This window comes from Azotobacter salinestris (assembly GCF_009363155.1).
GTDB lineage: Bacteria > Pseudomonadota > Gammaproteobacteria > Pseudomonadales > Pseudomonadaceae > Azotobacter > Azotobacter salinestris.
Genome location: NZ_CP045302.1, coordinates 1425001 through 1539168 on the forward strand (window position 1 = coordinate 1425001; position 114168 = coordinate 1539168).

The window sequence follows — 114168 nt, forward strand, 5'->3', positions numbered from 1 at the left end:
GACCAGTTACGGATCGTCGCCTTGGTGGGCCGTTACCCCACCAACCAGCTAATCCGACCTAGGCTCATCTGTTAGCGTGAGGCCCGAAGGTCCCCCACTTTCTCCCGTAGGACGTATGCGGTATTAGCGCGAGTTTCCCCGCGTTATCCCCCACTAACAGGCAGATTCCTAGGCATTACTCACCCGTCCGCCGCTCGCCGGCAACCCGAAGGTCCCGCTGCCGCTCGACTTGCATGTGTTAGGCCTGCCGCCAGCGTTCAATCTGAGCCATGATCAAACTCTTCAGTTCAAATTCAGCAGGATCCGAGGATCCAAAGCCTGGCTCAGCAATCGCAAATAAACTCATGAATTCACGAGCTACTTGTGTTGCCGATAATCTTGCGACCACCGGTTCTATCCACAAGCACCCACACGAATTGCTTGATTCGACTTGTTAAAGAGCGTTTCGCTTGAGCTTTCGTCTCAACCGAGGCCGCGCATTCTACAGCAGCCTTGAAGCCTGTCAAGCAGCAAAAACAAAAATTCTTGAAACATCTACAACAACCAATTGCTTGTTCTTGACCCCAACGGCAACGACTTCTCAACACCACACATCAAGAACCGCAACCATCCCTTGGATTCAAGATAGCAGCGGGATACCACTCTCGAAGGAAGAAGACGACGAAAGGGCAAGAGTGGAGCAAGCTCTCCCCAGAAGAGCTCGCCCCACCTCTACTCACACCAAGGTGTTGCGCCCTTTACTGGCAGCAATACGCATACGCAGCGCATTGAGCTTAATGAAGCCCGCAGCGTCAGCCTGGTTGTAGGCGCCGCCATCCTCCTCGAAGGTTGCGATATTGGCATCGAACAAGGAGTCATCTGACTTACGACCGACGACAATGACATTTCCCTTGTACAACTTGAGACGCACCAAGCCGTTCACGCTGACCTGGGAAGCATCGATCATCTGCTGCAGCATCAAACGTTCCGGGCTCCACCAGTAACCGTTGTAGATCAGACTGGCATACTTGGGCATCAGTTCGTCTTTCAAGTGAGCCACTTCGCGATCAAGAGTAATCGACTCGATGGCCCGGTGAGCCTTGAGCATGATGGTGCCACCGGGGGTCTCATAGCAGCCTCGAGACTTCATGCCAACGTAGCGATTCTCGACGATATCGAGACGACCGATACCATTTTCGCCGCCTATCCTGTTCAGCTCGGCCAACACCTGAGCCGGGGTCATTTCCTTACCGTCGATGGCGGCAATGTCACCCTTGCGGTAGGTCAGCTCGATATAGCTCGGCACATCCGGCGCAGCCTCTGGAGACTTGGTCCAGCGCCACATATCCTCTTCGTGCTCGGACCAGGTATCCTCCAACACACCACCCTCGTAGGAAATGTGCAGCAGGTTGGCATCCATGGAGTACGGCGACTTCTTCTTGCCGTGGCGCTCGATCGGGATACCGTGCTTCTCGGCATAGTCCATCAGCTTCTCACGAGACAGCAGATCCCATTCGCGCCAAGGGGCGATCACTTTGACGCCCGGCTTCAGCGCGTAAGCCCCCAACTCGAAGCGCACCTGATCATTACCCTTGCCGGTAGCACCATGAGAAATGGCGTCGGCACCAGTGGCGTTGGCGATCTCGATCAGACGCTTGGCGATCAGCGGGCGAGCAATGGAAGTACCCAGCAAATACTCGCCCTCATAAACGGTGTTGGCACGAAACATCGGAAAGACGAAGTCACGCACGAACTCCTCGCGCAGATCGTCGATGAAGATCTCCTTGACGCCGAGAGCCTGTGCCTTGGCTCGCGCCGGCTCGACTTCTTCGCCCTGACCCAGATCAGCGGTGAAGGTTACCACCTCGCAGTTGTAGGTATCCTGCAACCACTTGAGGATCACAGAGGTATCTAGGCCGCCAGAATAAGCCAAGACAACCTTTTTCACGTCCGCCATGCCATCAGCTCCACGGGGTTTACGAAAAGGTGCCGATTGTAGCGGCGGCGCCCAACCTTTTACAGAGCCGCTCCTCCTGCCAATCCAAGCAGCAAGTGCTGCCTGAGACCTTTTCCGGTAGGATGCACAACAGCCTCAATTTTTTTCTGGAAGCTTCAATGTCCGACCGACTGACTCTGCTACGCCCCGATGACTGGCATATTCATCTTCGCGACGGTGCAGCCCTGACTCGAACAGTGGCTGATGCGGCACGCACTTTTGGTCGCGCCATTGTCATGCCCAATCTGGTTCCCCCGGTGCGCAATGTCTCCGAGGCGGACAGTTACCGGCAGCGCATCCAGGCCGCATGCCCTGCGAACAGTCGCTTCGAGCCCTTGATGACCCTCTATCTCACGGACAGGACCACCCCGGAAGATATCCGAGCAGCCAAGGCCTGTGGCTTGGTGCATGCAGCCAAACTATATCCTGCGGGTGCCACCACCAATTCGGACGCTGGAGTCACCAGTATCGAAAACATCTTTCCAACGCTGGAGGCGATGGCCGAAGCGGGTCTGCCGCTACTGGTGCATGGTGAGGTAACCCATAGCGAGATCGATGTATTCGACCGCGAGAAGCGCTTCATAGACGACAATCTGTCTCGTGTGGTCGAGCGCTTTCCCAAGCTCAAGGTGGTATTCGAGCATATTACTACCCGCGATGCCGTAGAATTTGTAGAAGCCAGCAGCGGCAATGTCGGCGCCACCATTACCGCCCACCACCTCCTGTACAACCGCAACCACATGCTGGTCGGCGGCATACGCCCCCACTTTTATTGCCTGCCGATCCTCAAGCGCCGAACTCACCAGGAAGCCTTGCTGGACGCAGCCACCAGCGGCAATCCCAAGTTTTTTCTCGGCACCGACTCGGCGCCACATGCCCGTCACGCCAAGGAGTCCGCCTGCGGCTGTGCCGGCTGCTATACGGCACATGCAGCCATCGAGCTATATGCCGAAGCCTTCGAACAGCGCAACGCCCTAGATCGACTAGAGGCCTTTGCCAGTCATCATGGCGCCGACTTCTATGCCATGCCACGCAATACCGATCACATTACGCTAATCCGCGCAGAGTGGACGGCACCTACCAGCCTGACGTTCGGCGAACACAGCCTGGTTCCGCTGCGCGCTGGAGAAAAACTGCGCTGGCGTCTGCTGGAGGAAAACACGTGACCGAAGAACGCTTCGACGACATTCTCGAAACGTCTAGCGCCACCAATGCATCACGCCATCCCATGGCACATCGCTTTCGCGGCTACCTGCCGGTCGTGGTGGATGTTGAAACCGGCGGCTTCAATAGTGCAACCGACGCCCTGCTGGAAATCGCAGCCATTACCATCGGCATGGATGAGCAGGGTTTCCTGTTTCCCGAACATAGCCATTTTTTTCGCGTTGAGCCTTTTGAAGGCGCCAATATCGAAGCAGCAGCCCTGGAATTCACCGGCATCAAACTGGATCATCCTCTACGCATGGCGGTCGGCGAGGAGCATGCTCTGCAAGAGATCTTTCGTGGTGTGCGCAAGGCGGTGAAATCCAATGGATGCAAGCGCGCCATTCTGGTGGGTCATAACAGCAGCTTTGATCTGGCCTTCCTCAATGCCGCCGTGGCTCGCTGCGATATCAAGCGCAACCCCTTTCATCCCTTCTCCAGCTTCGATACGGCTACCCTAGCCGGACTTGCCTATGGCCAGACCGTGCTTGCCAAGGCATGCCAGAGTGCAGGTATAGAGTTCGATGGCCGCGAGGCTCACTCCGCACGCTATGACACGGAGAAAACCGCAGAGCTATTCTGCGGCATCGTTAACCGGTGGAAGGAAATGGGCGGCTGGGTAGAATTCGCCTGAGCGGGACACCCCCTTCCCGCATGTTTTCCATCCCCCCTCCAGCCACGCCGCTCGACATACTCAAGCAGCATGGACGCTCTTGGCTGGATACAGCCCTACCACCCTGCCCAACAGGCAGCAAAAAGCCTCGCCGGTTTGAGCCCCACCATCAACGACTGCCCTCCCAGGAAGCAGCAGATCGCCCCCCCTTCAGAAGCCAGACCAGGAACCTCAAGCCAACGATTACGGACCGACCAGCGGCTGGCCGGACCTTTGACAATCATTCTCATTAAGATTAGGATCCTCTTATCACGTCATTATTTGCCGAGCTGAGGCGCCTATGTACGTATGTCTTTGCCAAGGTATTACCGATGGTCAAATCCGCAGCGCAATCCAAGGCGGCTGCTGTACCTATCGTGATGTACGTATTGCGCTTGGCGTTGGCACACAGTGTGGTAAATGCGCCTGTGTAGCCAAGCAGATCGCGCGGGAGACTCTTGGCGAAGAGGCGCAAAACACCCAGGATGCAACCTTCTGCCCGGCAGTACTGGCTGCCTCTTGATGCTTATGGAAGCCGGGCGCCACGGCACCCGGCTTCCTATCTCCCCGCCGATCCAGCCACTGAATGAACCCCTCGCACAAACAGTCGCACTAGAGACTTATTCTCTATTGGACTCAATCACTTAGCTTTTGACATATCCAATCCAAAAGACCAAACTGCCTCATCAACATCCCTATTCAAAAGGAATGGACATGAAAGGCGACAAGATAGTCATCCAGCACCTCAACAAGATCCTCGGCAACGAGTTGATCGCAATCAACCAGTATTTTCTGCATGCACGCATGTATGAGGACTGGGGGCTGGAAAAGCTCGGCAAGCATGAGTATCACGAGTCCATTGACGAGATGAAGCATGCCGACAAGCTGATCAAGCGCATTCTGTTTCTTGAGGGCCTGCCCAACCTTCAGGAGCTCGGCAAGCTCCTCATCGGTGAACACACCAGAGAAATGCTCGAGTGCGATCTGAAGCTTGAGCAAGCGGGATTGCCCGATCTGAAAGCCGCCATTGCCTACTGTGAAAGCGTTGGGGACTATGCCAGTCGCGAACTGCTGGAAGATATCCTCGAGTCAGAAGAGGAACACATTGATTGGCTGGAAACCCAGCTCGATCTGATCGACAAGATCGGCCTGGAGAACTATCTGCAATCGCAAATGGACGAGTAAGCGACAGCAGGCTGCAATGATGCCGCGAAACCACATCCGCCAGTAGCACTTCAGCCGGACACACGAAAAAGGCTTTTTCCGCATAAGTGTGCAAGGCTCTTTCCAGAGCAGATACGCCCCGAGTCATTCGGGGCGTTTGTCTTTTCAGGCACCCCCTGTCGAGCCCCCGCCCAGCCAGGACGCCTCAGGCCAACCATGCAATCAGCATATTTCCAGCAAATCCCCCAACTACATTTGCAACAAAGACAGAAGCAGTCGGGATGCCTTCCTCCTAGATACAAGATGGCCAATACGAATGAGCACCTCAAAACAGGGCGGAACAACAGGCTGTCTTGCCTAAGCCTTGAGTTCAAATCGACACATCAATAAAAATGCCCACATCGTCAATGTGGGCACTTGTCGAATCATCCTGCTAGGCCATCCGGTCCTTACACAGCCCGTCCGGACGAAAGCAGCATCGCAATTGCATTCATCTCAGGCATCGGCTTTATCGGATGCATCCTTCACAAGCTGCTGCAGCTCACCCTTTTCGAACAGTTCAAGGATGATGTCGCTTCCCCCGATCAGTTCTCCTTTAACCCATAGTTGCGGAAAAGTCGGCCAATTGGCGTACTTCGGAAGACTGGTACGAATCTCAGGGTTCTGCAGAATATCGACATAGGCGAATCGCTCGCCACAAGCCATCAGGGCTTGTGCAGCGCGAGCAGAGAAGCCGCACTGGGGTGCATTCGGCGAGCCTTTCATGTATAGCAGAATGCTATTGCTGGCGATTTGCTCTTTGATAGTTTCGATAACATCCATTGGGTCACCTCGACTGGACTTTCCGACGAAGTCGGCACGATGACGGCATTGTAACGGAAAACCAAGCTCTGCGCTCAGCCTTCCCTAAAACACCCCTGCAGCAGACAGCTCTTTTGCAGGACAAAGGCATGGACTTTGCTTCCATTGCCTTCAGCGTTGGTTTGCGCGGCTTTGCATTTTCCCTATAAGATCGCCGCTTTCCCATTTTCGCCACCCCGTGAGTGGCTGCTGTAGGCATAGTTTTTCTGGTGAAGTCCATGTCCGGCCTGCAGCTTGTACCGATATAAGAAAGGAACCGATGATGAGCGCAAGGCACTTTCTCTCACTGATGGACTGCACGCCCCAGGAACTGGCCAACCTGATTCGTCGCGGCATCGAGTTGAAGGATCTGCGCAACAGCGGCGCCCTGTTCGAGCCCCTGAAAAACCGCGTACTGGGCATGATTTTCGAGAAGGCCTCGACTCGTACCCGCCTGTCCTTCGAGGCAGGAATGATCCAGCTCGGCGGCCAAGCCATCTTTCTCTCGCCACGGGATACTCAGCTGAATCGCGGCGAACCCATCAGCGACACAGCCATCGTCATGTCGCGCATGCTCGATGCAGTGATGATCCGCACCTTTGCCCATAGCACTCTGACGACCTTCGCAGAAAACTCCCGGATACCCATCATCAATGGCCTGTCCGATGATCTGCACCCCTGCCAGCTGCTGGCCGACATGCAGACCTTCCACGAGCAGCGGGGCTCGATTCAGGGCAAGACAGTGGCCTGGATCGGCGACGGCAACAACATGTGCAACACCTATATCGAAGCTGCATGTCAATTCGATTTCCAGCTCAAGATCGCCTGTCCGGAGGGCTTTGAACCCAAGCCCGAATTTGTCGCCGTTGCCCCCGAGCGCGTACAAATCATGCGTGATCCTCATGAAGCAGTTGCCGGCGCCCACCTGGTCAGCACCGACGTATGGACCTCCATGGGTCAGGAAACGGAAGCCGAAGATCGATTGGCGCTCTTCAAGCCCTACCAGGTGACCAGCGGGCTGCTTGATCTCGCCGCCGACGACGTCCTTTTCATGCATTGCCTGCCAGCCCATCGCGGTGAAGAGGTCAGCCTCGACCTGCTTGACGACCCACGCTCGGTGGTCTGGGACCAGGCGGAAAACCGCCTGCATGCGCAGAAGGCACTGCTGGAATTTCTCATCGAGCCGGCTTATCACCACGCATGACCCACTCCCTACTGCTCAACCTGCGCAATCTCGTCTGTGGCTACCAAGGCCACAGGGTCGTCCAGCAGGTCAACCTGCACCTGAATGCCGGCGATATCGGTTGCCTGCTCGGCCCCTCCGGCTGCGGCAAAACCACCACTCTGCGCGCCATCGCCGGCTTCGAGCCGGTGCAGGAAGGCGAGATCCAGCTCGCCGGCGAAGTGATCTCCCGCGCCGGTTTTACCCTGGCGCCGGAGAAGCGCCGCATCGGCATGGTGTTCCAAGACTACGCGCTGTTTCCGCACCTCACAGTGGCGGAGAACATTGGCTTCGGCATCCGCAAGCACCCGCAGCGCGCCCGTATCACCGCCGAGCTACTGGAGCTGGTCAAGCTCACTCACCTGACGCAGCGCTACCCCCACGAGCTTTCCGGCGGTCAGCAGCAACGAGTGGCGCTCGCCCGCGCCCTGGCGCCGGAGCCCCAGTTGCTGCTGCTCGACGAGCCCTTCTCCAACCTGGATGTGGAACTGCGCCGCAAGCTCAGCCACGAGGTGCGCGATATCCTCAAGGCACGCGGCACCAGCGCGGTACTGGTGACCCACGACCAGGAAGAAGCCTTCGCGGTCAGTGATCATGTCGGCGTATTCAGAAATGGCTACCTGGAGCAGTGGGATACGCCCTACAACCTCTACCACGAACCGCTCACCCCCTTCGTCGCCAGTTTCGTCGGCCAAGGCTATTTCATCCGTGGCCAGCTGCTGACCCCGGGGACGGTGCAGACCGAGCTCGGTGTGATTCAGGGCAATCGTGCCTACACCTGCCCCATCGGCAGCTCAGTGGAGGTTCTGCTGCGTCCGGATGACATCGTCCATACGCCAGGTAGCACGTTAGAAGCCACCATCACCGGCAAGACCTTCCTCGGTGCCTCCACCTTCTATCGCCTGCGGCTTCCTACCGGCAGCCCGCTGGAGGCCGTCTTCCCCAGCCATATCGATCATCTGCCCGGGGAGCAGGTAGGCATCAGCGTAGCCGCCGAACACTTGGTGATCTTTCCTACCCCGGACAATGGATCTCTCCTGCCCGACCTGACCAGCTCCGGCGTACGCCGCTATAGTGAGGCATGCTGATCACAGCCTGGCCGAAAGCGTGGGCCGGCGCCTACGGGAGTCAGCGCCCGATGGCTGCAAAGCTGGCTTGGGTATGCTCGGCCAGCACCTCTGCTGCCAGTTCCACCTCCAATCCGCGGCGGCCGGCACTGACAAAGATGCTCGGGAAGGTGCGAGCCGATTCATCGATGAAGGTACGCAGGCGTTTCTTCTGTCCCAGAGGACTGATGCCTCCTAGCAGATAGCCAGTGCTGCGCTGGGCAATGCCGGCATCGGCCATATCGACCCTCTTGACACCGGCGGCACCGGCCAGGGCCTTCAGATCCAGACTGCCGGCGACCGGCACCACCGCCACTAGCAGCTCGCCCCTTTCGGTCGAGGCCAGCAGCGTCTTGTAGACCTGCTCCGGCGGCAACCCGAGCTTTTCCGCTGCCTCCAGGCCATAGGAGGCGGACTTGGGGTCATGAATGTAACTGTGCACACGGAACTCGGCGCGGGCTTTCTTCAGCAGATCGATGGCAGGGGTCATGTTTGAAAGTGGAAAATGAGACTATAGAAGCGTTACCTTAGCCGAAATGAACAATAACTCCCCAGCCTTCTCCGCAATACCCGATGCCCCGCTTTACGATTTGGTCGTGGTCGGTGGTGGCATCAACGGTGCCGGCATTGCCGCCGACGCCGCCGGCCGTGGCCTGCACGTACTGCTGTGCGAACAGCATGATCTGGCCGCGCACACCTCTTCAGCCAGCAGCAAACTGATCCACGGCGGCCTGCGCTACCTCGAGCAGGGCGAGTTCCGCCTGGTACGCGAGGCGCTGGCCGAGCGCGAAATACTGCTGGGCAAGGCCCCTCATATCGTTCGGCCGCTGAGCTTCATCCTTCCCCTGCGCCCGCAGCTGCGACCAGCCTGGATGATCCGCGCCGGTCTGTTCGTCTATGACCGCTTGAGCGGCCGCGGGCAGTTGCCTACCTCACATGCGGTGCGCTTCACGGCAGACAGTCCGCTCAAGGCGGAAATCCGACGCGGCTTCGAATATGCCGACTGCCAAGTGGACGATGCTCGCCTGGTGCTACTCAACGCCATGGCCGCACGGGAAAGGGGCGCGATCATCTGCCCCCGCACCCGCTGCCTGTCTGCACAGCGCCAGCAGGGCCTCTGGCAGGTCGAACTGCAGCGGACCGATGGCGATCGCTTCAGTGTTCGTGCCCGGGCATTGGTGAATGCCACCGGCCCGTGGGTGAGCCGCTTCATCGAGGACGCCCTGCACCAGCGCCCGCCCCATCGCATCCGCCTGGTCCAGGGCAGCCACCTGATTGCACCGCGCCTGTACGAAGGAAACGAGGCCTATATTTTGCAAAACGAGGACCGACGTCTCGTCTTCGTCATTCCCTATCTACAGCGCTACAGCCTGATCGGCACCACCGACCGGGAGTTCGCAGGCGACCCGGCCAAGGTGCATATCAGCGAGACGGAGATCGATTACCTGCTGCGGGTGGTCAACGCTCATTTCAAGCGGCCGCTGCAGCGCAGCGATATTCGCCACAGCTTCTCCGGCGTGCGCCCCCTGCTCGATGACGAGTCCCATGACCCAGCCGCCATCACGCGCGACTACAGCCTCAGTCTTTCCGCCGAACAAGGCCAGGCCGCGCTGCTCTCGGTATTCGGCGGCAAACTGACCACCTACCGCAGGCTCGCCGAGGCAGCACTGGAGCAGTTGGCACCGTTCCTGCCCCCGATGAAACCAAGCTGGACCGCCGGCACGGCGTTGCCCGGCGGCGAAGAGCTGGAGGATCCGGATGTGCTGGCTGGCACTCTGCTCCAAGAGTTCACCTGGTTGCCCGACGGACTCGCACAGCGCTGGGCCCATACCTACGGCAGCCGAACCTATCGCCTGCTCGAAGGCGCCAGCCTGCCCGCCCATCTCGGCGAACACCTGGGGGGCGGGCTGTACGGCCGGGAAGTGGACTACCTGTGCCGTGAAGAATGGGCCGAAGAGGCCGACGACATCCTCTGGCGGCGCACCAAGCTCGGCCTTCTGCTGCCGCCGGCTGCACAACGGCGGCTCGCCGAGTACCTGAGCGAGCGGCCGGTCGTCATGCAGAGCACGGCTACAGCCGGGCCAGGGCCCTCTCCCGGCGCTGGCTGCGCAGATAAGGCAGCACCGCCGCCAGCAGCGGCTCCTTGAAAGCCTCCTGGAAACGGTGGGCCAGACCGGGGATCAGCCGCAGTTCGCTGCCCCGCACATGCGCGGCGACATGCACGCCATGCATCACCGGCAGCAGGGGATCGGCAGTCCCGTGCACCACCAGGGTCGGCAGGCGGAGGCGCCTGAGCAGCTCGACGCGGCTGGGCTCGGCGAGCACGGCGAGGATCTGCCGCTTGACGCCCTCCGGATTGAAGGCGCGGTCGTAGGCCGCCGCCGCCTGCCGCCTGAGCTGCTCACGGTCGACGTCGATCTGCGGACTGCCGAGCGCGGCGAGCAGCTCGACCTGCCGCTCGATCGCCATCTCGCGGCCGTCTGCCTCGCGTCGCGCCAGCAGCTTCAGCAGCGCCTCATTGGGCCCCGGCAGCCCCAGGGCGCCGGAACTGGTCATCACCAAGGTCAGGCTCTGGATACGCTCCGGGGCCAGATCGGCCATGTGCTGGGCAATCATGCCGCCCATGCTGACCCCGAGCACATGAAAGCGCGGCACCTGCAACCGCTCCATCAGCGCCAGCGTATCCCGAGCCATATCGCGCAGGGCGTAGGGAGCGGATACCGACAACCCGAGCCGGTGGCGCAGTGCCCAGTAGGTCAGGCTGACCTTGGGCATCTCCTCTCGCCAGGTGGAGAGGCCGACGTCGCGGTTGTCGAAGCGGATGAGCCGGAAGCCCTGCCGGCACAGACCGAGCAGCACCTCGTCGGGCCAGTCGATCAGCTGGCCGCCCAGCCCCATGATCAACACCAGGGCCGGATCGGACTCACGGCCGATGCTTTGGTAGACCAGCCGTACCGGCCCCACATCGGCCAGGGCGGTCGGTGCCTGGAGATCGCAGCGGGATGCCGCCAGGCTCGGCAGGCCGCACAGCAGGGCGACCAGGAAGAACAATGCGCGCATCGCAAACACCCGGAAAACACAATTCCATTCAAGCAGGATTGTGTGGATATTCGTTCGGGCGCGTTACCACAAAACCATGACAGTTTGATGAAGCCTGCCGAGCGGTAGCATGGCAGAGTGACTCCCTCCTCCGTTCAGATGTGGTGTTCGACGACCTGCGCCCGAGAAACGCGCAGTGCCCGCGCCGCTGCCACCATGTTTGCCAACGCCGCCTCGGTCTCCGCCCAACCGCGCGTCTTCAGACCGCAGTCGGGGTTCACCCACAGACGCTCCGGCGGGATACGCTCGGCGGCCTGCCGCAGCAGCGCGAGCATTTCCTCCCGCTCTGGCACCCGCGGCGAGTGGATGTCGTAGACCCCGGGGCCGATTTCGCCGGGATAGGCGAATGTCTCGAAGGCCGCGAGCAGTTCCATCTGCGAACGCGAGGCCTCGATGGAGAGGACGTCGGCATCCAGTGCCGCGATGGCCTCGATCAGGTCGTTAAACTCGCTGTAGCACATGTGGGTGTGGATCTGGGTCTCGTCGCGCACCCCCGAACTGCACAGACGGAAGGCCCGAACCGCCCAATCGAGGTAGTGCCAGCGCTCGGCCTGACGCAGCGGCAGCCCTTCGCGGAAGGCCGCCTCGTCGATCTGCACGATACGAATACCGGCAGCCTCCAGATCCTGCACCTCGTCACGGATTGCCAAGGCCAGTTGCAGCGCCTGCTGCTCGCGCGGCAGGTCCTCGCGCGGGAAGGACCACATCAGCATGGTCACAGGCCCCGTGAGCATGCCCTTCACCGGCTTGTCGGTGAGGCCTTGGGCATAGCGGATCCACTCCACCGTCATCGGGCGCAGGCGCCGGATATCGCCCACTATCAATGCCGGCTTGACGCAGCGCGAGCCGTAGCTCTGCACCCAGCCGAAGCGGGTAAAGGCATAGCCGTCCAGTTGCTCGGCAAAATATTCGACCATGTCGTTGCGCTCGGCCTCGCCGTGCACCAGCACATCCAGTCCGAGGCGCTCCTGCACCTCGACCGCCTGGCGGATCTGCGCCCGCATCGCCGCGTTGTAGCCGGCCTCGTCCAGCTCCCCGCGCCGGCAGGCCTGACGTGCCTGACGGATCTCCGCAGTCTGCGGGAAGGAGCCGATGGTGGTGGTGGGAAACGGTGGCAGATCGAGTTGCGCGCGCTGCCTGCCGATACGCTCGGCGAAGGCGGTCGGTCGGCGCCAGTCCGTTTCGCCGATGCCGTGCAAACGCGCCTGCACGGCCGGCTTGTGGATGCGCGGAGACTGCCGGCGAGTCTCCCGGGCGCTCCGACTCTCGGCCAGCGCCTCCTGTACCTCGGTCGCCTCCGGCTCCTCGACGGCCCGGGCCAGGATGGCTACCTCCGCACATTTCTGCATGGCGAAAGCCAACCAACCCTTCAGTTCCTCGTCGAGCCCATCCTCCTGCGCCAGATCCATCGGACAGTGCAGCAACGAGCAGGACGGCGCCACCCACAGCCGCGGACCGAAGCGCTCGGCTGCCGATTGCAGCGACTGCAGAGCCTGCTCCAGATCGCAGCGCCAGACGTTGCGGCCATCGACCACGCCGAGGGACAGCACCTTGTACGGCGGCAGCCGGTCGAGCACCGCGGCCAACTGCTGCGGGGCGCGCACCAGATCGATGTGCAGGCCATCGACCGGCAGGTTCGCCACGAGACCGAGATTGTCGTCCAGCGCCCCGAAATAGGTGGCCAGCAGCTTCTTCGGCGGCGTCTGCTGGAGCAGGTGATAGGCACGCTCGAAGGCGCCTTTCCAGGCCGGGGGCAGATCCAGCACCAGGATCGGCTCGTCGATCTGCACCCACTCCACACCCAGCGCGGCGAGCCGCCCGAGGATCTCGCCATAGACCGGCAACAGCCGCTCGAGCAGATCCAGCCGGTCGAACGCGCCGTCCCGTGCCTTGCCCAGCCAGAGATAGGTCAAGGGGCCGAGCAGGACGGGCTTGACCCTGTATCCCAGCTGGCAGGCCTCGGCCACCTCCTCGAACAGCTGTTCCCAGCCCAGCCGGAATTGCTGGTCGGCGCTGAACTCGGGGACCAGATAGTGATAGTTGGTATCGAACCACTTGGTCATCTCCAGCGCCTGGGTACCGGTGCCGCGCGCCATGGCGAACAGGGTGTCCAGGGTGATCCGGCCGTCGGCCGGACGGAAACGCCGGGGAATTGCGCCGACCAAGAGCGAATGGGCGAGCACCTGGTCGTACCAGGCGAAGTCGCCGACCGGCAGCAGTTCGATGCCGGCATTCCGCTGCGCCTGCCAGTGGGCAGCACGCAGCGAGTGGCCGACCGCGCGCAGACCGGCTTCGTCCAGTTGGCCCTGCCAGTAGGCTTCGAGGGTCTGCTTCAATTCGCGATTGCGGCCGATGCGGGGGAATCCGAGGGTGTGGGCCAGGGCCATGCGCTGTTCTCCATGTCAGTGAAGGCAGCATTGTCGACAAGGCCCATGGCATGAGACAAACTCAGCTTATTCTTGATTATCTTTATAAATTTTCATGAGAAGCCGCCATGCTCGAACTGCGCCACCTGCGTACCCTGCACGCCCTGCGCGAGGCCGACAGTCTGGTGGAGGCCGCCGAGCGCCTGCACCTGACCCAATCGGCGCTGTCCCACCAATTCAAGGAACTGGAGGATCGTCTTGGTCTGCAACTCTTCATCCGCAAGACCAAGCCGCTGCGCTTCACCAGTGCCGGGCTGCGCCTGCTGCAGCTGGCCGATGCCCTGCTGCCCCAACTGCGCAGTGCCGAGCGCGACCTGGCGCGTCTTGCCGGCGGTACCGCCGGCCGTCTGCACATGGCCATCGAATGCCACAGTTGCTTCCAGTGGCTGATGCCGACCATCGACCAGTTCCGCGATGCCTGGCCCGAGGTCGAGCTGGATCTCGCCTCCGGTTTCCCCTTTGCCCCTCTGCCGGCCTTGGCGCGCGGCGATCTCGACCTGGTGGTGACCTCCGACCCGCTGGAGATGCCCGGCATCGCCTACGTGCCGCTGTTCACCTACGAGGCGCTGCTGGCCGTGGCCAACCAGCACCCGCTGGCTGCCAGGACATACATCCGACCTGCTGATCTAGCTGGGGAAGTACTGATCCACTACCCTGTGGAGCGTGATCGCCTGGACATATTCACACGCTTTCTCGATCCGGCCGACGTCGAACCGGCCGGCGTGCGCACCGCCGAGCTGACAGTGATGATGCTGCAACTGGTGGCCTCCGGGCGCGGGGTCTGCTGCCTGCCGAACTGGGCGCTGCACGAGTACAGCTCGCGCGGTTACGTCACTGCCAGACGGCTCGGCGAGAAGGGCCTGCACGCCACGCTGCATGCGGCGATTCGTGCCGACATGCTGGACGCCCCCTTCATGCGCGACTTCCTGCTGACCGCCAAGGACACCTCCTTCGCCACCCTGGAGGGGGTCAGCGCGGCCTCGAAAGGGCGCTGAATCGCAGTCATTCCGGGTAAAGCGAGATGAAGCACAAAAGGGTGGCAAAAGAGGCTCCCCGGCGCCATCAGGCAACGGCTAAGCTAATGATCTGACGGACAAGCAGACAGGCGGGAAACGCCAGGTACAGGTCGATATGGGTGTAATTTGGCAGAGAGATGAACAACGGTCCGTGCTCCCCGAGCACGATCTGCCGCCCTCCGCGCCCCCTCCTCCCCACCGGATGCGCTGGCGCCTGCTGGCCTGGCTCGTGGTGCTGGCCGGCGCCGCCGTGCTCGGCGTACTGCTGTATTTCGAACTGCAGACCTCGCGCCTGCAGTCGCGGGAATTCAGCCGCTACGCGGCGACCCTCAGCTACTCCGTAGGCAATGGCCCGAGCCCGGCGATCCACTTTCCCGAATACGGCCCCTATGATCGTCGCCTCGGCTACACGGCACTGCCCGAATGGCTGCCGCGGCTCGAACAGCGGGGCTTCGAGATCACTCGCCAGGCGCGCTTCTCCCAGCCGCTGCTGGAGTACAGCCGTCACCGTCTGTTCCCGCCCTATGCGGAAAAGCCCCAGGCCGGCCTGACCATCAGCGACTGCCGCGGCATGCCGCTCTACAGCTACCGCCTGCCGAAGGAGTTCTATTCCAGCTATGCCAGCATCCCGCCGCTGGTGGTGCACAGCCTGCTGTTCATCGAAAACCGCTACCTGCTCGACCCATCGCAGCCGCTGGCCAACCCCGCAGTGGACTGGCCACGCTTCTCCAAGGCTGCGCTTTCGCAGGTCCGCGAGATGTTCGGTCTTGCCGGCCAGTCGGCCGGCGGCAGCACCCTGGCCACGCAGATCGAAAAATACCGCCACTCGCCGGACGGCCTGACCGATTCGGCCATGGAAAAACTGCGGCAGATGTTCTCCGCCAGCGTGCGTGCCTACCAGAATGGCCCGCAGACAATGGAGGCACGGCAGAACGTGGTGCGCGACTACCTGAACAGCGTGCCGCTCGCCGCCGCGCCGGGCTACGGCGAGGTGCACGGCCTGGCCGACGGCCTGCGGGTCTGGTACGGCGCCGACTTCGCCCGGGTCAACCGGCTGCTCGCCTCGGCGGATGCCAGCTTGGCCGAACGCGGCCTGGCGCTGCGCCAGGTGCTCTCGCTGCTGATCGCCCAGCGCCGTCCCTCTCATTATCTGGTCGCTGGCCGCGAAGAGCTGGCCGCCCTCACCGACAGCCACATCCGCCTGCTGCGCAAGGGCGGGCAGATCGATCCCGGTCTGGCCGAGGCCGCCCTCGCCCAGCGCACCGCGTTTCGCGACTGGATGCAGGAGCCCGCGGTCCAGCCCATCGAGACCACCAAGGGCATCAGCGTCGCCCGCAGCCGCCTGGCTACCCTGCTGCAACGCTCGCTGTACGACCTCGACCGCTTCGACCTGTCCGCCAGCACGCCCCTACAGGGCGAGCTGCAGGAGGCCATCACCCGCTATCTGGGCCAGTTGGCCGATCCGGCCTTCGCCGAAAGCATCGGCCTGTTCGGCGAACGCCTGCTGTCGCCGGAGAAAACCGCCGAGGTGCGCTACAGCTTCACGCTGTTCGAACGCAGTGGCGACAGCTTCCTCGTACGGGTGCAGACCGACAGCACGGCACAGCCCTTCGACATCAACGAGGGCAGCAAGCTGGAGCTGGGCTCGACCGCCAAGCTGCGGGTGCTGACTACCTACCTGGAAATCATCGCCGAACTGCACGCGCGCTTCGCCGGGCAGGACAGGGCCGCACTGCGGGCAGCGGAGGCCCAGACGGAGCCGCTGGACTTCCTGACCCGCTGGGCCATCGAGTGGCTGATGATGAATCCGGAGGGAAGCCTGCCGACCATGCTGGATGCCGCCCTCGAGCGGCGCTACTCGGCGAGCCCCGGCGAAAGCTTCTTCACCGGCGGCGGCCTGCACACCTTCGCCAACTTCCGCAAGGAGGACAACGGCCGCCGGCCGACAATGCGCGAATCACTGCGCGAGTCGATCAACCTGCCCTTCGTGCGCCTGTTGCGCGATATCGTCCGCTACACCATCTATCAGTCGCCGAACAACAGTGTCGCCCTGCTCAAGGACGACCAGGATCCGCGCCGTCTGGAATACCTGACCCGCTTCGCCGACCGCGAGGGCACGGTGTACCTGCGCCGGTTCTGGAACAAGTACCGCGGCAAGAGCAGCGACGAGCGCCTGGCCACCTTCCTCGAGGGGCTGCGCGTCACTCCGGTGCGGCTCGCCGCGGTGCACCGCTACCTGCTGCCGCAGAGCGACCGCGCCAGCTTCGATGCCTTCCTGCGCGCCCACCTGCCGAATGACCGCACCCTCACCGAGAAGCGCCTCGATAGTCTCTACCGCAGCTATGGCCCGGGCGCCTATAACCTGCCCGACCAGGGCTACATCGCCCGCGTCCATCCCCTTGATCTATGGCTGCTGGGCTACCTGATCCAGCACCCGGCGGCCAGCTACCAGGAGGTGGTGGAGGCCAGCCGCGACGAGCGCCAGGAAGTCTACGGCTGGCTGTTCAAGAGCCGCCACCGCAGCGCCCGCGACAGCCGCATCCGCACCATGGTGGAGGTGGAAGCCTTCCTCGACATCCACCAGCGCTGGCAGCGGCTGGGCTATCCCTTCCCGCACCTGGTGCCCTCGCTGGCCACCGCACTGGGCAGCTCGGGAGATCGTCCGGCGGCGCTCGCCGAGCTGATCGGCATCATCCTCAACGATGGCGTGCGCCTGCCGGTGGTACGCATCGACAGTCTGGAATTCGCCGTCGACACCCCCTACGAGACCCGTCTCGGCCTCGCCCCGGACCGCGCCCGCCGGGTGCTGGCTCCGGAGGTCGCGGCAGCCCTGCGCGGCGCTCTTGCCCAAGTGGTGGAGAACGGCACCGCACGGCGCCTGTTCGGCAGCTTCCAGCAGGCCGACGGCACGCCCCTGACCGTCGGCGGCAAGACCGGCACCGGCGACAACCGCATCCAGCGGGTCGCCCGGGGAGGCTACGTGGTCAGCTCGCAGGCGCTGAACCGCACCGCCACCTTCGTCTTCTACCTCGGGCCGAACCACTTCGGCACGCTCACCGCCTACGTTCCCGGCCGCGCCGCGGAGAAGTTCCGCTTCACCTCGGCCCTGCCGGTGCAGGTGCTCAAGGGCATGGCGCCGATCCTGCAGCCCTATCTGCAGGGGCAGAACAGTCTCTGCCAGGCGGCACCGGCAACCGCTCGGCACTGAACGGGAAGCGGCGTCTGCACTCCCCTGCTCCGGCAGGATGTGCAGACGATCGCGAGAACGTCGCCCTCAGTCTCCTTCGGTCAGGGACAGCAACGAGGCATTGCCGCCCACCGCAGCGGTATTGATGGCGGTGGAGCGCTCCTGGACGAAGCGCAGCAGGTAGTTCGGCCCGCCGGCCTTCGGCCCGGTCCCCGACAGGCCGCAGCCGCCGAAAGGCTGCACGCCGACCACCGCGCCGATCTGGTTGCGGTTGACGTAGAGATTGCCGACCCGCGCCAGCGCCTCGATGCGCCGGGCGGTCGCCTCGTTGCGGCTGTGCACGCCGAGAGTCAGGCCATAACCGCTGGCATTGATCGCCGCAACCACCTGCTCGAGATCCTCCGCGGCATAGCGCACCACGTGCAGGATGGGGCCGAAGTGCTCCCTCCTGAGCTCGCCGATTCCGCCGATCTCGAAGGCGACCGGAGCAAGGAAGTGGCCGTTCAGACCGGGCGTCAGGCTCGCCTCGGCGAGCAGGCGCCCCTCGCTCTTGAGCATGTCGACGTGCTCCAGCAGTCCCTGGCGGGCCTGTGCGTCGACCAGCGGCCCGATATCGGTGTCCCGACGCTGCGGCAGACCGATGCGCAGCTCGGCCATGGCTCCCCGGAGCAGGTCGATCACCGGCCCGGCGATTTCGTTCTGCAGATAGAGCACGCGCAGCGCCGAGCAGCGCTGCCCGGCGCTGGTGAAGGCCGAATGCAGGGCATCCTTGACCACCTGCTCGGGCAGCGCGGTGGAATCGACGATCATCACGTTCTGCCCGCCGGTCTCGGCGATCAGCGTGACCAGCGGCCCGTCGCGCCAGGCCAGACGACGATTGATCAGGCGCGCGGTTTCCGTGGAGCCGGTGAAGCAGACCCCGGCCAGGTGCGGATCGGCGCAGCAGGCAGCCCCCAGGCTGGGACCGTCGCCGGGCAGGAAGGCGATCGCCTCCTTCGGCAGGCCGGCGGCGAACAGCAGCTCGAGGGCACGGGCGGCGATCAGACTGGTCTGTTCGGCCGGCTTGGCCAGCACACAGTTGCCGGCGACCAGCGCGGCGGCAATCTGCCCCAGGTAGATCGCCAGGGGGAAATTCCACGGGCTGATGCAGAAGAACAGACCGCGCCCCTCGTAGAAAAGCTCGTTGCGCTCGCCGGTCGGCCCCCGGAGTTCCGTGCGCCCCAGGGTCAGACGCGCCTGCTGGGCGTAATAGCGGCAGAAGTCCACCGCCTCGCGTACCTCGTCGAGGCTGTCCTGGATGGTCTTGCCGGCCTCCAGGATACACAGGGCCACCAGTTCGGCACGGTCCTCCTCGAGCAGATCGGCGAGCCGCTCGAGAATGGCGGCGCGCTGCTCCACCGGCGTGGCGTTCCAGCGCGGCCAGGCGGCGGCGAGCCGCTCCATGGCCAGGCTGACCAGCTCGCTACCGGCGCACCATTGGGTTCCTACCACGCGGTCGAGGTCCTGGGGAGAACGCACCTCGTGCACCTCGCCGGCGAGAACCTGGCCGTCGACCAGCGGCGTCGCCTGCCAACGGTGCTCCAGCTTCACCCGCAGGGCCCGTTCGAACGGCTGCCACTGGCTGCGCACGTTCAGATTGATGCCCCGCGAGTTCTTGCGTCCCGCCCCGTGGATGTCCACCGGCAAGGGGATGCGCGGGTTGGCCAGGCTGCTGCAGCGGCGCAGTTGCTCCACCGGATGCTCGATCAGGGTCTCGACCGGAATCCGCGGATCGACCAGCCGGTGCACGAACGAGGAGTTGGCACCGTTCTCCAGCAGACGGCGGACCAGATAGGGCAGCAGTTCGCGGTACTCCCCCACCGGCGCGTAGATGCGCACCCTGACCCGCCGCTGCTCGAGGAGGCAGTCGTACAGTGCGTCGCCCATGCCGTACAGGCGCTGGAACTCGAAATCGCGCGGCGTGTGAGGCTCTCCGGCCATGGCCAGAATGCAGGCGACGGTATGCGCGTTGTGGGTGGCGAACTGCGGATAGAGCACCCCACGAGTGTGCTCGCCGAGCAGATAGCGGGCACAGGCCAGGTAGGAGGTGTCGGTCCCCTCCTTGCGGGTGAACACCGGGTAGCCATCCAGCCCCTGCACCTGGCACTGCTTGATTTCGCTGTCCCAGTAGGCGCCCTTGACCAGGCGCACCGGAATGCGCGTATCCAGCTCGCGGCCGAGCAGGGTCAGCCAGACCAGTACCGGAAGCGCACGCTTGGAATAGGCCTGCACCACCAGGCCGAATTCGCCCCAGCCACGGATTGCCGGGTCGCAGAGCAGCTTCTCGAACAGCTCCAGGGACAGCTCCAGGCGATCAGCCTCCTCGGCGTCGATGGTAATCCCGACGTTCACCGAGCGGGCCAGTTCGGCCAGTTCCCGCACGCTGGCGAACAGCTCGACGAGCACGCGCTGGCGCTGCGCCACTTCGTAGCGCGGATGCAGCGCCGAGAGCTTGATCGAGATCGACGGTCGCGGCCCGTTGCCAACCTGCGGCTCACGGCCGAGGGCCTCGATGGCCAGGCGGTAGTCGGTCAGGAAGCGGTCGGCGGCTCCCTCGGTCAGGGCGGCTTCGCCGAGCATGTCGAAGGAGTGGCTGTAGCCACGCTCGCGGGCCCGGCGCGCGTTGCGCAGCGCCTCGGCGATATTGCGGCCGAGCACGAACTGGCTGCCCATCAACTTCATCGCCTGGCTCAGGGCAGCGCGGATCACCGGCTCGCCGGAGCGCTGCAGGAGCCGGCCGATCACCTTCTTCGGCCGGCCGTCGGAGCTCTCCGGACTGACCAGCCGGCCGGTCATCAGCAGGCCCCAGGCGGCGAAGTTGACCAGCAGGTTGTCGCTGTGCCCGAGGTGCTGCGCCCATTGCGCCGCACTCAGCTTGTCGCGGATCAGGGCCTCGGCGGTGGCCGGGTCGGGCACCCGCAGCAGCGCCTCGGCCAGGCACATGAGCATCAGCCCCTCCTGGGTATCTAGGCTGTACTCGCGCAGCAGGGCATCCAGGGTGTCCTCCGCATTGCCGCGGCGGCGCACCGCCTCGATCAATGCACGGGCATGCTCGCGAATGGCCGCGATACCGGCCTCGCCGGGATCGGCCAACGGTAGCAGCTCGCTCAGCCAGGCTGCCTCGTCGACGCAATAGTTGGCGCTGATGATCGGAAAGAATTCTCCAGCACTGGTGTCGAGCACATCGCCCTGCAGAACCCGACTGGCTTTGAACATCACCCACCTCCTTTTGCCATCCTCGGATTAGACGATAGCAAGCGGCAGGCAGGCCAGTCGCTACGAATTCAGAACATCATTCGCAACCCCAGGGTCAGGTTGCGTCCGGGCTGTACGACGTCGTCCTTGATGAAGGAGCTGTGGTCGCGGGCCTTCTCGTCCAGCAGGTTGTCGCCCTTGAGGTAGATCTGATAGTCGGCATGCCGGAGCGCCCCATGATGGGTAAGGCTGGCGCCCAGCATGCTGTAGCCGGAAGTCTCGGTCTCATGGTCGGCCAGACGCTGCTGGTGGTTCACCCGGTAGAACTCCAGCTGACCGTCGAGGCTGGGGGTGAAGCCGTGGTCCAGGCGCACGCCGAGACGCCCGGCGGGAATCCGCGGCAGGTCGCCGCCGCCATCGCGCAGCTTGCCGCGCACATGGTCGCCGAACAGGGTCAGCGCGGTGGCGTCGGTGGCCTGGAAGCGCACCTCGCCCTCGGCGCCGGTGAATAGCGCATCCTGCTGCCGGTACTCGATCTCCCGATAGCCGGAGCCGATATCGCGGCCGGTGTCGGCGGCGTAGATGTAGTCGTCCACCTGGTTGCGGTACAGGGTCAGGCTGAAGGTGGTGCGCCCGGCGAACTTGCGCAAGGTCAGCTCGGCGTTGTGCGAGGTTTCCTCGTCCAGGCCTGGATCGCCCAGCTCGACGGTGCGGGTCGCCGCGTGCGGACCGTCGGCGTACAGCTCCTCGGCGCTCGGCAGGCGTTGCGAACGGCTCAGCGACAAGCCGAGCGAGTACTCCGGCGCGAAGGTCCACACCGCACCGGCGGAGAACGAAGTGCCACGGTGGTCCTTGTCCGGTCGGCCCTCGGCCTCGATGTCCTGCCACTCGTGGCGCAGGCCGAGCTCGTAGCGCCAGGCGCCGGCGGTGTATTCCTCGAGCAGGAACAGCGCGTGGTTGCGGGTGATGGTCGGCGGTACGTAGGCCTCCTCGCCGGTGGCCTCGAAGTCACGGCGCAGAGTCTGTCCGCCGAGCACACCGCGCCAGCCGAACAGCGGCTGGTGGGTCAACTCCAGGCGGGCGTCGCTGGCGTCGTTGTCGAAGCGGGTGTCGACCCGGCCTCCTTCGATTTCTTCATGGCGGTAGTCGCTGTGGGAGACACGCAGACGCGCCAGTTCGAAGCCGGGTAGCGGGTCCTTGAGCTCGCCGCGCAGGTCCCAGCGGTACTGGCGCAGGTCCACATAGGGCACGCCTTCCCCCTCGTCTTCGTGCTCCTCGTCTTCGTGCTCCTCCTCCCCATGCTCCTCGCCGCAATGCCAGGCCACCCCGTCGAGATGGCAGTCGGCATGCTGATGGCCGAGCAGCCCATAACGGTTGTTCTGTTCGCTGTAGGCCACGCCGAGGTAGCCGCGTTCGCCGATGAAGCTGGCGCCCAGGCTGAAGGTATCGGTGTCGTTGAAGGAACCCTCCTGCTTGCTCGGCGAGCCATGGATCTCGTAGTCGTCGGCCTGACGCTTGACCCCCTCCACGCGCACCGCGAAATTGCCAGCGCCGGCGGTGATGCCGAACACGCCGGAGCCCTCGTTGGCCACGCTGTTGGCACGCAGCTCCAGCTCGCCCTCGTAGCCGTTTTCCGGAACGTAGGTGGGCACCTTCTTGTCGATCACGTTGACCACCCCACCGATCGCGCCGCCACCGTAGAGCAGGGTCGCCGGCCCCTTGAGCACCTCGATGCGCTCGGCCAGCAGCGGCTCGCTGGTCACCGCATGGTCCGGGCTGACGTTCGAGGCGTCGAGCACATCCACGCCGTCGCTCAGCATCTTCACCCGCGCGCCCTGCTGGCCGCGGATGATTGGCCGCCCGACACCCGCACCGAAGCTCGCCGAACGCACGCCGGGCAGGCCTTCCAGGGTTTCGCCGAGGGTCGCCTCGCGGCGCAGGATCAGCTCGTCGCCCTCCAACACCTCGGCCGGCGTGGTCATTTCGTGGGGCTTCTTGGCCAGGGCGCTGGCGCTGACCACGGTGGATTCCAGTTCCACCGGCTCGCTCGCCCAGACGGCCGGAACCAGGGTCAGTCCGAGGGTCCAGGCGAAGGGATGGCGCTTCATGCAAATCTCCAGAGTACAGATGACGAAGGACCAGGCAGACAGGCAGGCCACGTCGGGGTGGCGAATCTATCATGTTATATCATAACAATTAAGACCTTCCCGACGGCCGCTTCATCGTTTGAAAAACCACGCCAACACCCCATCTAGTCAACAAAGTTGCTAGACAAGGTGAGTCATGAACGACCAGGAAATCGCAACCGAGATCGTCGACGCAGAGACCACGGCCAACAGTCTCGTCCTGCCCGAACAGACCCTGCCCGAACAGGTCTACGTCATTCCGATCCACAACCGCCCGTTCTTCCCTGCCCAGGTGCTGCCGGTGGTGGTCAATCCCGACCCCTGGGCGGAAACCCTCAAGCGCGTGGTCAAGACGCCGCAGCACAGCCTGGCGCTGTTCTACATGGACCCGCCGCCGGAGAGCGCCGAGGAGTTCGACCCGGACAAGCTGCCCGAGCACGGCACTCTGGTGCGCGTGCACCACGCCAGCCAGGAGGGCGGCAAGCTGCAGTTCGTCGCCCAAGGCCTGGCGCGGGTGCGCATCCGCGGCTGGCTGAGCCGCAAGCCGCCGTACTTGGTCGAAGTCGACTATCCGAAGAGTGCCCAGGATCCGCGCGACGAGGTCAAGGCCTACGGCATGGCGCTGATCAACGCGATCAAGGAACTGCTGCCGCTCAACCCCCTGTACAGCGAGGAGCTGAAGAACTATCTGAACCGCTTCAGCCCAAACGACCCCTCGCCCCTGACCGACTTCGCCGCCGCGCTGACCACCGCGCCGGGCGACGAGCTGCAGGAGGTGTTGGACACCGTGCCGGTGCTCAAGCGCATGGAGAAGGTCTTGCCGCTCTTGCGCAAGGAGGTCGAGGTCGCACGCCTGCAGAACGAGCTGTCCGCCGAGGTCAACCGCCAGATCGGCGAGCGCCAGCGCGAGTTCTTCCTCAAGGAGCAGCTGAAGATCATCCAGCGCGAGCTGGGCATCACCAAGGACGACAAGAGCGCCGACACCGACGAGTTCCGCGCCCGCCTGGAGGGCAAGAGGGTGCCGCCGGCGGCGCGCAAGCGCATCGACGAGGAACTCAACAAGCTGTCGATCCTGGAAACCGGTTCGCCGGAATATGCAGTCACCCGCAACTACCTGGACTGGGCGACCAACATCCCTTGGGGCGTCTACGGCGAGGACCGGCTCGACCTGGCGCATGCCCGCAAAGTGCTCGACCGGCACCACGCCGGGATGGACGACATCAAGGCGCGGATCATCGAGTTCCTCGCCGTCGGTGCCTTCAAGGGCGAGATCGCCGGCTCCATCGTGCTGCTGGTCGGCCCGCCCGGGGTCGGCAAGACCAGCATCGGCAAGTCGATCGCCGAATCCCTCGGCCGGCCCTTCTACCGCTTCAGCGTCGGCGGCATGCGCGACGAGGCGGAGATCAAGGGCCACCGGCGCACCTATATCGGCGCGCTGCCGGGCAAGCTGGTGCAGGCCTTGAAGGATGTCGAGGTGATGAACCCGGTGATCATGCTCGACGAGATCGACAAGCTGGGCGCCAGCCACCATGGCGATCCGGCCTCGGCGCTGCTGGAGACCCTCGATCCCGAGCAGAATGTGGCCTTCCTCGATCACTACCTCGACCTGCGGCTGGACCTGTCCAAGGTGCTGTTCGTCTGCACGGCGAACACCCTGGACTCGATCCCGGGTCCCCTGCTCGACCGCATGGAAGTGATCCGCCTGTCCGGCTACATCGCCGAGGAGAAGTTCGCCATCGCCAAGCGCCATCTGTGGCCGCGCCAGCTGGAGAAGGCCGGGGTGCCGAAGAACCACCTGTCGATCAGCGACGGCGCGCTGAGGGCGGTGATCGAGGGTTATGCTCGCGAGGCTGGCGTGCGCCAGCTGGAGAAGCAGCTGGGCAAGATCGTGCGCAAGGCGGTGGTCAGGCTGCTCGAGGATCCCGAAGCCAAGGTGAAGGTCGGGCCCAGGGACCTCGAGGACTATCTGGGCATGCCGCCGTTCCGCAAGGAGCGGCGCCTGGAGGGCGTCGGCATCATCACCGGCCTAGCTTGGACCAGCATGGGCGGCGCCACCCTGCCGATCGAGGCGACACGCATCCATACCCTGAACCGCGGCTTCAAGCTGACCGGCAAGCTCGGCGAGGTGATGAAGGAATCGGCGGAAATCGCCTACAGCTACGTCAGCTCGCACCTCAAGCAGTACAAGGGCGACCCGACCTTCTTCGACCAGGCCTTCGTCCACCTCCACGTGCCGGAGGGCGCCACGCCCAAGGACGGCCCCAGCGCCGGCATCAGCATGGCCAGCGCCCTGCTGTCGCTGGCCCGCAACCAGGCACCGAAGAAGGATGTGGCGATGACCGGCGAACTGACTCTCACCGGTCAGGTGCTGGCCATCGGCGGGGTCCGCGAGAAGGTGATCGCCGCTCGCCGGCAGAAGATCTTCGAACTGGTCCTGCCGGAAGCCAACCGCGGCGATTTCGAGGAGCTGCCGGCCTACCTCAAGGAAGGCCTCAGCGTGCACTTCGCCAAGACCTTTTCCGACGTGGTCAAGATGCTGTTTCCCGACAAGCCCTGACCCTTCCGGGCGGGCGGCCCGTGCCGCCCACCGCCCCTGCTCCAGTATCCTCCGGGCGACTCAGTGCGCCCTCTGCAAGGCTCCCGCCTGCCAGCCCCCAGATTGCCCGGGTTGTCCGACCTTGGCTTGACACCTGATATATCGTCAATAACGATACAAAACATATCGCTTTAACAAGAACAACCAAGGAAAACGTCATGCCCACCGTCCTCGGCACAGACCTGCCCGCCTGCCCGTGTATCCCGCCTGCCGGCGCTCCGCAACCTGACCCACAGGCAGACCCATCCCGGCACCTTCACCAGCGTGGTCGGCGATTGGCCTGCCGCCCCTGCGCCCAGGATCGCTCCGGGCGCCGTCTCCGGTGCCTCCCGATCCCCTTCAGAGGAGAATCCCCGTGTCCGTGCAAGCCATACTGCCGCGCATCATGGAAATCGGCGCCGGCGCCAGCCAGAAGCTCCCCGAGGTGCTGTTCGCCCTCGGCTGCCGGCGGCCGCTGCTGGTCACAGACCGGATGATGGTTCAGCTCGGCTACGCCGCACGCCTCCAGGCGACTCTGGCCGAGCGCGACATTGCCTGCGAACTGTTCGCCGACACCGTCCCAGAACCCACCGCAGCCTCCATCCAGGCAGGCGTGGCCAAGGTGCGCGAGGGCGACTACGACGCCATCGTCGCCCTCGGCGGTGGCAGCCCGATCGACAGCGCCAAGGCCATCGCCATTCTCGGCCGGCATGGCGGACAGATCCGCGACTACCGTTTCCCCTGTCAGGTGAACGAGGCCGGCCTGCCGATTGTCGCTATCCCCACCACGGCCGGCACCGGCTCCGAGGTGACCCGCTTCACCATCATCACCGACGAGGCCAGCGATGAAAAAATGCTCTGTGCCGGAATCGGCTTCATGCCGCAGGCGGCGCTGATCGACTACGAGCTGACCCTCTCGCTGCCGGCGCGGACCACCGCCGACACGGGCATCGATGCGCTCACCCACGCCATCGAGGCCTATGTCAGCCGCCGGGCCAATTCCTACAGCGATAGTCAGGCGCTGGCGGCCATGCGCCTGATCGGTCCGAACCTGCCGCGCGTATACCGCGATGGCAGTGATCGGGCGGCACGCGAGGCGGTGATGCTCGGCTCGACCTTGGCCGGCGTGGCCTTCTCCAACGCCTCGGTGGCCTTGGTGCATGGCATGAGCCGGCCGATCGGCGCCTTCTTCCATGTGCCGCACGGGCTGTCCAACGCCATGCTGCTGCCCAGCGTCACCGCCTTCTCGATCCCGGCCGCCGAACGGCGCTATGCCGAGTGCGCACGCGCCATCGGCGTGGCCGCCGAGACGGATGACGACGCCCGGGCGAACGAGCGGCTGCTCGCCTTTCTCCATGAGTTGAATGCCGAACTCAAGGTGCCGACCTTGGAGCAGTTCGGCGCCGAGCGTGCGCGCTTCGAGCAACTGCTGCCGACCATGGCCGAGCAGGCGCTGGCCTCCGGCTCCCCCGGCAACAATCCGCGCGCGCCCGATTGCGCACAGATCGTCGAGCTGTACCGAGGCCTCTGGCGCTGAACGACGCCTGTAGGTAGACCGGTCAGACGGGCCGAACGCCGTCCTGCGGGCTCGCCTCGAGCAGCAGTTCGGCCAGTTCGCCGGCGGCACGGCGTAGCAGAGGCGCCATCGCCTCGAGTTCGCTCAGGCTCCGGCGCAAAGTCGGCGCATGTACGAAGAGGCAGGCATGCAGGCGCCCATCCGGCCCGTGGATGGGCACCGAGCAGGCGACCATGCCGTCGATGAATTCCTCGTTGTCCACCCCCAGGCCGGTCTCGCCGATGACCCGCAGGGCAGCCTCAAGCGCCTCCGGATCGGTGATGGTGTTGCGCGACAGCCGCTCAAGCGGCAGGCTGCGCAGGATCTGCTGGCGACGCGCCCTGGGGAAGCTGCTCAGGTACAGCTTGCCGCTGGCCGAGCACCACACCGGGACATGGGAACCGATCGGCAGATGGATCTGCAGCGGCCAGTTGCACTGCACCCGGTCGACATAAACCATGTCGATGCCATCGGGTATGGCGATACCGCAGGTCTCGCCGGTTTCCCGCGCCAAGCGCTGCAGGATCGATTGGCGCAGCGCCTTGTGCCGGCCCGCATACAGCACGCCCATGGCGATCCGCTGCAGCCGGTCGCCGGGAACGACCGATCCGCGCGGGTTCAGCTGCAGGTAACTCTCGGCCTGCAATTGCTGCAGCAGGCGGTGGATGCTGGGTCTGGGGATGTCCAGCATGAGAGCCAGCTCGGCCGGGGACAGCGCGCGCTCCGCCTGCGCGACGGCCTCGATGATTTCCAGGACGCGCGCGATGGAAGACCCCTTGCTCCTGCGCTCCGCCCACTCACCCGTCATCCGAAAGCTCCCCCTTGGCTGCATCGCTTCATCCATCGGCGCGCCTGCGCCGCTGCCATTCTCGGTCCCATCTGGCACGCCTGTCCAACCGCGCCATAGCGACACGGCAGAAGGCCACAATCGCAGCACTGCAGACAGCCAGGCTTCCAGCTATGCTCCCCCATCATCTTCGCCAGGAGACCCTGCATGCGCCTTGCCCTGCCATACCTGCTGCCTCTCGGCCTCATCTGGATGACGGGCTGCACGCACAACGGCAGCACCACCGTCACCCTCGAGGAGGACAGTGACTGCCCGCTGCAACTGGAAAGCCGCCAGCACCTGGTGCTGAGCCTGCCCAGCAACCCTTCCACCGGCTATCGCTGGCAAGTCCGCGAATCCGCCGCACGGGTACTGCGCAGCCTGGGTCCGGAAGTCTACAGCGAAGCGGAAGAATCCGGAGTGGTCGGCAGCGCCGGGCAGTCGACTTGGCGCTTCCAGGCCGTGCAGGCCGGCAAGGACAACCTGCTGCTGGTCTACCAGCGGCCCTGGGAGGTCGGCAAGGAGCCGGAAAAGGTCTTCGACTGCGCCATCACCGTCGAATGACCGCCTGGCGCACACCGCCCGTTGCCGCTGTATGGGCAGGGCGCTCTTGGCTAAAATGCCGGCCCTGTCCCAAGCTGCGGAAGCCATGTGAAACACTCCCCCGACCGCCTCTTCGCCCAGCCCCTCGCCGAAGTGCCGGACTTCACCTTCAACGAAGACGTGGCCCGGGTGTTCCCGGACATGATCAAGCGCTCGGTGCCGGGCTACCCGACCATCGTCGAGAACATCGGCGTGCTCGCTGCGCAGTTCGCCCGGCCCGGCACCCGCCTCTACGATCTCGGCTGTTCCCTCGGTGCCGTTAGCCAGGCACTGCGCCGCCATGTGAAAAGCGAAGGTTGCCGGGTGATCGCGGTGGACAATTCGCCGGCCATGCTCGAGCGCTGCCGCGAATACCTGCACGCCCAGGACGCCATGTTCCAGGAGCTGCTGCCGGTGGAGACCATCGAGGCCGACATTCTCGCCCTGGAGCTCGCACCGGCCTCCCTGGTGGCGATGAACTTCACCCTGCAGTTCATCCCGCCCGAACGCCGCTTAGACCTGCTCGGCCGCATCCACCGGGCCCTGCTGCCTGGGGGAGCGCTGATCCTCTCGGAGAAGCTGCGCTTTGGCGATGCCGAGGAGCACGCCCTGCTCGGCGAGTTGCACGTCGCCTTCAAGCGGGCCAACGGCTACAGCGAACTGGAGATCGCCCAGAAACGCAGCGCCATCGAGAACGTGATGAAACCGGACAGCCTCGAGGAACATCGTCTACGCCTGCAGGCCGCCGGCTTTCGCAAGGTCGTGCCCTGGTTCCAGTGTCTCAACTTCGCCTCGCTGATCGCCCTGCCATGATCGACCTGTATCCCCTCGTCCGCCGCCTCGCCGGCACCCCCCTGGCCGCTTGGGCCGACAGCCTCCCGGCACAGCTGGATGAGCGCCTGACCCGCAGCCATGGTGACCTGCAACGCTGGCAGGCAGCCCTGCAGGCACTGCCCCCGTTGACTGTCGAGCGCATCGAGCTGGGCGAGCGGGTAGGTCTTGCCGGCACCTGCGATGACTACACCCGCGCCGCCCTGCGCCAGGCCCTGCTCGGCTTGTCGCCGTGGCGCAAGGGGCCTTTCGACCTGTTCGGCGTGCATGTCGATACCGAATGGCGCTCGGACTGGAAGTGGCAGCGGGTCGCTCCGCACCTGGACCTGCGCGGCCGGCGCATCCTCGATGTAGGCTGCGGCAACGGCTACTACATGTGGCGCATGCTCGGCGCCGATGCCGACTGCGTGATCGGTGTCGATCCCAACTGGCTGTTCTTCTGCCAGTTCCTCGCGCTCCGGCGTTATCTGCCGGAATTGCCCGCCTGGCACCTGCCGCTCGCCCTCGAGGACCTGCCGGAAAAGCTGGAGGGGTTCGACACGGTGTTCTCCATGGGCGTGCTTTATCACCGCCGCTCGCCCATCGACCATCTGCTGGCGCTCAAGGACTGCCTTCGCCGAGGGGGCGAGCTGCTGCTGGAAACCCTGGTGGTCGACGGCGACGCCACGACCGTGCTGGTGCCGGAAAATCGCTATGCCCAGATGCGCAACGTCTGGTTCCTGCCTTCGGTGGCGGCCCTGGAGCTGTGGCTGCGCCGTGCCGGCTTCGTCGAGGTGCGCTGCGTGGATGTCGCCGTCACCTCCGTCGAGGAGCAGCGCGCCACCGAATGGATGACCTTCCAGTCTCTGCCAGACTTTCTCGATCCGACCGACCCCGGCAGGACGGTCGAGGGCCTGCCCGCACCGACCCGTGCAGTGCTGCTGGCCCGCAAGCCCTGAGCCCGTCCCGCCCCTTGCCCGAACGAAGAAGGTGACTGGATGGCCCGCTGGCTGATGATCCTCGGGGCGGCCCTGTTGCTGCTCGGCATCGCGCTGCACTATGCGCCCTGGCTGTTCGGCTGGTTCGGTCGCCTGCCGGGCGACATCCGGGTCGAGACGGAGCGCGGCAGACTCTTCATCCCCTTCACCTCCATGCTGTTGATCAGCCTGGTGGCGAGCCTGCTGATCAACCTGTTCCGCCGTTAGCGGCGCATGGCGGCGCCCAGCATCAGGGTCTTCATCTCCCGCACCGCCTCTTTGAAACCGACGAACAGGGCCTGCGCGATGATGGCATGGCCGATGTTCAGCTCGTGGACCCCCGGAATCGCCGCCACCGGCTCGACGTTGTGGTAGTGCAGCCCGTGACCGGCGTTGACGATCAGCCCGTGGCTCAGACCGTACTCCACGCCATCGCGGATGCGCGCCAGCTCGCGAGCCGTCTCCGCCGGCGTATGGGCATCGGCATAGCGACCGGTGTGCAGTTCGATGGCCGGCGCACCGATACGCGCGGCGGCCTCGATCTGCCGCGGCTCGGCGTCGATGAACAGCGACACTTCGCAGCCGATGCGTGCCAGACGCTCCACTGCGGCGCGGATGCGCGCCTCCTGACCGGCGATGTCCAGCCCCCCCTCGGTGGTCAGCTCCTGACGGGTCTCCGGGACGAAGCAGGCGTGCGCCGGACGGATCTGCTCGGCGAAGGCAAGCATCTCCTCGGTGACCCCCATCTCGAAGTTCATCCGTGTCTGCAGCACCTCCTTGAGCACCCGCACATCGCGCTCCTGGATGTGCCGGCGGTCCTCGCGCAGATGCACGGTGATGCCGTCGGCGCCGGCCTCCTCGGCATCCAGCGCGGCCTTGACCGGGTCCGGATAGCGGGTGCCGCGGGCCTGCCGCAGGGTTGCCACATGATCGATGTTCACGCCCAGCAGGATACGATTGGCTTCAGTCACGGGGGGGCTCCTTGAGATTCATGAAGAGTTCGCGGCTGACCAGCGGCCGACCACCAAGATGAGGCGCCAGGGCCTGGCGCATCAGGCGCTTGGCCGCGGCCAGGGCACCGGGAAACTGCCAGTCGGCTTCGGCCATGGCCAGCAGCTCGCCGCCCTGGAACAGGCCTGGCTGCAACTGGTCAACCAACTCCAGCCCGACATCGGGCAGCAAGCGGTAGAGCCTCTGGACGTGCACGGGCTGATCATGCAGATCGCGGTCCAGGGAAAAACCATAGCCCAGCTCCACCAGCAGACGCCATTCGAAGGCACGCAGCAAAGGCTCCAGCGGACGCCCAGCCGCCAATGCGTCAAGCGTGAGAGCGTAATGATCGAACAGGGATGGGTGTGGATCTTCCAGAGGCAGCAGACGGATCAGCAGCTCGTTCAGATAAAGCCCGCTGAACAGGCTTGAGCCAGTCAGCCAGCAGGGGATGCCATTGCTTTCCAGACGGGCGACGCTCTTCAGTTCGCCTCGACCGCGCAACTCCAGCTCCAGCGGCACGAAGGGTCGAGCCAGACTGCCAGACTTGCCGCGCGCGGAGCGCAGCACTGCACGCAGTCGTCCTTGCGGGGTGAGGAAATCTGCCAGCGCGCTGCTTTCCTTGTAAGGACGGCTATGCAGGATAAAGGCAGGTTGGTTGGGCATTGTGTGGGAAGGCAGGAAAGATCCGTTTCCTGCCTTTTTCCGACTCTAGGGCAGTCTGCTGAAAAACCCCTTGGCCAGCATGAAGCTGCGCTTTTTCAAACGGGGACAAGACATTTTACACTGGGTTCTGTCTGTCTTTCACTCTGAATCAGCGAATCGAATGGAGCATGACACTGAAACGAGGTCTTTTTCAGCAAACAGCAAAATAGCCGTTAGACAATGAGCGCGTTGGCATCCGTCACACTGTCATCGACACCAACAACCGTCACGAGCGCGACATCTGCGGTAGCCCCTTGGGCTCCGTCGACATCGACGTGCAATTGGTGAGTGTTGTCGGCAACTTCCTTGAAGCCGATAAACCCATTGGCAGTCAGCTCCTGCAGGGACATGTCGCTCCCGCCAGCGGAGAAATTTTCCACCAGAGCGGAAATATTGATTACATCTCCACCACGGAAGTCGGTAATGGTGTCCCCTGCGCCCTCAAGGCTGGCGAACACGAACTTGTCGGCGCCGCTCCCACCTTCGAGCAAGTCCTTGCCAGGGCCGCCCTGCAGCACGTCGTTGCCTGCATTGCCATGGAGCTTATCGTCGCCGGCATTCCCGTAGAGTTTATCGTTGCCAGTGTTCCCGTACAGCTCGTCAGCACCGTCACGGCCATATACCTTGTCATCCCCGCCATTTGCACGAATGACATCATTCCCCTTGGTTCCAGAAAGGGAATTTGCGCCGCTGTCGCCTTTCAGGGTTGCAGGAGCTGTGGAAGAGGAAGTGGTGCTGTCTGCGGTAGTGCTATTGGTCTGGCTCTCGGCATCAGTAACAGTGTTGGTAGCGGTGGCCGTGCTCCCTTTGCTCTGCCCCTGCAGACCGGCAAGGCCGGTACCGCTTTTATGGCCGAAATCCAGGCCATAGAAGGACACTTGGGCACTACCCGAACCATTGCCCTCATTGACCCCCAAGTAAGCCCCGGCCTTGAAGTAGAGCTCATCCGACTGCCAGACAGAATTGATCTTGGTGGTTGAGGTGTATGTATTGCCATCGGCGTAGGCTTCGACCGTCAGCGTATCACCCTTGGCATCGATCTTGTAAGAGAACTTTTCGTTCAGCGAGATGTTGGGTTCATTGCCATTGGAGTCCTTGAGAGCAAAGGTCGTCTCGGCATTCTTGGACCCGGCCCGGTCATTTACAAAATAGACTTTCCCGTTCTCATGATAAAGACGAACAAGCTCATCATCCTTACCATGAATCTGGCCGATGACCACTCGACCGGGGCTACCATCGGACTTTTGCGGAACCTTGTCTACCTCGAGGGTTGCCGTCATGGTCCCCCCCTCGCTGAGCTTCCAGGCGGCCCGATCGCTTCCGTTCATTTCGCGCAGTTCGGAGCGCGCATACTTGGAGCCGCTGGTTGTTGCGCCATCTGCCATGGCAGAAAAAACCATGGCCTTGTCCGCTGCATCGTAGAAATAGCTTGAGTTTTCATACCCCCCAAGATTTTTTACTTCTACGGCTACACCACTGGTGCCGCCCTTACTGTCAACCGGCAAAGTGAGTTTCCAGTTGCGAAGGTCGAAATAATCCGAGTTGTAAGCCATTTTTCCTCTCAGTTGTTCATTTGCTTTGATCACATCCTGTGAGTTGATTGAAAAACGCCAAGCCGGACAGCAGATCACCACCCTCAATTGGAAAGGGTAAAAAATGAATTGCAGACCCCACTAAACCGACTGGCTCGAGGCAGCCACCCAAAGAGGCGGCAATACTGGACAGTCCGAACCAGGCTCATACCACGCCATCCAGTTCGGCTCTGAAAAACGCATCAGACTACGGAGCAGCCCGACAGAATGAATTAGCCACTGCATTACCCCCGAGAAAACTCAGCATTCGGCGCCAGCTATATTTCAGACGCGGAATCCCCCAAAGAGAATGCTGGCAGGACATAAGCGCATCTATACGGAGCGCCTCTCCCCAGAACCACACCAGCATTACTATAAAACAGCCCCATAAACCCCGGGGCACAAGGCAGCAAAGGGCAAAATTGTTGGATATCGCCCAAAGTACACTTCAACAAGAACAACCAGCCTGAAAATCCCAAGCATGCTCGGCCACTTATCCAAGTCTGAGAAATAGGCAGGAATCTAGCACCGATCATTCATTATAATAGCGGCGAACTTTGAATCTCCGCACATTGGATATCACACTGGAAATTCTGCCCACATACTCATATGACTACTGCAAAAACCAGACTATACTTGCCTTTAAAACGCCACCGATTTTGACCAACTTTGCCGAAGGTTTCCAGTCCGTTCGTCGCTTCGCTTAAGCGAGGCGGCAGCTCAGCTTTTCACAGATAACTATATCGTTATGACAAATATTCAAAACAATAACGCTTAAGGGATCGAATCAGTCAAAGAATACAATTTATATTGCCATCAAATAGCCATAATATTTCACGAAATATTAACATTTGATCTTTGTTGAAAGCAGTGAGATTACAATTCAATCACAAGGAAGTAAGGCGGAGGATATACAAGAGATCTGTACGGCCCGGCTCAGTTTCGATTGCAGGAGAGGCGCGCCATGACATGCCTCTGTAGCCCCGTTTGAGAGGAGCTACAAGGCACATGGATTCAGGAGGAAGGCCCGTCATTTGCCGGGCATGCAGTGGAGCCAGCGACTGGCTCCGGGGGGGGACGAAGAAGATTGAGTCGAACTGGCGACAACGCATAAGCCTTGCCTGACGATTCAGAAAATCCTTGTGAACAGAGAGAATGGGATGCTAATTATCACGATAACCCAATGAATGAAGGGCCCGCTCGTCGTCGGACCAGCCGCCCTTCACCTTTACCCATAGGTTAAGCATGACCTTGGAATTAAAAAGCACCTCCATGTCCTGGCGAGCTTCCTGACCGATACGTTTGATCCGCTCGCCCTTCTCGCCGATGATGATTTTCTTCTGCCCCTCGCGTTCGACCAAGATCAGCGCGTGGATGTGGAGAGTCCGCCCCTCCTGCTTGAAATCCTCGATTTCCACGGTGACCTGATAGGGCAGTTCGGCCCCCAACTGGCGCATGATCTTTTCCCGTACCAGTTCGGCGGCGAGGAAGCGGCTGGAGCGGTCGGTAATCTGGTCCTCCGGGAAGAAATGCTCGCTCTCCGGCAGGCGCTCGGCAACCAGCCGCTCCAAGGTATCCAAGTTTTGCCCATGCAGCGCGGAGATGGGCACGATTTCGGCGTTGGGCAGTTGCTGCGCCAACCACTGCAGATGCGGCAGCAGTTCGGCCTTGTCCTCGAGACGGTCGGCCTTGTTCACCGCGATTAGCAACGGTCCCTGCACATACTGAAGACGATCGAGCACCAGTTGGTCCTCTTCGGTCCAGCGGGTGCGATCGACCATGAAGATCACCACATCGACATCTTTCAGCGCTGCCGAGGCGGTCTTGTTCATGTAGCGGTTGAGCGCCTTGTCGTTCTGCTTATGCAGGCCAGGGGTATCGACGTAGATTGCCTGCACATCGCCTTCGGTCTTGATGCCCAGCATGTTGTGCCGGGTAGTCTGCGGCTTGCGCGAGGTGATCGCCAGTTTCTGTCCGAGAATGTGATTGAGCAGTGTGGATTTGCCCACATTCGGGCGGCCAACGATGGCCACGTAACCACAGCGCAGCGGGCTTGCCTCACTCATTGCCGTTCTCCACTCCGAGGGCCACCAGTGCTGCCGCCGCCGCCACCTGTTCGGCAATGCGACGACTGGCACCCTGACCATAGGTCTTGTCGTTCAGAAGGGCTACCTGACATTCGACGAAGAATGTCCGGCAATGGGGTTCTCCCTGGATGTCCACCACTTCGTAGCGGGGCAGTTCGCAGGCCCTGGACTGAAGAAACTCCTGCAGACGGGTCTTGGGATCCTTGTTGGTATCGACCAGGGTCAGGCTTTCCAACTCGCCAGCCAGCCAGCCGAGTACACGCTCGCGTACCGTATCCAGACCGGCATCGAGATAAATGGCCCCGATCAGCGCCTCCAGAGCATCGGCAAGGATGGATTCGCGGCGAAAGCCTCCACTCTTCAGTTCGCCCGAACCAAGTCGCAGGTGGTCGCCAAGATCGAAGCCGCGGGCCAGCAAGGCCAGGGTCTCGCCCTTGACCAGCCGCGCCCGCAGGCGCGACAGTTGGCCTTCCTTGGCTTGGGGAAAACGCTCGAACAAGGCTTCACCGGCGACAAAGTTGAGGATGGCATCGCCGAGAAACTCCAGCCGCTCGTTGTTGCGGCTGGCAAAACTGCGATGGGTCAGTGCCAGGAGCATCAGATCCTGGTTCTTGAAGGTATGGCCGAGCTTGCGCTCGAGACGATTCAGAGATGAGCTCACGGCATGGGTACACGGAATTCTTTGTCGAAATTCACCACCAGATCGAGATTCTCGATCAGGGGTTCGCGCTTTTCGTATTTTAGATGAGCGCGAAACTCATTGTTTTCCAAGGTCACTTTCAGTACCTCTTGCAGATCCAGATCCCGGAGGTTGTTGACCTGCATACCTTTGCTGACATGAGCATAGAAGTCTCCGATGCTGCGGATATCGGCGGCTCGCTCCGTTTCGATGGCAGTGATGATTTTCTCCATGGACATATAGTCGAAATAGTGAGGCATCATCTTGAATGCCGTACTGGCGAAAAACGCCACCACGGCCAGTACAACCAACCAGCTCAGTATCGACAGGCCTTTCTGCGAATGCGGGAATTTCATGCTTGATCTCTTTCGTCCAGCCATTGACGGTGGATACAGCCTATAAGGCGATCGCCCTACCGTGCTGGCGAATACCGCACATTTGTCGAGGACTCAGTGGATCAGGCCGACACGGGCGAAATTTGGCAGATTCTGCAATTTGGGCTCCGGCCAACTCATCCAGACAGCAAAAGCCTTGCCGACGATGTTCTCGTCCGGAACCATGCCCTGCATCTCATCAGCGATCTGCGGGTCACTCCAGTATCGGCTGTCGTTGGAGTTGTCGCGATTGTCACCCATCATGAAGTAATGCCCTTCCGGCACGACCCATTCACGTGAGGGCTCGGCATTGCGCCTGGTTTCCTTGCGAATCAGATGTTCGACATCGCCGAGTTGCTCCCTGTAGAGCACTGCAGTGCCCAGAACGCCCGACGCCTTGCCCAGCAACTGCTCGGGAACCGGCGCTCCGTTGACGAACAGCCGCTTGTCGCTGCCATAACGGATATGATCACCCGGCAAGCCAACTACCCGCTTGATGTAATTGATGCTCGGATCGCTGGGGTAGCGGAACACCATGACATCGCCACGTTGTGGCTCGCCTACTTCGATCACCTTGGTGTCCAGCACCGGCAGACGGATGCCATAGGCGAACTTGTTCACCAAAATGAAGTCACCCACCTCGAGGGTGGGCTTCATCGAGCCGGAGGGAATCTGGAAGGGCTCTACCAGAAAGGAGCGCAGGACCAGCACTATGGCCAGCACCGGGAAGAACGACTTGCCATACTCGACCAGTAACGGCTCCTTGTTGAGACGGTCCACCACGCCCTGGTCGGGTTGGCCGACGCTGCCCTCGTATGCAGAAACCGCCGCTCGCCGGCGCGGTGCCAGCACGAGCAGATCCAGCAGGACCAGCACACCACTGATCAGCACTGCCAGCACCAGCAACAGGGGGAAATTGATCGACATAGGGCTAACTATCTACCTTGAGCACAGCGAGGAAGGCTTCCTGTGGAATTTCGACACTGCCGACCTGCTTCATCCGTTTCTTGCCGGCTTTCTGCTTCTCCAGCAATTTGCGCTTGCGGGTGACGTCGCCACCATAGCACTTCGCCAAAACGTTCTTTCGCAGCGCCTTGACCGTGGTCCGCGCTACAATCTGTCCGCCAATGGCGGCCTGAATAGCCACATCGAACATCTGCCGGGGGATCAGTTCCTTCATCTTCTCGGTAAGGGCCCGGCCCTTCTGGTGGGCCTTGTCGCGATGCACGATGAGCGCCAAGGCATCCACCTTGTCGCCATTGATCAGGACATCCAGCTTGACCAGATTGGCAACCTGGAAGCGATCGAAACTGTAATCCAGCGAAGCATAGCCACGGCTGACCGATTTCAAGCGGTCGAAGAAATCCAGCACGACCTCGTTCATCGGCAGGTCATAACTGATCTGGACCTGGCTGCTGAGGAACTGCATATCGCGCTGGACACCACGCTTTTCGATACACAGATTGATAACATTGCCCAGATGCTCCTGCGGCACCAGAATGTTGGCACGCACGATCGGCTCGCGCATTTCGGCAATGGAAGCCAGATCCGGCAACTTCGACGGGTTGTCCACATTTACCGTATCGCCATTCTTCAGCAGGACCTCGTAGACCACCGTTGGTGCCGTGGTGATCAGATCCAGGTCGTACTCACGCTCCAGACGCTCCTGGATGATCTCCATGTGCAGCATGCCGAGAAAACCGATGCGGAATCCGAAACCGAGTGCATCCGAACTTTCCGGCTCGTACTGTAATGCGGCATCGTTCAGCGTCAGTTTCTGCAGTGCCTCGCGGAAATCCTCGAAATCATCCGAACTGACTGGGAACAAGCCGGCATAGACCTGCGGCTTGATCCGCTGGAAGCCCGGCAGCATGCCCACGTCGGGCGTGCTGGAAAGGGTCAGGGTATCGCCTACCGGCGCACCATGAATGTCCTTGATACCGGCGATGATGAAGCCCACTTCGCCCGCCTTGAGGTCGGGCATCTCGGTGTGCTTCGGAGTGAAGACCCCGACGCTGTCCACCTGGTGGACCTTGCCGGTGGACTTCACCAGAATCTTGTCGCCCTTCTTCACTCGCCCGTGCTTGACTCGCACCAGCGAGACTACACCGAGATAGTTGTCGAACCAGGAGTCGATGATCAGCGCCTGCAGCGGCGCTTCAACTTCACCTGCGGGAGGTGGAATGACTTGGACCAGATGCTCGAGCACGTCAAGAACGCCCATTCCGCTCTTAGCGCTGCAGGGAACGGCATCGGTGGCATCAATGCCAATGATGTGCTCGATCTCGTCCTTGACCCGCTCCGGCTCTGCCTGGGGCAGATCCATCTTGTTCAGCACGGGCATCACTTCCAGACCCTGCTCGATGGCGGTATAGCAGTTGGCGACCGACTGGGCCTCCACCCCCTGACCGGCATCCACTACCAGCAAGGCGCCCTCGCAGGCAGCCAGGGAGCGGCTGACTTCGTAGGTGAAGTCGACGTGGCCGGGGGTATCGATGAAGTTCAACTGATAGGTTTTGCCATCCTGCGCTTTGTAGTGCAGGGTCACGCTATGCGCCTTGATGGTGATACCACGCTCGCGCTCGAGATCCATGGAGTCCAACACCTGGGCCTCCATTTCTCGCTCGGAAAGGCCGCCGCAGATCTGAATGAATCGGTCTGCCAATGTCGACTTGCCATGATCGATATGGGCAATGATGGAGAAATTGCGGATATGACTGAGGTCACTCACAGTTCAGCACTCAAAAGGGCTCGGGCGGGCTAGCCGTCGAAAATAGCCGGTGAGTTTAACTGATCAATATTACCAACGTCACGCACTACCCTCTCTTGACAGGCATGAAAAAGGGCGGTGGAACCGCCCTTCTTCATGCCCGGAAAACTTCACTCAGCCAGCTTGAAAGTGATGAAGCTGGCTCGCCCCTGACGCAGCACTCGCATGGATACCGACCGGCCTTTCGGCAACGCACTGGCCACTTCGGCAAAGGTCTTTGCCGAGTCGATCGGCTGATTGTTCAAATGAGTAATCACATCGCCAGATCGCAATCCGATCAGTGCTGCCGGACCGTTCAGCACTTCGCGAATAACCACTCCACCCTTGAGATCAAGGGATTTTTTCTGCTCAGGCGTCAGCTCGGTGACAGTCACGCCAAGACGATTGCTGCTTTGCTCTGCACCTGCGATGCTCGGCTGGACCCCGCTTCCCTCCTCAGGCAAGGCCCCAACCGTGATGGCAACGCTTTTCCGCTTGCCGTCACGCACCACTTCGAGATTGGCCTTGGCCCCCGGCTTGAGCCCTCCGACCAAATGCGGCAGATCAGCCGACATCACGATGGGATGGCTGTCCAAGCTGAGAATGACATCGCCGACCTGCAGACCGCCCTTGTCCGCCGGTCCATCCTCGAGAACCTGGGCGACCAGCGCCCCGGCAGGCCGCTCCAGACCAAAGGATTCGGCCAGATCCTTGTTCACCTCCTGAATGACCACACCCAACCAGCCGCGGGCAACCTTGCCAGTGGCCTTCAACTGGTCGGCCACTCCCATGGCAACCTCGATGGGAATGGCGAAGGACAAGCCCATGAAGCCACCCGACCGGGTAAATATCTGGGAATTGATACCTATGACCCGACCTTCCAGGTCGAAGAGCGGTCCGCCGGAGTTGCCGGGATTGATGGCTACATCGGTCTGGATAAAAGGCACATAACTCTCGTTCGGCAGACTTCGCCCCGTGGCACTGATGATACCTGCCGTCACCGAATGATCGAAGCCGAAGGGCGACCCGATGGCCAGAACCCACTCCCCTACTTTCAACTGGTCGGTGCGCCCCAGCTTGACAGCGGGGAGATTTGCGCCTTTGACTTTCAGCAGAGCCACATCGGTCAGAGGATCGGCCCCGACCAGTTCGGCCTCGAGTTCGCTGCGATCGGACAATCGCACGATGATTTCATCGGCATCGGCCACGACATGGTTATTAGTCAGAACATAGCCATCCGAAGAGATGATGAACCCTGACCCCAGGGAGTGTGCCTCACGCTGCCGACCGTTGTTCGGCGTGCGCGGGATCTGGGGGATATTGCGCTCCAGGAATTCCCTGAAAAGCGGCGGAAGGCCTTCGAGATCAGGCATCCCCTGAATCATCGCGCGATCGGGAAGCTTCTGCCGGGTACTGATGTTGACTACCGCTGGCGACGCTTCCTCCACCAACGCGGTAAACTCCGGCAGTTGCGCCTGCGCGAGCAGCGACTGCCCGAACAACAGGGCACCCGCCAATACGGAGGCGAAGGACTTAAAACCAACTTTCAACATACTTCCTCCACTCAAAAAGCCGCACGCCCGGCTTGTCCTTCGGATATACCGGGCAAGGCACGCAGCACCACTGGCTGCAATGCCGGATCGTTCATCTGGCGTCGACTTGCTCTGCGCACCATGCCCCAAGCAAAGGCAAACCCCAGGAGGCCGGCGAGGATCACCGCCGACTCGCCGAAACCGAGCTGCTGAATGGCAATGGCACAGATAAAGAGGGCCAGCAAGGGTAGCAGGTAGACCGAGAAAGCGCTGCGCAGCAGGAAATCCTCCCGGATACCGACCACTACGGAGTCGCCAACCTGAAGAGGAATGACAGACAAGGCACGAATGTGCCTAGATCGCCTTCCCGCCCCCAGCCACTCGAGCAGTCCTCTACCACAACTGGCGCTTGCCGTGCAGCCAGAGCAGGTGGTTTTACTCGAGGCCTCGACCCAAACAGCCCCATGCTCGATCGCCACCACCCGGCCCTGCTCTTCAATCATCGATCAGCCTGTTCCTCGCTTGCACGCATTGATAGGGCTATGCGCTCGGCCGTTCCCAAGGGGACTTCGCCAATGACGGTAACCATCATATCGCCATCTGCAGTCGACATGCGCTTGGATACCGCAACAGTCGGCCCCAACTGACTGCGAGCATCCTCGACAAGAGGGCTATGCAGTGGCTCGATGAATACCGAGAAACGCGCCAGACCATCACCGTACATCAAATAGGTAATGGTTTCACCTGAGACAGGACTGGGCTGGGTGTGCATGCTACGCAGAGCGAAGCCTGGCGGCAGCCACTCGGAGCGCCAAACACCCTGCTTGGGACTCGCAGCCTGAAGAATTTCGACGGGACGGCAGGTCGGCCCCGGCTCCAACTTGTCTTTGGTCAGTGGCGTGGACGTATCCAATTGAGTGAACTGCAGCCGCTCGAGTAGCAGGCCTTTCTCGTTCAGGAGGAGGGACTTGAGAGGGAGAGCGGTTTCGCTGTCGAGATGCAACTCGAAGCCATACCGATACTGATCACGCGGCAGGATGGTTAACACCACAGCAGTTCGACCAGCGACCCGCGACTCGCCGACCATTCGAATCTCATACCACTCGGCGAGCCTCTGCGGCTCAAGGGGTCGGGGCGGCCAGGGCCCAGCCCCCTCGATCAATTGGTCAGCCAAAATACTGCTGCCGCACAGGAGGCGTCCATCAACACGTACGACCTCCACGGGCGCACCATCCAACCTCAGAAGGCGCTCTCTCGACTCGCCATTCTGGCCAGCCTGATGCCATATCGCATGGGTGGAAAAACTGCCATTACGCTCGTAAACGAAGATGCCTTGAAAACTTTGCTGCCTCTCCGCCTTCAGTAGACGACTCAACCAATTCTGCGCATCGGCAGCATGTACAGGCATCGCCGCCAGGCTGCCAGCGAGCAAGAGCAGAGAAAAAAAACGCATGCTCCTCCTCAGCGGTTTTCCAAGCTGGCCGCACGGGCATAGGGCAAGGCACTCTCAGCCCCATTCACAGCCGACTGCTGCACATGCTGACGAAGGTACGCCGGAAGTCTTTTTTCATGCCACTCCGAATCCTTACCCTCCTCCTTGGACGCGGGCTCCTGCGATTGTGCGGCACCTTCGGTGTAGCCGGCCAGGATCGGCGTTCCCTGCACCTGGGGTACCGACAGGGAGGGTTGCGGCGCATGCTGGGCTAGTTCGGTACCACTCATCTCGCTCTGGTTATACAGACGAACGCCCGCCAGCACCGCGACAGTCACCGAAGCCGCTACCGCTATGCGACCAACCACTCCCCACGAGAAGATCCGGGCTTTGGGTGCCGCCTCTGCGGCCAGGGCGGCCGAGACACCAGCAGCAATATCCAAACGCGTCTCCAACAACTCCTTGTGCATGGCCGCGCGCGCCAACTGATAACGCGACCAAGTAGCGCGCAACTCGGCATCATCCCTGCTGGCAGCGAGCACACGATGCAACTCCACCTCGTCCGCCTCGTCATCCATCACTGCGGACAGCGATTCATACAGGGCTTCTCGACTCATGACGATACCTCTCTCGGCAGACGGCCGCAGTCTCAGGTTTCCTGCAGTAATGGCTGCAGCGCTTTGTCTATTGCCTCACGCGCTCGAAAGATGCGTGAACGTACAGTTCCAACCGGACATTGCATGACACTGGCAATATCTTCGTAACTCAACCCATCGAATTCGCGCAGCGTCAGTGCCGTACGCAGATCTTCCGGCAGTTGCTGGATGGTTCGATGCACCGTGGCCTCTATTTCATCTCGCAGCAAAGAGCGCTCCGGCGACTCGATATCCTTGAGAGCATGATCACCCTCATAAAACTCGGCATCCCCTGCGTTCACATCGCTGTCGGGAGGACGTCGCCCACGAGCCACCAGATGATTCTTCGCAGTATTGATGGCAATACGGTACAGCCACGTATAGAAAGCGCTGTCACCGCGAAAATTGCCTAGCGCACGATAGGCCTTGATGAAAGCCTCCTGAGCGACATCCTGAGCCTCATGGGCATCATGCACGAAACGCACGATCAAACCGAGAATCTTGTGCTGGTATTTCAACACCAGCAAATCGAATGCTCGCCTGTCACCACGCTGCACCCGCTCGACCAATTGCTGATCCTGCTCCTGGTTTAACATGAGTACTCCTCGTTAAACCCTAGGGGGCATAGCATCAGACGCCGGATCACCTTGTTTCCATTGACACGGGTATTAAGCAAAAGTTCCCCCCCCAAGCGCGGCCTCCCGCAGAAAGCGAACAACTCCGAATGGATCAAGTAACCTGAACTACCCGCAATGGGAATAGTCACTCACTGGGCTAGCCCTGCTCCTCTCTGAGCTTTCACTGTCGCTAAGGAAATCCTGAAAAAGACTTCCCGATTCTGGTGAAATACACCCGCTCCCTTGTCCGAGTTTCCCGATGAAGCAACTGTCCTTCGCCGATGCCGAGTATGCCGGCAAGCGCAAGCAGACCCGCCGCGAGCGCTTCCTGCTCGAGATGGACCAGGTGGTGCCGTGGCAGGGGCTGATCGCCCTGATCGAGCCCTACTATCCCAAGGGCGAAGGCGGTCGGCCCGCCTACCCGCTGGCAGCCATGCTGCGCGTGCACCTGATGCAGAACTGGTTCGGCTACAGCGATCCGGCGATGGAGGAAGCGCTGTACGAAACCACTCTCCTGCGCCAGTTCGCCGGCCTGAGCCTGGAGCGCATCCCGGACGAAACGACCCTCCTCAACTTCCGTCGCCTGCTGGAGAAGCACGAACTGGCCGGGGGAATACTGGAGGTGATCAACGGCTATCTGGGCGAGCGCGGACTGTCGCTGCGCCAGGGCACCATTGTCGACGCCACCCTGATCCATGCGCCGAGCTCGACGAAGAACAAGGACGGCAAGCGCGACCCGGAAATGCACTCGACGAAGAAGGGCAACCAGTACTACTTCGGCGCAAAAGCTCACATTGGTGCCGACGCTGAGTCGGGTCTGGTGCACAGCGTGGTGGTCACGGCAGCCAACGTGGCAGATGTCACCCAAGTCGACCAACTGCTGCATGGCGAGGAAAACGTAGTGAGTGCCGATGCGGGCTATACCGGCGTAGAGAAGCGCCCCGAGCATGAAGGTCGGCAGGTCATCTGGCAGGTCGCGGCCCGGCGCAGTACCTACAAGAAGCATGGCAAGCGTAGCGCCTTATACAAAGCGATCCGCAAGATCGAGAAGGCCAAGGCCCAGGTACGAGCCAAGGTCGAACATCCGTTCCGCGTGATCAAGCGCCAGTTTGGCTACACCAAGGTGCGCTTCCGGGGATTGGCCAAAAACACGTCACAGTTGGTGACGCTGTTCGCCTTGTCGAATCTGTGGATGGCGCGCCGATATTTACTGGCGAATGCAGGAGAGGTGCGCCTGTAATGCGGGAAACGGTTGCTGCGACGTGCTCGCGGCAGCTAAAAAACGCAGAAACGAGCGGGTGATCTGATCGTTTTTGATCGATTCTCCGCTTTCAAAGTCGGCGGGGGGCTGAAGTCAGCCAGAAATACATGACTACTTCAGACCATCCCTAACCGGTATGCCATCCTGTTGCAACCGGTTATTGACTCCTGAACGTGTGCAGAGTTCCCCTCACAGCTCTGCGGCCAGGTCGGCGATTGTGCCAAGCCCGACTTTCTCCTACTAGCCTTTGTTTTCCCCGGATTTTTTCGACATGAGCCAACATTTTCAGCATGATGTTCTGATCATTGGCAGCGGCGCGGCCGGCCTGACCCTGGCACTCAACTTGCCGCCCCACCTGCACATTGCCATCCTGAGCAAGGGAGAGCTCTCCAATGGCTCGACCTTCTGGGCTCAAGGCGGCGTGGCCGCCGTACTGGACGACACCGACACCGTAGAGTCTCATGTCGAGGATACATTGATCGCCGGCGCCGGCCTCTGCCGGGAAGATGCTGTACGCTTCACGGTGGAGCATAGCCGGGAAGCCATCCAGTGGCTGATCGAACAGGGCGTTCCCTTCACCCGCGAAGACCCTACGGCACGCGACGACGGCGGTTTCACATTTCACCTGACCCGCGAAGGCGGCCACAGTCACCGGCGCATCATCCATGCCGCAGATGCCACCGGTGCCGCCATCTTCAAGACCCTGCTCGCACAGGTACAAACGCGACCGAACATCGAACTGCTCGGACAACACGTCGCCATCGACCTGATCACTGAAAGCAAGCTCGGCCTGCCGGGCAGGCGTTGTCTCGGAGCCTACGTCCTCAATCGCCAGAGCGGCGAAGTCGACACCTACAGTGCACGCTTCACCGCGCTGGCCTGCGGCGGAGCAGCCAAGGTCTACCTCTACACCAGCAATCCCGACAGCGCCTGTGGCGACGGCATTGCCATGGCCTGGCGCGCCGGCTGCCGAGTGGGCAACCTGGAGTTCAACCAGTTCCACCCGACCTGCCTTTATCATCCGCAGGCCAAGAACTTCCTGATCACCGAAGCCTTGCGCGGCGAGGGCGGGCTGCTCAAGCTGCCCAACGGCGAGCGCTTCATGCCCCGCTTCGACCCACGAGCCGAACTGGCTCCTCGGGACGTCGTCGCACGCGCCATCGACCATGAAATGAAGCGACTCGGGATCGACTGCGTGTATCTGGACATCAGCCACAAACCGGCGACCTTCATCCAGTCGCACTTTCCAACCGTCTACGAGCGCTGCCTGGACTTCGGCATCGACATTACCCAAGCGCCCATTCCGGTGGTCCCTGCCGCCCACTACACCTGCGGTGGCGTCGTCGTCGACAACCATGGACGGACCGACGTTCCCGGCCTCTACGCCATCGGCGAAACCAGCTTCACTGGCCTGCATGGCGCCAACCGCATGGCCAGCAACTCCCTTCTCGAGTGTTTCGTCTATGCGCGCTCGGCAGCCCTCGACATGCTTGAACAGATGGCGGATATCGGGCTGCCGAGCAATCTGCCAAGCTGGGATGCCAGTCAGGTCACCGACTCCGACGAGGATGTGATCATCGCGCACAACTGGGACGAGTTGCGGCGCTTTATGTGGGACTATGTCGGCATCGTACGCACCAGCAAGCGCCTGCAGCGCGCGCAGCACCGAGTCAAGCTACTGCTCGACGAAATCGACGAGTTCTACAGCAACTACAAGGTCAGCCGCGACCTGATCGAGCTACGCAACCTGGCCCTGGTTGCCGATCTGATGATCCGCTCGGCCATGCAACGCCATGAAAGCCGAGGCCTGCACTACACCCTCGACTATCCGGACCTGCTGCCCGAAGCCCGCGACACTATTCTGGTGCCGACCACCTACGTCGGCTGAACCTCAGCCGCACCCGCAATTGACGATGGATATCCCGCGCCAGCGCATCGCGCGGGATGCACACGCTCCTCACCTGCCACTCCCCCGGCAGACGAAAACGAAGAACGACCGCCATTGGCAGGGCCAGGCTGTCCGGCCGCAACTGCACGGGCTGCCAGCCCATGCGCACACTCCACAGCTGCCAGCTGCAGGCAGCGCAGCGCACACCTCGGAAGGCCGCGGAATGGGAGAGCAGGATCTGCCTGGGCAGGCACCAGACCGCATGCGCCAGACACAACGAGCCACCGAGCAGGCGCCCCCAGGAAGGTATATCGGCCAATGCGAGGGAGCCCAGGGCAAGCGCCTGGGTAGTCAGATAGGCCGCCAGCAACTGCCGCGAAGGCTGCCAGCGGCACTCGAAGACATCACTTGGGTTGGACACGATCCAGAATCATGTTCACCATGCGGCGCAAATCGGGATCGGCCGGCTCTTCCCGGCGCATGAACCAGCCGAACATGTCTTGATCCTCGCAGCTCAGCAGCTTGCGGAAACGGGCCTGATCCTCGGCATTCAGCGCGGAGTAGGCTTCCTTCACGAAAGGCACCAGCAGCACGTCCAGCTCCAGCATGCCGCGCCGGCTGTGCCAGAAAAGTCGGTTGAGTTCGATATCGTCGGCCATGGGATGGGTTCCTTGAAAGAAGGCTGCATTATAGCGGCGTTGCAACGCGACGACACCGCTGACAAGGCATGGACCGGTCTCTATGATGACAGCTACTCCTTATCAATTGCAGTGATGCTCATGGCCGACTCCGCTTTCTTCTGTCCGCTGATCCACGAAGGTGTGCTTGCCGTTCGTGGTCCGGATGCCGATAAATTTCTGCAGGGACAACTGACCTGCAACCTCAATTACCTGAAGGACGGCAGCGCCAGTCTCGGTACCCGCTGTACCCCAAAGGGGCGCATGGTCTCGAGTTTTCGCATCCTCCCCGACCGGGACGGCTTTCTCCTGGCCATGGCCAGCGAGCTGATCGAGCCTCAGCAGACCGATTTGAAGAAGTTCGCAGCCTTCTCCAAGTCTCAACTGAGCGACGAAAGCGGTGTCTGGAGCCGCTTCGGCCTCGTGGGCGGCGATGCCGCCCTCGCCGACCTGGGCCTGGATCTATCCCCGGAGGCTGGCCGGGTCGTCCGCAATGGAGCACTCATCGCCATCCGCCTGGAAGGCGGGCGCGCCGAGCTCTGGGCGCCGGCCGAGCAGGCTGAGACGCTGCGCATCCAACTGGCCAGCCGTCTGCCCCAAGCCCCGCTGGAACGCTGGTTGCTGGCGCAGATCCGCGCCGGGATCGGCCAGGTCTTCGGTGCCACCCGCGAGCTGTTCATTCCACAGATGATCAATCTGCAGGCGGTCGGTGGCGTGAGCTTCAAGAAGGGCTGCTACAGCGGCCAGGAAATCGTCGCGCGCATGCAGTACCTGGGCAAGCTCAAGCGCCGTCTCTATCGCCTGACGCTGGATGGCAGCGAAGCACCGGCGCCCGGCATCGAACTGTTCTCCCCCGTGCACCGCACCAGCGTCGGTGAAGTGGCTCTGGCCGCGCTGGCGGAAAACGGCGTAGAACTGCTCGCCGTGCTGCAGGAAGACGCCGTCGAGGATGGCCGTATTACCTTGGGGACGCCCGAGGGAGCGACCCTGCACCTGCTTGACCTTCCCTACGAACTGAACCACGAACTGGAGACCCAGCGCTAGGATAGCTCCACGCTCAGGGCTCAGGGCTCAGGGCTCTTCCGGCAGGCGCCAATCGATCGGTGTCAGCCCCTGCTGCTCGAGAAACTGATTGGCGCGGCTGAAGTGGCCGTTGCCGATGAAACCACGGTGGGCCGACAGCGGCGAGGGATGCGCCGAGCAGAGGATCAGGTGCTTGCTCGAATCGATCAGGCGCCGCTTGCTCTGCGCATGGGAGCCCCAGAGCATGAACACCACATGCTCCCGCCGCTGACTGACCACCTCGATCACCCGATCGGTGAAACGCTGCCAGCCCATGCCGGCATGCGAGCCGGCATTACCGCGCTCCACCGTGAGCGAGGTGTTGAGCAACAGCACCCCCTGCTCTGCCCAGCGCTGCAGATAGCCGTGCTTCGGCATGTCGATGTTCAGATCGCGCTTGAGCTCCTTGAAGATGTTCTGCAGCGATGGCGGTACAGGCACGCCCGGCTGCACCGAGAAGCACAGGCCATGGGCCTGGCCGGGACCATGGTAAGGGTCCTGGCCGATGATCACCACCTTGACCCGCCCCAGAGGCGTCGAGTCGAGCGCATTGAAAATCAGCGCTCCCGGCGGATAGATCTCCTTGCCGGCAGCCTTCTCCCGCCGCAGAAAATCACCCAGCTCCTGCATATAGGGCTTCTCGAACTCGTCGTGGAGCGCCTCCTTCCAGGATGCCTCCAGCTTGATACGATCCTCGACGCTGCCCATACCTTCCCCTCCTGCACATGACCGCGGCACGCTAAGAGAAGCCCCGCCACCAAGTCAAGGCATGGACCGACAATGAAAATCCGCCCCTATGCCGCTACGACAACATAAGAGGCCCATCCATCCCGGCTGCAGAGCACCTGCTCGGTCGCCATGAACACCGACCTCCAGTCACCCGGTCATGGCGCATAACAACGATAGACGGGGATAGCAGCGATGGAGCGCGACTCACCAAGGAACAACACCTGCGAATCGACAGGGGCAGACCTTCGCCAGCCATAAACGGTCACCTACGCACTACAGGGCAGCAAATCCCTCGCCTTCAGCGCCGGCAGCACCGATGCGCCAACTTTCATGACCTGCACCGACGAAGCGGGAGCATGCGGCATCTCTGCTTTCTGGTGCCGGCCGATACCGCAGGCATCCGCCACGGACGCAACGATCGGAAGAGGGGCTGGCGCTCCCTGCCGCCCCATACCCCTTCCCCCTCGAGGATGTGCGCAGCACTCCTGCAGTCAACCACATCGGTCCGAAAGGCCAGGATTCGTCTACATGGAGGCGATGGACCGGGGATTTCATATCGCCAGGGGCTCTTCGGTGTGGCATGGGTAGCGCCGGGCTACCTTGCGGATGCCGACAATTCGCCAAGCCGTCGACCGAGCTCCAGGCCCTGCAGCTCAAGCTCGCCGACATGCTCACTCGATCCACCGCCAGCCGGCAGATGGTACTGCTGGCCAGCGACCGGCTGGACCGTGGGCATCCGCAGGCTACCCTTCTTTTATTGTGCGATGGCCAGGCGCTTTGCCACCGACCAGTGCCTCGAAATCCGGACGAGGTCCTGCAGCGTCACGGCGGCTCCGGCTAGCTGAACGCTTATCCGCAGGAGCCTCGGGTACACAACAGCGACGCACACCAGCCCCCGAAGACACCAATGGAATCATGCGAGTGATCATCGTCCGCCATGCGCTGGAGAAGGGCAGCACGCTGGAGCGACCGTCACCATCCGGCCACAGCTCTTTCCCGCGCCACTCAAGGAAAACGCCATGAGTCATGCCGTAGAAACCTACCATTCCGGCCTCTTTGACCTGACCCACAAGCTGACAGTGGAAAAGCACGGGCATACCGCGCTGATCACCATTAACCATCCGCCGGCCAACACCTGGGACCGCGACTCGCTGATAGGTCTGCGCCTGTTGCTCGAGCATCTCAATCGCGACGACGACATCTATGCCCTGGTGGTGACCGGGCAGGGAGATAAATTCTTCAGTGCCGGCGCCGATCTCAAGTTGTTTGCCGATGGTGACAGGGCCCGGGAGATGGCCCGTCGCTTCGGCGAGGCCTTCGAGGCACTGCGCGATTTCCGGGGCGTCTCCATCGCCGCAATAAATGGCTATGCCATGGGGGGCGGTCTGGAATGCGCGCTGGCTTGCGACATCCGTATTGCCGAGCGCCAGGCCCTGCTGGCCCTGCCGGAAGCTGCCGTTGGCCTGTTGCCCTGCGCTGGCGGCACCCAACTGCTGCCCTGGCTGGTCGGCGAGGGCTGGGCCAAGCGCATGATTCTATGCGGTGAGCGGGTGGACGCCGGAACCGCCCTGCGTATCGGACTCGTTGAAGATGTGGTCGAGCCTGGCGAATCCCGCGGTCAAGCCCTGCTGCTGGCGGCGAAAGCAGCCCAGCAGAGCCCGGTTGCGGTTCGCACTATCAAGCCTCTGATCCAAGGGGCCCGCGAGCGCGGGCCCAATGGCTGGCTGGCGGAGGAGCGCGAACGTTTCGTCGATCTCTTCGAGGCAGAAGACACCCACGAAGGCGTCAGTGCCTTTCTTGAGAAGCGTACACCACAGTGGCGTAACCGCTGATAGCCCTCCAACCCCGAGGCGCCGGGATACTGGCTTCTCAGCGCAGGACAACCTTTCGACTGCCCCCAGTCGAGGTTGTGCCGATATGTCAGGAATACCCAGGGGAATCAGTCGGGCCAGCCGTCCCGATCATGTCGCTCATGCCAATTATCTCGCCCCGAATGCCGATGGGGATGATGCCGATCCCAATCGGCGTGCCTGTCCCGGCCGATACGCTGCTTCCGCTTGCTCTCGATCATGCGCGAATAGCCATCGCGCCGCTCATCTTGATAGGCAGGCGGCTTGCGCCACTCCTGGCGATGTCCATGCTGCTCCACCTGACGCCCGTTGTAATAGGGAATCACCTTGCGCCCCGAGTGCCAATCCCGATGGTCTGCACGGGGCCGGTAGCGATGACCCGGACGATGCTCATGATCCTCGTGCATGCGGTATCGATAGGCGCCGTCGTAAGAATGATAGGGATACTCCCCATGACCGCGATCGGAGTAATGGCGATGACTGTCATGGTCGTAATCGTGTGCAGCGCATCCGTTCAGAAACAGGCCCAGCAAGGCGACCAGCAGAGATCTGCGTAGCATGATGGATGCTCTCCTAATGCAGCGAGGTCAGCATATGCTGACCCCCGCTAGATGGCATCCTTTTGACATCGAAAGGGTACTCTCGTTCAACAGTTACCCTTTTTGGCCTGTCCAGGCGGGCAGAAATGTCCACTATGTCCCCCATGACGACCACCCAGATCAAGATGCACGCCATCACCAACCTCAGCGCGAACACCAGGCGCACTAATACTGCACCCGCTCAGCAGCAAAACTGCCCCCAAAAGACACAGCGACAAGCCACGCATAGGAAACTCCTCGTATTCTCTTTAATAAATAAAAACCAATAAAAACAAAAAGTTAACATCAAAATTAGAGCATAATCTCAGAATTATTATGGTTATTCTAAACGCGAGAGCTTCCCCTTTGCCATTACCCTTCAGCGGACTTGTGCACTGGTTCGGTGAGAAATCCATCTTTAGCACCAAGATGGTGCAATTATTGTCATGAGCTCGAAAACGGATCCTCAGCACTGCCCCCTATGTGGCAATCCCAACACCTGCGCGCAGGCCAATCCCTCACAGGTACAAGCCACCTGCTGGTGCTTTTCCAAGACGGTCAGTCCTGCAGTTCTAAAGGCCGTACCGGCAGACCTGCGCGACCGCGCCTGCCTGTGCCCCCATTGCCTGCAAAGACTGCAAGACGAGACGAGCTCCGATGCGCCTTGACCGCTTTCTCGGCAATCAACCCTGCTTCAACCGCCGCGATGCCCGCCTGCTCCTGGCCCTCGGACAGGTGCGCGTCGATGGCCAAGTGGTCCGCGACGGGCACGTCGATGTCCGCGAATTCAGCCGGATCGAGCTGGACGGCAAGGTCCTGCAGCCTGGCAGGGCGGCGCGCTACTTCATGCTGCACAAGCCTGCAGGAGTGGTCAGCGCTACCTGTCATGAGCAGCACCGTACCGTGCTCGATCTGTTGGACGAGCCGGACAGACAGGATCTGCATCTGGCCGGGCGTCTTGATCTCGGCACCACCGGCCTGCTGCTGCTCACCAATGACGGACACTGGTCACGCCGTATCACCCACCCAAGACACAAACTGGCCAAGGTGTATTACGTGGAGACTGTCGAGCCGATCGACGAGGAATACATCGAGACATTCGCTCGCGGCCTCTATTTCGCCTTCGAGGGTCTCGTTACCCAGCCCGCCCACCTGGAGCTGCTCGGTAGCCGCAGTGCCCGGCTGACGCTGTTCGAGGGGCGCTACCATCAGGTCAAGCGAATGTTCGGGCACTTCCGCAACCGCGTGCTGCGCCTGCACCGGGAAAGCATGGGGCCACTGCAACTGGAGCCGGAGCTGGCGCCCGGCCATTACCGCGCCTTGACGCAGGAGGAAGTCCAGTTGATTTGAGGGGAAACGCCCAGAGAACCGGGATGACTCAAGGGAGGCAGACGGAACCCGTCCAGGGCGCAGACAAAAGCAAACGCCCCGAACAAGTCGGGGCGTCTGTGGATAGCAGTCCCTGCGCGAGGACAGGGAATCGGACGGGCAGGACTTACATCATGCCGCCCATGCCGCCCATGCCGCCCATGTCCGGCATGGCCGGAGCCGGCTTGTCCTCGACGATGTCGGCGACCATGGCCTCGGTGGTGATCATCAGACCACCGATGGAGGAGGCAGCCTGCAGCGCGGAACGGGTAACCTTGGCCGGATCGAGGATACCCATCTCGATCATGTCGCCGTACACGCCGCTGGCGGCGTTGAAGCCGAAGTTGCCGGAGCCCTGCTTGACCTTGTCGACCACCACGCTCGGCTCGTCGCCGGCGTTGGCGACGATCTGGCGCAGCGGCGCCTCGACGGCACGACGCAGCAGGGCGATGCCGACATCCTGGTCTTCGTTGTCGCCCTTCAGGCCCTCAATGGCCTGCAGGGCACGCACCAGAGCCACACCACCGCCGGGAACCACGCCTTCTTCCACTGCCGCACGGGTCGCGTGCAGGGCATCTTCGACGCGGGCCTTCTTCTCCTTCATCTCGACCTCGGTGGCAGCGCCGACCTTGATCACAGCAACACCACCGGCCAGCTTGGCCAGACGCTCCTGCAGCTTCTCGCGATCGTAATCGGAGGAGGTTTCCTCAATCTGCTTGCGGATCTGCGCCACACGAGCCTCGATGTCGACCTGGGCGCCGGCACCGTCAATGATGGTGGTGTTTTCCTTGTTCAGCACGACGCGCTTGGCATTGCCCAGGTGCTCCAGGGTAGCGCCTTCCAGGCTCAGACCGACCTCTTCGGAGATGACGGTGGCGCCGGTCAGGATGGCGATGTCCTGCAGCATGGCCTTGCGGCGATCGCCGAAGCCCGGAGCCTTCACGGCGGCGACCTTGACGATGCCGCGCATGTTGTTGACCACCAGGGTGGCCAGGGCTTCGCCTTCGACGTCTTCGGCGACGATCAGCAGCGGACGGCCGGACTTGGCCACGGATTCCAGCACAGGCAGAAGTTCGCGGATGTTGGAGATCTTCTTGTCGACCAACAGCAGCAGCGGGTTGTCCAACTCGGCAACCATGGTGTCGGGCTTATTGATGAAGTACGGCGACAGGTAGCCGCGATCAAACTGCATGCCCTCGACAACGGACAGCTCGTTCTCCAGGCCCGACCCCTCCTCGACGGTGATCACGCCTTCCTTGCCGACCTTGTTCATGGCCTCGGCGATGATGTTGCCGATGGACTCGTCGGAGTTGGCGGAAATGGTGCCTACCTGGGCGATCGCCTTGGAGTCGGCGCACGGCTTGGCCAGCGACTTCAGCTCGGCGACGATGGCGTGAGTGGCCTTGTCGATGCCGCGCTTCAGATCCATCGGGTTCATGCCGGCGGCAACGGCCTTCAGGCCTTCGTTGACGATGGCTTGGGCCAGTACGGTAGCGGTGGTGGTGCCATCACCGGCTTCATCGTTGGCCTTGGAGGCCACGTCCTTCACCAGTTGGGCGCCCATGTTCTCGAACTTGTCTTTGAGTTCGATTTCCTTGGCCACGGATACGCCATCCTTGGTGATGGTCGGTGCGCCGAAGCTCTTGTCCAGAACCACGTTGCGGCCTTTCGGGCCGAGAGTGGCCTTGACGGCATCGGCCAGGACGTTCACGCCTACCAGCATTTTCTTGCGGGCGGAATCACCGAACTTGACTTCTTTTGCAGCCATTTTGATCGTTCCTCAATCTTGGATTTTCTATGGAGACTCGCGGGAATCAGGCTTCGATGACGGCAAGGATTTCGCTCTCGCCCATCACCAGCAGATCTTCACCATCGACCTTGATGGTGTTGCTGCCGGAATAGGGGCCGAACACCACCTTGTCGCCGACCTTCACGGCCAGCGGACGGACTTCGCCGTTGTCCAGCACGCGACCAATGCCGACAGCGACGACTTCGCCACGGTTCGGCTTTTCGGCAGCGGAGCCTGGCAGCACGATGCCGCCAGCAGTCTTGGTTTCTTCTTCGCTACGACGAATTACGACGCGGTCATGCAGAGGACGAAGCTTCATTGTCGATCTCTCCTAGTTTTTTCTATTGTTTCAGCAACCGATGCCTTCATCGGCCCGTTAGTAAAAGCCGGCACTGCCGGTTGCGGCCCGCGGTGCGGGACCGCAGAAGATAGCCTGCCGTCCGACAGGAACCTTGCGGTGTCCGCTAGATGTGGGCACTCAAAAGCATTTCAAGGGCGGTATAAAAAAATTTTCCAACCGCCGGTCCGGTTGCGGGCCATGGTGACGCCGGCCGCGAACAGTCAAACCGCATGGCACTTCCCCCGGGCCGACGCTACGGCCAGATGGATTTCAGCAGCCGGCGAGAACAAGCGGGAGCGCAGGACAGGAAGCTTGCCGGCTTGTGGCCGAGCGGCAGGATGATCATCTTTGCAGCGACCAGAGCGAATCCCGGGGTGTGACGAGGAGCAAGGAGCGGGCGCACGACTCAATCGTCACGTCGCTCGTATTCGCCCTCGATGACATTGGGACGGGAGGCCTCCGGGCGGGATTGCCCGGACCGGGCGGACAGATCGTCGAAGAAGGCGCGCCGGCGCAAGGCCTGCTCCTCGGTACGCCGACGCAGCCGGTTCAGCAGAAAATGCCGCGTGAAGGGCAGCAGGCAAGGTACGGCCAGCAGGTCGCTGATGAAGCCGGGCAGCAGCAGCAGACCGCCACCGATGGCGATCAGCAGCCCGTCGAGCATTTCCTGCTCCGGCAACTCACCACGCGCCAACCGCTCGCGGGCACGCCAGGCGGTCGCCACACCGGCAAGGCGCAGGACCATCCCCCCCACCAGAACGCCAAGGACGATCAGCAGCAGCGTCGGCAGGACACCAATCGCGGAGCCGACCTTGATCATCACGGCCAGCTCGAGCAGGGGGAACAGCAGAAACAGCAGTAGAAAAGCACGCATCAATGATTTTCCCGGGCGGAAGAACTCTTCCGGTTACCTAACTAAATGGGCCCTTTCTGCCGCCAATTCAAGCCTGCCCCTCCCCGATGGTCGGCCAGACCTTGGCTTGGGCCAGTCGCACCAGGGCCTGGCGCACCATGGCGGGAGTGTTACAGGATGCTGGAAAGGACAGCCAGTACAGTGCCTGACCGATGCGCAGATGAAAGCCTTCGCTGTCGATACCGACCATTTCCGCCGGCTCGTCGGCCGGCAGACCGGCCAGTTCGACATAATGGGCGATGGCCTCGACATGGTCGTGGTTCATGTGCCCGATCATACCGGCTTCAACCTCTCCGGCGAAGGGGTTGGCCAGTTCCACGCCCTCCAGCCAGTGAATCGAGCCGAAACCGCCGATGAAGCGCCAGCGCACCGGCTCCAGTACCCAGAAATCGAAGTCGTGGGCGCGATGATAGTCCCGGGAAGCCGGAAAATAGCGGTAATAGCGTGCAGCGGCCTCCTCGATCAGGGCCTCGTCCTGCAACGGCCAGGCCTCGGCCATGAGCGTCAGGCGCCCGGCGGCTTGCACATCGAGCGCTCCACGCTCGCCGACCAGCAGCGAGCACCTGCGGTCGGCGTGCAGGTTGCGGGTGTGCTGGGCGATCCGGCTGATCAGCAGCAGCGGACGGCCCGCCGCATCCAGGCAATAAGGCACCGCCGATCCGAAAGGGAAGCCAGGGAGGCTCTGGGACAGGGTCGCTAGCGCTCCGCGGTACTCTTTGAGTAATAATTGTCGGGCATCCTTTAGGTCCTTCACCTTCACGCTCACCTTATGGCTCCTCGTCGAAGATCCGTCGCAACGGACAAGTGCCCAGCATAGCGAGTAACGGCACCGGTGAGGCAACAGTGAATCCATCCCAGCGAGGGATAGCAGATGCAACTGAACGATAAGGTCATCATCATCACCGGAGGTTGTCAGGGGCTGGGGCGGTCCATGGCCGAATATCTGGCAGCCAGGGGCGCAAGGCTCGCGCTGGTCGATCTCAACGCGGAAAAGCTCGACGACACCGTCACGGCCTGCCGGGCGGCCGGTGGCGAGGCGCGCGCCTACCTGTGTAATGTGGTCAAGGAAGAAGAGGTCATGCAGATGGTCGCCCAGGTGGCGAAGGACTTCGGAGCGATCAACGGCCTGGTGAACAATGCCGGCATCCTGCGCGACGGCCTCACTGTCAAGCTCAAGGACGGCGAGCTGAGCACCCTGAGCCTGGCCCAGTGGCAGGCGGTGATCGATGTCAACCTGACCGGGGTATTCCTCTGCACGCGGGAAGTGGCGGCGAAGATGATCGAACTGGGCAACCACGGCGCCATCATCAACATTTCCTCCATTTCCCGCGCCGGCAACATGGGCCAGGCCAACTACTCCGCGGCCAAGGCCGGGGTGGCGGCTGATACCGTGGTCTGGGCCAGGGAGCTGGCACGCCACGGCATCCGCGTGGCGGCCATCGCCCCGGGATTCATCGAGACCGAGATGACTGCCAGCATGCGGCCCGAGGCGTTGGAAAAGATGACCGCCGGCATTCCACTCAAGCGCATGGGCAAGCCCGCGGAAATCGCCCATGCTGCCGCCTTCATCTTCGAGAACGACTATTTCACCGGGCGCGTCCTCGAACTGGATGGCGGCCTGCGACTGTAAGCTAACCGGCTCCGGGCGAGAGCCTGGAGCCAATTTCCCGATGCACTCTGCAGACATCCACGCTCAGTTCCGCGAGCCCGCAGCGGAGCATGCCGCCAGACGCCGACAGGCTGTTTACCAGACGCTGGCGCAGGTGCCCCCCGGCCGGGTGGTCAGCTATGGATACCTCGCCGAGCTGGCCGGACTCGGCCGGGCAGCCCGCTGGGTCGGTCGTGTCCTGGCGCAGTTGCCGGCAGATACACGCCTGCCCTGGCACCGCGTAGTTGCCGCCGACGGCCGGCTCAGCCTTGCCCCGGGCACCCCCGCCGGCGACGAGCAGCGCGCCCGCCTGCACGCGGAAGGACTGGTCATACACGGCAATCGCGTGGATATTCGCCGGCACGTCTGGCATCCGAATGATGCTGCGGTTAGAGTGCGCCCTTTGCCCGCCACCACGAAGTCCCATGTCCCATAAATCCTGGCGCGACGCCCTCGCTGCCTATGCCAGCCCTGCCACCTTGGCCCTGCTGCTGCTCGGTTTTGCCGCTGGCCTGCCCTACATGTTGGTGTTCTCCACCCTGTCGGTGTGGCTGCGCGAAGCCGGGGTCGCCCGCGAGACCATCGGGTATGCCAGCCTGATCGGCCTGGCCTATGCCTTCAAGTGGATCTGGGCCCCCCTGCTCGACCAGTGGCGGCTGCCGCTGCTCGGCCGCCTCGGCCGGCGACGCTCCTGGCTGTTGCTGTCGCAGATACTGGTCGCCCTGGGGCTGGCCGGCATGGCGCTTTGCGATCCACAGCGCGCCCTGCCCTGGCTGATCGCCCTGGCGGTAATGGTCGCCTTCGCCTCGGCCACCCAGGATATCGCAGTGGACGCCTATCGCCTGGAGATTGCCGAGGGCACCCGCCAGGCCGCCCTGGCTGCCAGCTACATGGCCGGCTACCGGGTATCCGCCCTGCTGGCCACCGCCGGAGCCCTGTACTTCGCCGACTGGTTCGGCTCCACCAGCGGGTTCTACAAGGCCTCCGCCTGGGGCTCCACCTACCTGGTGTTCGCCCTGCTGATGCTGCCCGGCCTGATCACCACCCTGCTGATGCGCGAACCTGCAGTCCCCGTGCAGACCCAGCAGGAGGCGGCGCGCTTCAGTTTCAACCACCAGATGCTGTCGATCCTGGTGTTGATCGTGCTCATGGTCTCGGTGCCGGCGACCTTCACCCAGCTCTACAGCAGCGACATCCTGCTGGTGCTGCAGGGACGCATGGGCGTGTTCGAACTGATCGGCGAGGATCGCGCCTTCCTGCGCTTTCTGCTCTACCTCATCCTCTCGACTCTGTGCCTGTCGGCCATGGGCCGGCGCAGCCTGGCGCCGGTGCTGACCCCGATCAGCGACTTCATCCAGCGCTATCGCTGGCAGGCCCTGCTGCTGCTCGGTCTGATAGCCACCTATCGCCTGTCGGATACGGTACTCGGCGTGATGGCCAACGTATTCTACATCGACCAGGGCTTCACCAAGGAGCAGATCGCCAGCGTCAGCAAGCTGTTCGGCCTGATCATGACCCTGCTCGGCGCCGGCTTCGGCGGCCTGCTGATCGTCCGCTTCGGCATCCTGCCGATCCTCTTCATCGGCGGCGCGGCTTCCGCCGCCACCAACCTGCTGTTCCTGATGCTCACCGGCATGGGCGCCAACCTGGAGATGCTGGTAGTGACCATCTCCTGCGACAACTTCAGCTCCGGCCTGGCGACCTCGGCCTTCGTCGCCTACCTGTCGAGCCTGACCAGCCTGAAATTCTCCGCCACCCAGTACGCCCTGCTCAGCTCGATCATGCTGCTGCTGCCGCGGCTGATCGGCGGCTATTCCGGCGTGCTGGTGGAAAAGCACGGCTACGGCGAGTTCTTCCTGTTCACCGCCCTGCTCGGCGTGCCGACCCTCGTGCTGATTCTCTGGCAGTCGCGCCAGCAGCCTCTCGGCCCCGAGCCCTCGGAAGACGGCGATGCGGTGACCGAACGGTCATGATTCGCGCCCCGATCCACAATGCAATCGCCCCGGCCTGACCAAGGCGATTGCATACTGGACACTGCGCTCCAAGGCTCGGCGCGGGTCAGTCGCGGAAGTTGTTGAACTGCAGCGGCATGCCCAGCTCCTGGGTGCGCAGCAGGGCGATAGCCTCCTGCAGGTCGTCGCGCTTCTTGCCGGTGACACGCACCTGCTCCCCCTGGATCGCCGCCTGCACCTTGAGCTTGGCGTCCTTGATCAGCGCGACGATCTTCTTCGCCAGCTCCTTGTCGATGCCTTCGCGCAGGACCACCTCCTGCTTCACTACCTTGCCCGAGGCATAGGGATCCTTGTATTCCAGGCACTGGATGTCGATCTTGCGCTTGATCAGGGCCAGCTTGAGGATCTCGATCATCTGCTCGAGCATGAAGTCGGCCTCGGCGGTCAGGGTGACCGTCTTCTCCTTGAACTCGAAGCTGCCCTTGCCGCGCAGATCGTAGCGCCGGTCCAGCTCCTTGATTGCATTGTCGATGGCATTGGTGACTTCGTGCTTGTCCAGTTCGGACACCACGTCGAACGAGGGCATGGAATTCCTCCAGTAGGGGGCGCGGCCGGCATCGCGGCGGGCGCCTGGCTTGACGGTTGAAAAGACCACTTATTATAACGGCTCGATCACGGCGCATGCCGGAGCGCCATGGTGCCCGGACTGCCCCCTCCACAGAGCCCACCCGCGAGTCTCGCCATGTCCCCTACCCCACTCGATGCTTCCCGGCCCGCCACCGGCGAGACGGCCTGGCACGTACTCGGCGCCGGCAGCCTGGGCAGCCTCTGGGCCGTTCGCCTGGCCCGCGCCGGTCTGCCCGTGCGGCTGATCCTGCGCACCCCACAGCGACTGGCGGCCTACCGGATCGCCGGCGGCCTGCACCTGGTGGAGAACGGCACGGAACGGCTGCATCCGATTCCGGCCGAGCCTCTCGATGCCGATCGCCCCATCCGCCGCCTGCTGCTGGCCTGCAAGGCCTATGACGCGCTGCCGGCGATCGAGTGCCTGGCGCCCCGTCTGGGAGCGGGCGCCGAACTCATCCTGCTGCAGAACGGCCTTGGCAGCCAGGACGCAGTGGCCACCCGGCTGCCCGGACGCCGCTGCGTGCTCGCCTCGACTACCGAGGGGGCCTTCCGCGCGGGCGACTTCCGGGTGGTGTTCGCCGGTCAGGGCCATACCTGGCTAGGCGATGCGGGCCGGCCGCCGGCCTGGCTAGACGAACTGTCCATGGCCGGCATCCCCCACGCCTGGAGCGAGACGATCCATAGCCGGCTGTGGCGCAAGCTCGCCCTCAACTGTGCGATCAATCCGCTCAGCGCCCTCCATGATTGCCGCAATGGCGGCCTGCAGGCGCATGCCGGGGAAGTCGCCGGGCTCTGTGCCGAGCTGGCCGAGCTGCTGCACCAATGCGATCAGCCGGCCGCCGCCGAGGGTCTGCAGGAAGAGGTCGAGCGGGTGATCCAGGCCACGGCGGCCAACTATTCGTCGATGCATCAGGATGTGACCTGCGGCCGGCGTACCGAGATCGCCTACCTGCTTGGCCATGCCTGCCGCGAAGCCGCACGCCGGAAGCTGCACCTGCCCCGCCTGGAGGCGCTGCAGCAGCGGCTGCAACTGCATCTGGCCGCACGCGGATTGCCGGTCGACTGAAGCCCGCGCTAACCTGCTCTCTCTTGTGTTCTTCAGCCGCGTGATGCCCATGGGTCTGCGTCAGCGTCTCGAAAATCTGCCGGTCGGCCGCAAGCTCCTGGCGGCGCTGGTGGTCCTGCTCGCCGCCGTGCTGCTGCTGGCCAACCTGGCCTTCATCAGTGCTGCCTACTGGATCTCCCAGCAAAGCATGACACCCCAGGCACTGGGCACTCTCGGCCAGTTGATCGCCAGCCCGCTGCTTGCCGAGCAGGCCCTCGCCTCGCCGGAGTCGGCCCGGGAGGTGCTGCTGCGCCTGGAGTCCTATGCTCCCCTGCGCAGCGCTGCCCTGTATGGCCGCGACGGACGCCTGCTCGCCCAGTTGCAGCGGGGCGAGACGCTGCAGCTGCCGAAACAGGTCGACAAGGTGCCGACCTGGCGACAGCTCGAGTTCCGCGTCACCCAACTGATCGAACTGCCGCAGCCGGAACAGCCCCCAGGCCATCTGCTGCTGGTCGCCTCGAGCGAGCTGCCGGGAGCCTTCTACACCGGCACCCTCACCGCCAGCCTGCTGATTCTCGCCTTCAGCGTCCTGCTGTGGATGCTGGTGGCCCGGCAGATCCGGCGACTGATCACCCGGCCGATCCGCAAGCTGGAAGAGCTCTCGCGCCGGGTCACCCTCGAAGAGAACTATTCGCTGCGCGCCAAGCGCGGGAACGCGGACGAGATCGGCAGCCTGGCCGACGCCTTCAACACCATGCTGTCGCGCATCGAGGCCCGCGAGCAGCAGCTCAAGCGCGCCCGCGACGAAGCGCAGAACGCCTTCGCCCAGGCCCAGAGCCTGACCGAGGAAACCCGCCGCTTCAATCGCAAGCTGGAGCTGGAAGTCCAGGTGCGCAGCAAGATCGAGAAGAAACTCACCGGTTTCCAGAACTACCTCAACAGCATCATCGACTCTATGCCCTCGGCCCTGATCGCCCTCGACGAGCAGCTCTACGTCACCCAGTGGAACCAGGAAGCCAGCAGCCTTTCCGGTACCCCCCTGCACGAGGCCCTGAACCAGCCGATCTTTCTCGCCTTTCCGCCGCTGCAGCCATTTCTCGATCAGCTCAGACACACCGCCGAACATCATCAGGTAGAGAAGATCGAGCGCGTTACCTGGCCGCGCAACGACGAGCCCCGCCACTATGCGCTGACCTTCTACCCGCTGATGGGGAGCGGCGGGCGCGGTGTGGTGATCCGCATCGACGACATCACCCAGCGCCTGTCCATGGAGGAGTTGATGGTGCAGTCGGAAAAGATGCTGTCGGTCGGCGGTCTCGCCGCTGGCATGGCCCACGAGATCAACAATCCATTGGGAGCCATCCTGCACAATGTGCAGAACATCCGCCGGCGCCTGTCCCCGGAACTGCCGAAGAACCTCGAGCAGGCGCAGGAGTGCGGCATCTCGCTGACGGCGGTGAACGACTACCTGAGCCGGCGCGAGGTGCCGCCATTGCTTGACGGTATCCAGCAGGCCGGAACCCGCGCAGCGAAGATCGTCAGCCACATGCTCAGCTTCAGCCGGCGCAGCGACCGACAACTGACCCCGACCCTGCTCCCGCCGTTGATCGATCAGGCCCTGGAAATTGCCGGCAACGACTTCGCTCCGGCGGAGAGCTTCGACTTCAGGAACATCCGCATCCAGTGCGATTTCGATCCGCACCTTGGCCCGGTACTGATCATCGCCAACGAACTGGAGCAGGTGCTGCTCAACCTGCTGAAGAATGCCGCCCAGTCCATCCACCAGCGCCAGAGCGGACCGCCCGGACACATCATTCTGCGCACCCGCCTCAGTCCTCCATGGGCGGAGATTGTCGTCGAGGACAATGGCGTCGGTATCCCCGAAAACGTGCGCAAGCGCATCTTCGAGCCGTTCTTCACCACCAAGGAAGTCGGCCAGGGCACCGGTCTCGGCCTGTCGGTGTCCTATTTCATCATTACCAACAATCACAAGGGGCAGATGGAAGTGCAGTCGCGACCCGGCCAGGGCAGCAGTTTCACCCTGCGCCTGCCTCTGGCCGAGACGCAGGAAGGCGCCGAGCTCTGACCCGCCAGACAGAAGCAGACATGGGCAACCGACTCTCGAAAATCTATACGCGCACCGGCGATGCCGGGGAAACCAGCCTGGCCGATGGCCGCCGGGTGCCCAAGGACCACCCCCGGGTGGAAGCCATGGGCGAAGTGGACAGCCTGAACAGTCAGCTCGGCCTGCTGCTCGCCGAGCTGGACGAGCAACAGGCATGCCGGCCCGCTCTCGGCGAGCTGATCGAAGTCCTGGGGCCGTGCCAGCATCGCCTGTTCGATCTTGGCGGCGAACTGGCGATGCCCGCCTACCAGGCTCTCGATACGCACGAAATCGACCGTCTGGAAGCGGCCATCGACCGCTGGAACGCCGAGCTCGGGCCTTTGCAGGACTTCATCCTGCCAGGGGGTTCGCGACTGATCGCCCAGGCCCATGTCTGCCGCAGCCAGGCTCGCAGCGCCGAGCGACGCTGCCAGCAGTTGCAGGCCATCGAGGCGCTGCGCCCGGAGCTGCTGGCCTACCTCAACCGGCTCTCCGATCTGCTGTTCGTCGCCGCACGGCTGATCGCACGCCGCCAGGGCCGTGGAGAAGTTCTCTGGCGGGCGGCCAATCCGCCGGCCTGATCACTCCGGCCAGAGGCCGCGGATACCGGCGATGCCTTGGGCGCCGGCTTGCCAGGCACGCGCCAGATCCTGGCTGTCGAGCCCACCGAGCAGGAAGGCCGGGCGATCGAAGCCCTGCAGCAGCTCGGCCGCCTGCTCCCAGCCCAGCGGGCTGGCTTCCGGATGGGTACGGGTAGGCCTGACTGGTGACAGGGTTACGAAATCCACCCCCATCTGCGTGGCCAGAGCCAGCTCCTCGGCATCGTGACAGGAGGCCGCCAGCCAGCGCTCGGCCGGGAAGGGCCGGCCGCTGGCAGCGTACTCACGCAGTTGGCGGGCGGTCAGATGCCAGCCGGCGGCCGGGAAATCGCCGAGCCACTCCAGCGGTCCCTTGAGCATCAGTTGCGCCCGGCCGGCGCAGAGTCCCTGCACGTCGACCGCCAGATCGCGGTATTGGGGATCGAACATGCCGGGGGCCCGCAGCTGGACCAGACGAATGCCGCCGGCCAGGGCGGTCCGCAGGCCCTGCAGCAGCGTCTGCGGAGAAAGGTTGTCCGGCGTGATCAGGTAACGCTCGGGCAGTCGGGCAGCGGCGACGATCGGATAGTTGGCGGCCGGAAACCGATAGTCCGACAGCTGCCGCGGAGCGACCCAGGCCAGCGCCTGGCCTTCGGCACCGTGGGGCTCGCCGGCGAAGGCACCGACTTCCCAGACATCCAGCAGCACCTGCTGGTCGGGGTAGTCGTGGCGTACCTGGATCAGCGGCCTGGCGGCGGTCACGCGGATCCCCAGCTCCTCCTCCAGCTCACGGACCAGGGCGGCCTCGACGGTCTCGCCCGCCTCGACCTTGCCGCCGGGAAACTCCCAGAGGCCGCCTTGATGCTTTTCCTCTGGACGCCTGGCGATCAGTACCCGGCCGTCGACACCGCGGATCACTGCTGCCGCGACATGCACACGCTTCATTCGATCGCCTCCGTTTCCTGCAGGGCCGCCTGATACCAGCGCTGGAAGGCCGGCCATCGGTAGATGGTTTCCACATAGGCCGACGCCGGCTCCGGCAGGGATACCGCATAGCTGCGCAGGCGCGCCGCAACCGGTGCATAGAAGGCATCGGCGATGCCGGCATGGCCGAACAGGAAGGAGCCGTCCGCACCAAAGCGCTGCCGGCAATCGGCCCAGAGTGCGCAGATGCGGCCGATATCCTCCTGCACGGCAGCCGGCAGCGGCAATGCCAGCGGCCTGGGCCGGCGCCTGAGATCCATCGGCAGGTGGCCGCGTAGGGCGGCAAAGCCACTGTGCATCTCGGCGCACACCGAGCGCGCCACTGCCCGCGCGTATTCGCCGCGCGGCCAGAGATGGCTCTCGCTGTAGGTTTCGGCCAGGTACTCGGCAATCGCCAGTGAGTCCCAGACCGGTCCCTCCTCGGTCAGCAGCACCGGCACCCTGCCGGTAGGCGAATGGCTCAGCAGACGGGCGCGGCTCGCCTGCTGATAGAGGGGAATCCGTACCTCCGTATAGGGCTCCTCGATCAGCTCCAGCACCAGGGCGGCGCGCATCGACCAGGAGGAGTAGTTCTTGTTGCCGATGATCAGGGTCAGGGACATGGCGGTCTCCTCGGCTGCGGGCCGCTCGTGGCGCGAGTGCCGCCGAAAGCCCGCAGCCTGTGGTGCGAGGCGGCCCTCAGGTCCGGTACTCGGCATTGATCTTCACGTATTCGTGGGACAGGTCGGTGGTCCAGATGGTTTCGCTGCAATCGCCCCGGCCCAGCTCGATGCGGATGCCGATTTCCGCTTTGGCCATCACCGCAGCACCCTGCTCCTCGGTGTAGGTCGGTGCACGGCCGCCCTGCCTGGCGATGCAGACATCGCCGAGAAAGACGTCGATCAGGCTCACATCGAGCTGCGGCACACCGGCACGGCCGACGGCGGCGAGGATGCGCCCCCAGTTTGGGTCGGAGGCGAACAGTGCGGTCTTGATCAGCGGCGAATGGGCGACGGCATAGCCGACGTCCAGGCACTCTTGATGGGTGGCGCCGCCGTTGACCTGCACGGTGACGAACTTGGTCGCCCCCTCGCCATCGCGGACGATGGCCTGGGCCAGCTCCATGCTCACCTCGAACAACGCCTGCTTCAGCCTGGCGAACAGCTCGCCCTCGGCCGCGCGGATCTCCGGCAGCGTCGCCTGACCGGTAGCGACCAGCATGCAGCAGTCGTTGGTGGAGGTGTCACCGTCGATGGTGATGCGGTTGAAGGACTTGTTCGTCGCATCGCGCAGCAGATCCTGCAACAGCGGCTGGGCCACCTTGGCATCGGTGGCGATGTAGCCGAGCATGGTGGCCATGTTGGGCCGAATCATCCCGGCACCCTTGGAAATGCCGGTAACGGTGACGGTCACTCCGTCATGCACGAACTGCCGGCTGGCGCCCTTGGGCAGGGTATCGGTGGTCATGATGCCTTCGGCAGCGACCGCCCAGTTGTCGACCTTGAGATCGGCCAGGGCGGCCGGCAGGGCAGCCTCGATCTTTTCCACCGGCAGGGGCTCGCCAATCACCCCCGTGGAGAACGGCAGCACGGCGCCCTCATCGACCCCGGCCAGCTCGGCCAGGCGGGCACAGGTACGGGCGGCGGCCTGAAGACCCGGCTCGCCGGTGCCGGCATTGGCGTTGCCGGTATTGGTCAGCAGGTAGCGTACAGCGCCCTGCACGCGCCGCTTGGCGAGGATCACCGGAGCCGCGCAGAAAGCATTGAGGGTGAACACCCCGGCGACCGTGGCGCCTTCGGCACAGCGCATCACCACCACATCCTTGCGCCCGGGGCGCTTGATGCCGGCGGAGGCGATGCCGAGTTCGAAACCGGGGACCGGGTGCAGGGTGGGCAGAGGGCCAAGACCGACAGCCATGAAGGGCTCCTTCGTATGGGTTCTGTTGAGTGAGCGTACCGGGGGTACGGAAAACGGGCGGAAAAACGCCGCGGCCAGTCTGCCCGGTCGCGGCGTTGCGAATGCGTGCGTGCGCATTCCGAACCTGCTGCGCCGAAACGCAGCCTGACAACTCTAGTTGAGCTGCCCGTGACAGTGCTTGTACTTCTTGCCGGACCCGCAGGGACAAGGCTCGTTGCGTCCGATCTTCTGCTCCGGACGTGCCGGGACGACACCCGGCTGGGGCGCCTCGACGACCTCTAGGTCATCCCCCTCCGTCTGCGGCGCCAGGGCCGAGGCTGCAGCATGCTGGAACTGCATGCGCCGGGCCAGGGCCTCGGCCTCGCGGCGCAGGCGCTCCTCCTCTTCGGCCGGATCCTCGCGGCGAACCTGTACATGGGAGAGCACGCGGATGGCATCGCGCTTGATCGACTCGAGCAGGGTCTGGAACAGCTCGAAGGATTCGCGCTTGTATTCCTGCTTGGGGTTCTTCTGGGCGTAGCCGCGCAGGTGGATGCCGTGGCGCAGATGATCCATGGTCGACAGGTGGTCCTTCCACAGGTCGTCCAGCACACGCAGCAGGATCTGTTTCTCGAAGGTCCTCAGGGCCTCGGCGCCGGCAACCTCCTCCTTCTCCCGATAGGCTGCCTGCAGCGCCTCGAGGATGCGCTCGCGCAGCGCCTCCTCGTGCAGCCTGTCATCCTCGTCGAGCCATTGCTGCAACGGCAGATGCACGCCGAAATCGCTCTGCAGGGTGGCCTCCAGGCCGGCGATGTCCCATTGCTCGGGCAGCGACTGCGGCGGGATATGCTGGTCGATGGCCGTGCTCAGCACTTCCCGGCGGAATTCGGCGATGGTTTCGCCGATATCCTCGGACTCGAGGAGGCTGTTGCGCATGTGATAGATCACCTTGCGCTGCTCGTTGGCCACATCGTCGAATTCGAGCAGTTGCTTGCGCATGTCGAAGTTGCGGCCCTCGACCTTGCGCTGGGCTTTCTCGATGGCATTGGTCACCATGCGATGCTCGATGGCCTCGCCGGCCTGCATGCCGAGCGCCTTCATGAAGTTCTTCACCCGGTCGGAGGCGAAGATGCGCATCAGGTTGTCTTCCAGGGACAGGTAGAAGCGGCTGGAGCCCGGGTCGCCCTGACGGCCTGCCCGGCCGCGCAGCTGGTTGTCGATACGCCGGGATTCGTGGCGCTCCGAGGCAATGACGTGCAGGCCACCGGCCTCGATTACCTGCTGGTGGCGCTTCTGCCAGTCGGCCTTGATCTGTGCGATCTGCTCTTCGGTGGGATTCTCGAGCGCGGCGATCTCGACCTCCCAGTTGCCCCCGAGAAGAATATCGGTACCCCGACCCGCCATGTTGGTGGCGATGGTCACCGCACCGGGCCGACCTGCCTGGGCGATGATCTCGGCCTCCTTCTCATGGTACTTGGCGTTGAGCACCTGATGCGCGATGCCTTCCTTCTTGAGCAACTGGGAGACGTATTCGGAACTCTCGATCGAGGCAGTACCCACCAGAGCCGGACGCCCCTGGGCCTGGCAGTCCTTGATATCGGTGATGATCGCCGCGTACTTCTCCTCCTGGGTCAGATAGACCAGATCGTTGAAGTCCTTGCGCGCGATCGGCCGGTGAGTCGGGATCACCACCACGTCGAGACCGTAGATCTGGCGGAACTCGAAGGCCTCGGTATCGGCTGTACCGGTCATGCCGGCCAGCTTGTGGTAGAGACGGAAGTAATTCTGGAAGGTGGTCGAGGCCAGAGTCTGGCTCTCCGCCTGGATCGGCAGCCCTTCCTTGGCTTCGATCGCCTGGTGCAGGCCTTCGGAGAGGCGGCGGCCGGGCATGGTCCGTCCAGTATGTTCGTCGATCAGCAACACCTGGTTGCCCTGCACGATGTATTCGACGTTACGATGGAACAGGACATGCGCGCGCAGCGCTGCGTAGATATGGGTCAGCAGCTGCAGGTTGTGGGCGGAGTAGAGGTTGTCGCCTTCGGGCAACAGGCCGGCACGGGTCAGCAGCTCCTCGATGAACTGGTGCCCCTGTTCGTTCAGCTCGATCTGGCGGGTCTTCTCGTCGACGGTGTAATGCCCCTCCTGGGTGACCACGCCCTCCTCTTCCTCGACGTGGCGCTTCAGCTGCGGAATCAGGGCGTTGATCTGCAGGTACAACTGGGAGCTGTCCTCGGCCTGGCCGGAAATGATCAACGGCGTGCGCGCCTCGTCGATCAGGATGGAGTCGACCTCGTCGATCACCGCATAGTTGAGCTCGCGCTGGAACTTGTCCTCCAGGCTGAAGGCCATGTTATCGCGCAAGTAGTCGAAGCCGAACTCGTTGTTGGTACCGTAGGTGATGTCGGCAGCGTAAGCGGCACGCTTCTCCTCCGGCGGCTGGAAGGGGGTGACCACGCCGACGGACAGGCCGAGGAACTCGTACAGCGGGCGCATCCAATTGGCATCGCGGCGGGCCAGGTAGTCGTTCACCGTCACCACGTGCACGCCCTTGCCGGCCAGAGCATTGAGGTAGACGGCCAGGGTCGCCACCAGGGTCTTGCCCTCACCGGTACGCATCTCGGCGATCTTGCCCTCGTGCAGGACCATAGCACCGATCAGTTGCACGTCGAAGTGGCGCATGCCCATTACCCGCTTGCCCGCCTCGCGGGCAACGGCGAAGGCTTCCGGCAGCAACTGGTCGAGGGTCTCCCCCTTGCCGAGACGGCCTCTGAACTCCTCGGTCCTGGCGCGTAACTGCTCGTCCGTCAGCGCCACCACCTGCTCTTCGAGGGCATTGATCGCCCGCACGGTTCGACGCATGCGCTTGACTTCACGATCGTTCTTGCTTCCAAAGAGCACTCTCAACAAAGGCGCAAACATATCGACAGGTTCTTCCTCACATATGAATGGAGGGCGGGCACGGGGCCGACCCGGCAGCCGGAGACGGCCGCGATGGGAAAAAGGCATTCTACTCGCAAATCCGCCCGGCAAGAAAAGCGGCATCATGCGGTCGGATCGGCCAGGCGCCAAAAGTGCCAAAGGCCGCATGCTTGGCGCAGGGCTGCTCCGGACCCGGTGCCTTGGGCCGAACCTGGGAAAGTATGGGTTCTGCTACCATGGACGTCCCCACTCTCCGGCCAACCACCATGACCTTTCGTCCCTTGCCGGCTCGCCCCCCTGCTGCGCTGCTGCGCGAGTCCAGGCCACTCAGGTTGCTGCTCAGCCAGGCGCAACAACTGGACCAGTTGCAGCATCTGCTGGATAGCCAGCTGCAGCCTGCCGCACGTGGGCATTGCCATGTAGCCTCCTGGCGTGAAGGCTGCCTGCTGCTGGTCGTCACCGATGGCCAGTGGGCTACTCGATTGCGCTACCAGCAACGCCGCCTGCAGCGCCAGCTGCTAACCCTGGAGGCGTTCCGGGGACTGAGCAGGATTCTCTTCAAGGTACAGCCGCCCATGCAGAGCAGATCCTCATCCAAGCGCATGATCAAGCTCTCCACAGCTGCTGCCGAAAGCATCCAGACGGCTGCCGAAGGCATCGATGACCCCAGGCTCCGCGCGGCCCTGGAGCGGCTGGCACGGCACGTGCAGCCCGACTAGTAGAAAAACGAAGGCCACCCGCTGGTGGCCTTGAAGCAGAAAAGGGAAAAGGGGGAGAAGCGTCCTGCTCAGACGGCAGCCACAGGGCGCATGTAGGAGATGGGAGCAGTCGAAGAGTCTTCGAAGGTAACCACCTCCCAAGCATCCTCCTGCTCGAGCAAGGTGCGCAGCAGGCGGTTGTTCAGGGCATGCCCCGATTTGTAGCCGCGGAACTCGCCGATCAGGCTGTTGCCCAGCAGGTAGAGGTCGCCTATGGCATCGAGGATCTTGTGCTTGACGAACTCGTCCTCGTAGCGCAGGCCATCTTCGTTCAGCACCCGGCTTTCGTCGACCACGATGGCGTTATCCACACTGCCGCCGAGCGCCAGATTGTGCGAGCGCAAAAATTCGATGTCACGCATGAAGCCGAAGGTCCGAGCGCGACTGACCTCCTTGACGAAAGAGGTACTGGAGAAATCGACGCTGGCAGTCTGTGTGCGGCCGCGGAACACCGGGTGGTCGAAATCGATCTCGAAGCTCACCTTGAAGCCATCGAAGGGCAGAAAGACGGCACGCTTGTCACCTTCCGCCACCGCCACCTCACGCTTGATGCGAATGAACCTCTTGCAAGCCTCCTGCTCCTGCAAACCTGCAGACTGAATCAGAAAGACGAAGGGACCGGCGCTGCCATCCATGATCGGCACCTCGGATGCGGAGAGTTCGACGTAGGCATTATCGATTCCCAGACCGGCCATGGCTGACAGCAGATGCTCCACTGTATCGACCTTGACATCACCCTTGACCAGCGTAGTGGACATGGTGGTTTCACCGACATTTTCAGCCCTTGCGGGAATCTCCACCACCGGATCGAGATCGATACGCCGGAACACGATCCCGGTGTCGACAGGAGCTGGCTTCAGGGTCAGATAAACCTTCTCCCCCGAGTGCAAGCCCACTCCCGTGGCACGGATAATGTTCTTCAGGGTGCGTTGTTTGATCATGGTTTGGCCGCTAGCAGTTGCGAATCTTCTTCAATAACCAGCAAAAATGATAGCAGAACCGATCTTTGCTGGACACCAATCAATACAATACCCCTGATAAATTCAATCAATCAGCCTGACGTCGCAGGAAGGCCGGGATGTCCAGATAGTCCAGATCGTCCTGCGGGTTGATCTTGGCGGCCGTAGCGCTGCCGGCATGGCTCTGGCGCTGTACGGTGGGCCGCTCGTAGTCCTTGTAGTTCACTGCCTGGTCGCCACGCGGCACGCTGGACGCGGCAGAGCTGCCTGCCGGCTGCAGGGTGTTGTCCACCACCTTCATCGGCTTGTCGGTACGCGCTCCCAGACCAGTGGCAACCACAGTCACATGCAGCTCATCGCGCATATCCGGATCGATCACGGTACCCACCTTCACCATGGCTTGGTCGGACGCGAACTGCTCGATGATGTTGCCGACATCGGAGTATTCGCCCAGGGACAGGTCCGGACCGGCAGTGATGTTCACCAGAATGCCTCGAGCGCCCTGCAGATGGACATCTTCCAACAACGGGTTGCGGATCGCCGCCTCGGTGGCTTCGCGGGCCCGGTTCGGGCCGCTGGCACAGCCGGTCCCCATCATGGCCATGCCCATCTCGCTCATCACGGTCTTAACGTCGGCAAAGTCGACGTTGATCATGCCAGGGCGCTTGATGATGTCGGAAATGCCACGCACCGCACCGGCCAGCACGTCGTCGGCCTTGGCGAAGGCGGACAGCAGGCTGGCATCCTTGCCGAGGATGGTCAGCAGCTTCTCGTTGGGGATGGTGATCAGCGAATCCACATGCTCGGCCAGCAGGCGGATACCCTCCTCGGCAACCTGCATGCGCTTGCGCCCTTCGAACGGGAACGGGCGGGTCACCACGGCCACCGTCAGGATGCCCAGCCCTTTCGCCACTTCGGCGATGACCGGTGCGGCGCCAGTACCGGTGCCGCCACCCATGCCGGTGGTGATGAACACCATGTCGGTGCCCTGAAGTACTTCGGCGATACGCTCGCGGTCCTCCATGGCGGCTTCGCGGCCGACCTCGGGATTGGCACCAGCCCCCAGCCCCTTCGTCACACCCGAGCCCAGCTGCAGTACAGTCCGTGCGGTAATGTTCTTCAGTGCCTGCGCATCGGTATTGGCGCAGATGAACTCGACGCCCTCGATGCTGGTAGCTGCCATGTGGTTCACGGCATTACCGCCGCCGCCACCGACCCCGATAACCTTGATCACCGCACTTTGCGGAACGTTGTCTACGAGCTCGAACATATTCCCTCTCCTTTCCTTTTCTTTTTACTGCCTACTACCGCCGTTGTCAGAAGTTGCCCTGGAACCAGCGCTTGAGTCGCTCCAGAGCAGGTATCTTGGTTTCTTCGCCATAACCGCTGGAACCGGACAGGGATACGCCATCGGCCTGCTTCTGCAGCCCGTAGAGCAGCAGCCCCACTCCGGTCGAATAGATCGGATTGCTGATCACATCATCCATTCCCCTGACCCTGTGCGGCACACCCAGGCGCACCGGCATGTGGAAGATCTCCTCGGCCAGCTCGACGGCCCCCTCCATCTTCGCCGATCCCCCGGTGAGAACCACGCCGGCAGGGATAAGGTCCTCGTAGCCACTGCGCTGCAGCTCGGCATGGATCAGGCTGAACAGCTCGTCGTAGCGAGGCTCGACCACTTCTGCCAGGGCTTGGCGGGAGAGCTCTCGCGAAGGCCGATCGCCGACGCTTGGGACATTGATGGTTTCGCCAGCGCCGGCCAGCTTGGCCAGTGCACAGGCGTAGCGGATCTTGATCTCCTCGGCATACTGGGTCGGCGTACGCAGCGCCATGGCGATGTCGTTGGTAACCTGATCGCCGGCGATCGGAATCACTGCAGTGTGGCGGATCGCTCCCTCGGTGAAGATCGCGATATCGGTGGTACCGCCACCGATGTCGACCAGGCATACGCCCAGCTCCTTCTCGTCATCGGTGAGCACCGCGTGGGCCGAAGCCAGCTGTTCGAGAATGATGTCGTCCACCTCCAGATCGCAGCGGCGCACGCACTTCTCGACGTTCTGCGCCGCATTCACCGCACAGGTCACCACATGCACCTTGGCCTCCAGGCGCACGCCGGACATACCCAGCGGCTCGCGCACGCCCTCCTGATTGTCGATCACGTAGTCCTGCGGCAGGGTATGCAGCACCCGCTGATCCGAGGGAATCGCCACCGCCTGGGCCGCATCCAGCACGCGCTCGAGATCGGCCTGGCTGACCTCGCGATCACGGATGGCGACAATCCCGTGGGAGTTCAGGCTACGGATATGGTTCCCGGCCAGGCCGACGAAAGCCGAGTGGATCTTGCAACCGGCCATCAGTTGGGCCTCCTCGACCGCCCGCTGAATGGACTGCACGGTGGACTCGATATTCACCACCACGCCCTTCTTCAACCCCCGCGAAGGATGGGAGCCGATTCCGACGATCTCCAATTGGCCATCAGCCGTCACCTCGCCCACCAGGGCCACTACCTTGGAGGTGCCGATGTCGAGACCGACGATCATCTTGCCGCTCTGCGCGCTTGCCATATTTTCTGCCTGCTCCTCAACTCAGTGCACAGCGGCGGGTTCGACCGCCGTTGGCGCGACCGGCTCGCGCCATGCCACGGCCAGACCGTTGGCATAACGCAGATCGATGCGCGCGATATTCGCGTTCTGCTCTTTCAGGGCCCGCTCATAGATGGCGTTGAAACGGCGCATCTTGGCGAGCAGGTGATCACGTCCGAGCAACAGCTCGATGCCCTGGGTGGTGGTGACGTACCAGCTGCCGCGCTCGCGCAGTTCCAGACGAGCAATGGAAAAGCCCAGAGGCCTGAGCATCTGGTTGAGCACATGGTACTGCTGCATCACCTTTTCCTGCGCCTGCTGGGGACCGGCCAGCTGAGGCAGATGCTCATAGTGGGACACTTCGCTCGGTGCGAAGGCCTCGCCCTGATTGTTCAGCAGCGCCTCATCGCCCCAGCGCGCTATCGGCAATTGCTCCTCCAGGCGGACCACCAGTTGATCCGGCCACACGCGCCGCACCTCGGCCTTGGCGATCCACGACATACCCTCGAGCTCATCGCGGATACCGACCAGATCGACACTGAAGAAGGTTGCCTGGCGGAAGGGCGCGATGCGATCGAGAACTGCCTGGCTGCTTACATAGTTCAGATGCCCCTCGAGCCTGACGTCGGCGATCGGCTGATCCGCATAGGGCATCAGGCGCTGCGCCAGGAAATAGCTGCCCACACCGAGAGCCGCCAGCAAGAGCAGGCCGCCCAGCTTCTTCAGCAGGCTCATGCCCAGCGTCGACAGGCGAGCCGTCACTGGCGGCTTGACCACCATGCGGCTGGCCCCTCGACGAGCCGGCTTGCGCACCGGCGCGCGGCCCGGCCGTGGTTGCCGGTGACGAAGCATGGTGCCGTACATGGCTTAGCCCCTTGCCTCGACGCTGTCGGCCAGAACCGCCAGCACCAATTGCTGGAAATCCAGTCCGGCAGCGCGTGCAGCCATCGGCACCAGACTATGATCGGTCATGCCCGGCACCGTATTGACCTCGAGCAGCCAGAAGCGGCCCTCGGCATCCTGCATCACGTCGACCCGGGCCCAACCCTGCACACCCACGGCTTCGCAGGCACGCGAACACAACCCCTGCAACTCCGCCTCCTGGCCGGCGTCGAGCCCACAGGGAATCCGGTACTGGGTATCCGAAGCCAGATACTTGGCGTCGTAATCGTAAAAACTGTGCGGTGTACCCAAGCCGATCGGGGGCAGCACCTGGCCGCGCAGCAGGGCGACGGTGAACTCCGGCCCCTGGATCCATTGCTCGACCAGTACCTGGGGGTCATAGGCACGGGCAGCCTGCCAGGCGGCAATCAGCTCGTCGAGATCATCCACCTTGGCCATGCCGATGCTCGAGCCCTCGTGGGCCGGCTTGACGATCAGCGGAAAACCGAGAGCCTGCGCAGCGGCACGGCAATCGGTTTCGCAGGCCAGCACCGCGTGGCATGGCGTCGGCAGACCCAGACTCTGCCACACCTGCTTGGTGCGCAGCTTGTCCATCGCCAGGGCGGAGGCGAGGACACCACTGCCGGTGTAGGGAATGCCGGCGCATTCGAGCAGGCCCTGCATGCTGCCATCCTCACCGCCACGGCCATGCAAGACGATGAAGGCACGATCGATCCGCTCGCGGCTCAGTCGCTCGAGCAGGTCGTCGCCGACGTCGATGCCAAAGGCATCTACCCCGGCGCTCTGCAGCGCCTCCAGCACGGCCTGGCCGGACTTCAGGGAAACCTCGCGCTCGGCGCTCTTGCCGCCGAACAGTACGGCGACACGACCGAAGGCTTGCGGAGCCAGTGTGGATTGCAGGGCGTGAGTCATGACGTTTCCCTCTGGGCGACCGCTTCGGGCTGGCCGCCGAACAACGGATTCAGGAGCAGTTGCGGAGCCAGGCCACCGATATCACCGGCGCCCTGGCAGAGCAGGATGTCGCCGGGACGCAGCAGCGGCTTGAGCAGCGGCGCGATATCCGCACCACGCTCGACATAGATCGGATCCAACTGGCCGCGCTGCCGGATGCTGCGGCACAGGTTGCGGCTGTCGGCCCCGGGAATCGGCTCCTCACCGGCCGGGTAGACTTCCATCATCAGCAATACGTTGGCGTCGGACAGAATCTGTACGAAGTCGTCGTAAAGGTCGCGCGTCCGGGTGAAGCGATGCGGCTGGTAGACCATGACCAGACGCCGCTCCGGCCAGCCGCCACGAACCGCCTTGATCACCGCAGCGACCTCGCGTGGGTGATGACCGTAATCGTCGACCAACATCACGCTGCCGCCTTCGACCTGCAGCTCGCCGTACACCTGAAAGCGCCGGCCGACACCCTGGAAGCCCGACAGTCCCTGGATGATGGCGTTATCGTCGATGCCTTCGTCGCAGGCGATGGCGATGGTGGCCAGAGCATTCAGCACATTGTGCACTCCCGGCATGTTGACCGAGACTTCGAGCGGTGCACGCCCCTGACGCAGTACGGTGAAGTAGGTACGCATTCCGGCCTGGCGAATGTCGATGGCGCGCACATCGGCATCTTCGCTGAGGCCGTAGGTGATCGTCGGGCGGGCAACCTGCGGCAGGATCTCGCGCACCACCGGATCATCCACGCAGAGCACCGCCAGCCCGTAGAACGGAAGGTTGTGCAGGAAATCCACGAAGGTCTTCTTCAGCCGGCTGAAGTCGCCTTCATAGGTATCCATGTGGTCGGCATCGATGTTGGTGACCACGGCCACCAGCGGCTGCAGGTGCAGGAAGCTGGCGTCGCTTTCGTCGGCCTCGGCAATCAGATAGCGACTGCTGCCGAGTTGAGCATTGGTGCCAGCGGCGTTCAGACGCCCGCCGATGACGAAGGTCGGGTCCAGCCCGCCGGCAGCGAACACCGAGGCGATCAGACTGGTAGTGGTAGTCTTGCCATGGGTACCGGCCACAGCGATGCCATGCCGGTAACGCATCAGTTCGGCAAGCATCTCCGCCCGCGGCACCACCGGAATACGTCGCTCCAGAGCAGTCGCCACCTCAGGATTGGAACTGTTCACCGCACTGGAAACCACCAGCACGTCAGCGGTGGCGGCATTCTCAGCGCGATGGCCGATGTAGATCTTCGCGCCGAAGCTTTCCAGACGCGCGGTGACCGGCGAGGCCTTGAGGTCGGAGCCGGAGACTTCGTAACCCAGATTCAGCAGCACCTCGGCGATACCGCACATGCCAACCCCGCCGATACCGACAAAGTGAATGCGTCCGATACGACGCATGCGACGGATTTCAGCCTGGATCGCATCCTTGGACTTAACCACGCGCCACCTCCAGGCAGATATCCACGACCGTGCGGGTCGCCTCGGGTTTGGCCAGACGGCGAGCACTGTCGGCCATGCTTTCGAGTCGCTCGGGATGCATCGATACCTCGGTCAGGCGTGCGGCCAGATCGGCAGCCGCCGTGGTCGCTTGGGGCAGAAGGAAAGCCGCGCCCTCCCGTGCCAGATAATCGGCATTGCGGGTCTGGTGATCGTCGATGGCATGGGGCAGCGGCAGCAGCAGTGCAGGTAGCCCGGCAGCAGCCAGTTCGCTCACGGTCAAGGCACCGGCACGGCAGACCACCAAGTCGGCCCAGGCGTAGACGCGAGCCATGTCCTCTATGAAGGGCACGACCTCGGCTTCGACTCCGGCTTCGCGGTAACGCTCCGCGGTGATCGCGTGGTGCTGTCGGCCAGCCTGATGGAGGATCTCCGGCCGCTGCTCTGCAGCAATCAATGCCAGTGCCGCAGGCAGCAGCTTATTCAGGGGCTCGGCACCCAGGCTTCCGCCCAGGACCAGCAGCCGCAGCCTGCGTCCGTCGAGGGCCTGGCGCGGTGCTTCCAGAAAAAGCTCGGGGCGCACCGGATTGCCGGTGGTACGACGCTTGCCGGCAGCACCGAAGGTATCCGGAAAGGCCTCGCAGACCCGACTGGCGAGCGGCGCCAATGCCCGGTTGGAAGTACCGGCCACGGCATTCTGCTCGTGGATGATCAGAGGTACACCGGCCAGCTTCGCCGCCACGCCGCCAGGACCAGTGACGAATCCGCCCATGCCCAGCACGCATACAGGACGCAGCTCGCGTATGATCCGACGGGCCTGGAACAGCGACCGAAGCAGATGGAATGGGGCCTTGAGCAAGACACCCGGTCCCTTGCCTCGCAGCCCGGCGATCTGGATCCGATGCAGCGGCAGCCCGGCCGAGGGCACCAGATCGTTCTCGATCCCGCGCGGCGTGCCCAACCAGTGCACGGCATAGCCACGCGCCTGGAACTCGCGGGCACAGGCAAGCGCCGGGAACACATGGCCCCCGGTACCACCGGCCATGATCAGTACATTAGCGCCCATCGGCTTGCTCCTCATGATCCTCGGCGAAATCCTTCTCGCTGAAGCGTGCGTTCTCGTTGCCCAGTTGGGTACGACGCTCCCAGTCCAGACGCAGCAGCAGGCCCAGGCTGACACAGCAGATCACCAGCGAGCTGCCGCCATAGCTGAGGAAGGGCAGGGTCAGCCCCTTGGTCGGCAGGAGGCCGACATTCACCCCGATATTGATGAGAAACTGGCCGATCCACAGGAAGGCCAGACCATAGGCCACATAGGCCGAGAAATACTGCCGGGCCCTCTCCGCCCACAGCCCGAGGTAGAGAGCCCGCACGCAAACGAAGGTGAACAGGCCAAGGGTCGCCAGCGCACCGAACATGCCCAGTTCCTCGGCCAGTACGGAGAAGACGAAGTCGGTATGTGCTTCCGGCAGGTAGAACTGCTTCTGCACGCTGTTGCCGAGTCCGACCCCCAACCATTCGCCACGGCCGAAGGCGATCAGTGCCTGAGTCAACTGATAGCCGGCCCCGAACTGGTCGGCCCAGGGATCGGTGAAGGTGATCAGGCGCTGCAGGCGGTATTCCTGAGTCTGCACCAGCACGAACACCGCAGCGACAGCGGCAGCAGCCAGCAGGGTGAAACGGAACAGGCCGACTCCGCCGAGGAACAGCATCGCCGCGGCGGAGCCCAGCATCACCACGGTGGCGCCGAAGTCCGGCTCCAGCAGCAGCAGTCCGGCAAGCGGAATCAGTACGATGATCGGCTTGATGAAGCCGATCCAGCGGCGGCGCACTTCATCCTCGCGGCGTACCAGATAACCGGCGAGATAGATCACCACGAACAGCTTGGCTATCTCCGACGGCTGGACGTTGAAGGCGCCGAAGCCAATCCAGCGCATCGAGCCGTTCACCTCGCGGCCGATACCCGGGACCAGCACGAGGATCAGCACACCGAAGGCAGCCAGAAGCAGTTTGCCGCCCATGCTCTGCCAGGTTTCCAGCGGTATCAGCATCACCACGCCACCAGCGACGATGCCGATCAGCAGATACACCAGATGACGGACCATGTAATAAAAGGTGTTGCCGGCTTGCACCGCCGCCACCTCGGAGGATGCCGAGGTGATCATCACCAGGCCCAGGCCGAGCAGGGCCAGGCAGCCTGCCAGCATTGGGAAGTCGACATCGAAGCCGCGCCGGTTGAATACCGGGGATGGATAGGGACGCAGCAGGGCGAGCATCAGGAAAGCACCTCCACCGCCCGAGCGAACTGCTGCCCACGTTCCTCGAAGCTCCGGAACATGTCCAGGCTGGCGCAGGCTGGCGACAGCAGTACGGCATCGCCCGCCTCGGCCAGGGCAGCCGAATGCTCAACCGCTTCCGCCAGCGTCCTGACCCGGACCAGCGGTACGACGCCATCCAGCACTGTCGCAATGTGCTCGGCATCGCGTCCGAGCAGCACCACGGCGCGACAATGCTCGGCGACCGGCTGGCGCAGGGTGGAAAAGTCCGCCCCCTTGCCGTCGCCACCGGCGATCAGTACCAGCTTGCCGTCGATGTCCGCCCCCAGCCCCTCGATCGCTGCCAGCGCAGCACCGACGTTGGTCGCCTTGGAGTCATCGTAATAACTCACCCCGCGCCGCTCTCGCAGCCACTGGCAACGGTGTGGCAGTCCGACGAAGCTCTTCAGGGTCTCGAGCATCGGCGCGAACGGCAAGCCGGCCGCATGGCCCAGCGCCAGTGCCGCCAGGGCGTTGGACTGGTTGTGGGCACCACGGATCTTCAGCTCGCGGACCGGCAATAGCGTCTCGAACTGGAAGGCCAGGTGCTTCTCGCCGCTCTCCTCCAGCAGACCGAATCCCTTGAAGTCCGGCTTGCCGAGACCGAAGGTCCAGCACGGCAGCTGGTCGGCGACCAGCGGGCGGGACAGCGCATCGTCCCGGTTCACCACCACCTGGCGGGCACCGCGGAAAATGCGATGCTTGGCCAGATGATAGGCCTGCAGATCGGCATAGCGATCCATGTGGTCTTCGCTGACGTTGAGGCAGGTGGCGACCTCGGCATTCAGCCGGTCGGTGGTTTCCAACTGGAAGCTGGAGAGCTCCAACACATACAGTTCGACGCCGTCGTCCAGCAGATCGAGGGCCGGCGTGCCCAGATTGCCGCCTACCGCCACGCGCCGGCCGGCCACCCGGGCCATCTCGCCAACCAGGGTGGTCACCGTGCTCTTGGCGTTGGAGCCGGTAATGGCGACGATCGGCGCCTTGGCATGACGGGCGAACAACTCGATGTCGCCAGACAGCTTCACCCCGCGTGCTGCCGCCTCCTGTAGCGCCGGCGTCGCCAGCGCCAGTCCGGGACTGACGTAAAGCTCGCTGGCACGACAGAGGAAATCCACGTCCAGGGTACCGCAGCGCACTTCGACCTGAGGGAACTGCGCTCTCAGCGTGGCCAGCTCCGGAGGATTGGCGCGGGTATCGACCACAACAAAATGCACGCCCTGACGCGCCAGAAAACGCACCAGGGACATGCCGCTCTTGCCGAGGCCAACGACAATGCGGAACTGGTCAGAAGCGATCAGGTTCATTTCCTGCCCTCAGCGCAGCTTCAGAGTCGCCAGGCCGATCAGCACCAGAACCACGGTGATGATCCAGAAACGCACGATCACCCGTGGCTCCGGCCAGCCCTTCAGCTCGAAGTGGTGGTGGATCGGCGCCATGCGGAACACGCGCTTGCCGGTGAGCTTGAAGGAAGCAACCTGGATCATCACCGACAGGGTTTCCATGACGAACACCCCACCCATGATGAACAGCACTACCTCCTGACGGACGATCACGGCGATGGTGCCGAGCGCCGCTCCTAGCGCCAGGGCCCCCACGTCCCCCATGAAGACCTGAGCCGGATAGGTGTTGAACCAGAGAAAACCGAGGCCGGCGCCAATCAGCGCACCGCAGAATACGATCAACTCGCCGGCACCCGTCACGCTCGGGATCAGCAGATATTCGGCAAATTTCACGTTGCCGGACAGATAGCAGAAGATGCCCAGTGCGCCACCGACCATCACCGTGGGCATGATTGCCAACCCGTCGAGGCCGTCGGTCAGATTCACTGCATTGCTCGAGCCAACGATGACGAAATAGGTCAGCACGATGAAGGCAGCGCCGAGGGGAATCTCAATGGTCTTGATCAACGGCAGGATCAGAGTGGTTTCAACCGGGGTCTGCGCAGTCATATAAAGGAAGAGCGCGGCGCCGAGCCCGAAAACCGATTGCCAGAAATACTTCCAGCGGCTCGGCAGGCCGCGGGAGTTCTTCTCGATCACCTTGCGGTAGTCATCGACCCAGCCGATGGCGCCGAACAGCAGGGTCACGGCCAGCACGACCCAGACGTAGCGATTGGACAGGTCGGCCCAGAGCAGGGTGCTGATGGCGATGGCGGACAGGATCAGCGCACCGCCCATGGTCGGCGTGCCCTTCTTCGACAGGTGCGACTGCGGACCATCGTCGCGTACCGCCTGGCCGATCTGGCGGATCTGCAGGATCCGGATCATCCAGGGGCCCAGGCACAGCGCCAGGACCAGGGCAGTCAGCACCCCGAGAATCCCGCGCAGTGTCAGGTACTGAATGACCGCGAAACCGGTATGGAACTGTTGCAGATACTCTGCCAGCAGCAGCAGCATTTAATGAATCTCCTCGCCGGAACCGCAGAGAGCCGAGACGATCTTGTCCATCGCCGCACTTCGCGAACCCTTGATCAAAATGGTGGTATCAGGATGCTGCTCGCCGCGCAGGGCCTCGAGCAGGGTGGCCTGGTCGGCGAAATGCCGGCCGCCCCCTCCGAACGCCGCGACCGCATGGGCCATCAGCGGTCCCACGGCATACAGGGCATCAACCTTGCCGGTGGCATAGGCGCCGACCTGGCGGTGGCCCTCCTTGGCCCAGGCCCCCAACTCGCCCATGTCGCCGAGGGCAAGGACAGTGCGTCCGGAAAAGCCGGCGAGTATATCGATAGCCGCGCACATTGACGCGGGATTTGCGTTGTAGCTGTCATCAATCACTCGTACGCCGCTCGGCGCAAGCTGCGCCACGGCGCGGCCTTTGACTGGCTGCAGGCTTTCCAGCCCGGCCTGAATTCCGACCAACGGCACACCCAGAGCATGGGCCGCGGCTGCCGCCGCCAAGGCATTGGCCACATTGTGCCGGCCGAGCAGATTGAGCTGGATGCGTGTCTCGCCAGCGAGCCCCTGCAGAGTGAAGGCCGGACAGCCGCGAGCGTCGGGCCGGATATCCCGCGCCTGGAAGTCGGCATCGGCCGCGTCCAGCGCAAAGCTCCACACACGCCGTCCAGCAGCGCGCCGCTGCCAGGTGGCAAAGGCCGCGTCGTCACGGTTGAGCACGGCAACGCCATCGGCCGGCAGGCCCTCGAGTATCTCGCCCTTGGCCTCGACGATCTTCTCCGGCCCACCGAACTCGCCGACATGAGCCGTACCGGCATTGGTGATGATTGCCACCTGCGGGTGGGTCAGGCCAACGGTATAGGCGATATCGCCAATCCGAGAAGCGCCCAGCTCGATCACCGCACCGACATGCTCGGGCGCCAGCTCCAGCAAGGTCAGCGGCACGCCCAGATCGTTGTTCAGGTTGCCGCGGGTCGCCAATACCGGGCCGCGGGTACGCAGGATGCTGGCGAGCATTTCCTTGACCGTGGTCTTGCCACTGGAGCCGGTCACCGCGGCCAAGGGGCCGCTGTAGGCCCGGCGGTTGAAGCTGCCCAGCAGGCCGAGGGCAACTCGGGTATCGGCCACCTGCAACTGCGGCAGTCCCGCCTCCGGTATCGTGCGCTGAACGAGGGCGGCCACGCCCCCCTTGATAGCAGCCTCGGCGAGAAAGGCATGGCCATCGAAGCGTGGTCCGACCAGCGCGACGAACAATTGTCCCGGACGGATCGCCCGGCTGTCAGTGCCGACCGAATCGAATGCCACATCGGCCCCTGCCAGGTTCCCCTGCAGCAGACCGGCGATTTCGCTCAGATACAAAGCCTTAAGCATGAGCTACTTCCCAGGCGTGCAGGGCCTTGGTGGCCTCCTCGATGTCGGAAAAAGACTGGCGTACGCCGTTGATCTCCTGGTAGTCCTCATGCCCCTTGCCAGCTAGCAACAGCACGTCGCCCACCTCGGCACCGGCAATCAGGCGAGCAATGGCCTGGCCACGCCCATGCATGTAGGCAACTTTTTCCGGCGCGCTGATACCGCTGTGGATATCGGCGAATATCTGTTCCGGAGATTCGGTGCGGGGATTGTCGTCCGTGACCAGTACCGCATCGGCCAGGCGTTCGGTGACCGCAGCCATCAGCGGACGCTTGCCTCGATCACGGTCGCCGCCGCAGCCGAACAGGCACAGCAGACGCCCGCGAACATGCGGACGCAGGGCCTCCAGTACCTTCTCCAGGGCATCCGGGGTATGGGCGTAATCCACCACGACCAACGGCCTGGAGCCGCCGCCCAGGCGCTGCATGCGCCCGGCCGGAGCCTGCAGTTGCGGCATGACGTGGAGGATTTCGTCCAGTGCGTAATCCAGCCCCAGCAGCGCACCGATCACTGCCAGCAGGTTGCTCAGATTGAAGCGTCCCAGCAGCGGGCTGTGCAGCAAGCCTTCGCCCTGTGAGGTCACCACCTCGGCCCGCACGCCCTGCTCGTCGAAATGCACTTGGCGACAGTGCAGCTGGGCAGAGCGATTCTCCAGGCTGTAGCCAATCACACGAGACGCATGCGTCTCCTCGGCCAAGCGCCGGCCGAAGGCGTCGTCCAGATTGAGCACTCGGCAGCGCAGGCCAGGCCAGGCGAACAGTCGAGCCTTGGCCGCAGCATAGGCATCCATGGTGCCGTGATAGTCCAGATGGTCGCGGGACAAGTTGGTGAAGACCGCCATATCGAAGTCCAGCGCCGACACACGGCTCTGTGCAAGAGCGTGAGACGATACCTCCATGGACACCGCACGGGCACCGGCCTGCTTCAGGTTCGCCAGAGTTGCCTGCACACTGATCGGGTCGGGCGTGGTATGGCGGCCGCTCTGTAGCGCACCATGAAAACCGTTGCCCAGGGTACCTATGATGCCGCAACGCTCTTCGAACATATCCAGAGCCTGGGCGAGCAGCTGGCTGACGCTGGTCTTGCCGTTGGTACCAGTCACTCCGATCAGGCACAAGGCCCGGCTCGGCTCGCCATAAAAGCGGCCGGCAATCGCCGACAGCTGCTTGGCCAGTCCTCTGATGGGAACCAGCGGCATACCGCTGCCAGCGAACATCGTTGCCCCCTCGGCCTCGTAGGCCACGGCGGCCGCGCCCCGGGCGAGAGCATCGGCGATATGGCTGCGGCCGTCTTGCTGCTCCCCAGGGACGGCGAGAAAGAGATCACCGGGGCGTACCTGCCGACTGTCCAGGGTCAGCTCTCGGATCAGCACCGCACTCTCGGCCTGGGGCAACAGTTGATTGAGTGGCATGGGCATCAGATACGCTCTCCTTTGCCGGACACATCCTTGCCGGCAGTCTTCGTCTCAGCCGGCGGCGGCAGATTATCCGGTGCCACATTCATCAAGCGCAGCGCGCCAGCCATGACCCTGCCAAATACCGGCGCCGAAACCAGGCCACCGAAATAGGTGCCGTTGCTCGGCTCATCAATTACCACGGCCATGGCGATACGCGGGTTGCTGGTTGGAGCGAAGCCGGCGAACAGTGAGCGATACGACTTTTCCTTGTATCCCTTGGCACCCACGCTGGCTTTGCGTGCAGTACCGCTCTTGCCTGCCACGTGATAGCCCGGCACCTTGGCGCGGTATGCACCACCCGGAGCCTCGACAACTTGCTGAAGCATGCCCTGCATGGTCTTGGCAACGCTCGGAGAGATGACCTGCACACCCTCCGGCGCCTGCTCCTGCCGGGCCAGTGCCAGCGGTACCGAGCGCCCATCGTTGGCCAAGGTGGCATAGGCGTGGGCCAGTTGGACAGCCGTTACCGAGAGACCATAGCCATAGGACAGGGTGGCGGTTTCCGCCTTGCGCCACTCGCGATGATTGGGCAGGTTACCCACCCGCTCGCCGGGAAAGCCCAGACCGGTATCCTGGCCGAAACCAACACGCTGCATCAGCGAGTGGATGGATGCACCGCCGATATCGAAGGCCACCTTGCTCATGCCGACGTTGCTCGACTTGATCAGGATGCCGGTCAGATCCAGTACACCGCCCTCGGCGCGCGAAACATCGCGAATGGTGTAACGTCCGATCTGCAGCCGGCCAGGGGCCACTTCCACCTTGTTCTCCGGCTTCCAACGTCCAGTCTCCAGCGCAGCGCTCATGGACAGCGGCTTCATCGTCGAGCCGGGCTCGAACACATCGACCAGGGCACGATTGCGCATGGCCGCCGGGTTGAGATTGCGTTTGTTGTTCGGGTTGTAAGTCGGCTGATTGACCATTGCCAGCACTTCGCCGGTTTTCACATCGAGCATCACCAGAGTACCCGCCTTGGCACCGACCTCAGTGATAGCATTACGCAACTCCCGATGCGCCAGGTACTGCAGTCGCAGGTCGATGGATAGCGCCAGCGTCTTGCCGGCCTTGGCGTTCTGCACCACCTGCACATCACGGATCAGCCGACCGCGACGGTCCTTGAGCACTTGGCGCTTGCCGGGCACGCCAGCCAGCCATTCGTTGAAGGCCAGCTCAATGCCCTCGCGCCCATGATCGTCGATGTCGGTAAAACCCAGCACGTGGGCGGTGACCTCGCCTGCCGGGTAGAAACGCCGGAACTCTTCCAGGGCGTAGACACCAGGGATCTTCAAGTCGAGTACAGCCTGCCCCTGCTCCGGGGTCAGCCCACGGACCAGATAGGCAAACTCGCGCCCAGCCAGTTGCTCAAGACGTTCAGTCAGCGCTTTCTCGTCCTGCCCCAGAGCCTTGGCCAAGGTGGCCCACTGGTCGCGCGCACCGGCCAACTCCTTTGGATTGCCCCACAGGGTGGTGACCGGAGTACTGACTGCCAGCGGTTCGCCGTTGCGATCGGTGATCAGCCCCCGATGCGCTGGAATCGGGATGTGCCGCATGCTGCGCGCATCACCCTGCCCCTTGAGGAAATCGTGATCGAAGACGTGCAGGTCGACGATGCGCCAGGCGATGGCAGCCACCATCAGAGCCAGGAGAATCAGCACCAGACGGAAACGCCACGGATAGAGCGCACCCTCAAGCCTCATCATGGCGCCACCAGCCGTACTTCTGCTGCATCGGGAATACGCATCTTCAAGGTCTCAGCGGCCAGGGTCTCGACCCGGCTATGCGCGGTCCAGGTGCTCTGCTCGAGAATCAACCGGCCCCACTCGGCCTGTAGCTTGTCGTGCTCGCTCAGTTCGCCGTACAGGGCATTGAGCAGCTGGCGATTCCAGTAGGCGCTGTAGGACACCGCAATGGCCGAGAACAGGGAGGCAATGAAAAGCACCAGCATCAGCACACTGCCAGCTGGCATGGTCTTATCCGAAATGCGGCTCATCGCAGCTTCTCCGCCACACGCATGATTGCGCTGCGGGCACGCGGATTGGCCTTGAGTTCAGACTCGGAGGCATACTGCGGCTTGCCAATCAGCTTGAGGCGCGGCTCGAAGACAGCCGGGCGTATTGGTAGATCACGCGGCAGCTTGTCAGCCTCGCCCTTGGCCTGTCGCCGCATGAACCGCTTGACGATGCGGTCCTCCAGTGAATGGAAGCTGATTACCACCAGACGGCCACCAACCTCGAGCGCCTCTAGCGCAGCATCAAGCCCCCGCTCGAGGTCGCCCAGCTCGTTATTGACGTGGATGCGCAAGCCTTGGAAGGCACGCGTTGCCGGATTCTTGCCCTTCTCCCAAGCTGGATTGGCGGCAGCCAGGACCTGAGCCAGATCGGCAGTACGCTCGAACGGCCTATCCTGGCGGCGCTGCACCACGGCCTGGGCCATGCGCCTGGCAAAGCGCTCCTCGCCATAATCCTTGAATACGCGGGCAATTTCCTCGACAGAGGCTTGGGCCAGCCATTCGGCCGCACTCACACCGCGACTTGGGTCCATGCGCATGTCCAGTGGACCATCGTTGAGGAAACTGAAGCCACGCTCAGGATCGTCCAGCTGCGGCGAGGACACGCCCAGATCGAACAGCACGCCACTGACCCTGCCGATCAGCCCGCGCGCCACCATTTCGTCCGCCAGTTCGGCGAAACTGCGCTGGACGATGACGAAGCGGCCATCCTCGGCGGCCAGCGCCTGCCCGGCAGCGATTGCCTGAGGATCCTTGTCGAACCCCAGCAGAACACCTTTCGCTCCAAGACGTTCGAGAATCAGCCTGCTGTGCCCGCCTCGCCCGAAGGTGCCATCCAGATAGCAGCCGCCCTCCCGGACGGACAGAGCATCGACCGCCTCCTCGAGCAGCACGGTGATATGGCTGAAGCCGCTATTCATAGTCACAGGATCAAGTCGCGCAATTCGCCCGGCAGATCGCCGGGTTGTTGTTTGATAGCCGCCAGATCCGCATTTGCGATCGCGGTCCAGGCATCCTCGTTCCACAGCTGAAACTTGTTCAGTTGGCCGACCAGCATTGCGTGCTTGTCCAGACTCGCATGCTCCCGCAGGCGTGGCGGGACCAGGAAACGCCCGCTGCCATCCAGTTCGAGATCCACAGCATTACCAATCAAGAGACGCTGCAAACGGCGAGTTTCCTCACGCAGCGAGGGAAGCTCACGCAATTTGGACTCGATGAGCTCCCACTCCGGCAGGGGGTATATGCATAGACAGGGGTCCATCGCATCGATGGTGACGATAAGTTGCCCCGCCGAACGCGCCATGAATTCCTCACGATACCGGGCGGGCATCGAAATTCGCCCCTTGGCGTCCAGACTGACGGCATTTGCCCCGCGAAACACGGTCGCGCTTCCCCTGACTGCAAGCTTCCCTGCCCACTGAAACCCACTTTATGCCACTTCGTACCACCTTACGCACACTATAGGAACGCCCTACCCCACCCGTCAAGGCAGAGGAAAATGAAAAAATCCTTATGGGACGGCGATTTAGCTGACTATGAGAGAGAAAAATCGCAAGTAATGAGAAACAAGTTCAGCAAAATCAATAAGCTGAATTGCACACTTAAAGGCGATTATGAAGTAGAGGGCTTTCAGCCGCTTTTAGGACAGCTTCACGAAGGAGGGCGAGGAGAAAAAAGGGGAAGAGTCGGTCTGTAAGCCGGGTTCTGTCGAGGACAGTCATTCCTCTACGACGACCATCACTGGCCGCCTCTAGCAACCTACCCGGATCCAGCGCGGGCCACGCCAACGGATCCCTATTTGGTCTTGCTCCGAGTGGGGTTTACCTAGCCACGAACTGTTACCAGCCGCGCGGTGCGCTCTTACCGCACCTTTTCACCCTTACCGGCGCTTGCGCGCTTAGGCGGTTGTTTTCTGTGGCACTTTCCGTAGGCTCGCGCCTCCCAGGCGTTACCTGGCACTCTGCCCTATGGAGCCCGGACTTTCCTCCCTCCCATATTGCGGAACAATATGGAACGGCGACTGTCCGACCGACTCTCCGCCGACAAGGGTAATGCTCGCCGAAAACATCCGCAAGCGATCCTTCAATGCAGCATGCGGGCCAACCTCATCCTTGGCGCTCCAGAGCCGCCTGATAAAGCACATTCTTGCGCACCCCAGTAATCTCGGCAGCCAGCGCCACAGCCTTCTTCAAAGGCATCTCCTTGAGCAGCAGCTCAAGGACACGCAGCGCCGCCGTCGGCACAGCCTCCTCAGAAGGAGCCTGCCAACCAGCAACCAAAAGCACACACTCACCGCGCTGCTGATTGCCATCGGCTGCAACCCAGGCTCGCAGCTCACCAAGCGGCAATCCTTGGAAGGTTTCGAAAGCCTTGGTCAGCTCCCGCGCCAGGACCGCCAGACGATCACCTCCCATGACCCGCTCGAGATCCCCCAGGCATTCCAGCAATCGATGCGGCGCCTCGTAGAAGATCAGCGTGCGAGGCTCCTCCCTCACCTGTTCCAGACGCGCCAGACGCCCAGCCGTCTTGGCTGGCAAAAAGCCCTCGAAGACGAAGCGATCGGAGGGCAGCCCGGCAGCGGACAGGGCTGCGATCAATGCGCAGGGGCCTGGCACCGGAACCACTCTTATACCGGCAGCCCGCGCCTGACGCACCAGATGAAAACCAGGATCGGAAATCAGTGGCGTGCCGGCATCGGAAATCAGCGCGACATCCTCGCCAGCCTGCAGGCGCGCCAGAAAGCGGCCGCCCTGATCACGCTCATTGTGTTCATGACAAGCCATCAACGGCGTTGTAATGCCGAAATGTTGCAGCAGACGCGCCGAGTGCCGAGTGTCCTCGGCCGCGATCAGGACCACCTCGCGCAGCACTCTGAGAGCCCGTGCAGTGATGTCGTCAAGGTTACCAATCGGGGTAGCAACTACATAAAGGATGCCCGACCTTGGATTCAGAGCTGCAGACGTGGTCATGACACCCCCTAGTACAGTCGAAACGCGCATTGTAACCGGTTTAACGCCCATGACATCGCGCCCGGGACAAGGCTTGGGTACAATTCCTCACTTGTCCTTGAGCATCAGGAACGCCTCAATGATCGCCTGTCTGCGTCCTCTTCCCGCCCTTTTCCTTGCCGGCCTCTTGGCTGCCTGTGCCAGCTCGCCATCATCCAGACTGGGCGAGCTGCCCGCGCCGTCACAAGCCAGCGTCGAGCAACTGCTGCAACAGGCCAGCGAAAGCAAACCGGAAAAGGCCGCACTCCTGCGTCTGACAGCCGCCGATCAGGCCTACCGGCAGAAGGATCTGACCCAGGCCGTGCGCATTCTCGAACAGATCCCACCGGACAGCCTCAAGCCTGCCCAGCAGATCTTTGCCAGCACTCTCAGCGCAGAGATTGCCTTGGCCCGCAGCAAACCCAAGGTCGCGCTCAAGGCCCTCGATCACCCCAGCATGCAGCATTTGGGCGAACTGCCCATACAGCAGCAGATTCGCACCCAGCTCACCCGCGCGCGCGCGCTGGAAGCAGATGACCAGCATCTGAGTGCCGCTCGCGAGCGGGTGTTCATTGCCCCCCTGCTGAGTGAGTCGGCCGCCAGTGAAAATCACGAACGCATCTGGCGCCTGATCCAGGCTCTGCCGCTGGACGCTCTGAATGCCCCCGGCGAGGAGAATAGTGAACTGGGGGGCTGGCTAGCCCTGGCACACGCCACGAAGAGTGCTGGCACCCTGGAACTGCAGCAGGCCGCCATCGACCAGTGGCGCGCAGCTAACCCTCAGCATCCGGCAGCCATGCAATTGCCGGCACAGCTCAGCAAATTGCGGGAGCTGGCCAGCCAGCCCCTGAACAAGATTGCCCTGCTGCTTCCGGAGGAAGGCCAGCTTGCCTCGGTGTCACGCGCTCTGCGCAACGGCTTCATGGCCGCCCATTACCAGGCACAGCAACTCGGTCAGCGACAACCCAGCATCGAGCTCTATGACAGCAGCCGACTGACGTCCCTCGACGACTTCTATCGCCAGGCCCAGGCCGCCGGGGTGCAACTGGTCGTCGGCCCCTTGGAAAAGCCCTTGGTCAAACAGCTCGGCGATCGCGAGCAACTGCCGATCACCACCCTTGCCCTGAACTATGGCAACGTCGGCCAGGAAAGCCCGCCACAGCTCTTCCAGTTCGGCCTGGCTGCCGAGGACGAAGCTCGCGAGGCCGCTCGCCGCGCCTGGGCAGACGGCATGCGCCGGGGCGTCGTCATGGTACCCTCCGGCGAATGGGGCGACCGGGTACTTCAAGCCTTCCAGCAGAGCTGGCAAGCCACAGGCGGCAATCTGGTTGCCGTCGTGCGGATCGATCAGCCCGCCCGCCTGGCTCAGCAGATTGCCGAACTGTTCCAACTGCGTCAGAGCGAGGCTCGCGGCAAGCGACTGCAGAGCATGCTTGGCAGCGAGGTGGCTGCGCAGCCCTCGCGACGCCGTGATATCGATTTCATCTTCCTGGCCGCCACCCCACAGCAGGCCCAGCAAATCAAACCGACTCTCGCCTTCCAATATGCCGGTGATGTACCGATCTATGCCACCTCACACCTCTACAGCCCCAAGGAAGAACAGAACTATTACCTCGACCTCGAAGGCATTCAGTTCTGCGAGACACCCTGGCTGCTGAATACCAATCCGAACGACAACCTGCCGCAACTGGCTGGCAGCCAATGGCCCCAGGCCAGTGGCAGCCTGGGACGTCTCTATGCCATGGGAGCCGACGCCTACCGGCTCGCCCCGCGATTGACACAGCTCAAGGCGATGCCTGAAACCCGCATCGACGGTCTTTCCGGCAACCTGAGCCTGACTCCCGATCAGCGCATCCAGCGCCAGCTGCCTTGGGCCGCGTTCCGCGATGGCCAGATACAGCGCCTGCAGAACAACAGCTACTGACATGGAAAGGCAACGCAGCGGACGCGATGCCGAGATCCTTGCCCACCGCCATCTCACGGCACAGGGAATGCGCCTTCTGGCGCAGAACTGGCGCTGTCGATGCGGCGAGCTCGATCTGGTCATGCTCGACGGCGATACAGTAGTATTCGTCGAGGTGCGCTATCGGCGGCATTTCGCCTGGGGAGGCGCATTGGAGAGCGTCGATGCACGCAAGCGCATGAGACTCATCCGTAGCGCTCAGTATTTTCTGCAGCAAGAGCCACGCTGGGCCAGACATCCCTGCCGCTTCGATGTCATCGCCATCAATGGCGCCGATGGCGCATCCGGCCATCTGAGCTGGATTCGCAACGCCTTTGATGCCTGACTCTCCAAGCGCACCTGCCACGCTCCGGCAAGCCCGGACGCTCCGCAGCAGTTCCCACCGCACCATGAGCCAGAGCCGCCTCTCTGGCCACAGCGAACACCCAACGTTGAAGGTTATCGCCGATGGACATGCATTCCCGCATCCGCCAACTCTTTCAGGCCAGCATCGAAACCAAGCAACAGGCCACGGAGGTCATCCTCCCTTACATCGCCCAAGCCAGCGAACTCATGGTTCAGGCCCTGCTCAACGAGGGCAAGATCCTCTCTTGCGGCAATGGAGGCTCGGCCGGGGATGCGCAGCATTTTTCCTCGGAGTTGCTCAATCGCTTCGAGCGCGAACGCCCCAGCTTGCCGGCCATGGCATTGACCACCGACAGCTCCACCCTGACTTCGATCGCCAACGACTACAGCTACAATGAAGTCTTCTCCAAGCAGATCCGCGCCTTGGGCCAGCCCGGCGACGTTCTGCTGGCTATTTCCACCAGCGGCAACTCTGCCAATGTGATCCAGGCTATCCAGGCTGCCCATGACAGGGAAATGCTGGTGGTTGCCCTGACCGGCCGCGATGGTGGCGGCACGGCAGCGCTTCTGCTCCCCGAGGACGTCGAGATCCGCGTTCCCGCCAAGGTTACGGCCCGGATCCAGGAGGTGCACCTCTTGGTTATCCACTGCCTGTGCGATTTGATCGACAACCAACTGTTTGGAAGCGAAGAATGAAACGCTCACTTCTGATCATGGCCACCTTGGCGACAAGCCTCATCCTAGGAGGCTGCAGCAATCGCAGCATTGGCAATACCATCGACGATCAATTCATCGAGCCCAAGGTCGCCGAAAAAATCCGCCAGGCCCACGCCGACCTGGGCAGCGACACTTCGCATATCGTGGTCACAACCTACAATAGCGTCACCCTGCTTGCCGGCCAGACTCCTCGCACCGAACTCAAGCAACTTGCCGAACAGGCTGCGCTCTCGGTCCCAGGAGTAACGAGGGTGCACAATGAAATACAGATCCTCTCCCCCACGTCGCTCCTGGCGCGCAGCAACGACTCCTTGCTGACTACCAAGATCAAAACCCAGATGCTTGCCGACAACACGATCCCCGGCTCGAAAATCAAAGTGATCACCGAGAATGGCATCGTCTATTTGATGGGCTTGATTACCCGGCAGGAGGCAAATCGAGCGGCCAGTCTGGTTCAGGGCATTTCCGGCGTGCAGAAGGTCGTCAAACTGTTCCAGTACGCGGATTGAGAATAGGCACGAACAAAAAGGCGATCCAAGGATCGCCTTTTTATCAAGGGCTATTTGACCACCTTCAAACTGGGGCGCCCAGCCGGCCGCGGCGGCTCGCCACCTGAGGGACCGTCATCGTCCGGACCAGCAGTCCCCTCCGCGACTGGCGGCTCGATTTCGAAAACCATGCCCTGGCCATTCTCACGCGCATAGATGGCCATGACAGCTTCGGAAGGTATGTACAGGCTGTGGGCAACACCACCGAAGCGCCCCTCGAAACTCACCCCCTGATTGTCCATATGCAGATGCCGTACGGCGCTGGGCGAAATATTGAGGACAATCTGCCCATCATTCACGTAACCAGCCGGGACTTGAACATTCGGCATCTCGGCGTTGACTAGCAGATGGGGTGTGCAATCGTTGTCGACAATCCACTCGTAGAGCCCACGCAGTAGATAGGGACGACTGGAGTTCATATCAACCTCCTCATGTTGGCCGCATATTGCGTTCGATAGCGGACAGACTGGCCCGAAAGGCCTGGCGAGCGAACTGGCGCTCCATGTATTCGAGCAGCGGCTTCGCGCTGCGCGGCAGTTCTATACCCAGTAGCGATAGCCGCCAGAGGAGCGGCAATAGACAACAGTCCACCAAGCTTGGCTCGTCACTGAGAAAATAAGGCTTTTCAGCGAATAGGGGCGATACTTCGAGCAGGCTCTCCCGTAGCTCCCCGCGCAACTGGTTGCGTGCGCCTTCATCGGTGCGCACATCCAGAATTCGATCAGCTAGAACGCACCAGTCGCTCTGGATGCGATGCATCAGCAAACGACTGTTGGCACGAGCCACAGGATACACCGGCAGCAACGGCGGATGCGGATAACGTTCCTCAAGGTACTCCATGATCACCCCAGGCTCGTACAGGCACAGATCACGATCCATCAGCGTGGGTAGTGCACCGTAGGGATTGATCTCGGCAAGTTCGTCTGAGTTCTTTTCCGGATCAAGGTCGAGGATCTGGATGACAATTCCCTTCTCGGCAAGCACCATCCGGACACGATGGGAATAATGATCAGCCGGATCGGAATAACAGACCAACCGATTGGTCATGCCCATGGCAAACCCCTCGCTCGCAGGTCACATTTCCAGAATAAAAAAACACACGCGCCCCAAGGGGCGCGTGTGTTTGCAGGTGTACGCGCTATGGATCAGTGCACGTCTTTCCAGTATTCGCGCTTGAGCAGATAGGCGAACACGAAGAAAACCGCCAGGAACAGAAGCACGTAACTACCGATACGCTGGCTCTCCAGCTTGACCGGGTTGGCCGAGTAAGCCAGGAAGGTCACCAGATTCTTCACCTTCTCGTCAAACTCCTCGGGAGTCAGTGCGCCAGTCTTCGGCAAAACGGTCAACTGATCGCAAGCTTCGTGAGTGATCTCTGCCCCTGTGAGCGGGTCATACTGCTTCTTGCCATCCTCAACCACCTGGACCTGCTTGCAGCCGAAAACCTGACGACCCTGCAGCCCCTCAAGCACATTGGGCATGCCCACGTTGGGAAATACAGTGTTGTTCACACCCAGCGGGCGCGAGGGATCCTCATAGAAGCTGCGCAGATAGCTGTACAGCCAGTCCTTGCCGCGCACCCGGGCAACCAGCGTCAGATCCGGCGGCGCCGCACCAAACCAGACCTTGGCGTCCTCGGGACGCATGCCGATCTTCATGTGGTCGCCAATCTTGGCACCGGTGAAGACGATGTTTTCCGTCATCACTTCTTCGGGAATGCCAAGATCCCTGGCTACCCGCTCGTAGCGCTGGAACTGGGCACTATGGCAGCCCATGCAGTAGTTGGCGAAGGTCCGCAAACCATCCTGCATGGCCGCCTTGTCAGCCAGGTCGATGTCGACCTTGTCCAGCTCGGGTTCAACTCCTGCGGCAAATGAAAAGGCCGGCAGAATCGCGAAAATCAATGCAGCAAATTGTTTTTTCATCAGCCAGTCACCCTTTCCGGAACCGGTTTGGTCTTTTCCATCCTGGTGTAGAACGGCATCAGGATGAAGAACGCGAAGTACAGTGCCGTGCACACCTGCGACAACAACGTGCGTCCGGGGGTCGGCGAGAGTACGCCGAGCACGCCAAGGGTCAGGAAGGCGACGCAGAACACCAGCAGCCACAACTTGCTCAGCCAGCCCTTGTAGCGCATCGACTTGACAGGGCTGCGATCCAGCCAGGGCAGAACGAACAGCACGGCGATGGCCGCCCCCATGGCGATAACGCCGAGCAGCTTGTCCGGAACCGCTCGCAGGATTGCGTAGAACGGCGTGAAGTACCATACCGGCGCAATATGTGCGGGAGTCTTGAAGGCATTGGCCTGCTCGAAGTTCGGCTTCTCGAGGAAATATCCCCCCATCTCAGGGAAGAAGAACACCACGGCACAGAAAATGAAGAGGAACACCACCACACCAACGATGTCTTTTACGGTGTAGTAGGGATGGAAGGGGATGCCGTCCAGCGGCTTGCCGTTGGCGTCCTTGCTCTTCTTGATCTCGATACCGTCCGGGTTGTTGGAACCGACCTCATGCAGCGCCAGGATGTGCAGCACGACCAAGCCGAGCAGAACGATCGGCAGCGCAATGACATGCAGGGCAAAGAAGCGGTTCAGGGTGATTCCGGAGATCAGGTAGTCACCACGAATCCACTGGGTCAGGTCCTCGCCGATCACCGGAATGGCGCCGAACAGGGAGATGATCACCTGGGCACCCCAATAGGACATCTGCCCCCAGGGCAGCAGGTAGCCCATGAAGGCCTCGGCCATCAGGCACAGATAGATCAGCATGCCGAAGATCCACACCAGCTCACGCGGCTTCTGGTAGGAACCATAGAGCAGGCCGCGGAACATGTGCAGATAAACCACGACGAAGAATGCCGAAGCGCCGGTGGAGTGCAGATAGCGAATGATCCAGCCGTATTCGACATCGCGCATGATGTATTCGACGGAGGCGAAGGCCTCCTCGGCGGACGGGGTGAAGCTCATGGTCAGCCAGATACCGGTGAGGATCTGATTGACCAGCACCAGAAGCGCCAGCGAACCGAAGAAGTAGAAGAAGTTGAAGTTCTTCGGTGCGTAGTATTTGGAGAGATGGTCTTCCCACATCGAAGTAGCGGGGAAGCGGGCATCAATCCACTCCATGAACTTGCTCATCAGGCCTTCTCCTGGTCCACGCCGACAATGATTACATCATCCGATTCATAGGAATGCGGAGGCACCGGCAGGTTCAAGGGAGCAGGTTGTGCCTTGTAGACACGACCGGCCAAATCGTACTTGGAACCATGGCAGGGACAGAAATAGCCCCCCATCCAGTCGGCTCCCAGATCCGCCGGAGCAACTTCCGGACGGAAGGAGGGAGCACAGCCCAGGTGGGTGCAAAGGCCAACCAGAACCAGAATCTCCGGTTTGATCGAGCGCAATTTCCGGTCCACATAGGCCGGCTGAACCGAGGCGGCCGAGTCGGGATCCGCCACTGCAGATTCGACCTTCTTCAGGCTGGCAAGAATCCCCTCGGTACGGCGGACGATAAACACCGGCTGGCCACGCCATTCAGCCACTATCTGTTGCCCCGGCCCAATTTTACTGACATTCACCTTCACCGGTGCACCTGCGGCCTTGGCCTTGGCACTTGGGAACCAAGATCCCACAAACGGGACCGCAGCCCCCACCGCTCCTGCCGCACCCACCACGGAGGTGGCTGCAACCAGAAAGCGACGCCGGCCGACATTCACGCCGTCATTGCTCATTCAGTTGTCTCCCATCAACTCTGCGGCCCGTTGTCCGGACCTGTAATAAAAAAACGAGGCGCGCGAAAAAACGGCAAGATGGTAAAGAAAACCCTCAGGCCTGACAAGGTAATAGCCGGATACAATAATGCCGAAGCGTCTAGAAAGAACGGCATCGAAGTTGCGACAAGCTGTCGCAGGAATTCTCAGACACAAAAAAACACCCGGCACTCTGAGGAGTGCCGGGTGCCTGGTGAAAACGCCGAAATTAGCGCTTGGAGTATTGCGGACGCTTGCGCGCCTTGCGCAGGCCGACCTTCTTACGCTCGACCTCACGAGCATCGCGAGTCACGTAGCCAGCACGACGCAGCGAGCTACGGAAAGTCTCGTCATACTCGATCAGGGCGCGAGTGATGCCATGACGAATGGCACCAGCCTGACCACTGACACCACCACCGATAACGGTGACATAGACATCGAACTTTTCCCCGGTCTCGGTCAGCTCGAGCGGCTGACGCACAACCATGCGGGCAGTTTCGCGGCCGAAGAACTGCTCGAGAGAGCGGTTGTTGATGGAAATCTTGCCAGTGCCCGGACGCAGGAAGACGCGAGCGGTAGCAGTCTTACGACGGCCGGTGCCGTAATTTTGAGTCGCCGACATGATGAGCTATCCCCTTAAATCTTCAGTTCTTGAGGCTGCTGAGCGGTATGCGGGTGAGCAGCACCCTTGTACACCTTCAGCTTGCGGTACATGTCACGACCCAGCGGATTCTTCGGCAGCATGCCCTTGACCGCAGTTTCGATCACACGCTCGGGAGCCCTGGCGATCAGCTTCTCGAAACTGATGGACTTGATACCGCCCGGGAAACCGGAGTGAGAGTAGTAGATCTTGTCGCTGCTCTTAGCACCGGTAACCCGCACCTGCTCGGCATTGATCACGATGATGTAATCACCGGTATCCACATGCGGAGTGTATTCGGGCTTGTGCTTGCCACGCAGACGGCTGGCGATTTCAGTAGCCAGACGACCCAGGGTCTGGCCGGCAGCGTCGACGACATACCAGTCGCGCTTAACGGTTTCCGGTTTCGCAGTAAAAGTTTTCATTCGTTATAGCCTCAGGGGCCACCCTGAAAATAAGGCGGCAAATCTTACTGAATAATGCTTGCCTTGACAAGGTCGAGGCGGCCGGAAACAGACGCTATCGGGGGCTCGGGTCAGCGCGTCCGCAACGGCAGGAGGTCGGTAGGCTAGGCATCCCCTACCTGATTTCCAGCGAGCTAGGCATCCCCACCAGAAAATCTTTGAAATCATACCGACTGTGGAAAAAATAGCAACCGTCCGTCCGCAGCCGCACGAGAAGCAGCGAGTCGAACCCAGGCACGCCAAGAGCCCTTTCGAGGCTATCGAAAGAGACCGCCTTGCCAACCACCACAGCCCCGATCTGGCCGTGGATTATCCAGCCCTCCGCGAGGCGAGCCGGTCGGCCAACCGGGTCGGCTCCGGCAGGCGATAGCGTGTGACGCAACCCATGACCAGCCGTGGGGCACTGGCCAGACTGACCCGATGCCCTGGCGAAACGATCAATGGACGCACCTTGTCCTTGCTTCGCAGCACTGTCCCCAACATATCGCCTTGATACATCAGGGGAACCTGATCTCCACGCCGCCCCCCCAACTCGGCATGGGTGCCGACGAGAATCTTCTTGGCCACACCAATGGTTGGCAGGCCGCTCACGACACCCAGATGGGCTGCTATGCCCAATCTACGCGGGTGGGCAATCCCCTGCCCATCGCAGAAGACCAGATCCGGAACCTGTGGCAGCTCTGCCAGGGCACGCAGGACGGCCGGAAGCTCGCGAAAGGACAGCAGCCCCGGGATGTAGGGCATGGAGGTCGGAATGCGCACCAGGCGCTCGGCAAGCAGCTCCAGGGTATCTGCATCGAGCAATACCGCCGCAGCCCGGGTAATGCTTCCCCCTTCTTCGAAGCCGACGTCCACGCCGGCTATCAGGCGCAGGGCGGGAAAATCGTCCTGCAGCACGACCCGCTCGGCCAGCTGCCGCTGCAGAAGGCGGGCTCCGGCAGGCGAACCATCCCAATCACCAAAAGGCGAGTCGGGCACAACCAGGGGTGCAGACATGCCTTGAATGCCCTCCAGCACGATCCGCTCGAAGCGAGCAGACTCCAGACACTGCCCCACAAAAGGATAGGGGCCACCCACGGGTGGCCCCATCGGTCACGGCTTGTGCGGCCGAGCGAGGAACTCGTGGGACTGCATCTCCAGCAGACGGCTCAGGGTCCGCTGGAATTCGAATTCCAGCCGGCCACCGGCATAGAGATCCTTGAGTTCGACCTCGGCGGAAATGATCAATTTGACGTTGCGGTCGTAGAACTCGTCGACCAGGTTGATGAATCGCCGCGCCATGTCGTCCTTGGAGACATTCATCTGTTCGACGTTGGACAGCAATACCGCCTCGAAAATCTTGCCCAGCTCGATGTAATCGTTCTGGCTGCGCGGACCGTCGCACAATTCGCGGAACTCGAACCAGGCCACGTCATTGGCGGTCTTGCGTGCGCGGATCTCGCGGCTCTCGATCAGCAGAACATCGTTCTCCTTGATCGCACAGTGCTCGGTAAGCAGGCTTTTGAAGCTGCGCTCAAGGCTCCTCTCCGCCTCAGCATCCAGTGGCCAGTGGTACAGCTCGGCCTGCTCCAGGGCACGCAGGCGGTAATCGATGCCACTGTCGACGTTGACGATTTCCGTGTGCTCCTTGAGCAGGGCGATCGCCGGCAGAAAGCGGGCACGCTGCAGACCATCCTTGTAGAGGCCGTCCGGCACGATATTGGAGGTGGCAACCAGACTCACGCCGTTCTTGAAAAGCTCCTCCAGCAGAGTGGCCAGAATCATCGCATCGGTGATATCGGATACGAAGAACTCATCGAAGCAGATGACTCTCGCCTCACTGGCGAAACGCCTGGCAATGATGGTCAGCGGGTTCTTCTCACCCTTGAGGGTCTTCATTTCCTCGTGCACCCGCTTCATGAAGCGGTGGAAGTGAGTGCGCATCTTCTGCTCGAACGGCAGAGCATCGTAGAAGGTGTCGACCAGATAGGTCTTGCCGCGCCCCACTCCTCCCCAGAAGTAGATGCCCTTGATCGGGCCCTTCTGCTGATTCTGCGGCTTCTTGCCGAGCAACCTGTCGAACAACCCAAGTTTGCCAGCCGCGGCCGTTCCCTGCGGACCGGCGCTGACCAGATCCTCATAGAGACGCTGCAGATGACGCACAGCATTTTCCTGAGCGGCATCGTGGAAGAAATCGGGGCGTTTCAGGTCGGCTTGATAGCGCTCAAGGGGAGTCATGGCAGAATCGGGATAAATTCGTGGGGAGGCCGCCTTGGCGGCGCCCTCGGCAGTTGGGAATGTCGTCAAGTCGTTCAAAACGGGCCACCCTCATCAAGAGTTCAAAGGTTCGCGACCGTCCGAGCCGAAGACTACACATCCGGCACAGGGTCGCACGGCAATCAGTCGGCAAGCCCTGCAATCGCTTCCCGCAGACGCAGCATGGCTGCCTCCAAGGCATCCGGATCGGCATACACCGGGCTGTCGGCCATGCATTCGCCATCCAGCCAGAGACTGAACTGAGCGCCCTCGTCGGCACGCAGCTCGAGCGCATCCGCCCCCAGGGCAATCAGTTGCTGGCTGATCCGCCCCACGGCCTTGGGATCTTCAAACGGCCGCGACAGCAGCAACTCCTCGCCATCGGCAGCCAGAAAACGGAAACGAAACATTCCGTCGGGCTCGCGAAAACTGACGAAACGAGCGGTTTTCGCCGCTTTCTTCTTGCCACTGGCAACCTGACTGCGCACGTCGCTACGGAACGAGCGCAGTCCAACCGCCTCGCGCAGCTCGCCGAGAAAAGGAGTGGCGATCCTGCGCGCCTTGGTCGCACCAGCGAAAAGAATGTCCTCCAAGTCGAGCGGTCTCGCAATCAGCGCTTGGTAGCGCTCGCGCGCCTCGCCCAATTCATTTTCCAGCAACAGGAACAGGCGCTGCTTGGCCTCGCCCCAGGCGAGACCGGCCAGCAGGTCAGCACGGAATTCGGCAAGCTGCTCGGGTGTGGCGAACGCCTGGTAGAGCGTGAACAGATGGGAGCCGTCCGGATTCTTCGGCTCGCCCGGTTCCCGCGAGTCGGTGACAATGCGGGCAATGGCGTCCTTCAGTTGACGGCTCGAACCAAACAGCGGGATGGTATTGTCATAACTCTTCGACATCTTGCGACCGTCGAGTCCCGGCAAGGTGGCAACCTCCTCCTCGATCACCGCCTCCGGCAGAGCGAAGAGCTCCCGGCCCCGGCCGAACAGGTGATTGAAGCGCTGCCCGATATCACGCGCCATTTCCACGTGCTGGATCTGGTCGCGGCCGACCGGCACCTTGTTCGCGTTGAACATCAGGATGTCTGCCGCCATCAGCACCGGATAGCTGAACAGGCCCATGGTCACACCGGCATCGGGGTCTTCGCCGATTTCCAGATTCTTGTCCACCGCGGCCTTGTAGGCGTGCGCGCGATTGAGCAGCCCCTTGGCCGTCACGCAGGTGAGCAGCCAAGTCAGCTCTGTGATCTCGGGGATGTCCGACTGACGGTAGAAGGTGGTCCTCTCCGCATCGAGCCCGCAGGCCAGCCAAGTGGCAGCGATTTCCAGACGCGAACGCTGAATGCGCTCCGGATCGTCGCACTTGATCAGCGCGTGATAGTCGGCGAGGAAATAGAACGAGTCGGCATGAGGATCACGACTGGCGACGATCGCCGGCCGGATGGCGCCGGCGTAGTTGCCAAGGTGCGGAGTGCCGGTAGTGGTGATACCCGTGAGGATTCGAGTGGTCATGGTGTGCTTGTCTATGCTCAAAGGCGTGAACTGACCAAGTCCTTCAACTCGCCCAGCTTGCCATGGAAGAAATGCCCACATTCTGCCACTTTCAGCAACTCATGGGGGCACTGCAGGGCTGCGGACCAGTCGTAGACCAGCTGCGGACTGACTACCTCATCCTGTTCCGGCTGGATGACCGTCAGGCGGCTGCCCTGTGGTGGAGCCATGGCCTCGTTCTCCAGGCGCATCACCGCCGGCGCAATCAGGAATATCCGTTCCGGCAGTCCCCCCTGAGCAGCCAGGCGCTCCGCCAGATTGAGCGCAACATAGCCACCGAAGGAAAAGCCGAACAGATTCAGGGGCAGCTGCGGCAACTGCCCACGTACCCATCGAACGACGGCTTCGGCATCATCCACCTCGCCACTTCCCATGTCGTGACTACCTGCGCTGGCACCGACACCCCGATAGTTGAAGCGCAGCGTACTGTAACCGGCATCCCGGGCGGTGCGCTGCAGGGTGGAGACAACCTTGTTCAACATGGTCCCGCCCTTCACCGGATTGGGGTGACAGAGCAGAGCCAGGCCGCGAGGCTGTGGCAATTCGAGGTAGAGCGCTTCGAGGGGACCGCATGGTCCATCGATGAACAGAGAGTTTTCACGATTCGACAAGCTGTATCTCCAGGAGAAGGCCAGTGGCCGACTCGCTTCAAGTGGTTGGACCGCCGAGCCCTGTGGCGAGCCGCCCCGGCGCAGAGATGCATTGCATCGCCTGTAGCGGGCCGTGGGCAAGATTCGCGCAATGACGGCACACTGTCTGTGGCACGGTCAAGCCCGGCCCCTCTGCCGGCACGGATCGCCGCATGCGTCTAGATCGGCTATACAGGGCTGACTGGAGCCGCTAACGTAAAACAAAGAAGCCTATAGAGGGAAGGATCGTGGAACAGACGCTCATGGCTTGGTTGCTACCGGCCCTCACCCTGCTCGTCGGTATCACCATCGGCTTCGTCGCCGCTCGTCTATTGTCCAGTGAGGCTCCCAGCCGGACGCAGCGCCAGCTGGACGAACTGCAGGAGCGCTTCGACACCTATCAGAGCGAAGTGGTCACTCACTTCAATACCACCGCAAACTTGGTGAAGAAGCTCACCCAGAGCTATTCGGAGATCCAGGAGCATCTGTCCGAGGGCGCTAGCCGTCTCGCGCTCGACGAACTGACCCGCCAGCGCTTGCTCGCCACGCTGCAGAACGAGGAAAACCTCGGCAATCATGAGCGCCTGTCCAGTGCGACAGCGCCCGAAGCCCCCAAGGATTATGCCCCCAAGCTCGCCGATGCCCCCGGCATGCTGGACGAACAGTTCGGCCTGAAGGGTAGGCACTGAAGCCTTTCGACGACCCACCAGCCCCGCCCTTCCGGGGCTTTTTCATGCAGGCACCTGTCATTTTCCAGCTTCTGCCCCAAGCCCTCGCCAAGCCACCCGGAGATCCCCATAGATAACCGAGGCCCGCAAGATCGAAGGTCGGTTGACCTAGGCGGCACCTCTGAGCGCCTCATGGAAGTACCCTGGTGCTAGCCATACTTGACAGCCGAAGGCCAAGAACTACTGAGGACCTGCGTCCCTGCAGCCCAACAGGACATTGCGCCTGGCCATCCCCCTATCGGGGCGGATCGACCTGTGCCGCCACTGCACATACTCCAACACCAACCATCAAACAGCGAGACCGAGCGAGCGGTGCCGACTGCGCCCCCAGGAGGAATTGATCACTGCCTTGTGGAAAGCCGAGGGCATCAGGCAGCCCTTTCAAGGAGCGAATGGCTGCCAGCAGCTGGAGGATAAATGAAAAGGCCCCCGCAGCCTGGGCTGCGAGGGCCTTGGTCGAGCAGACAGACCTTAAAGGACGCCGCGACTGCGCAGCAGCTCGAGCACCTGCTTCACGCCCTCCTCCACCGAGAGACGTTGGGTATCGATCACCAGATCGGCATCCAGCGGTATGTCGTAGGGGAAGGATTCACCGGGGATATGCTCGCTACCCGAAGCGTACAGCCCCTGCGGATCGCGCTCGCGACAGAGCAGCGGCGAAGCCTGTACGTAGACGGTGATCAGGCGCTCGGCACCGATCGACGCCCGCGCCTGGGCACGCCCCGCGGCATCCGGAGCGACGAAGGCGGCCAGGGTCAAGAGCCCGGCCTCGTTGAACTGGCGGGCTACCTGGGCGGCACGCCGCCAGTTCTCGGCTCGTCCGGCGCGATCCAGCGACAGGCCCTTGTTCAGATCGTGGCGCAGGTTCTGTCCATCCAGCACGTAAACCGCGCGCCCCATGTCGAATAGCTTGCGCTCCAGAGCATAGGCCAAGGTGCTCTTGCCGGCGCCGGACAGTCCAGTGAACAGCACCGTAGCCGGCTGCTGGCCGAAGCGCGCGGCACGCTCCCCGGCGCTGACATGAGCAAGCCGTCCATGATGGCTGCCGGCGTTCTGTCCGGACAGCGGCTCGGCGACGATCATGCCGGCACCGACGGTGCCGTTGGTCAGCCGATCGATGACGATGAAGGCACCGGTGGTCCGGTTGTACCCATAGCCATCGAGGGCGATGGGCGCGTCCAGACTGATCCGCACACGGGCGATTTCGTTGAGCTTCAGCTCGCTGGCCGGTGCGCGCTCGAGGGTGTTGACGTCGATACGGTGTTCGATGCCGACGATGTTGCCCGGCACGTAGCTGGTGGCACGCTTGATGTCGTACTTCTTGCCCGGAAGCATCGGCTCCTCGGCCATCCATACCAGCATGGCCTCGAAGCCATCGGTGACCTGCGGGCGGTTGTCGGCATGCACCAGCATGTCGCCGCGCGACACGTCGATCTCGTCCTCGAGGGTCAGGGTGATCGCCTGGCCGGGAATTGCCTGCTCCAACTCGCCATCATAGGTGACGATCGAGCGTACCCGACTGATCTTGCCCGACGGCAGCACGGCGACCTCGTCGCCCTTGTGCACGATGCCGCTGGCCAGGGTACCGGCGAAGCCGCGGAAGTTGAGATTCGGCCGGTTGACGTACTGTACCGGAAAACGCATGTCGGCCAGGTTGCGGTCGGCGGCGATCTCGACAGTTTCGAGGATTTCCATCAGCGACGGCCCCTGGTACCAGGGCGCCCGCTCACTCCGGTTGACCACGTTGTCGCCCTTGAGCGCGGACATCGGCACGAAATGCAGCGAACTCGGCTTGAGGCCAAGACGCTCTGCAAACTGCAGATAATCGGCCTGGATGCGCTCGAAGACTGCTTGGTCGAAATCCATCAAATCCATCTTGTTGACCGCGACCACGATGTGCCGGATACCCAGCAGCGAGGCGATGAAGCTGTGCCGGCGGGTCTGGGTCTGCACGCCGTAGCGGGCATCGATGAGAATGATCGCCAGGTCGCAGGTGGACGCCCCGGTGGCCATGTTGCGGGTGTACTGCTCGTGACCGGGCGTGTCGGCGATGATGAACTTGCGCTTGGCGGTGCTGAAATAGCGGTAGGCCACGTCGATGGTGATGCCCTGCTCGCGCTCGGCCTGCAGGCCGTCGACCAGCAGCGCCAGATCGACCTCGTCACCGGTGGTGCCGACCTTTTTCGAGTCACGGGTGATCGCCTCCAGATGATCCTCGTAGATCATCTTCGAGTCGTGCAAAAGGCGACCGATCAGGGTGCTCTTGCCGTCGTCGACGTTGCCGCAGGTGAGAAAGCGCAGCAGCTCCTTGCGTTCGTGCTGGGCCAGGTAGGCGAGGATGTCCTCGCTGATCAGTTCGGATTGATGCGACATGAGGCGAAGACCTTAGAAGTAGCCCTGACGTTTCTTTTCTTCCATCGAACCGGCGCCATCGTGATCGATGACCCGGCCTTGGCGTTCGGACGTGCGGGTCAGGAGCATCTCCTGGATGATGTCCGGCAGGGTGGCGGCGGTGGACTCCACGGCGCCGGTCAGCGGGTAGCAGCCGAGGGTGCGGAAACGCACCATCTTCTTCTGGATGCGCGCCTTTTCCTCCTCGGAGAGGTGTTCCAGAATGCGATCGTCATCGATCATGATCAAGGTGCCGTTCTTTTCGATGACTTCGCGCTCGGCGGCGAAGTACAGCGGCACGATGGGGATCTGCTCCAGATAGATGTACTGCCAGATGTCCAGCTCGGTCCAGTTGGACAGCGGAAACACGCGGATCGACTCGCCCTTCTTCACCTTGCCGTTGTAGATGTTCCACAGCTCGGGGCGCTGGTTTTTCGGATCCCAGCGATGCTTGCTGTCACGGAACGAATACACGCGCTCCTTGGCTCGGGATTTTTCCTCGTCACGCCGGGCACCACCGAAGGCGGCATCGAAGCCGTACTTGTCCAGCGCCTGCTTGAGGCCCTCGGTCTTCATGATATCGGTGTGCTTGGCACTGCCGTGGGTGAACGGGTTGATGCCCTGCGCCACCCCGTCGGGGTTGACGTGGGTGATCAGCTCCAAGCCCATTTCCGCGACCATCCTGTCGCGAAACTTGTACATTTCCTGGAACTTCCACTGGGTGTCGACATGCATCACCGGGAAAGGCAGCTTACCCGGGAAGAATGCCTTGCGCGCCAGATGCAGCATCACGGCGGAGTCTTTGCCGATGGAATACAGCATCACCGGGTTGTCGAACTCGGCGGCCACTTCACGGATGATATGGATGCTTTCCGCCTCCAGCTGCTTCAGATGCGTCAGTTTGTCGGCCATGGCTACTCACGGATTGTGGGTGGATTACGGCCGGCGGGCCGTGGGACGTTGGCGCACTCTAGCACAGTCCCAGCTTCTAATAGGCTTCACACTTATATAAAAAAGATCTAAAGATATAGCTTCCACTCAGACCGGATTGGCACAATCGACGAACAGGTGCTCGATGCCGAAGATCCGAGCCAGGTATTCACCCAAGGCCTGCACACCATAGCGTTCGGTGGCATGGTGCCCTGCCGCAAGGAAGCTGATGCCATTTTCCCGGGCGCTATGCACGGTGGCCTCGGAAACCTCGCCAGTCAGATAGGCATCGACGCCGGCGGCGATCGCCTGTTCGATATAGCCCTGTGCGGCCCCGGTACACCAGGCGATGCGATGGATCGGCCGGTCGGCCTCGATCAGCAGGGGCTGGCGATCCAGCGCCAGATGCACTTGGCGGGCGAACTCCTGCGCGGTGACCGGCGCGGCCAGGCAGCCGATCAGACCGACCGAGCGTGGATTGCCCGGCTCCAGCGGCCCTTCCACCTGTAGCCCGAGGCGCCTGCCCAGTTGCATGTTGTTGCCCACCTCGGGGTGCACGTCCAGCGGCAGATGGTAAGCCAGCAGGCTGATGTCGTTGTTCAGCAGGGTGTGCAGCCGACGCCGCTTGCTGCCGACGATGCAGGGATTCTCGTTGCGCCAGAAATAGCCGTGATGGACCAGCACCAGATCCGCCCCGGCCTCGACCGCCGCATCGAGCAGCGCCTGGCTGGCCGTCACGCCACTGATGATTCTGGCGACCCAAGGGCGCCCCTCGACTTGCAGGCCGTTCGGGCAATAATCGGTCATGCCGCCCGCCGCCAGATAGCGGTCGGCTTCCTTCACCAGCTCGGACAGGGCAGCGGCCATCTATGTCTCCATGAAAGGCTTGCGAGCCGCTAGCCAGCCGGCGGCTCCCTCGTATAATGGCGCACCTTACGGTCCCCCCTCAGCCCCTGCAACCCCAAGGACTCCCGCTCCATGCTAAAGGCCCTGCGTTTTCTTGGCTGGCCCCTGGCGGTCGGAGTGCTGCTGGCCCTGCTGATCATCCAGCGCTATCCGGAGTGGGTCGGCCTGCCCCGGCAGATTGCCGATGAACAGCAACAACTGCCCCGCTCCCTCCTTTCACCACAAGGTCCCGTCTCCTACGCCAATGCCGTGAGCAGCGCCGCGCCAGCAGTGGCCAACCTCTACACCACCAAGGTCGTCAAGAGGCCGAGCCAGCCGCTGTTCGACGACCCACTGCTGCAACAGTACTTCGGCAACTCGCTGCCCAGTCAGCGGCGTCTGGAGTCCAGCCTGGGCTCCGCAGTGATCATGCGCCGGGATGGCTACCTGCTGACCAACAACCATGTCACCGCAGGTGCCGACCAGATCGTCGTCGCCCTGCGGGATGGACGGGAAGTTCTCGCCCGGGTGATCGGCCACGACTCGGAAACCGACCTGGCCGTACTCAAGATAGATCTGGACGAACTGCCGGTCATGCATCTTGGACGCTCCGACAGCATTCGTATCGGCGACGTCGCCCTGGCCATCGGCAACCCCTTCGGCGTCGGCCAGACCGTGACCATGGGCATCATCAGCGCCACTGGGCGCAACCAGCTAGGCCTGAACACTTACGAGGACTTCATACAGACCGATGCGGCGATCAATCCGGGCAACTCGGGCGGCGCGCTGATTGATGCCAACGGCAATCTGATCGGCATCAATACCGCCATCTTCTCCAAGTCGGGCGGCTCCCAAGGCATCGGCTTCGCGATTCCGGCGAAGCTGGCCCTGGAGGTGATGGAGGAGATCATCAAGCACGGACAGGTGATTCGCGGCTGGCTCGGGCTCGAAGTGCAGCCGCTGACCAAGGAACTGGCCGAATCCTTCGGCCTGGACGGCCGTCCGGGCATCGTGGTCGCCGGCATCTATCGGGATGGCCCCGCACAGCGCGCCGGCCTGCAACCGGGCGACCTGATCGTCAGCATCGATGGCCAACCGGCCACCGACGGTCGACATGCCATGAACCAGGTCGCTCAGACCCGACCGGGAGAAACCATCGATATCGAGGTCCTGCGCAACGGCCAGGCTCTGACCCTGACCGCCGAGATCGGCCTGCGCCCACCACCCACCGCGGTGCAGCCGTAGGTCGCCCCGCTCTGGATGGACGGGGCAGGCCCGCCAGCCTCAGCAGAGAGTCTCCAGCACGTCGATCAGCGCCTGATTCTGCTCCGGAGTACCGACGGTGATACGCAGGAACTGGCGAATCCGCTCCTGCTTGAAATGACGAACGATCACCCCCTGCTCGCGCAGCCCTGCCGCCAGCTCCTCGGCATCGCGCTCGGGATGTCGGGCGAAGATGAAATTGGCTGCCGACGGCAGTACCTCGAAGCCCAGATGTTGTAGTTCGCCGACCAGTTGTCCGCGACTGGCGATGACCTGCCGGCAAGTCTGCTCGAAGTAGGCACGATCCTCGAAGGCCGCTGCCGCCCCGGCAATGGCCATGCGGTCCAGCGGATAAGAATTGAAGCTGTTCTTGATCCGCTCCAGCGCCTCGATCAGCTCCGAGTGGCCGACCGCCAGGCCGACCCGCAGCCCGGCGAGGGAGCGCGACTTGGACAGGGTCTGGGTCACCAGGAGATTGTCATGGCGGTCGACGAGGCTGATCGCCGTCTCGCCACCGAAATCCACATAGGCCTCGTCCACCACCACCACCGAGTCCGGATTGCCCTCGAGCAACCGCTCGATGCTCTCAAGCGGCAGCAGGCAGCCGGTCGGCGCATTGGGATTGGGAAAGATGATGCCGCCGTTGGGGCGCGCGTAGTCCTCGATACGGATGCGAAACTCCTTGTCCAGGGCCACGGTTTCGAAAGGAATCCCGTACAGGCCGCAGTAGACCGGATAGAAGCTGTAGGTCACGTCGGGGAACAGCAATGGCCGGCCATGCTGAAACAGCCCATGGAAGATATGCGCCAGTACCTCGTCGGAGCCATTGCCGACAAACACCTGGTTGCTCTGTACTCCGTAGTAGTCGGCAATTGCCTGCTTCAGGCGCTCGCCGTTTGGATCCGGATACAGGCGCAGACTATCGTTCAGTTCGGCCTGCATGGCTGCGATCGCCCGCGGCGACGGCCCGTAGGGATTTTCATTGGTATTGAGCTTGACCAGCCTGCTCATCTTCGGCTGCTCGCCCGGCACATAGGGCACCAGGTTCTTGACGAAGGGGCTCCAGAATTTGCTCACGCCCTTCTCTCCTCGGATTCGTTGCAATCGTCTTGCGCAGAGGCTAGTCCGCCAACGCGCTCCTGTTCGGAAGCATCGCAGGCAGGGTCGCCCCTGCTGATTTCGTATGGTCTCAGGCCTTAATCCGGTATTCGGCGCTGCGCGCATGGGCCGTCAGGGATTCGCCACGAGCCAGCACCGACGCGGTTCTGCCCAGTTCGGAAGCCCCGGTTGCCGAGCAAAAGATAATCGACGAGCGTTTCTGGAAATCGTACACGCCTAGCGGCGACGAGAAACGTGCGGTACCGGAAGTCGGCAGAACATGGTTGGGACCGGCGCAATAGTCACCCAGGGCCTCGGCGGTATAGCGCCCCATGAAGATGGCGCCGGCATGGCGGATCTTCGGCAGCCACTGCTGCGGGTCGGCCACCGACAGTTCGAGGTGCTCGGGGGCGATACGGTTGGCCACGGCGATGGCCTGCTCCATGTCGGCCACCCGGATAAACGCACCGCGCCCCTCCAGCGAGGTACGGATGATCTCGGCGCGCTCCATGGTCGGCAGCAGACGGGCGATGCTCTCGGCCACCCTCTCGAGAAAGCCGGCATCCGGACTCACCAGGATCGACTGGGCATCCTCGTCGTGCTCGGCTTGGGAGAACAGGTCCATGGCGATCCAGTCCGGGTCGCTCTGCCCATCGCAGACCACCAGGATCTCCGAGGGGCCGGCGATCATGTCGATGCCGACTTGACCGAATACGTGGCGCTTGGCCGTGGCTACATAGATGTTGCCGGGACCGACGATCTTGTCCACCTGCGGCACGCTCTCGGTGCCATAAGCCAGCGCGGCCACGGCCTGGGCCCCGCCGATGGTGAACACGCGATCGACGCCGGCCACGCAGGCGGCAGCCAGCACCAGTTCGTTGAGTTCGCCACGCGGAGTCGGCACCACCATCACCACCTCGGCGACACCGGCCACCTTGGCCGGAATGGCATTCATCAGCACAGAGGACGGATAGGCCGCTTTTCCGCCCGGCACATACAGGCCGGCGCGGTCGAGCGGGGTGACCTGCTGGCCGAGCACGGTGCCATCGGCCTCGGTATAGGTCCAGGAGTCCTGCTTCTGCCGCTCGTGATACAGGCGCACGCGCTCGGCAGCCTTTTCCAGAGCTTCGCGCTGATCCGGGGAGATGCGTGTCAAGGCCAATTCCAGACGCTCGCGCGGCAAGATCAGTTCGGCCATGGAGCCAGCCTCGACGCTGTCGAAGCGCTGGGTGAATTCGACTACGGCAGCATCACCACGCTCGCGTACGGCCTGGATGATATCCAGCACGCGCTGATTGACGGCCTCATCGGAAACGCTTTCCCAGCTCAGCAGATGATCCAGATGGCGCGCAAAGTCCGGATCGGCAGCGTCGAGTCGGCGAAGGGCGAGGGATGCGGTCATAACGGCCTCTTGAATGGCTGAAACTCGGGCGCCGCTAGCCTAGCAAGCCTTCCGCGCGGGCACCCGAGAAATTTCGCTATGACACGGATAGGCGTTGGCAGATCGGGGTCAGGCAGGGTGTCGGGTCTCGACGGCTTCGCGCAGGGTGTCGATCAGGGCCTGGATGCGGGCATGCTGCATCTTCATCGAAGCCTTGTTGACGATCAGGCGCGAACTGATAGTGGCGATCAGCTCCTGGGGCTCTAGGCCATTGGCACGCAGTGTATTGCCGGTATCGACCACGTCGATGATCTTGTCGGCCAGCCCCACGAGCGGTGCCAGCTCCATGGAGCCATAGAGCTTGATGATGTCCACCTGGCGACCCTGCTCGGCATAATAGCGCTTGGCTACATTGACGAACTTGGTGGCGACCCGCAGACGCCCCCTGGGGGCCTCGGCTCCGACCTGGCCGGCAGTCATCAGCTTGCAGTTGGCGATCTTCAGGTCGAGAGGCTCGTACAAGCCCTGGCCGCCATACTCCATCAGTACATCCTTGCCGGCGATCCCCAGGTCGGCAGCACCGTTTTCGACATAGGTCGGCACGTCGGTGGCGCGGACGATCAGCAGACGCACATCCTCCTGACTGGTGGGGATGATGAGCTTGCGGCTTTTATCCGGATTCTCGATCGGCACGATGCCGGCCTCTGCGAGCAGCGGCAGTGTGTCATCGAGAATCCGGCCTTTGGACAGGGCAATGGTAAGCATGAAACGGATGTCCTTGGATATTTATCCCATCGCGGGCCGAGAGCGGCGCCATGCCAGGCGCCGGTCCTAACCCGGGATGCGGCGGATCTTGGCGCCGAGCAGTTGCAGCTTTTCCTCGATGCACTCGTAGCCACGATCGATATGGTAGATACGATCGATCAGGGTATCCCCCTCGGCTACCAGCCCGGCGATCACCAAGCTGGCGGAAGCACGCAGATCGGTGGCCATGACTGGAGCGCCCTTCAGACAGGGCACGCCGGTAACGATGGCGGTATTGCCCTCCACCAGAATGCGCGCGCCCATGCGGTTCATCTCGTAAACATGCATGAAGCGGTTCTCGAACACCGTTTCGATGACGGTGCCGGTGCCTTCGGCTATTGCATTCATGGAAATGAACTGGGCCTGCATGTCGGTCGGGAAGGCCGGATAGGGTGCGGTGCGCACATTCACGGCCTTGGGCCTGTTGCCCCTCATGTCCAGGGAGATCCAGTTGTTGCCGGTGTCGATCTGCGCACCGGCCTCTTCCAGCTTGAGCAGTACCGCTTCGAGAATGGTGGGATCGGTATCCTTGAGTTTGACCCGCCCACGGGTGGCAGCAGCGGCGACAAGGTAGGTTCCGGTCTCGATGCGATCGGGCATCACGCTATAACGGCCGCCGCCCAGGCGCTTGACGCCCTCGATGACGATGGTGTCGGTACCGGCTCCCTTGATCTGTGCGCCCATACCGATCAGGAAGTTGGCCAGATCGACCACTTCCGGTTCGCGGGCGGCATTCTCCAGCACAGTACGTCCATTGGCCAGGGCCGCGGCCATCATGATGTTCTCGGTACCGGTCACACTGACGATATCGAAAAAGAAATGGCCGCCACGCAGACCGCCGGCAGGAGCCTTGGCCTTGATATAGCCGCCCTCCATTTCGATCTGCGCGCCCAGTGCCTCGAGACCGCGGATATGCAGATCGACCGGCCGCGAACCAATGGCGCAGCCTCCCGGCAGGGCCACTTCGGCCTCGCCGAAGCGGGCAAGCATGGGGCCGAGCACCAGGATCGAGGCGCGCATGGTCTTGACCAGTTCGTAGGGTGCCACCAGTGTCTTGATGTTGCTGGCATCCACCTCAACACTGAGCTTTTCGTCGATCACAGGCTGCACGCCCATGCGCCCGAAAAGCTCGATCATCGTGGTGATGTCGTGCAGGTGCGGCAGATTGCAGACGGTGACAGGCGTATCGGCCAGCAGGGTCGCTGCCAGGATCGGCAGTGCCGCGTTCTTTGCCCCGGAAATGCGGATCTCGCCATCGAGAGGCTGGCCGCCGGTAATGATCAGTTTGTCCATGGTCTCTCGCGCAGGCAGGCTCAGGAACGCTCGGCCCAAGCGGCGCGACTGAAGAACTTCATGGTGATGGCATGAATCCGGCCATCGACGATCCAATCGTTTAGTTGGGCATAGACCAACTGTTGACGCTTCACCGGGCTCATACCGGCCAGCTCGTCGCTGATCAGGATGAGCTGGAAGTCGCAACCCTGACCCTGCACCTCGACTTGGGTGCCAGCCAGCTTGCTTTCCAGAAAGCTCTTGACCTCATTAGGCTGCATGCATACCTCGGAAGCTATCATGAA

General features: G+C 62.4%; 105 protein-coding genes, 1 rRNA gene and 1 other RNA gene (1 of these 107 only partly in view). 35 read left to right on the forward strand and 72 right to left on the reverse strand.

The features are described from left to right. Both GCU53_RS06710 and GCU53_RS06715 read right to left on the reverse strand, forming a co-directional pair. Positions 1-289 (reverse strand): 16S ribosomal RNA (locus GCU53_RS06710) (it extends 1247 nt beyond the left edge of the window). Between the two features lie 426 nt (positions 290-715). Then, entirely contained in the window at positions 716-1936 is a 1221-nt protein-coding gene (locus tag GCU53_RS06715; RefSeq protein ID WP_152386919.1) for an argininosuccinate synthase, read from the reverse strand. A gap of 158 nt (positions 1937-2094) precedes the next feature. Between GCU53_RS06715 and pyrC the strand changes: the two genes are divergently transcribed. The 4 genes from pyrC (at position 2095) to bfr (ending at position 5015) form a co-directional block, all read left to right on the forward strand. Next, the gene (gene pyrC / locus GCU53_RS06720) at positions 2095-3141 is read left to right on the forward strand and encodes a dihydroorotase (RefSeq protein ID WP_152386920.1); all 1047 of its coding nucleotides are present in this window, start codon (positions 2095-2097) and stop codon (positions 3139-3141) included. Further along, entirely contained in the window at positions 3138-3812 is a 675-nt protein-coding gene (gene rnt / locus GCU53_RS06725) for a ribonuclease T (RefSeq protein WP_152386921.1), read from the forward strand. Before pyrC ends, rnt begins: the two co-directional genes overlap by 4 nt. A 319-nt stretch (positions 3813-4131) precedes the next feature. Continuing rightward, positions 4132-4353: a bacterioferritin-associated ferredoxin gene (locus GCU53_RS06730; protein ID WP_152386922.1), complete on the forward strand. Its 222-nt coding sequence runs from the start codon at positions 4132-4134 to the stop codon at positions 4351-4353. Positions 4354-4544: 191 nt separating this feature from the next. Next, positions 4545-5015 carry a bacterioferritin gene (bfr, locus tag GCU53_RS06735; RefSeq protein WP_152386923.1) on the forward strand — a complete coding sequence of 157 codons (471 nt, stop codon included), beginning with the start codon at positions 4545-4547 and terminating at the stop codon, positions 5013-5015. A gap of 474 nt (positions 5016-5489) precedes the next feature. Here the strand turns inward: bfr and grxD are convergent, their stop codons facing one another. Further along, the gene (grxD, locus tag GCU53_RS06740; protein WP_152386924.1) at positions 5490-5816 is read right to left on the reverse strand and encodes a Grx4 family monothiol glutaredoxin; all 327 of its coding nucleotides are present in this window, start codon (positions 5814-5816) and stop codon (positions 5490-5492) included. Between the two features lie 301 nt (positions 5817-6117). Here grxD and argF point away from each other — a divergent pair, with 301 nt between their 5' ends. Both argF and GCU53_RS06750 read left to right on the forward strand, forming a co-directional pair. Then, positions 6118-7038, forward strand: coding sequence for an ornithine carbamoyltransferase (gene argF, locus GCU53_RS06745; RefSeq protein ID WP_152386925.1), 921 nt, complete (start codon positions 6118-6120; stop codon positions 7036-7038). Further along, positions 7035-8144: an ABC transporter ATP-binding protein gene (locus GCU53_RS06750; protein WP_152386926.1), complete on the forward strand. Its 1110-nt coding sequence runs from the start codon at positions 7035-7037 to the stop codon at positions 8142-8144. Before argF ends, GCU53_RS06750 begins: the two co-directional genes overlap by 4 nt. A gap of 40 nt (positions 8145-8184) precedes the next feature. Here GCU53_RS06750 and ybaK read toward each other — a convergent pair whose 3' ends face one another. Then, positions 8185-8652, reverse strand: coding sequence for a Cys-tRNA(Pro) deacylase (ybaK, locus tag GCU53_RS06755; RefSeq protein ID WP_152386927.1), 468 nt, complete (start codon positions 8650-8652; stop codon positions 8185-8187). A 46-nt stretch (positions 8653-8698) separates the two neighbouring features. On the opposite strand from ybaK, the gene glpD reads away from it, so the two are divergent. Continuing rightward, positions 8699-10309, forward strand: coding sequence for a glycerol-3-phosphate dehydrogenase (gene glpD / locus GCU53_RS06760; RefSeq protein ID WP_152386928.1), 1611 nt, complete (start codon positions 8699-8701; stop codon positions 10307-10309). On the opposite strand, the gene GCU53_RS06765 is transcribed toward glpD, so the two are convergent. Both GCU53_RS06765 and metE read right to left on the reverse strand, forming a co-directional pair. Further along, the gene (locus GCU53_RS06765; protein WP_208845451.1) at positions 10233-11222 is read right to left on the reverse strand and encodes an alpha/beta fold hydrolase; all 990 of its coding nucleotides are present in this window, start codon (positions 11220-11222) and stop codon (positions 10233-10235) included. The two genes, glpD and GCU53_RS06765, sit on opposite strands and share 77 nt — an antisense overlap. A 134-nt stretch (positions 11223-11356) precedes the next feature. Then, a complete protein-coding gene (gene metE / locus GCU53_RS06770) occupies positions 11357-13648 on the reverse strand; it encodes a 5-methyltetrahydropteroyltriglutamate--homocysteine S-methyltransferase (protein WP_152386929.1) in 2292 nt (763 codons plus the stop codon). Between the two features lie 107 nt (positions 13649-13755). Between metE and metR the strand changes: the two genes are divergently transcribed. Both metR and GCU53_RS06780 read left to right on the forward strand, forming a co-directional pair. Next, complete coding sequence (gene metR / locus GCU53_RS06775; RefSeq protein WP_152386930.1) at positions 13756-14682, forward strand: transcriptional regulator MetR; 927 nt, start codon at positions 13756-13758, stop codon at positions 14680-14682. 136 nt (positions 14683-14818) lie between these two features. Next, positions 14819-17911, forward strand: coding sequence for a transglycosylase domain-containing protein (locus GCU53_RS06780; RefSeq protein ID WP_152386931.1), 3093 nt, complete (start codon positions 14819-14821; stop codon positions 17909-17911). A gap of 66 nt (positions 17912-17977) precedes the next feature. Here GCU53_RS06780 and putA read toward each other — a convergent pair whose 3' ends face one another. Next, positions 17978-21145, reverse strand: a complete 3168-nt coding sequence (gene putA, locus GCU53_RS06785) for a bifunctional proline dehydrogenase/L-glutamate gamma-semialdehyde dehydrogenase PutA (RefSeq protein WP_152386932.1) — start codon at positions 21143-21145, stop codon at positions 17978-17980. A 68-nt stretch (positions 21146-21213) separates the two neighbouring features. Beyond that, positions 21214-23238: a TonB-dependent receptor gene (locus tag GCU53_RS06790; RefSeq protein ID WP_208845497.1), complete on the reverse strand. Its 2025-nt coding sequence runs from the start codon at positions 23236-23238 to the stop codon at positions 21214-21216. A gap of 169 nt (positions 23239-23407) precedes the next feature. Between GCU53_RS06790 and lon the strand changes: the two genes are divergently transcribed. After that, the gene (gene lon / locus GCU53_RS06795; protein ID WP_152386934.1) at positions 23408-25807 is read left to right on the forward strand and encodes an endopeptidase La; all 2400 of its coding nucleotides are present in this window, start codon (positions 23408-23410) and stop codon (positions 25805-25807) included. A 394-nt stretch (positions 25808-26201) separates the two neighbouring features. Continuing rightward, entirely contained in the window at positions 26202-27362 is a 1161-nt protein-coding gene (locus tag GCU53_RS06800) for an iron-containing alcohol dehydrogenase (RefSeq protein WP_152386935.1), read from the forward strand. A 22-nt stretch (positions 27363-27384) separates the two neighbouring features. Here GCU53_RS06800 and GCU53_RS06805 read toward each other — a convergent pair whose 3' ends face one another. Next, entirely contained in the window at positions 27385-28188 is an 804-nt protein-coding gene (locus GCU53_RS06805) for an IclR family transcriptional regulator (protein ID WP_152386936.1), read from the reverse strand. 186 nt (positions 28189-28374) lie between these two features. Between GCU53_RS06805 and GCU53_RS06810 the strand changes: the two genes are divergently transcribed. The 4 genes from GCU53_RS06810 to GCU53_RS06825 all read left to right on the forward strand — a co-directional run bounded on the left by GCU53_RS06810 (position 28375) and on the right by GCU53_RS06825 (position 30803). After that, on the forward strand, positions 28375-28770 hold the full coding sequence (locus tag GCU53_RS06810) for a protease inhibitor I42 family protein (protein WP_152386937.1): 396 nt from the start codon (positions 28375-28377) through the stop codon (positions 28768-28770). A gap of 87 nt (positions 28771-28857) precedes the next feature. After that, positions 28858-29601, forward strand: coding sequence for a carboxy-S-adenosyl-L-methionine synthase CmoA (cmoA, locus tag GCU53_RS06815; RefSeq protein ID WP_152386938.1), 744 nt, complete (start codon positions 28858-28860; stop codon positions 29599-29601). Then, positions 29598-30557 carry a tRNA 5-methoxyuridine(34)/uridine 5-oxyacetic acid(34) synthase CmoB gene (gene cmoB / locus GCU53_RS06820; protein WP_152386939.1) on the forward strand — a complete coding sequence of 320 codons (960 nt, stop codon included), beginning with the start codon at positions 29598-29600 and terminating at the stop codon, positions 30555-30557. Before cmoA ends, cmoB begins: the two co-directional genes overlap by 4 nt. Before the next feature lie 39 nt (positions 30558-30596). Beyond that, positions 30597-30803 carry a DUF2905 domain-containing protein gene (locus GCU53_RS06825; RefSeq protein WP_152386940.1) on the forward strand — a complete coding sequence of 69 codons (207 nt, stop codon included), beginning with the start codon at positions 30597-30599 and terminating at the stop codon, positions 30801-30803. Here the strand turns inward: GCU53_RS06825 and pdxJ are convergent. The 13 genes from pdxJ to rpoE form a co-directional block, all read right to left on the reverse strand. Then, positions 30800-31546 (reverse strand): pyridoxine 5'-phosphate synthase, encoded by a 747-nt coding sequence (pdxJ, locus tag GCU53_RS06830; protein ID WP_152386941.1) that lies wholly within the window; start codon positions 31544-31546, stop codon positions 30800-30802. The genes GCU53_RS06825 and pdxJ overlap by 4 nt on opposite strands. Continuing rightward, on the reverse strand, positions 31539-32231 hold the full coding sequence (gene recO / locus GCU53_RS06835; RefSeq protein WP_152386942.1) for a DNA repair protein RecO: 693 nt from the start codon (positions 32229-32231) through the stop codon (positions 31539-31541). The genes pdxJ and recO overlap by 8 nt, the downstream gene beginning before the upstream one ends. Before the next feature lie 212 nt (positions 32232-32443). Beyond that, on the reverse strand, positions 32444-33823 hold the full coding sequence (locus GCU53_RS06840) for a polysaccharide lyase family 7 protein (protein ID WP_152386943.1): 1380 nt from the start codon (positions 33821-33823) through the stop codon (positions 32444-32446). 1181 nt (positions 33824-35004) lie between these two features. Continuing rightward, positions 35005-35907 (reverse strand): GTPase Era, encoded by a 903-nt coding sequence (gene era / locus GCU53_RS06845; RefSeq protein ID WP_152386944.1) that lies wholly within the window; start codon positions 35905-35907, stop codon positions 35005-35007. Beyond that, the gene (gene rnc / locus GCU53_RS06850; RefSeq protein WP_152386945.1) at positions 35900-36589 is read right to left on the reverse strand and encodes a ribonuclease III; all 690 of its coding nucleotides are present in this window, start codon (positions 36587-36589) and stop codon (positions 35900-35902) included. Before rnc ends, era begins: the two co-directional genes overlap by 8 nt. Beyond that, a complete protein-coding gene (locus GCU53_RS06855) occupies positions 36586-36963 on the reverse strand; it encodes a DUF4845 domain-containing protein (protein ID WP_152386946.1) in 378 nt (125 codons plus the stop codon). Before GCU53_RS06855 ends, rnc begins: the two co-directional genes overlap by 4 nt. Positions 36964-37056: 93 nt before the next feature. Further along, complete coding sequence (gene lepB, locus GCU53_RS06860) at positions 37057-37908, reverse strand: signal peptidase I (RefSeq protein ID WP_152386947.1); 852 nt, start codon at positions 37906-37908, stop codon at positions 37057-37059. 4 nt (positions 37909-37912) lie between these two features. Continuing rightward, a complete protein-coding gene (lepA, locus tag GCU53_RS06865) occupies positions 37913-39712 on the reverse strand; it encodes a translation elongation factor 4 (protein WP_152386948.1) in 1800 nt (599 codons plus the stop codon). Between the two features lie 149 nt (positions 39713-39861). After that, positions 39862-41283, reverse strand: a complete 1422-nt coding sequence (locus GCU53_RS06870) for a DegQ family serine endoprotease (protein ID WP_152386949.1) — start codon at positions 41281-41283, stop codon at positions 39862-39864. A gap of 11 nt (positions 41284-41294) precedes the next feature. Then, entirely contained in the window at positions 41295-41765 is a 471-nt protein-coding gene (locus GCU53_RS06875; RefSeq protein ID WP_152386950.1) for a SoxR reducing system RseC family protein, read from the reverse strand. Further along, positions 41762-42715: a MucB/RseB C-terminal domain-containing protein gene (locus tag GCU53_RS06880; protein WP_152386951.1), complete on the reverse strand. Its 954-nt coding sequence runs from the start codon at positions 42713-42715 to the stop codon at positions 41762-41764. The genes GCU53_RS06875 and GCU53_RS06880 overlap by 4 nt, the downstream gene beginning before the upstream one ends. A gap of 8 nt (positions 42716-42723) precedes the next feature. Then, positions 42724-43311, reverse strand: coding sequence for a sigma-E factor negative regulatory protein (locus GCU53_RS06885; protein WP_152386952.1), 588 nt, complete (start codon positions 43309-43311; stop codon positions 42724-42726). Between the two features lie 32 nt (positions 43312-43343). Further along, on the reverse strand, positions 43344-43925 hold the full coding sequence (gene rpoE / locus GCU53_RS06890; RefSeq protein ID WP_152386953.1) for an RNA polymerase sigma factor RpoE/AlgU: 582 nt from the start codon (positions 43923-43925) through the stop codon (positions 43344-43346). 280 nt (positions 43926-44205) lie between these two features. Between rpoE and GCU53_RS06895 the strand changes: the two genes are divergently transcribed. Then, entirely contained in the window at positions 44206-45186 is a 981-nt protein-coding gene (locus GCU53_RS06895; protein ID WP_152385958.1) for an IS5 family transposase, read from the forward strand. A gap of 292 nt (positions 45187-45478) precedes the next feature. Continuing rightward, a complete protein-coding gene (gene nadB / locus GCU53_RS06900) occupies positions 45479-47095 on the forward strand; it encodes an L-aspartate oxidase (RefSeq protein ID WP_152386954.1) in 1617 nt (538 codons plus the stop codon). On the opposite strand, the gene GCU53_RS06905 is transcribed toward nadB, so the two are convergent. Both GCU53_RS06905 and GCU53_RS06910 read right to left on the reverse strand, forming a co-directional pair. Continuing rightward, positions 47064-47516, reverse strand: coding sequence for a protein YgfX (locus GCU53_RS06905; RefSeq protein WP_152386955.1), 453 nt, complete (start codon positions 47514-47516; stop codon positions 47064-47066). The genes nadB and GCU53_RS06905 overlap by 32 nt on opposite strands. Next, a complete protein-coding gene (locus tag GCU53_RS06910; protein WP_152386956.1) occupies positions 47500-47754 on the reverse strand; it encodes an FAD assembly factor SdhE in 255 nt (84 codons plus the stop codon). The genes GCU53_RS06905 and GCU53_RS06910 overlap by 17 nt, the downstream gene beginning before the upstream one ends. A gap of 120 nt (positions 47755-47874) precedes the next feature. Between GCU53_RS06910 and ygfZ the strand changes: the two genes are divergently transcribed. Next, positions 47875-48816 (forward strand): CAF17-like 4Fe-4S cluster assembly/insertion protein YgfZ, encoded by a 942-nt coding sequence (ygfZ, locus tag GCU53_RS06915; protein ID WP_152386957.1) that lies wholly within the window; start codon positions 47875-47877, stop codon positions 48814-48816. 27 nt (positions 48817-48843) lie between these two features. On the opposite strand, the gene ung is transcribed toward ygfZ, so the two are convergent. Then, a complete protein-coding gene (ung, locus tag GCU53_RS06920) occupies positions 48844-49542 on the reverse strand; it encodes a uracil-DNA glycosylase (protein WP_152386958.1) in 699 nt (232 codons plus the stop codon). Between the two features lie 601 nt (positions 49543-50143). On the opposite strand from ung, the gene GCU53_RS26760 reads away from it, so the two are divergent. Continuing rightward, entirely contained in the window at positions 50144-50404 is a 261-nt protein-coding gene (locus GCU53_RS26760; protein WP_152386959.1) for an acyl-CoA dehydrogenase family protein, read from the forward strand. Positions 50405-50582: 178 nt separating this feature from the next. Further along, positions 50583-51395 (forward strand): enoyl-CoA hydratase, encoded by an 813-nt coding sequence (locus GCU53_RS06930; protein WP_152386960.1) that lies wholly within the window; start codon positions 50583-50585, stop codon positions 51393-51395. A gap of 107 nt (positions 51396-51502) precedes the next feature. On the opposite strand, the gene GCU53_RS06935 is transcribed toward GCU53_RS06930, so the two are convergent. Next, the gene (locus GCU53_RS06935; protein ID WP_152386961.1) at positions 51503-51973 is read right to left on the reverse strand and encodes a hypothetical protein; all 471 of its coding nucleotides are present in this window, start codon (positions 51971-51973) and stop codon (positions 51503-51505) included. Positions 51974-52437: 464 nt separating this feature from the next. Here GCU53_RS06935 and GCU53_RS06945 point away from each other — a divergent pair, with 464 nt between their 5' ends. Further along, positions 52438-52659: a cysteine-rich CWC family protein gene (locus GCU53_RS06945; protein WP_152386963.1), complete on the forward strand. Its 222-nt coding sequence runs from the start codon at positions 52438-52440 to the stop codon at positions 52657-52659. Beyond that, positions 52649-53341 (forward strand): pseudouridine synthase, encoded by a 693-nt coding sequence (locus GCU53_RS06950; RefSeq protein WP_152386964.1) that lies wholly within the window; start codon positions 52649-52651, stop codon positions 53339-53341. Before GCU53_RS06945 ends, GCU53_RS06950 begins: the two co-directional genes overlap by 11 nt. Before the next feature lie 145 nt (positions 53342-53486). Here GCU53_RS06950 and groL read toward each other — a convergent pair whose 3' ends face one another. The 4 genes from groL to GCU53_RS06970 form a co-directional block, all read right to left on the reverse strand. After that, on the reverse strand, positions 53487-55127 hold the full coding sequence (gene groL, locus GCU53_RS06955) for a chaperonin GroEL (protein ID WP_152386965.1): 1641 nt from the start codon (positions 55125-55127) through the stop codon (positions 53487-53489). Positions 55128-55173: 46 nt separating this feature from the next. Next, the gene (locus GCU53_RS06960; protein WP_152386966.1) at positions 55174-55467 is read right to left on the reverse strand and encodes a co-chaperone GroES; all 294 of its coding nucleotides are present in this window, start codon (positions 55465-55467) and stop codon (positions 55174-55176) included. 427 nt (positions 55468-55894) lie between these two features. Next, positions 55895-56362 (reverse strand): FxsA family protein, encoded by a 468-nt coding sequence (locus GCU53_RS06965; protein WP_152386967.1) that lies wholly within the window; start codon positions 56360-56362, stop codon positions 55895-55897. Positions 56363-56429: 67 nt separating this feature from the next. Further along, positions 56430-57161, reverse strand: a complete 732-nt coding sequence (locus GCU53_RS06970) for a HugZ family pyridoxamine 5'-phosphate oxidase (protein WP_244307140.1) — start codon at positions 57159-57161, stop codon at positions 56430-56432. 111 nt (positions 57162-57272) lie between these two features. On the opposite strand from GCU53_RS06970, the gene GCU53_RS06975 reads away from it, so the two are divergent. From GCU53_RS06975 to GCU53_RS06985, 3 genes are read left to right on the forward strand one after another with little or no spacing between them, the layout of a single operon-like run. Continuing rightward, on the forward strand, positions 57273-58031 hold the full coding sequence (locus GCU53_RS06975; RefSeq protein WP_152386969.1) for an SDR family oxidoreductase: 759 nt from the start codon (positions 57273-57275) through the stop codon (positions 58029-58031). Between the two features lie 40 nt (positions 58032-58071). After that, complete coding sequence (locus GCU53_RS06980) at positions 58072-58485, forward strand: MGMT family protein (RefSeq protein ID WP_152386970.1); 414 nt, start codon at positions 58072-58074, stop codon at positions 58483-58485. Next, positions 58475-60022 (forward strand): AmpG family muropeptide MFS transporter, encoded by a 1548-nt coding sequence (locus GCU53_RS06985; RefSeq protein WP_152386971.1) that lies wholly within the window; start codon positions 58475-58477, stop codon positions 60020-60022. The genes GCU53_RS06980 and GCU53_RS06985 overlap by 11 nt, the downstream gene beginning before the upstream one ends. 85 nt (positions 60023-60107) lie before the next feature. On the opposite strand, the gene GCU53_RS06990 is transcribed toward GCU53_RS06985, so the two are convergent. Beyond that, on the reverse strand, positions 60108-60587 hold the full coding sequence (locus GCU53_RS06990) for a YajQ family cyclic di-GMP-binding protein (protein ID WP_152386972.1): 480 nt from the start codon (positions 60585-60587) through the stop codon (positions 60108-60110). A gap of 156 nt (positions 60588-60743) precedes the next feature. Here GCU53_RS06990 and GCU53_RS06995 point away from each other — a divergent pair, with 156 nt between their 5' ends. The 3 genes from GCU53_RS06995 to GCU53_RS07005 are packed head-to-tail and all read left to right on the forward strand — an operon-like array spanning position 60744 to position 64358. Beyond that, complete coding sequence (locus GCU53_RS06995) at positions 60744-61694, forward strand: putative 2-dehydropantoate 2-reductase (protein ID WP_152386973.1); 951 nt, start codon at positions 60744-60746, stop codon at positions 61692-61694. A 49-nt stretch (positions 61695-61743) separates the two neighbouring features. Continuing rightward, positions 61744-63759 (forward strand): ATP-binding protein, encoded by a 2016-nt coding sequence (locus GCU53_RS07000; RefSeq protein ID WP_152386974.1) that lies wholly within the window; start codon positions 61744-61746, stop codon positions 63757-63759. Between the two features lie 20 nt (positions 63760-63779). Further along, entirely contained in the window at positions 63780-64358 is a 579-nt protein-coding gene (locus tag GCU53_RS07005) for a cob(I)yrinic acid a,c-diamide adenosyltransferase (protein ID WP_152386975.1), read from the forward strand. Here the strand turns inward: GCU53_RS07005 and GCU53_RS07010 are convergent, their stop codons facing one another. The 4 genes from GCU53_RS07010 to secA all read right to left on the reverse strand — a co-directional run bounded on the left by GCU53_RS07010 (position 64359) and on the right by secA (position 70133). After that, a complete protein-coding gene (locus tag GCU53_RS07010) occupies positions 64359-65300 on the reverse strand; it encodes a Nudix family hydrolase (RefSeq protein WP_152386976.1) in 942 nt (313 codons plus the stop codon). It lies immediately after the preceding gene. After that, positions 65297-65941, reverse strand: coding sequence for a glutathione S-transferase family protein (locus GCU53_RS07015; RefSeq protein ID WP_152386977.1), 645 nt, complete (start codon positions 65939-65941; stop codon positions 65297-65299). Before GCU53_RS07015 ends, GCU53_RS07010 begins: the two co-directional genes overlap by 4 nt. Positions 65942-66017: 76 nt before the next feature. Then, entirely contained in the window at positions 66018-67235 is a 1218-nt protein-coding gene (gene argJ / locus GCU53_RS07020; protein ID WP_152386978.1) for a bifunctional glutamate N-acetyltransferase/amino-acid acetyltransferase ArgJ, read from the reverse strand. A 153-nt stretch (positions 67236-67388) separates the two neighbouring features. Then, the gene (gene secA / locus GCU53_RS07025) at positions 67389-70133 is read right to left on the reverse strand and encodes a preprotein translocase subunit SecA (RefSeq protein WP_152386979.1); all 2745 of its coding nucleotides are present in this window, start codon (positions 70131-70133) and stop codon (positions 67389-67391) included. A gap of 266 nt (positions 70134-70399) precedes the next feature. On the opposite strand from secA, the gene GCU53_RS07035 reads away from it, so the two are divergent. After that, a complete protein-coding gene (locus GCU53_RS07035; RefSeq protein WP_152386980.1) occupies positions 70400-70852 on the forward strand; it encodes a DciA family protein in 453 nt (150 codons plus the stop codon). Positions 70853-70920: 68 nt separating this feature from the next. Here GCU53_RS07035 and lpxC read toward each other — a convergent pair whose 3' ends face one another. From lpxC to rsmI, 18 genes are all read right to left on the reverse strand, one after another. Further along, positions 70921-71832 carry a UDP-3-O-acyl-N-acetylglucosamine deacetylase gene (lpxC, locus tag GCU53_RS07040; protein ID WP_152386981.1) on the reverse strand — a complete coding sequence of 304 codons (912 nt, stop codon included), beginning with the start codon at positions 71830-71832 and terminating at the stop codon, positions 70921-70923. A gap of 106 nt (positions 71833-71938) precedes the next feature. Further along, positions 71939-73120 (reverse strand): cell division protein FtsZ, encoded by a 1182-nt coding sequence (gene ftsZ, locus GCU53_RS07045; protein ID WP_152386982.1) that lies wholly within the window; start codon positions 73118-73120, stop codon positions 71939-71941. A 46-nt stretch (positions 73121-73166) separates the two neighbouring features. Beyond that, on the reverse strand, positions 73167-74414 hold the full coding sequence (gene ftsA / locus GCU53_RS07050; RefSeq protein WP_152386983.1) for a cell division protein FtsA: 1248 nt from the start codon (positions 74412-74414) through the stop codon (positions 73167-73169). 21 nt (positions 74415-74435) lie between these two features. Beyond that, the gene (locus GCU53_RS07055; protein WP_152386984.1) at positions 74436-75296 is read right to left on the reverse strand and encodes a cell division protein FtsQ/DivIB; all 861 of its coding nucleotides are present in this window, start codon (positions 75294-75296) and stop codon (positions 74436-74438) included. 3 nt (positions 75297-75299) lie between these two features. Continuing rightward, positions 75300-76247, reverse strand: coding sequence for a D-alanine--D-alanine ligase (locus GCU53_RS07060; RefSeq protein WP_152386985.1), 948 nt, complete (start codon positions 76245-76247; stop codon positions 75300-75302). Next, positions 76244-77710 carry a UDP-N-acetylmuramate--L-alanine ligase gene (murC, locus tag GCU53_RS07065; protein WP_152386986.1) on the reverse strand — a complete coding sequence of 489 codons (1467 nt, stop codon included), beginning with the start codon at positions 77708-77710 and terminating at the stop codon, positions 76244-76246. The genes GCU53_RS07060 and murC overlap by 4 nt, the downstream gene beginning before the upstream one ends. Then, complete coding sequence (murG, locus tag GCU53_RS07070) at positions 77703-78773, reverse strand: undecaprenyldiphospho-muramoylpentapeptide beta-N-acetylglucosaminyltransferase (protein WP_152386987.1); 1071 nt, start codon at positions 78771-78773, stop codon at positions 77703-77705. The genes murC and murG overlap by 8 nt, the downstream gene beginning before the upstream one ends. Next, entirely contained in the window at positions 78763-79983 is a 1221-nt protein-coding gene (ftsW, locus tag GCU53_RS07075; protein ID WP_152386988.1) for a putative lipid II flippase FtsW, read from the reverse strand. Before ftsW ends, murG begins: the two co-directional genes overlap by 11 nt. Next, the gene (gene murD / locus GCU53_RS07080; RefSeq protein WP_152386989.1) at positions 79983-81329 is read right to left on the reverse strand and encodes a UDP-N-acetylmuramoyl-L-alanine--D-glutamate ligase; all 1347 of its coding nucleotides are present in this window, start codon (positions 81327-81329) and stop codon (positions 79983-79985) included. The genes ftsW and murD overlap by 1 nt, the downstream gene beginning before the upstream one ends. A gap of 9 nt (positions 81330-81338) precedes the next feature. Then, positions 81339-82421 carry a phospho-N-acetylmuramoyl-pentapeptide-transferase gene (gene mraY / locus GCU53_RS07085; protein WP_152386990.1) on the reverse strand — a complete coding sequence of 361 codons (1083 nt, stop codon included), beginning with the start codon at positions 82419-82421 and terminating at the stop codon, positions 81339-81341. Then, positions 82422-83789, reverse strand: a complete 1368-nt coding sequence (locus tag GCU53_RS07090; RefSeq protein ID WP_152386991.1) for a UDP-N-acetylmuramoyl-tripeptide--D-alanyl-D-alanine ligase — start codon at positions 83787-83789, stop codon at positions 82422-82424. Continuing rightward, positions 83782-85245: a UDP-N-acetylmuramoyl-L-alanyl-D-glutamate--2,6-diaminopimelate ligase gene (locus GCU53_RS07095; RefSeq protein WP_152386992.1), complete on the reverse strand. Its 1464-nt coding sequence runs from the start codon at positions 85243-85245 to the stop codon at positions 83782-83784. The genes GCU53_RS07090 and GCU53_RS07095 overlap by 8 nt, the downstream gene beginning before the upstream one ends. Further along, positions 85245-86984, reverse strand: a complete 1740-nt coding sequence (locus GCU53_RS07100) for a peptidoglycan D,D-transpeptidase FtsI family protein (protein WP_152386993.1) — start codon at positions 86982-86984, stop codon at positions 85245-85247. Before GCU53_RS07100 ends, GCU53_RS07095 begins: the two co-directional genes overlap by 1 nt. After that, positions 86981-87274: a cell division protein FtsL gene (ftsL, locus tag GCU53_RS07105; RefSeq protein WP_152386994.1), complete on the reverse strand. Its 294-nt coding sequence runs from the start codon at positions 87272-87274 to the stop codon at positions 86981-86983. Before ftsL ends, GCU53_RS07100 begins: the two co-directional genes overlap by 4 nt. Continuing rightward, complete coding sequence (gene rsmH, locus GCU53_RS07110) at positions 87271-88212, reverse strand: 16S rRNA (cytosine(1402)-N(4))-methyltransferase RsmH (RefSeq protein WP_152386995.1); 942 nt, start codon at positions 88210-88212, stop codon at positions 87271-87273. The genes ftsL and rsmH overlap by 4 nt, the downstream gene beginning before the upstream one ends. Before the next feature lie 2 nt (positions 88213-88214). Further along, positions 88215-88673 carry a division/cell wall cluster transcriptional repressor MraZ gene (mraZ, locus tag GCU53_RS07115; RefSeq protein WP_152386996.1) on the reverse strand — a complete coding sequence of 153 codons (459 nt, stop codon included), beginning with the start codon at positions 88671-88673 and terminating at the stop codon, positions 88215-88217. A gap of 296 nt (positions 88674-88969) precedes the next feature. Next, an RNA gene (rnpB, locus tag GCU53_RS07120) (RNase P RNA component class A) lies at positions 88970-89328 on the reverse strand. 69 nt (positions 89329-89397) lie between these two features. Next, positions 89398-90261 carry a 16S rRNA (cytidine(1402)-2'-O)-methyltransferase gene (gene rsmI / locus GCU53_RS07125; RefSeq protein ID WP_152386997.1) on the reverse strand — a complete coding sequence of 288 codons (864 nt, stop codon included), beginning with the start codon at positions 90259-90261 and terminating at the stop codon, positions 89398-89400. Positions 90262-90379: 118 nt separating this feature from the next. On the opposite strand from rsmI, the gene GCU53_RS07130 reads away from it, so the two are divergent. The 4 genes from GCU53_RS07130 to GCU53_RS07145 all read left to right on the forward strand — a co-directional run bounded on the left by GCU53_RS07130 (position 90380) and on the right by GCU53_RS07145 (position 93813). Continuing rightward, on the forward strand, positions 90380-92203 hold the full coding sequence (locus GCU53_RS07130; RefSeq protein ID WP_152389813.1) for a penicillin-binding protein activator: 1824 nt from the start codon (positions 90380-90382) through the stop codon (positions 92201-92203). Between the two features lies 1 nt (position 92204). Then, positions 92205-92567: a YraN family protein gene (locus GCU53_RS07135; protein ID WP_152386998.1), complete on the forward strand. Its 363-nt coding sequence runs from the start codon at positions 92205-92207 to the stop codon at positions 92565-92567. Positions 92568-92689: 122 nt separating this feature from the next. Further along, positions 92690-93283, forward strand: coding sequence for a phosphoheptose isomerase (locus GCU53_RS07140; RefSeq protein WP_152386999.1), 594 nt, complete (start codon positions 92690-92692; stop codon positions 93281-93283). Continuing rightward, positions 93280-93813, forward strand: a complete 534-nt coding sequence (locus GCU53_RS07145; RefSeq protein ID WP_152387000.1) for a BON domain-containing protein — start codon at positions 93280-93282, stop codon at positions 93811-93813. Before GCU53_RS07140 ends, GCU53_RS07145 begins: the two co-directional genes overlap by 4 nt. Before the next feature lie 50 nt (positions 93814-93863). Here GCU53_RS07145 and GCU53_RS07150 read toward each other — a convergent pair whose 3' ends face one another. The 11 genes from GCU53_RS07150 to GCU53_RS07200 all read right to left on the reverse strand — a co-directional run bounded on the left by GCU53_RS07150 (position 93864) and on the right by GCU53_RS07200 (position 103093). Next, a complete protein-coding gene (locus tag GCU53_RS07150) occupies positions 93864-94271 on the reverse strand; it encodes a ClpXP protease specificity-enhancing factor (protein WP_152387001.1) in 408 nt (135 codons plus the stop codon). Positions 94272-94281: 10 nt separating this feature from the next. Beyond that, complete coding sequence (locus tag GCU53_RS07155; protein ID WP_152387002.1) at positions 94282-94905, reverse strand: glutathione S-transferase N-terminal domain-containing protein; 624 nt, start codon at positions 94903-94905, stop codon at positions 94282-94284. A gap of 92 nt (positions 94906-94997) precedes the next feature. Continuing rightward, complete coding sequence (locus GCU53_RS07160; protein WP_152387003.1) at positions 94998-95777, reverse strand: cytochrome c1; 780 nt, start codon at positions 95775-95777, stop codon at positions 94998-95000. Then, on the reverse strand, positions 95777-96988 hold the full coding sequence (locus GCU53_RS07165) for a cytochrome b (RefSeq protein ID WP_152387004.1): 1212 nt from the start codon (positions 96986-96988) through the stop codon (positions 95777-95779). The genes GCU53_RS07160 and GCU53_RS07165 overlap by 1 nt, the downstream gene beginning before the upstream one ends. After that, positions 96988-97581: a ubiquinol-cytochrome c reductase iron-sulfur subunit gene (gene petA / locus GCU53_RS07170; protein ID WP_152387005.1), complete on the reverse strand. Its 594-nt coding sequence runs from the start codon at positions 97579-97581 to the stop codon at positions 96988-96990. The genes GCU53_RS07165 and petA overlap by 1 nt, the downstream gene beginning before the upstream one ends. Positions 97582-97828: 247 nt before the next feature. Further along, positions 97829-98221, reverse strand: coding sequence for a 30S ribosomal protein S9 (rpsI, locus tag GCU53_RS07175; protein ID WP_152387006.1), 393 nt, complete (start codon positions 98219-98221; stop codon positions 97829-97831). A gap of 14 nt (positions 98222-98235) precedes the next feature. Next, on the reverse strand, positions 98236-98664 hold the full coding sequence (gene rplM, locus GCU53_RS07180) for a 50S ribosomal protein L13 (protein WP_152387007.1): 429 nt from the start codon (positions 98662-98664) through the stop codon (positions 98236-98238). Between the two features lie 348 nt (positions 98665-99012). After that, a complete protein-coding gene (gene nfi, locus GCU53_RS07185) occupies positions 99013-99681 on the reverse strand; it encodes a deoxyribonuclease V (RefSeq protein ID WP_152389814.1) in 669 nt (222 codons plus the stop codon). 114 nt (positions 99682-99795) lie between these two features. After that, positions 99796-100920 carry a cell division protein ZapE gene (gene zapE, locus GCU53_RS07190; protein ID WP_152387008.1) on the reverse strand — a complete coding sequence of 375 codons (1125 nt, stop codon included), beginning with the start codon at positions 100918-100920 and terminating at the stop codon, positions 99796-99798. 161 nt (positions 100921-101081) lie between these two features. Further along, the gene (locus GCU53_RS07195) at positions 101082-102443 is read right to left on the reverse strand and encodes a tryptophan--tRNA ligase (protein ID WP_152387009.1); all 1362 of its coding nucleotides are present in this window, start codon (positions 102441-102443) and stop codon (positions 101082-101084) included. Positions 102444-102460: 17 nt separating this feature from the next. Beyond that, positions 102461-103093 carry an alpha/beta hydrolase gene (locus tag GCU53_RS07200; RefSeq protein ID WP_152387010.1) on the reverse strand — a complete coding sequence of 211 codons (633 nt, stop codon included), beginning with the start codon at positions 103091-103093 and terminating at the stop codon, positions 102461-102463. Positions 103094-103359: 266 nt separating this feature from the next. Here GCU53_RS07200 and GCU53_RS07205 point away from each other — a divergent pair, with 266 nt between their 5' ends. Next, positions 103360-103800: a Z-ring associated ZapG family protein gene (locus GCU53_RS07205; protein WP_152387011.1), complete on the forward strand. Its 441-nt coding sequence runs from the start codon at positions 103360-103362 to the stop codon at positions 103798-103800. Between the two features lie 510 nt (positions 103801-104310). Here GCU53_RS07205 and cysN read toward each other — a convergent pair. From cysN to GCU53_RS07220, 3 genes are all read right to left on the reverse strand, one after another. Beyond that, positions 104311-106212, reverse strand: a complete 1902-nt coding sequence (gene cysN, locus GCU53_RS07210) for a sulfate adenylyltransferase subunit CysN (protein ID WP_152387012.1) — start codon at positions 106210-106212, stop codon at positions 104311-104313. A 12-nt stretch (positions 106213-106224) separates the two neighbouring features. Then, positions 106225-107142 carry a sulfate adenylyltransferase subunit CysD gene (gene cysD / locus GCU53_RS07215; protein WP_152387013.1) on the reverse strand — a complete coding sequence of 306 codons (918 nt, stop codon included), beginning with the start codon at positions 107140-107142 and terminating at the stop codon, positions 106225-106227. A gap of 126 nt (positions 107143-107268) precedes the next feature. After that, on the reverse strand, positions 107269-108027 hold the full coding sequence (locus tag GCU53_RS07220; protein WP_152387014.1) for a Nif3-like dinuclear metal center hexameric protein: 759 nt from the start codon (positions 108025-108027) through the stop codon (positions 107269-107271). A gap of 111 nt (positions 108028-108138) precedes the next feature. On the opposite strand from GCU53_RS07220, the gene algW reads away from it, so the two are divergent. Continuing rightward, a complete protein-coding gene (gene algW, locus GCU53_RS07225) occupies positions 108139-109290 on the forward strand; it encodes a Do family serine endopeptidase AlgW (protein WP_152387015.1) in 1152 nt (383 codons plus the stop codon). 39 nt (positions 109291-109329) lie between these two features. On the opposite strand, the gene hisC is transcribed toward algW, so the two are convergent. The 5 genes from hisC to GCU53_RS07250 form a co-directional block, all read right to left on the reverse strand. Then, a complete protein-coding gene (hisC, locus tag GCU53_RS07230) occupies positions 109330-110385 on the reverse strand; it encodes a histidinol-phosphate transaminase (RefSeq protein WP_152387016.1) in 1056 nt (351 codons plus the stop codon). Between the two features lie 112 nt (positions 110386-110497). After that, a complete protein-coding gene (hisD, locus tag GCU53_RS07235; RefSeq protein ID WP_152387017.1) occupies positions 110498-111808 on the reverse strand; it encodes a histidinol dehydrogenase in 1311 nt (436 codons plus the stop codon). Positions 111809-111916: 108 nt separating this feature from the next. Next, positions 111917-112552, reverse strand: coding sequence for an ATP phosphoribosyltransferase (gene hisG / locus GCU53_RS07240; RefSeq protein ID WP_152387018.1), 636 nt, complete (start codon positions 112550-112552; stop codon positions 111917-111919). Between the two features lie 66 nt (positions 112553-112618). Next, complete coding sequence (murA, locus tag GCU53_RS07245; RefSeq protein ID WP_152387019.1) at positions 112619-113884, reverse strand: UDP-N-acetylglucosamine 1-carboxyvinyltransferase; 1266 nt, start codon at positions 113882-113884, stop codon at positions 112619-112621. A 20-nt stretch (positions 113885-113904) separates the two neighbouring features. Next, positions 113905-114144, reverse strand: coding sequence for a BolA family protein (locus tag GCU53_RS07250; RefSeq protein ID WP_152387020.1), 240 nt, complete (start codon positions 114142-114144; stop codon positions 113905-113907). Positions 114145-114168: the final 24 nt, after the last annotated feature.

Bases quoted from the DNA above. Each gene is read 5' to 3' on its own strand.
- GCU53_RS06715 (WP_152386919.1), bottom strand. From the start codon at position 1,936: ATGGCGGACGTGAAAAAGGTTGTCTTGGCTTATTCTGGCGGCCTAGAT.
- pyrC (WP_152386920.1), top strand. From the start codon at position 2,095: ATGTCCGACCGACTGACTCTGCTACGCCCCGATGACTGGCATATTCAT.
- GCU53_RS06730 (WP_152386922.1), top strand. From the start codon at position 4,132: ATGTACGTATGTCTTTGCCAAGGTATTACCGATGGTCAAATCCGCAGC.
- bfr (WP_152386923.1), top strand. From the start codon at position 4,545: ATGAAAGGCGACAAGATAGTCATCCAGCACCTCAACAAGATCCTCGGC.
- grxD (WP_152386924.1), bottom strand. From the start codon at position 5,816: ATGGATGTTATCGAAACTATCAAAGAGCAAATCGCCAGCAATAGCATT.
- argF (WP_152386925.1), top strand. From the start codon at position 6,118: ATGAGCGCAAGGCACTTTCTCTCACTGATGGACTGCACGCCCCAGGAA.
- GCU53_RS06750 (WP_152386926.1), top strand. From the start codon at position 7,035: ATGACCCACTCCCTACTGCTCAACCTGCGCAATCTCGTCTGTGGCTAC.
- ybaK (WP_152386927.1), bottom strand. From the start codon at position 8,652: ATGACCCCTGCCATCGATCTGCTGAAGAAAGCCCGCGCCGAGTTCCGT.
- glpD (WP_152386928.1), top strand. From the start codon at position 8,699: ATGAACAATAACTCCCCAGCCTTCTCCGCAATACCCGATGCCCCGCTT.
- GCU53_RS06765 (WP_208845451.1), bottom strand. From the start codon at position 11,222: ATGCGCGCATTGTTCTTCCTGGTCGCCCTGCTGTGCGGCCTGCCGAGC.
- metE (WP_152386929.1), bottom strand. From the start codon at position 13,648: ATGGCCCTGGCCCACACCCTCGGATTCCCCCGCATCGGCCGCAATCGC.
- metR (WP_152386930.1), top strand. From the start codon at position 13,756: ATGCTCGAACTGCGCCACCTGCGTACCCTGCACGCCCTGCGCGAGGCC.
- GCU53_RS06780 (WP_152386931.1), top strand. From the start codon at position 14,819: ATGGGTGTAATTTGGCAGAGAGATGAACAACGGTCCGTGCTCCCCGAG.
- putA (WP_152386932.1), bottom strand. From the start codon at position 21,145: ATGTTCAAAGCCAGTCGGGTTCTGCAGGGCGATGTGCTCGACACCAGT.
- lon (WP_152386934.1), top strand. From the start codon at position 23,408: ATGAACGACCAGGAAATCGCAACCGAGATCGTCGACGCAGAGACCACG.
- GCU53_RS06805 (WP_152386936.1), bottom strand. From the start codon at position 28,188: ATGACGGGTGAGTGGGCGGAGCGCAGGAGCAAGGGGTCTTCCATCGCG.
- GCU53_RS06810 (WP_152386937.1), top strand. From the start codon at position 28,375: ATGCGCCTTGCCCTGCCATACCTGCTGCCTCTCGGCCTCATCTGGATG.
- cmoB (WP_152386939.1), top strand. From the start codon at position 29,598: ATGATCGACCTGTATCCCCTCGTCCGCCGCCTCGCCGGCACCCCCCTG.
- GCU53_RS06825 (WP_152386940.1), top strand. From the start codon at position 30,597: ATGGCCCGCTGGCTGATGATCCTCGGGGCGGCCCTGTTGCTGCTCGGC.
- recO (WP_152386942.1), bottom strand. From the start codon at position 32,231: ATGCCCAACCAACCTGCCTTTATCCTGCATAGCCGTCCTTACAAGGAA.
- GCU53_RS06840 (WP_152386943.1), bottom strand. From the start codon at position 33,823: ATGGCTTACAACTCGGATTATTTCGACCTTCGCAACTGGAAACTCACT.
- era (WP_152386944.1), bottom strand. From the start codon at position 35,907: ATGAGTGAGGCAAGCCCGCTGCGCTGTGGTTACGTGGCCATCGTTGGC.
- GCU53_RS06855 (WP_152386946.1), bottom strand. From the start codon at position 36,963: ATGAAATTCCCGCATTCGCAGAAAGGCCTGTCGATACTGAGCTGGTTG.
- lepB (WP_152386947.1), bottom strand. From the start codon at position 37,908: ATGTCGATCAATTTCCCCCTGTTGCTGGTGCTGGCAGTGCTGATCAGT.
- GCU53_RS06870 (WP_152386949.1), bottom strand. From the start codon at position 41,283: ATGTTGAAAGTTGGTTTTAAGTCCTTCGCCTCCGTATTGGCGGGTGCC.
- GCU53_RS06875 (WP_152386950.1), bottom strand. From the start codon at position 41,765: ATGATTGAAGAGCAGGGCCGGGTGGTGGCGATCGAGCATGGGGCTGTT.
- GCU53_RS06880 (WP_152386951.1), bottom strand. From the start codon at position 42,715: ATGCGTTTTTTTTCTCTGCTCTTGCTCGCTGGCAGCCTGGCGGCGATG.
- GCU53_RS06885 (WP_152386952.1), bottom strand. From the start codon at position 43,311: ATGAGTCGAGAAGCCCTGTATGAATCGCTGTCCGCAGTGATGGATGAC.
- rpoE (WP_152386953.1), bottom strand. From the start codon at position 43,925: ATGTTAAACCAGGAGCAGGATCAGCAATTGGTCGAGCGGGTGCAGCGT.
- GCU53_RS06895 (WP_152385958.1), top strand. From the start codon at position 44,206: ATGAAGCAACTGTCCTTCGCCGATGCCGAGTATGCCGGCAAGCGCAAG.
- nadB (WP_152386954.1), top strand. From the start codon at position 45,479: ATGAGCCAACATTTTCAGCATGATGTTCTGATCATTGGCAGCGGCGCG.
- GCU53_RS06910 (WP_152386956.1), bottom strand. From the start codon at position 47,754: ATGGCCGACGATATCGAACTCAACCGACTTTTCTGGCACAGCCGGCGC.
- ygfZ (WP_152386957.1), top strand. From the start codon at position 47,875: ATGGCCGACTCCGCTTTCTTCTGTCCGCTGATCCACGAAGGTGTGCTT.
- ung (WP_152386958.1), bottom strand. From the start codon at position 49,542: ATGGGCAGCGTCGAGGATCGTATCAAGCTGGAGGCATCCTGGAAGGAG.
- GCU53_RS26760 (WP_152386959.1), top strand. From the start codon at position 50,144: ATGGGTAGCGCCGGGCTACCTTGCGGATGCCGACAATTCGCCAAGCCG.
- GCU53_RS06930 (WP_152386960.1), top strand. From the start codon at position 50,583: ATGAGTCATGCCGTAGAAACCTACCATTCCGGCCTCTTTGACCTGACC.
- GCU53_RS06935 (WP_152386961.1), bottom strand. From the start codon at position 51,973: ATGCTACGCAGATCTCTGCTGGTCGCCTTGCTGGGCCTGTTTCTGAAC.
- GCU53_RS06945 (WP_152386963.1), top strand. From the start codon at position 52,438: ATGAGCTCGAAAACGGATCCTCAGCACTGCCCCCTATGTGGCAATCCC.
- GCU53_RS06950 (WP_152386964.1), top strand. From the start codon at position 52,649: ATGCGCCTTGACCGCTTTCTCGGCAATCAACCCTGCTTCAACCGCCGC.
- groL (WP_152386965.1), bottom strand. From the start codon at position 55,127: ATGGCTGCAAAAGAAGTCAAGTTCGGTGATTCCGCCCGCAAGAAAATG.
- GCU53_RS06960 (WP_152386966.1), bottom strand. From the start codon at position 55,467: ATGAAGCTTCGTCCTCTGCATGACCGCGTCGTAATTCGTCGTAGCGAA.
- GCU53_RS06965 (WP_152386967.1), bottom strand. From the start codon at position 56,362: ATGCGTGCTTTTCTACTGCTGTTTCTGCTGTTCCCCCTGCTCGAGCTG.
- GCU53_RS06975 (WP_152386969.1), top strand. From the start codon at position 57,273: ATGCAACTGAACGATAAGGTCATCATCATCACCGGAGGTTGTCAGGGG.
- GCU53_RS06980 (WP_152386970.1), top strand. From the start codon at position 58,072: ATGCACTCTGCAGACATCCACGCTCAGTTCCGCGAGCCCGCAGCGGAG.
- GCU53_RS06985 (WP_152386971.1), top strand. From the start codon at position 58,475: ATGTCCCATAAATCCTGGCGCGACGCCCTCGCTGCCTATGCCAGCCCT.
- GCU53_RS06990 (WP_152386972.1), bottom strand. From the start codon at position 60,587: ATGCCCTCGTTCGACGTGGTGTCCGAACTGGACAAGCACGAAGTCACC.
- GCU53_RS06995 (WP_152386973.1), top strand. From the start codon at position 60,744: ATGTCCCCTACCCCACTCGATGCTTCCCGGCCCGCCACCGGCGAGACG.
- GCU53_RS07000 (WP_152386974.1), top strand. From the start codon at position 61,744: ATGGGTCTGCGTCAGCGTCTCGAAAATCTGCCGGTCGGCCGCAAGCTC.
- GCU53_RS07005 (WP_152386975.1), top strand. From the start codon at position 63,780: ATGGGCAACCGACTCTCGAAAATCTATACGCGCACCGGCGATGCCGGG.
- GCU53_RS07010 (WP_152386976.1), bottom strand. From the start codon at position 65,300: ATGAAGCGTGTGCATGTCGCGGCAGCAGTGATCCGCGGTGTCGACGGC.
- GCU53_RS07015 (WP_152386977.1), bottom strand. From the start codon at position 65,941: ATGTCCCTGACCCTGATCATCGGCAACAAGAACTACTCCTCCTGGTCG.
- argJ (WP_152386978.1), bottom strand. From the start codon at position 67,235: ATGGCTGTCGGTCTTGGCCCTCTGCCCACCCTGCACCCGGTCCCCGGT.
- secA (WP_152386979.1), bottom strand. From the start codon at position 70,133: ATGTTTGCGCCTTTGTTGAGAGTGCTCTTTGGAAGCAAGAACGATCGT.
- GCU53_RS07035 (WP_152386980.1), top strand. From the start codon at position 70,400: ATGACCTTTCGTCCCTTGCCGGCTCGCCCCCCTGCTGCGCTGCTGCGC.
- lpxC (WP_152386981.1), bottom strand. From the start codon at position 71,832: ATGATCAAACAACGCACCCTGAAGAACATTATCCGTGCCACGGGAGTG.
- ftsZ (WP_152386982.1), bottom strand. From the start codon at position 73,120: ATGTTCGAGCTCGTAGACAACGTTCCGCAAAGTGCGGTGATCAAGGTT.
- ftsA (WP_152386983.1), bottom strand. From the start codon at position 74,414: ATGGCAAGCGCGCAGAGCGGCAAGATGATCGTCGGTCTCGACATCGGC.
- GCU53_RS07055 (WP_152386984.1), bottom strand. From the start codon at position 75,296: ATGTACGGCACCATGCTTCGTCACCGGCAACCACGGCCGGGCCGCGCG.
- GCU53_RS07060 (WP_152386985.1), bottom strand. From the start codon at position 76,247: ATGACTCACGCCCTGCAATCCACACTGGCTCCGCAAGCCTTCGGTCGT.
- murG (WP_152386987.1), bottom strand. From the start codon at position 78,773: ATGGGCGCTAATGTACTGATCATGGCCGGTGGTACCGGGGGCCATGTG.
- ftsW (WP_152386988.1), bottom strand. From the start codon at position 79,983: ATGCTCGCCCTGCTGCGTCCCTATCCATCCCCGGTATTCAACCGGCGC.
- murD (WP_152386989.1), bottom strand. From the start codon at position 81,329: ATGAACCTGATCGCTTCTGACCAGTTCCGCATTGTCGTTGGCCTCGGC.
- mraY (WP_152386990.1), bottom strand. From the start codon at position 82,421: ATGCTGCTGCTGCTGGCAGAGTATCTGCAACAGTTCCATACCGGTTTC.
- GCU53_RS07090 (WP_152386991.1), bottom strand. From the start codon at position 83,789: ATGCTTAAGGCTTTGTATCTGAGCGAAATCGCCGGTCTGCTGCAGGGG.
- GCU53_RS07095 (WP_152386992.1), bottom strand. From the start codon at position 85,245: ATGCCCATGCCACTCAATCAACTGTTGCCCCAGGCCGAGAGTGCGGTG.
- GCU53_RS07100 (WP_152386993.1), bottom strand. From the start codon at position 86,984: ATGATGAGGCTTGAGGGTGCGCTCTATCCGTGGCGTTTCCGTCTGGTG.
- ftsL (WP_152386994.1), bottom strand. From the start codon at position 87,274: ATGAGCCGCATTTCGGATAAGACCATGCCAGCTGGCAGTGTGCTGATG.
- rsmH (WP_152386995.1), bottom strand. From the start codon at position 88,212: ATGAATAGCGGCTTCAGCCATATCACCGTGCTGCTCGAGGAGGCGGTC.
- rsmI (WP_152386997.1), bottom strand. From the start codon at position 90,261: ATGACCACGTCTGCAGCTCTGAATCCAAGGTCGGGCATCCTTTATGTA.
- GCU53_RS07130 (WP_152389813.1), top strand. From the start codon at position 90,380: ATGATCGCCTGTCTGCGTCCTCTTCCCGCCCTTTTCCTTGCCGGCCTC.
- GCU53_RS07135 (WP_152386998.1), top strand. From the start codon at position 92,205: ATGGAAAGGCAACGCAGCGGACGCGATGCCGAGATCCTTGCCCACCGC.
- GCU53_RS07140 (WP_152386999.1), top strand. From the start codon at position 92,690: ATGGACATGCATTCCCGCATCCGCCAACTCTTTCAGGCCAGCATCGAA.
- GCU53_RS07145 (WP_152387000.1), top strand. From the start codon at position 93,280: ATGAAACGCTCACTTCTGATCATGGCCACCTTGGCGACAAGCCTCATC.
- GCU53_RS07150 (WP_152387001.1), bottom strand. From the start codon at position 94,271: ATGAACTCCAGTCGTCCCTATCTACTGCGTGGGCTCTACGAGTGGATT.
- GCU53_RS07155 (WP_152387002.1), bottom strand. From the start codon at position 94,905: ATGGGCATGACCAATCGGTTGGTCTGTTATTCCGATCCGGCTGATCAT.
- GCU53_RS07160 (WP_152387003.1), bottom strand. From the start codon at position 95,777: ATGAAAAAACAATTTGCTGCATTGATTTTCGCGATTCTGCCGGCCTTT.
- GCU53_RS07165 (WP_152387004.1), bottom strand. From the start codon at position 96,988: ATGAGCAAGTTCATGGAGTGGATTGATGCCCGCTTCCCCGCTACTTCG.
- petA (WP_152387005.1), bottom strand. From the start codon at position 97,581: ATGAGCAATGACGGCGTGAATGTCGGCCGGCGTCGCTTTCTGGTTGCA.
- rpsI (WP_152387006.1), bottom strand. From the start codon at position 98,221: ATGTCGGCGACTCAAAATTACGGCACCGGCCGTCGTAAGACTGCTACC.
- rplM (WP_152387007.1), bottom strand. From the start codon at position 98,664: ATGAAAACTTTTACTGCGAAACCGGAAACCGTTAAGCGCGACTGGTAT.
- zapE (WP_152387008.1), bottom strand. From the start codon at position 100,920: ATGACTCCCCTTGAGCGCTATCAAGCCGACCTGAAACGCCCCGATTTC.
- GCU53_RS07195 (WP_152387009.1), bottom strand. From the start codon at position 102,443: ATGACCACTCGAATCCTCACGGGTATCACCACTACCGGCACTCCGCAC.
- cysN (WP_152387012.1), bottom strand. From the start codon at position 106,212: ATGTCGCATCAATCCGAACTGATCAGCGAGGACATCCTCGCCTACCTG.
- cysD (WP_152387013.1), bottom strand. From the start codon at position 107,142: ATGGCCGACAAACTGACGCATCTGAAGCAGCTGGAGGCGGAAAGCATC.
- GCU53_RS07220 (WP_152387014.1), bottom strand. From the start codon at position 108,027: ATGGCCGCTGCCCTGTCCGAGCTGGTGAAGGAAGCCGACCGCTATCTG.
- algW (WP_152387015.1), top strand. From the start codon at position 108,139: ATGCTAAAGGCCCTGCGTTTTCTTGGCTGGCCCCTGGCGGTCGGAGTG.
- hisD (WP_152387017.1), bottom strand. From the start codon at position 111,808: ATGACCGCATCCCTCGCCCTTCGCCGACTCGACGCTGCCGATCCGGAC.
- hisG (WP_152387018.1), bottom strand. From the start codon at position 112,552: ATGCTTACCATTGCCCTGTCCAAAGGCCGGATTCTCGATGACACACTG.
- murA (WP_152387019.1), bottom strand. From the start codon at position 113,884: ATGGACAAACTGATCATTACCGGCGGCCAGCCTCTCGATGGCGAGATC.
- GCU53_RS07250 (WP_152387020.1), bottom strand. From the start codon at position 114,144: ATGCAGCCTAATGAGGTCAAGAGCTTTCTGGAAAGCAAGCTGGCTGGC.